General features: G+C 74.9%; 97 protein-coding genes and 5 pseudogenes (1 of these 102 cut by a window edge). 36 read left to right on the top strand and 66 right to left on the bottom strand.

Annotated features, from left to right (window positions below; genetic code table 11):
• The 7 genes and pseudogenes from lgt to hisI all read right to left on the bottom strand — a co-directional run.
• Positions 1-652: pseudogene (lgt, locus tag IEY94_RS03825) on the bottom strand (prolipoprotein diacylglyceryl transferase) (its annotated part extends 447 nt beyond the left edge of the window); the annotation flags it as partial.
• 100 nt (positions 653-752) lie between these two features.
• Complete coding sequence (trpA, locus tag IEY94_RS03820; RefSeq protein WP_189168575.1) at positions 753-1574, bottom strand: tryptophan synthase subunit alpha; 822 nt, start codon at positions 1572-1574, stop codon at positions 753-755.
• Positions 1571-2788 (bottom strand): tryptophan synthase subunit beta, encoded by a 1218-nt coding sequence (gene trpB, locus IEY94_RS03815; RefSeq protein ID WP_189168574.1) that lies wholly within the window; start codon positions 2786-2788, stop codon positions 1571-1573. Before trpB ends, trpA begins: the two co-directional genes overlap by 4 nt.
• Positions 2788-3588, bottom strand: a complete 801-nt coding sequence (gene trpC, locus IEY94_RS03810; protein ID WP_229783326.1) for an indole-3-glycerol phosphate synthase TrpC — start codon at positions 3586-3588, stop codon at positions 2788-2790. Before trpC ends, trpB begins: the two co-directional genes overlap by 1 nt.
• Positions 3589-3777: 189 nt before the next feature.
• Positions 3778-4395, bottom strand: coding sequence for a Trp biosynthesis-associated membrane protein (locus tag IEY94_RS03805; protein ID WP_189168572.1), 618 nt, complete (start codon positions 4393-4395; stop codon positions 3778-3780).
• Positions 4392-5930: an anthranilate synthase component I gene (locus IEY94_RS03800; RefSeq protein ID WP_189168571.1), complete on the bottom strand. Its 1539-nt coding sequence runs from the start codon at positions 5928-5930 to the stop codon at positions 4392-4394. Before IEY94_RS03800 ends, IEY94_RS03805 begins: the two co-directional genes overlap by 4 nt.
• Positions 5927-6340 carry a phosphoribosyl-AMP cyclohydrolase gene (gene hisI, locus IEY94_RS03795; RefSeq protein WP_189168570.1) on the bottom strand — a complete coding sequence of 138 codons (414 nt, stop codon included), beginning with the start codon at positions 6338-6340 and terminating at the stop codon, positions 5927-5929. The genes IEY94_RS03800 and hisI overlap by 4 nt, the downstream gene beginning before the upstream one ends.
• Positions 6341-6446: 106 nt before the next feature.
• Between hisI and IEY94_RS03790 the strand changes: the two genes are divergently transcribed.
• The 3 genes from IEY94_RS03790 (at position 6447) to IEY94_RS03780 (ending at position 8603) form a co-directional block, all read left to right on the top strand.
• Positions 6447-7169: an ABC transporter ATP-binding protein gene (locus IEY94_RS03790; protein WP_189168569.1), complete on the top strand. Its 723-nt coding sequence runs from the start codon at positions 6447-6449 to the stop codon at positions 7167-7169.
• Complete coding sequence (locus IEY94_RS03785; RefSeq protein ID WP_189168568.1) at positions 7169-7906, top strand: ABC transporter permease; 738 nt, start codon at positions 7169-7171, stop codon at positions 7904-7906. Before IEY94_RS03790 ends, IEY94_RS03785 begins: the two co-directional genes overlap by 1 nt.
• Positions 7907-7994: 88 nt before the next feature.
• A complete protein-coding gene (locus IEY94_RS03780; protein ID WP_189168567.1) occupies positions 7995-8603 on the top strand; it encodes a TetR/AcrR family transcriptional regulator in 609 nt (202 codons plus the stop codon).
• On the opposite strand, the gene IEY94_RS03775 is transcribed toward IEY94_RS03780, so the two are convergent.
• Positions 8564-9112, bottom strand: a complete 549-nt coding sequence (locus IEY94_RS03775) for a hypothetical protein (protein ID WP_189168566.1) — start codon at positions 9110-9112, stop codon at positions 8564-8566. The two genes, IEY94_RS03780 and IEY94_RS03775, sit on opposite strands and share 40 nt — an antisense overlap.
• A 519-nt stretch (positions 9113-9631) precedes the next feature.
• On the opposite strand from IEY94_RS03775, the gene rpsD reads away from it, so the two are divergent.
• Positions 9632-10240, top strand: coding sequence for a 30S ribosomal protein S4 (rpsD, locus tag IEY94_RS03770; RefSeq protein ID WP_189168565.1), 609 nt, complete (start codon positions 9632-9634; stop codon positions 10238-10240).
• Positions 10241-10336: 96 nt separating this feature from the next.
• On the opposite strand, the gene IEY94_RS03765 is transcribed toward rpsD, so the two are convergent.
• Positions 10337-12199 carry an ABC transporter ATP-binding protein gene (locus tag IEY94_RS03765; RefSeq protein ID WP_189168564.1) on the bottom strand — a complete coding sequence of 621 codons (1863 nt, stop codon included), beginning with the start codon at positions 12197-12199 and terminating at the stop codon, positions 10337-10339.
• Positions 12196-13986 (bottom strand): ABC transporter ATP-binding protein, encoded by a 1791-nt coding sequence (locus tag IEY94_RS03760; RefSeq protein WP_229783325.1) that lies wholly within the window; start codon positions 13984-13986, stop codon positions 12196-12198. Before IEY94_RS03760 ends, IEY94_RS03765 begins: the two co-directional genes overlap by 4 nt.
• Positions 13987-14273: 287 nt before the next feature.
• Here IEY94_RS03760 and IEY94_RS03755 point away from each other — a divergent pair, with 287 nt between their 5' ends.
• The 5 genes from IEY94_RS03755 (at position 14274) to IEY94_RS03735 (ending at position 18626) form a co-directional block, all read left to right on the top strand.
• Positions 14274-14903, top strand: a complete 630-nt coding sequence (locus IEY94_RS03755) for a TIGR03085 family metal-binding protein (protein WP_189168562.1) — start codon at positions 14274-14276, stop codon at positions 14901-14903.
• A 155-nt stretch (positions 14904-15058) separates the two neighbouring features.
• Positions 15059-16771: an AbeC-like domain-containing protein gene (locus IEY94_RS03750; protein ID WP_189168561.1), complete on the top strand. Its 1713-nt coding sequence runs from the start codon at positions 15059-15061 to the stop codon at positions 16769-16771.
• 27 nt (positions 16772-16798) lie between these two features.
• Positions 16799-17251 (top strand): hypothetical protein, encoded by a 453-nt coding sequence (locus IEY94_RS03745; protein WP_189168560.1) that lies wholly within the window; start codon positions 16799-16801, stop codon positions 17249-17251.
• A gap of 6 nt (positions 17252-17257) precedes the next feature.
• Complete coding sequence (locus IEY94_RS03740) at positions 17258-18004, top strand: hypothetical protein (RefSeq protein ID WP_189168559.1); 747 nt, start codon at positions 17258-17260, stop codon at positions 18002-18004.
• A 76-nt stretch (positions 18005-18080) separates the two neighbouring features.
• Positions 18081-18626 carry a dihydrofolate reductase family protein gene (locus IEY94_RS03735; RefSeq protein WP_189168558.1) on the top strand — a complete coding sequence of 182 codons (546 nt, stop codon included), beginning with the start codon at positions 18081-18083 and terminating at the stop codon, positions 18624-18626.
• A gap of 225 nt (positions 18627-18851) precedes the next feature.
• Here IEY94_RS03735 and IEY94_RS03730 read toward each other — a convergent pair whose 3' ends face one another.
• Both IEY94_RS03730 and yczR read right to left on the bottom strand, forming a co-directional pair.
• Positions 18852-19253 carry a hypothetical protein gene (locus IEY94_RS03730; protein WP_189168557.1) on the bottom strand — a complete coding sequence of 134 codons (402 nt, stop codon included), beginning with the start codon at positions 19251-19253 and terminating at the stop codon, positions 18852-18854.
• Between the two features lie 147 nt (positions 19254-19400).
• Entirely contained in the window at positions 19401-20852 is a 1452-nt protein-coding gene (gene yczR / locus IEY94_RS03725) for a MocR-like transcription factor YczR (protein WP_189168556.1), read from the bottom strand.
• A 59-nt stretch (positions 20853-20911) separates the two neighbouring features.
• Between yczR and yczE the strand changes: the two genes are divergently transcribed.
• The 3 genes from yczE to IEY94_RS03710 are packed head-to-tail and all read left to right on the top strand — an operon-like array spanning position 20912 to position 23710.
• Positions 20912-21610 (top strand): membrane protein YczE, encoded by a 699-nt coding sequence (gene yczE / locus IEY94_RS03720; RefSeq protein WP_229783279.1) that lies wholly within the window; start codon positions 20912-20914, stop codon positions 21608-21610.
• A gap of 51 nt (positions 21611-21661) precedes the next feature.
• Positions 21662-22459 (top strand): class I SAM-dependent methyltransferase, encoded by a 798-nt coding sequence (locus IEY94_RS03715; protein WP_229783278.1) that lies wholly within the window; start codon positions 21662-21664, stop codon positions 22457-22459.
• A 12-nt stretch (positions 22460-22471) separates the two neighbouring features.
• The gene (locus IEY94_RS03710; RefSeq protein WP_189168555.1) at positions 22472-23710 is read left to right on the top strand and encodes a hypothetical protein; all 1239 of its coding nucleotides are present in this window, start codon (positions 22472-22474) and stop codon (positions 23708-23710) included.
• Positions 23711-23740: 30 nt separating this feature from the next.
• Here the strand turns inward: IEY94_RS03710 and hisF are convergent, their stop codons facing one another.
• The 9 genes from hisF to IEY94_RS03665 form a co-directional block, all read right to left on the bottom strand.
• Positions 23741-24502 carry an imidazole glycerol phosphate synthase subunit HisF gene (gene hisF / locus IEY94_RS03705; RefSeq protein ID WP_189168554.1) on the bottom strand — a complete coding sequence of 254 codons (762 nt, stop codon included), beginning with the start codon at positions 24500-24502 and terminating at the stop codon, positions 23741-23743.
• A complete protein-coding gene (priA, locus tag IEY94_RS03700; protein WP_189168553.1) occupies positions 24499-25221 on the bottom strand; it encodes a bifunctional 1-(5-phosphoribosyl)-5-((5-phosphoribosylamino)methylideneamino)imidazole-4-carboxamide isomerase/phosphoribosylanthranilate isomerase PriA in 723 nt (240 codons plus the stop codon). Before priA ends, hisF begins: the two co-directional genes overlap by 4 nt.
• A gap of 61 nt (positions 25222-25282) precedes the next feature.
• Entirely contained in the window at positions 25283-25603 is a 321-nt protein-coding gene (locus tag IEY94_RS03695) for a hypothetical protein (RefSeq protein WP_189168552.1), read from the bottom strand.
• A gap of 3 nt (positions 25604-25606) precedes the next feature.
• A complete protein-coding gene (hisH, locus tag IEY94_RS03690) occupies positions 25607-26257 on the bottom strand; it encodes an imidazole glycerol phosphate synthase subunit HisH (protein ID WP_189168551.1) in 651 nt (216 codons plus the stop codon).
• A gap of 1 nt (position 26258) precedes the next feature.
• Positions 26259-26426, bottom strand: coding sequence for a CG2302 family histidine operon protein (locus IEY94_RS03685; RefSeq protein WP_189168550.1), 168 nt, complete (start codon positions 26424-26426; stop codon positions 26259-26261).
• The gene (gene hisB / locus IEY94_RS03680; protein ID WP_189168549.1) at positions 26423-27031 is read right to left on the bottom strand and encodes an imidazoleglycerol-phosphate dehydratase HisB; all 609 of its coding nucleotides are present in this window, start codon (positions 27029-27031) and stop codon (positions 26423-26425) included. The genes IEY94_RS03685 and hisB overlap by 4 nt, the downstream gene beginning before the upstream one ends.
• The gene (locus tag IEY94_RS03675; protein ID WP_189168548.1) at positions 27028-28101 is read right to left on the bottom strand and encodes a histidinol-phosphate transaminase; all 1074 of its coding nucleotides are present in this window, start codon (positions 28099-28101) and stop codon (positions 27028-27030) included. Before IEY94_RS03675 ends, hisB begins: the two co-directional genes overlap by 4 nt.
• Entirely contained in the window at positions 28098-29441 is a 1344-nt protein-coding gene (gene hisD, locus IEY94_RS03670; protein ID WP_229783324.1) for a histidinol dehydrogenase, read from the bottom strand. Before hisD ends, IEY94_RS03675 begins: the two co-directional genes overlap by 4 nt.
• A 22-nt stretch (positions 29442-29463) precedes the next feature.
• Positions 29464-30117 (bottom strand): EcsC family protein, encoded by a 654-nt coding sequence (locus IEY94_RS03665; protein ID WP_229783323.1) that lies wholly within the window; start codon positions 30115-30117, stop codon positions 29464-29466.
• A 685-nt stretch (positions 30118-30802) separates the two neighbouring features.
• Between IEY94_RS03665 and IEY94_RS03660 the strand changes: the two genes are divergently transcribed.
• Positions 30803-31333, top strand: a complete 531-nt coding sequence (locus tag IEY94_RS03660) for an RNA polymerase sigma factor (protein WP_189168547.1) — start codon at positions 30803-30805, stop codon at positions 31331-31333.
• A 134-nt stretch (positions 31334-31467) separates the two neighbouring features.
• On the top strand, positions 31468-32346 hold the full coding sequence (locus tag IEY94_RS03655; RefSeq protein WP_189168546.1) for a hypothetical protein: 879 nt from the start codon (positions 31468-31470) through the stop codon (positions 32344-32346).
• A 136-nt stretch (positions 32347-32482) separates the two neighbouring features.
• Here the strand turns inward: IEY94_RS03655 and IEY94_RS03650 are convergent, their stop codons facing one another.
• Positions 32483-32962 (bottom strand): peptidase inhibitor family I36 protein, encoded by a 480-nt coding sequence (locus IEY94_RS03650; RefSeq protein WP_189168545.1) that lies wholly within the window; start codon positions 32960-32962, stop codon positions 32483-32485.
• A 283-nt stretch (positions 32963-33245) separates the two neighbouring features.
• Between IEY94_RS03650 and hrpA the strand changes: the two genes are divergently transcribed.
• Entirely contained in the window at positions 33246-37163 is a 3918-nt protein-coding gene (gene hrpA, locus IEY94_RS03645) for an ATP-dependent RNA helicase HrpA (RefSeq protein ID WP_189168544.1), read from the top strand.
• Positions 37164-37210: 47 nt separating this feature from the next.
• Here the strand turns inward: hrpA and IEY94_RS03640 are convergent, their stop codons facing one another.
• A complete protein-coding gene (locus tag IEY94_RS03640) occupies positions 37211-37744 on the bottom strand; it encodes a hypothetical protein (RefSeq protein ID WP_189168543.1) in 534 nt (177 codons plus the stop codon).
• A 353-nt stretch (positions 37745-38097) separates the two neighbouring features.
• On the opposite strand from IEY94_RS03640, the gene IEY94_RS03635 reads away from it, so the two are divergent.
• Positions 38098-39087 carry a transporter substrate-binding domain-containing protein gene (locus IEY94_RS03635; protein WP_189168542.1) on the top strand — a complete coding sequence of 330 codons (990 nt, stop codon included), beginning with the start codon at positions 38098-38100 and terminating at the stop codon, positions 39085-39087.
• Entirely contained in the window at positions 39084-40139 is a 1056-nt protein-coding gene (locus IEY94_RS03630) for a hypothetical protein (RefSeq protein ID WP_189168541.1), read from the top strand. The genes IEY94_RS03635 and IEY94_RS03630 overlap by 4 nt, the downstream gene beginning before the upstream one ends.
• A gap of 340 nt (positions 40140-40479) precedes the next feature.
• On the opposite strand, the gene IEY94_RS03625 is transcribed toward IEY94_RS03630, so the two are convergent.
• Genes IEY94_RS03625 through IEY94_RS03610 form a run of 4 tightly spaced genes read right to left on the bottom strand, consistent with a single transcriptional unit; the run spans position 40480 to position 44634 of the window.
• Positions 40480-41358 carry a carbohydrate ABC transporter permease gene (locus IEY94_RS03625; protein ID WP_189168810.1) on the bottom strand — a complete coding sequence of 293 codons (879 nt, stop codon included), beginning with the start codon at positions 41356-41358 and terminating at the stop codon, positions 40480-40482.
• A gap of 23 nt (positions 41359-41381) precedes the next feature.
• The gene (locus tag IEY94_RS03620; protein WP_373291187.1) at positions 41382-42452 is read right to left on the bottom strand and encodes an ABC transporter ATP-binding protein; all 1071 of its coding nucleotides are present in this window, start codon (positions 42450-42452) and stop codon (positions 41382-41384) included.
• Complete coding sequence (locus tag IEY94_RS03615) at positions 42449-43765, bottom strand: ABC transporter substrate-binding protein (protein ID WP_189168540.1); 1317 nt, start codon at positions 43763-43765, stop codon at positions 42449-42451. The genes IEY94_RS03620 and IEY94_RS03615 overlap by 4 nt, the downstream gene beginning before the upstream one ends.
• Entirely contained in the window at positions 43762-44634 is an 873-nt protein-coding gene (locus tag IEY94_RS03610) for a carbohydrate ABC transporter permease (RefSeq protein ID WP_189168539.1), read from the bottom strand. Before IEY94_RS03610 ends, IEY94_RS03615 begins: the two co-directional genes overlap by 4 nt.
• 188 nt (positions 44635-44822) lie before the next feature.
• Between IEY94_RS03610 and IEY94_RS03605 the strand changes: the two genes are divergently transcribed.
• Positions 44823-47090 carry a WD40/YVTN/BNR-like repeat-containing protein gene (locus tag IEY94_RS03605; RefSeq protein ID WP_189168538.1) on the top strand — a complete coding sequence of 756 codons (2268 nt, stop codon included), beginning with the start codon at positions 44823-44825 and terminating at the stop codon, positions 47088-47090.
• Between the two features lie 33 nt (positions 47091-47123).
• Here the strand turns inward: IEY94_RS03605 and IEY94_RS03600 are convergent, their stop codons facing one another.
• Positions 47124-48767, bottom strand: coding sequence for a catalase (locus IEY94_RS03600; RefSeq protein WP_189168537.1), 1644 nt, complete (start codon positions 48765-48767; stop codon positions 47124-47126).
• A gap of 111 nt (positions 48768-48878) precedes the next feature.
• On the opposite strand from IEY94_RS03600, the gene IEY94_RS03595 reads away from it, so the two are divergent.
• Together IEY94_RS03595 and IEY94_RS03590 are read left to right on the top strand one after the other, a co-directional pair.
• Positions 48879-49178 carry a hypothetical protein gene (locus IEY94_RS03595; protein ID WP_189168536.1) on the top strand — a complete coding sequence of 100 codons (300 nt, stop codon included), beginning with the start codon at positions 48879-48881 and terminating at the stop codon, positions 49176-49178.
• 253 nt (positions 49179-49431) lie between these two features.
• Complete coding sequence (locus tag IEY94_RS03590; protein ID WP_189168535.1) at positions 49432-49926, top strand: hypothetical protein; 495 nt, start codon at positions 49432-49434, stop codon at positions 49924-49926.
• A gap of 59 nt (positions 49927-49985) precedes the next feature.
• Here IEY94_RS03590 and IEY94_RS03585 read toward each other — a convergent pair whose 3' ends face one another.
• From IEY94_RS03585 to IEY94_RS03535, 14 genes and pseudogenes are all read right to left on the bottom strand, one after another.
• The gene (locus tag IEY94_RS03585; RefSeq protein ID WP_189168534.1) at positions 49986-51929 is read right to left on the bottom strand and encodes a S8 family serine peptidase; all 1944 of its coding nucleotides are present in this window, start codon (positions 51927-51929) and stop codon (positions 49986-49988) included.
• Between the two features lie 132 nt (positions 51930-52061).
• Complete coding sequence (locus tag IEY94_RS03580; protein WP_189168533.1) at positions 52062-52577, bottom strand: GAF domain-containing protein; 516 nt, start codon at positions 52575-52577, stop codon at positions 52062-52064.
• 1 nt (position 52578) lies between these two features.
• A complete protein-coding gene (locus IEY94_RS03575) occupies positions 52579-52878 on the bottom strand; it encodes a hypothetical protein (RefSeq protein ID WP_189168532.1) in 300 nt (99 codons plus the stop codon).
• Positions 52879-52913: 35 nt separating this feature from the next.
• Positions 52914-54548: a methyl-accepting chemotaxis protein gene (locus tag IEY94_RS03570; protein WP_189168531.1), complete on the bottom strand. Its 1635-nt coding sequence runs from the start codon at positions 54546-54548 to the stop codon at positions 52914-52916.
• A 208-nt stretch (positions 54549-54756) separates the two neighbouring features.
• Positions 54757-59661, bottom strand: coding sequence for a protein kinase domain-containing protein (locus tag IEY94_RS23915; RefSeq protein ID WP_189168530.1), 4905 nt, complete (start codon positions 59659-59661; stop codon positions 54757-54759).
• Between the two features lie 129 nt (positions 59662-59790).
• The gene (locus tag IEY94_RS23285; RefSeq protein WP_229783277.1) at positions 59791-60309 is read right to left on the bottom strand and encodes a DUF6879 family protein; all 519 of its coding nucleotides are present in this window, start codon (positions 60307-60309) and stop codon (positions 59791-59793) included.
• Positions 60310-60409: 100 nt separating this feature from the next.
• Positions 60410-61009, bottom strand: a pseudogene (locus tag IEY94_RS24235) (Scr1 family TA system antitoxin-like transcriptional regulator); the annotation flags it as partial.
• Positions 60990-61130: a DUF6879 family protein gene (locus IEY94_RS24230; RefSeq protein WP_373291207.1), complete on the bottom strand. Its 141-nt coding sequence runs from the start codon at positions 61128-61130 to the stop codon at positions 60990-60992. The pseudogene IEY94_RS24235 and the gene IEY94_RS24230, both read right to left, overlap by 20 nt.
• Positions 61131-61156: 26 nt before the next feature.
• Positions 61157-61510, bottom strand: a pseudogene (locus IEY94_RS24225) (DUF6879 family protein); the annotation flags it as partial.
• On the bottom strand, positions 61510-61713 hold the full coding sequence (locus IEY94_RS03555) for a hypothetical protein (protein WP_189168528.1): 204 nt from the start codon (positions 61711-61713) through the stop codon (positions 61510-61512). The pseudogene IEY94_RS24225 and the gene IEY94_RS03555, both read right to left, overlap by 1 nt.
• A gap of 155 nt (positions 61714-61868) precedes the next feature.
• The gene (locus tag IEY94_RS03550) at positions 61869-62489 is read right to left on the bottom strand and encodes a TlpA family protein disulfide reductase (protein ID WP_189168527.1); all 621 of its coding nucleotides are present in this window, start codon (positions 62487-62489) and stop codon (positions 61869-61871) included.
• Positions 62486-62956: a hypothetical protein gene (locus IEY94_RS03545; protein ID WP_189168526.1), complete on the bottom strand. Its 471-nt coding sequence runs from the start codon at positions 62954-62956 to the stop codon at positions 62486-62488. The genes IEY94_RS03550 and IEY94_RS03545 overlap by 4 nt, the downstream gene beginning before the upstream one ends.
• Positions 62938-64914 carry a M6 family metalloprotease domain-containing protein gene (locus tag IEY94_RS23910; RefSeq protein WP_268244814.1) on the bottom strand — a complete coding sequence of 659 codons (1977 nt, stop codon included), beginning with the start codon at positions 64912-64914 and terminating at the stop codon, positions 62938-62940. Before IEY94_RS23910 ends, IEY94_RS03545 begins: the two co-directional genes overlap by 19 nt.
• A gap of 189 nt (positions 64915-65103) precedes the next feature.
• A complete protein-coding gene (locus tag IEY94_RS03535) occupies positions 65104-65814 on the bottom strand; it encodes a winged helix-turn-helix transcriptional regulator (protein ID WP_189168524.1) in 711 nt (236 codons plus the stop codon).
• Positions 65815-65956: 142 nt separating this feature from the next.
• Between IEY94_RS03535 and IEY94_RS03530 the strand changes: the two genes are divergently transcribed.
• Positions 65957-66793, top strand: coding sequence for a class I SAM-dependent methyltransferase (locus IEY94_RS03530; RefSeq protein WP_229783276.1), 837 nt, complete (start codon positions 65957-65959; stop codon positions 66791-66793).
• A gap of 64 nt (positions 66794-66857) precedes the next feature.
• On the opposite strand, the gene IEY94_RS03525 is transcribed toward IEY94_RS03530, so the two are convergent.
• The 3 genes from IEY94_RS03525 to IEY94_RS03515 form a co-directional block, all read right to left on the bottom strand.
• Positions 66858-68669: a DUF2334 domain-containing protein gene (locus IEY94_RS03525; protein ID WP_229783275.1), complete on the bottom strand. Its 1812-nt coding sequence runs from the start codon at positions 68667-68669 to the stop codon at positions 66858-66860.
• On the bottom strand, positions 68666-69847 hold the full coding sequence (gene wecB / locus IEY94_RS03520) for a non-hydrolyzing UDP-N-acetylglucosamine 2-epimerase (protein WP_189168522.1): 1182 nt from the start codon (positions 69845-69847) through the stop codon (positions 68666-68668). The genes IEY94_RS03525 and wecB overlap by 4 nt, the downstream gene beginning before the upstream one ends.
• 68 nt (positions 69848-69915) lie before the next feature.
• A complete protein-coding gene (locus IEY94_RS03515) occupies positions 69916-71271 on the bottom strand; it encodes a glycosyltransferase family 2 protein (RefSeq protein WP_189168521.1) in 1356 nt (451 codons plus the stop codon).
• 811 nt (positions 71272-72082) lie between these two features.
• Between IEY94_RS03515 and IEY94_RS03510 the strand changes: the two genes are divergently transcribed.
• A complete protein-coding gene (locus IEY94_RS03510; RefSeq protein ID WP_189168520.1) occupies positions 72083-73099 on the top strand; it encodes a helix-turn-helix domain-containing protein in 1017 nt (338 codons plus the stop codon).
• Here IEY94_RS03510 and IEY94_RS03505 read toward each other — a convergent pair.
• Genes IEY94_RS03505 through IEY94_RS03485 form a run of 5 tightly spaced genes read right to left on the bottom strand, consistent with a single transcriptional unit; the run spans position 73062 to position 77610 of the window.
• Positions 73062-74048 carry an ABC transporter substrate-binding protein gene (locus tag IEY94_RS03505; RefSeq protein ID WP_189168519.1) on the bottom strand — a complete coding sequence of 329 codons (987 nt, stop codon included), beginning with the start codon at positions 74046-74048 and terminating at the stop codon, positions 73062-73064. The two genes, IEY94_RS03510 and IEY94_RS03505, sit on opposite strands and share 38 nt — an antisense overlap.
• Positions 74049-74068: 20 nt before the next feature.
• Complete coding sequence (locus tag IEY94_RS03500; protein ID WP_189168518.1) at positions 74069-74428, bottom strand: 4Fe-4S dicluster domain-containing protein; 360 nt, start codon at positions 74426-74428, stop codon at positions 74069-74071.
• Positions 74425-76026 carry an FAD-dependent oxidoreductase gene (locus IEY94_RS03495; RefSeq protein ID WP_189168517.1) on the bottom strand — a complete coding sequence of 534 codons (1602 nt, stop codon included), beginning with the start codon at positions 76024-76026 and terminating at the stop codon, positions 74425-74427. The genes IEY94_RS03500 and IEY94_RS03495 overlap by 4 nt, the downstream gene beginning before the upstream one ends.
• The gene (locus IEY94_RS03490; RefSeq protein ID WP_189168516.1) at positions 76023-76757 is read right to left on the bottom strand and encodes an ABC transporter ATP-binding protein; all 735 of its coding nucleotides are present in this window, start codon (positions 76755-76757) and stop codon (positions 76023-76025) included. The genes IEY94_RS03495 and IEY94_RS03490 overlap by 4 nt, the downstream gene beginning before the upstream one ends.
• A 1-nt stretch (position 76758) precedes the next feature.
• The gene (locus tag IEY94_RS03485; protein WP_189168515.1) at positions 76759-77610 is read right to left on the bottom strand and encodes an ABC transporter permease; all 852 of its coding nucleotides are present in this window, start codon (positions 77608-77610) and stop codon (positions 76759-76761) included.
• Between the two features lie 316 nt (positions 77611-77926).
• On the opposite strand from IEY94_RS03485, the gene IEY94_RS03480 reads away from it, so the two are divergent.
• Positions 77927-79315 (top strand): M48 family metallopeptidase, encoded by a 1389-nt coding sequence (locus IEY94_RS03480; protein WP_189168514.1) that lies wholly within the window; start codon positions 77927-77929, stop codon positions 79313-79315.
• On the opposite strand, the gene IEY94_RS03475 is transcribed toward IEY94_RS03480, so the two are convergent.
• From IEY94_RS03475 to IEY94_RS03465, 3 genes are all read right to left on the bottom strand, one after another.
• Positions 79296-80540 carry a S8 family peptidase gene (locus IEY94_RS03475; protein WP_189168513.1) on the bottom strand — a complete coding sequence of 415 codons (1245 nt, stop codon included), beginning with the start codon at positions 80538-80540 and terminating at the stop codon, positions 79296-79298. The two genes, IEY94_RS03480 and IEY94_RS03475, sit on opposite strands and share 20 nt — an antisense overlap.
• Before the next feature lie 227 nt (positions 80541-80767).
• Positions 80768-81580: a DUF4097 family beta strand repeat-containing protein gene (locus tag IEY94_RS03470; RefSeq protein ID WP_189168512.1), complete on the bottom strand. Its 813-nt coding sequence runs from the start codon at positions 81578-81580 to the stop codon at positions 80768-80770.
• 238 nt (positions 81581-81818) lie between these two features.
• A complete protein-coding gene (locus IEY94_RS03465) occupies positions 81819-82871 on the bottom strand; it encodes a helix-turn-helix domain-containing protein (RefSeq protein WP_229783274.1) in 1053 nt (350 codons plus the stop codon).
• Between the two features lie 295 nt (positions 82872-83166).
• On the opposite strand from IEY94_RS03465, the gene IEY94_RS03460 reads away from it, so the two are divergent.
• The 3 genes and pseudogenes from IEY94_RS03460 (at position 83167) to IEY94_RS03450 (ending at position 85542) form a co-directional block, all read left to right on the top strand.
• Positions 83167-83616: an RICIN domain-containing protein gene (locus IEY94_RS03460; RefSeq protein ID WP_189168510.1), complete on the top strand. Its 450-nt coding sequence runs from the start codon at positions 83167-83169 to the stop codon at positions 83614-83616.
• 153 nt (positions 83617-83769) lie between these two features.
• A pseudogene (locus IEY94_RS03455) lies at positions 83770-85109 on the top strand (IS256 family transposase).
• Positions 85110-85236: 127 nt separating this feature from the next.
• Positions 85237-85542, top strand: coding sequence for a hypothetical protein (locus tag IEY94_RS03450; RefSeq protein ID WP_189168509.1), 306 nt, complete (start codon positions 85237-85239; stop codon positions 85540-85542).
• 2 nt (positions 85543-85544) lie between these two features.
• Here the strand turns inward: IEY94_RS03450 and IEY94_RS03445 are convergent, their stop codons facing one another.
• The 6 genes from IEY94_RS03445 to IEY94_RS03420 all read right to left on the bottom strand — a co-directional run bounded on the left by IEY94_RS03445 (position 85545) and on the right by IEY94_RS03420 (position 101409).
• Positions 85545-92423: a polymorphic toxin-type HINT domain-containing protein gene (locus IEY94_RS03445; protein WP_189168508.1), complete on the bottom strand. Its 6879-nt coding sequence runs from the start codon at positions 92421-92423 to the stop codon at positions 85545-85547.
• 49 nt (positions 92424-92472) lie between these two features.
• Complete coding sequence (locus IEY94_RS03440) at positions 92473-95823, bottom strand: LamG-like jellyroll fold domain-containing protein (RefSeq protein ID WP_189168507.1); 3351 nt, start codon at positions 95821-95823, stop codon at positions 92473-92475.
• Between the two features lie 398 nt (positions 95824-96221).
• Entirely contained in the window at positions 96222-98093 is a 1872-nt protein-coding gene (locus IEY94_RS03435) for an NB-ARC domain-containing protein (protein ID WP_189168506.1), read from the bottom strand.
• 73 nt (positions 98094-98166) lie between these two features.
• A complete protein-coding gene (locus IEY94_RS03430) occupies positions 98167-99090 on the bottom strand; it encodes a hypothetical protein (RefSeq protein ID WP_229783273.1) in 924 nt (307 codons plus the stop codon).
• A gap of 169 nt (positions 99091-99259) precedes the next feature.
• The gene (locus IEY94_RS03425; protein WP_189168505.1) at positions 99260-100468 is read right to left on the bottom strand and encodes an FAD-dependent monooxygenase; all 1209 of its coding nucleotides are present in this window, start codon (positions 100466-100468) and stop codon (positions 99260-99262) included.
• Positions 100469-100656: 188 nt separating this feature from the next.
• Complete coding sequence (locus IEY94_RS03420) at positions 100657-101409, bottom strand: alpha/beta fold hydrolase (RefSeq protein ID WP_189168504.1); 753 nt, start codon at positions 101407-101409, stop codon at positions 100657-100659.
• A gap of 288 nt (positions 101410-101697) precedes the next feature.
• Between IEY94_RS03420 and IEY94_RS03415 the strand changes: the two genes are divergently transcribed.
• On the top strand, positions 101698-102618 hold the full coding sequence (locus tag IEY94_RS03415) for a zinc metalloprotease (protein ID WP_229783272.1): 921 nt from the start codon (positions 101698-101700) through the stop codon (positions 102616-102618).
• Here IEY94_RS03415 and IEY94_RS03410 read toward each other — a convergent pair.
• The gene (locus tag IEY94_RS03410; protein ID WP_189168503.1) at positions 102608-102841 is read right to left on the bottom strand and encodes a hypothetical protein; all 234 of its coding nucleotides are present in this window, start codon (positions 102839-102841) and stop codon (positions 102608-102610) included. The two genes, IEY94_RS03415 and IEY94_RS03410, sit on opposite strands and share 11 nt — an antisense overlap.
• Between IEY94_RS03410 and IEY94_RS24220 the strand changes: the two genes are divergently transcribed.
• The 3 genes and pseudogenes from IEY94_RS24220 (at position 102746) to IEY94_RS03405 (ending at position 103725) form a co-directional block, all read left to right on the top strand.
• Positions 102746-102946, top strand: a complete 201-nt coding sequence (locus IEY94_RS24220; protein WP_373291206.1) for a DUF6879 family protein — start codon at positions 102746-102748, stop codon at positions 102944-102946. The genes IEY94_RS03410 and IEY94_RS24220 overlap by 96 nt on opposite strands.
• Positions 102915-103025 (top strand): annotated as a pseudogene (locus IEY94_RS23275) (hypothetical protein); the annotation flags it as partial. The gene IEY94_RS24220 and the pseudogene IEY94_RS23275, both read left to right, overlap by 32 nt.
• Positions 103026-103161: 136 nt before the next feature.
• On the top strand, positions 103162-103725 hold the full coding sequence (locus IEY94_RS03405) for a DUF5753 domain-containing protein (protein WP_229783335.1): 564 nt from the start codon (positions 103162-103164) through the stop codon (positions 103723-103725).
• On the opposite strand, the gene IEY94_RS03400 is transcribed toward IEY94_RS03405, so the two are convergent.
• Positions 103658-104014 (bottom strand): DUF6879 family protein, encoded by a 357-nt coding sequence (locus IEY94_RS03400; RefSeq protein ID WP_189168502.1) that lies wholly within the window; start codon positions 104012-104014, stop codon positions 103658-103660. The genes IEY94_RS03405 and IEY94_RS03400 overlap by 68 nt on opposite strands.
• Before the next feature lie 441 nt (positions 104015-104455).
• Here IEY94_RS03400 and IEY94_RS03395 point away from each other — a divergent pair, with 441 nt between their 5' ends.
• The 4 genes from IEY94_RS03395 to IEY94_RS03380 all read left to right on the top strand — a co-directional run bounded on the left by IEY94_RS03395 (position 104456) and on the right by IEY94_RS03380 (position 105758).
• On the top strand, positions 104456-104935 hold the full coding sequence (locus IEY94_RS03395; protein WP_189168501.1) for a DUF2975 domain-containing protein: 480 nt from the start codon (positions 104456-104458) through the stop codon (positions 104933-104935).
• Positions 104935-105141 (top strand): helix-turn-helix domain-containing protein, encoded by a 207-nt coding sequence (locus IEY94_RS03390; protein WP_189168500.1) that lies wholly within the window; start codon positions 104935-104937, stop codon positions 105139-105141. The genes IEY94_RS03395 and IEY94_RS03390 overlap by 1 nt, the downstream gene beginning before the upstream one ends.
• Positions 105134-105313 (top strand): hypothetical protein, encoded by a 180-nt coding sequence (locus IEY94_RS03385; protein ID WP_189168837.1) that lies wholly within the window; start codon positions 105134-105136, stop codon positions 105311-105313. The genes IEY94_RS03390 and IEY94_RS03385 overlap by 8 nt, the downstream gene beginning before the upstream one ends.
• A 115-nt stretch (positions 105314-105428) precedes the next feature.
• Positions 105429-105758, top strand: a complete 330-nt coding sequence (locus IEY94_RS03380; RefSeq protein WP_189168499.1) for a hypothetical protein — start codon at positions 105429-105431, stop codon at positions 105756-105758.
• 125 nt (positions 105759-105883) lie between these two features.
• Here the strand turns inward: IEY94_RS03380 and IEY94_RS03375 are convergent, their stop codons facing one another.
• The 4 genes from IEY94_RS03375 to IEY94_RS03360 form a co-directional block, all read right to left on the bottom strand.
• Positions 105884-108511 carry a helix-hairpin-helix domain-containing protein gene (locus tag IEY94_RS03375; protein WP_306341584.1) on the bottom strand — a complete coding sequence of 876 codons (2628 nt, stop codon included), beginning with the start codon at positions 108509-108511 and terminating at the stop codon, positions 105884-105886.
• 251 nt (positions 108512-108762) lie between these two features.
• Positions 108763-109764, bottom strand: coding sequence for a cytochrome c biogenesis protein CcdA (locus IEY94_RS03370; RefSeq protein WP_189168497.1), 1002 nt, complete (start codon positions 109762-109764; stop codon positions 108763-108765).
• Positions 109761-110333 carry a redoxin family protein gene (locus IEY94_RS03365; protein ID WP_189168496.1) on the bottom strand — a complete coding sequence of 191 codons (573 nt, stop codon included), beginning with the start codon at positions 110331-110333 and terminating at the stop codon, positions 109761-109763. The genes IEY94_RS03370 and IEY94_RS03365 overlap by 4 nt, the downstream gene beginning before the upstream one ends.
• A gap of 120 nt (positions 110334-110453) precedes the next feature.
• On the bottom strand, positions 110454-110864 hold the full coding sequence (locus IEY94_RS03360) for a type II toxin-antitoxin system PemK/MazF family toxin (protein ID WP_229783271.1): 411 nt from the start codon (positions 110862-110864) through the stop codon (positions 110454-110456).
• Positions 110865-111066: 202 nt separating this feature from the next.
• Between IEY94_RS03360 and IEY94_RS03355 the strand changes: the two genes are divergently transcribed.
• Positions 111067-111843: a GntR family transcriptional regulator gene (locus tag IEY94_RS03355; RefSeq protein ID WP_189168495.1), complete on the top strand. Its 777-nt coding sequence runs from the start codon at positions 111067-111069 to the stop codon at positions 111841-111843.
• Positions 111840-112601 (top strand): sulfite exporter TauE/SafE family protein, encoded by a 762-nt coding sequence (locus tag IEY94_RS03350; RefSeq protein WP_189168494.1) that lies wholly within the window; start codon positions 111840-111842, stop codon positions 112599-112601. Before IEY94_RS03355 ends, IEY94_RS03350 begins: the two co-directional genes overlap by 4 nt.
• A 71-nt stretch (positions 112602-112672) precedes the next feature.
• Here IEY94_RS03350 and IEY94_RS03345 read toward each other — a convergent pair whose 3' ends face one another.
• Positions 112673-114451 (bottom strand): S8 family peptidase, encoded by a 1779-nt coding sequence (locus tag IEY94_RS03345; RefSeq protein WP_189168493.1) that lies wholly within the window; start codon positions 114449-114451, stop codon positions 112673-112675.
• Between the last annotated feature and the right edge of the window lie 314 nt (positions 114452-114765).

The following is a 114765-nucleotide window of genomic DNA, read 5'->3' as shown; positions in this document are numbered from 1 at the left end:
GGCCCAGCCGGAACCGCCGCTCGGCGGCGATCACCAGCACGGCGACCCCGACGTTCCACAGCGCCTCGTACAGGAACGTCGGGTGGTACAGCCCCGGCAGGGTGAGCGCGCCGCCGTCCGGGCCGAGCAGCGCCCGGCCGGGGTTCACCCGGTCCATCACGTGCACTTCCAGGCCCCACGGCAGCGTGGTCGGCCCGCCGTGCAGCTCGTTGTTGAACCAGTTGCCGAACCGCCCGGCCGCCTGCGCCAGCGGCAGCCCCGGCGCCAGCGCGTCGGCGAACACCCGCAGCGGCAGCCCGATCTGCCGGCAGCCCAGCCACGCCCCGACGGCGCCGCCGGCCACCGCGCCCCAGATGCCCAGGCCGCCCTCCCAGATGTACAGGGCCTTGACCGGGTCGCCGTTGTAGCCGAAGTAGTCGGTCCAGGAGGTCAGCACGTGGTACACCCGGGCGCCGACGACGCCGAACGGCACCGCCCAGACGGCCACGTCCAGCACGGCCCAGGGGGCGACGCCGCGGCGGCGCAGCCGGGCCTCGGTGACGACGCAGGCGATGACGATCCCCGCGACGATGCACAGCGCGTACGCCCGGACCGGGAACGGCCCGAGGTGCCAGACAGCGGTGGTCGGGCTGGGGATGGCGGCGAGATTCACGGTCAGCACCCTATCGATGGGTGGTATCCCCGGGGAATACCCGGGTGGGACCGCGCCGCCGGCGGCCGGGCGGGTCGGGCCGCCCGGCCGGGGTGCCGGGTCAGCCGGCCGGGGCGGCGGGGCGCGCGGATCGGCGCACGCCGGCGGCCAGGTCGGCCGACAGCGCGCGGAGCGCGGCCAGCCCGGCGTCCCCGTCCGGCGCGTCCAGCAGGCAGCGGATCAGGGCACTGCCGACGATCACGCCGTCGGCGTAGCCGCCGACGGCGGCGGCCTGCGCGCCGTCGCGCACGCCCAGGCCCACGGCGACCGGAATGTCCGGATCCACCGCCCGGACCCGGGCGACCAGCCCCGGCGCGGCGTCCGAGGTCCGCTCGCGCGCGCCGGTCACGCCCATCACGCTGGTGGCGTACACGAAGCCGCGGCAGTGGCCGACGGTCATCGCCAGCCGCTCGTCGGTCGACGACGGGGCGACCAGGAAGACCCGGTCCAGCCCGTGCGCGTCGGCCGCGGCCAGCCACTCGCCGGCCTCGTCCGGGATCAGGTCGGGGGTGATCAGGCCGACCCCGCCGGCCGCGGCGAGGTCGCGGGCGAACCGGTCCGGGCCGTACCGCTCGACCGGCGCCCAGTACGTCATCATCGCCACCGGCGCCCCGGCCGCGGCGACCGCCTCGACGATCCGCAGCACGTCGGCCGTGCGCACCCCGCCGGCCAGCGCCAGGTCGCTGGCCCGCTGGATCACCGGGCCGTCCATCACCGGGTCGGAGTACGGCAGCTCCACCTCGATGACGTCCACCCCGGCCTCGACCATCGCGGTCATCGCCGCGATGCTGCCCTCGACGCTGGGGAAGCCGGCCGGCATGCAGCCGACGACCAGCGCGCGCCCCTCGGCGCGGGCCTTCGCGAACGCGGGCGCCAGGCTCATCGGCCGTCCTCCGGGTCGAGCAGGCCGAAGTACGCCCCGGCGGTGTGCATGTCCTTGTCGCCGCGCCCGGACAGGTTGACCACGATCGTCGGCTCCCGGCCGAGCGCCGCGGTCAGCTCCGGCACGAGGGTGATCGCGCCGGCCAGCGCGTGCGCGCTCTCGATCGCCGGGATGATCCCCTCGGTGCGGCAGAGCTGCTGGAACGCGGCCATCGCGGCGGCGTCGTCCACCGACCGGTAGTCGGCCCGGCCGGTGTCGTGCAGCCAGGCGTGCTCGGGGCCGACGCCGGGGTAGTCCAGGCCGGCGGAGATCGAGTGCGACTCGATGGTCTGGCCGTCGTCGTCCTGCAGGACGTACGAGCGGGTGCCGTGCAGCACGCCCACGCCGCCGCCGCTGATGCTGGCCGCGTGCCGGCCGGTGCCGACGCCGTCGCCGCCGGCCTCGAAGCCGTACAGCCGGACGTCGGCGTCGTCCAGGAAGCCGTGCATGATGCCGATCGCGTTCGACCCGCCGCCCACGCACGCGGCGACCGCGTCGGGCAGCGTGCCGAGCTGGGCCAGGCACTGCGCCCGGGCCTCGACGCCGATGCCGCGGACCAGGTCGCGGACCATGCTCGGGAACGGGTGCGGGCCGGCGGCCGTGCCGATCAGGTAGTGCGTGGTGTCGACCGTGCTGACCCAGTCGCGCAGGGCCTCGTTCATCGCGTCCTTGAGCGTCCGCGAGCCGGTGGTGACCGGGACGACCGTGGCGCCGAGCATCCGCATCCGGGCGACGTTGAGCGCCTGCCGGCGGGTGTCGACCTCGCCCTGGTACACGACGCACTCCAGGTCGAACAGCGCCGCCGCGGTGGCGCTGGCGACGCCGTGCTGGCCGGCGCCGGTCTCGGCGATGATCCGCCGCTTGCCCATCCGCTGGGTGAGCAGGGCCTGGCCGAGCACGTTGCGGACCTTGTGCGCGCCGGTGTGGTTCAGGTCCTCCCGCTTGAGCAGGATCCGCGCGCCGACCTCGGCGGAGAGCCGGGTCGCCGGGTACAGCAGCGACGGCGCGCCCGCGTACTCGCGCAGCAGCCGGTCGAACTCCGCCGTGAACGCCGGGTCGTCGCGCGCGTCCCGCCACGCCTTGTCGAGCTGGTCGAGGGCGGCGATCAGGGCCTCGGGGACGAACCGGCCGCCGAACCGGCCGAAGTGGCCGGTAGCGTCGGGTACGGCGGACATCAGTTCGGCCTCGGCGTCGCCGGGTGGCTGCCGGCGGTGACCAGCGCCGCGACGGCGTCGCGCGGGCTCTCGGTGGTGACCAGGCCCTCCCCGACCAGCACCGCGTCGGCGCCGGAGGACGCGTACCGGATCAGGTCGTGCGGCCCGCGCACCCCCGACTCGGCGATCTTCACGACGCTCGCCGGCAGGCCGGGGGCGATCCGCTCGAACACCGAGCGGTCGACCTCGAGCGTGCGCAGGTCGCGGGCGTTCACGCCGATGACCCTCGCGCCGGCGGCGAGCGCCCGGTCGGTCTCCTCGATGTCGTGCACCTCGACCAGCGCGGTCATGCCGAGCGACTCGATCCGCTCCAGCAGGCCGACGAGGACGTTCTGCTCCAGCGCGGCGACGATCAGCAGGACGAGGTCGGCGCCGTGCGCCCAGGCCTCGTGCACCTGGTAGCTGGAGACGACGAAGTCCTTGCGCAGCACCGGGATGGTCACGGCCGCCCGGACGGCCGCGAGGTCCTCCAGCGAGCCGCCGAACCAGCGACCCTCGGTGAGCACGCTGATCACCCGGGCGCCGCCGTCGGCGTACTGGGTGGCCAGGTCCGCCGGGTCGGGGATGTCGGCGAGCGCGCCCTTGGACGGCGACGCCCGCTTCACCTCCGCGATCACGCCGACGCCGGGGCGGCGCAGCGCCGCGTAGGCGTCGATCGGCGGCGCGGCGGCCGCGGCGCGCCGCTTCATCTCCTCCATGGGGATGGCGAGTTGGCGCGCGGCGACATCCTCGCGGACCCCGGCCAGGATCTCGTCGAGCACATTGCCGGAACCGCTGCCGCTCTGTCTCGTTGTCACCAACGGACTCCCCCCTCCGGGTGTCATGCGCCGATGCTATGTGCTCGCTGTTCCGGCCTCGGCGCGGGGGTATGGCGTAGCTCACGGTACGTAGTGCTGCATAATCCGCACTTCGCGCATTCCGGGGCGGATGCCAGGGTCAATTGACTACGGTCAGTGAATAGTGGGGTCCTCGCCGCGGTCCAGGGCCGCCCAACTCAGCCGATTGCGCTCGGCCGGCCGGTCCGCCGCGCCCGGCCGGGGTGCCGGGGTGCGCTCGTACCGCGCGCCGAGTGCCGGCCAGCGCCCCCCGCGCAGCAGCGCGGCGAGCCCGGCCAGCGCGGCCAGCGCGCCGCCCGCGGCCGCGGCGGCCGTGCGGCCCGGGCCGGCGGTGCCGGCGGCGACCGGGCCGGCCAGCAGGGCCAGCCCGGCGGCGGCGAGCAGCACGCCGACCGCGCGGCGGGCGGCGCCGCGGGTGGCGACGAGCGCGCCGGCGGCGGCGAGCGCCGCCCAGGCGACGGCCGGCAGCCAGCCGGGCAGGCCGGTGCCGGGCCCGGGCTCGACCGGGGCGGCGGCGGGCGCGGACCCGCCGCGCCCGGCCAGCAGCGCCGCGCCGGCGCCGGCGGCGGCGACCAGCACGGCCCCGACCAGCTCCCGCCCCCCGGACCGCGCCGCCGACCCGCCGGCCCCCGCGGCCGGGCCGGCGGACCCGGCGGCGACGGGCGGATCGGCCCCGGGCGGATCGGCCCCGGCGGGCGGATCGGCTCCGGCGGGTGCGGGCGGGTCGGTCACCGGGCGGCCCGGAGGGTCTCGGCGGCGGCGATCGCGGTGAGGACCGCGCGGGCCTTGGTCCGGCTCTCCTCCTCCTCGGCCGCCGGGTCCGAGTCGGCGACGATCCCGGCGCCCGCCTGGACGTACGCGCGGCCGTCGCGCAGCAGCGCCGTCCGGATCGCGATCGCCATGTCCAGGTCGCCGCTGAAGCCGAGGTACCCGACCGTCCCGCCGTACAGGCCGCGGCGGGCCGGCTCCAGCTCCTCGATGACCTCCATCGCCCGGACCTTCGGCGCGCCGGACAGCGTGCCGGCCGGGAAGGTCGCCGCCAGCGTGTCGAACGCCGTCCGGTCGTCGCGCAGCTCGCCGACCACGGTGGAGACGATGTGCAGGACGTGGCTGTACCGCTCGATCTCGGCGAACTGCGGCACCTCGACCGTCCCCGGCGCGCACACCCGGCCCAGGTCGTTGCGGCCGAGGTCGACGAGCATCACGTGCTCGGCCCGCTCCTTCGGGTCGGCCAGCAGCTCGGCGGCCAGCCGGGCGTCGGCGTCGGCGTCCGCCCCGCGCGGCCGGGTGCCGGCGATCGGGTGCAGCATGGCCCGCCGTACCCCGCCCTCGGCGGTGACCTTGACGTGCGCCTCCGGCGAGGAGCCGACGATGTCGAAGTCGTCGAACCGCAGCAGGTACATGTACGGGCTCGGGTTGGTCGTGCGCAGCACCCGGTACACGTCCAGCGGGTCGGCGTCGGTGGCCCGCTCGAACCGCTGGGACACGACGATCTGGAAGCACTCGCCGGCCCGGATCGCCTCCTTCGCCGCCTCGACCGCCTTCGGGAAGTCGCCGGCCGGGGTACGGCTGACCACGCCCGCCATCGGGTCCACCCCGGTGGCCACGGTGGAGATCAGCGGCGGGGTGGGCCGGGACATCGCCGTGGTCATCGCGTCCAGCCGGCCGACCGCGTGGTGGTACGCCGCCGCCACCGCCGCGTCGTCCCGGTCCGCCGGCAGCACCGCGTTGGCGATGAGGATCGCCGCGCCCGCGTAGTGGTCGAGCACGACCAGGTCGGTGGCGAGCATCAGGCCCAGCTCGGGGATGCCCAGCTCGTCGGCGGTCAGGTCGGGCAGCCGCTCGAACCGGCGGACCGCGTCGTAGGACAGGTAGCCGACCATGCCGCCGGTCAGCGGCGGCAGGCCCGGGTCGTCGGTGCCGGGCGGGTCGGCGAGCGCGGCGACGGTGAGCGCCAGCGCCGACAGCGGGTCGCCGTCGACCGGTACGGCGTCGGGCGGGGTGCCGAGCCAGTGCGCGGCGCCGTCGCGGGCGGTGAGGGTGGCGCTGCTGCGCACGCCGATGAACGAGTACCGGGACCAGGCCGACCCGGCCCCGTGCTCGGCGGACTCGAGCAGGAACGTGCCGGGCCCGCCGGCGAGCTTGCGGTACACGCCCACGGGGGTCTCGCCGTCGGCGAGCAGCCGGCGGACCACCGGGATGACCCGGCGGTGGGCGGCCGCGGCGGCGAAGCCGGCGGGGTCGGGGGTGACGGCTCCGGTGGTCACGCGGTGGCCTCCTGTTCGGTGCGGTGGCCGACGACGGCCGGCAGGTCGGTGGCGAAGCAGGTCCGGGTGCCGGTGTGGCAGGCGGGCCCGACCTGGTCGACGCTGACCAGCAGGGCGTCGCCGTCGCAGTCGAGCGCGACGGACTTGACGTACTGGTGGTGGCCGGAGGTCTCGCCCTTCACCCAGTACGAGCGCCGGCTGCGCGACCAGTAGGTCGCCCGGCCGGTGCTGCGGGTGCGGTCCAGCGCCGCGCGGTCCATCCAGGCCAGCATCAGCACCTCCCCGGTGTCGTACTGCCGTACGACGGCCGGTACGAGGCCGTCGCGGTCCCAGCGCACGCCGTCCAGCGGCTCCTGCTTCGCGTCCACCGCACCATCCTGCCCCGGGGCGGCCCGCCGGCCGTACCGCATATCCGCCCGCGCCGGGGTGGCCCGGCGCGGGCCCGGGGATTGCCCGCCGGACGGAATTCAGCTAGCGTTGAATTCACTACCTGATGAAATAACCCGGGAGGGCGCGATGACGGCGGCAGTGGACGTGGCGGACCTGGTGGTCGAGCGGGGCGGCCGGACCGTCCTGCACGGCATCAGCGCCCGCATCGAGGCCGGCAGCGTGACCGGCCTGCTCGGGCCCAGCGGCAGCGGCAAGACCACGCTGCTGCGGGCGATCGTCGGCGTACAGGTGGTCGAGTCCGGCGGGGTCACCGTCCTGGGCGCCCCGGCCGGCTCGGCGCCGCTGCGCCGCGCGGTCGGCTACGTCACCCAGGCCCCCAGCGTGTACGCCGACCTCAGCGTCCGGGACAACGCCCGGTACTTCGCCACCCTCGCCGGCGCCGACGCGGCGGCGGCCGACGCCGCCGTGGCCGACGTGGGCCTGGCCGGCGCCGCCCGGCAGCTCGTCGGCTCGCTGTCCGGCGGCCAGCGCAGCCGGGCGTCGCTGGCCTGCGCTCTGGTCGGGTCGCCGCGGCTGCTCGTGCTCGACGAGCCGACCGTCGGGCAGGACCCGGTGCTGCGCGAGGAGCTGTGGCAGCGGTTCCACGCGCTCGCCGCCGCCGGCACGACCGTGCTCGTGTCGAGCCACGTGATGGACGAGGCGGGCCGGTGCGCCCGGCTGCTGCTCATCCGCGCCGGCCGGCTGATCGCCGACGACACCCCCGCCGCCGTGCGCGCCAGCGCCGGCACCGACGACCTGGACGAGGCGTTCCTGCGGCTGATCCGCCGCGGCGCCGGCGAGGAGAACTGATGTCCGCCCGCATCCTGGCCGCCACGACCGGCCGCATCCTGCGCCAGCTCCGCAACGACAAGCGGACCGTCGGCCTGCTCGTCGCCGTCCCGACGCTGCTGCTGACCCTGATCCACTTCATGTACGACGGCGCGCCCGGCGTCTTCGACCGGGTGGCGCTGGTCCTGCTCGGGATCTTCCCGTTCATCGTCATGTTCCTGGTGACCAGCATCGCGATGCTGCGCGAGCGGACCACCGGCACGCTGGAGCGGCTGCTCACCACGCCGCTGGGCAAGCTGGACCTGCTGTTCGGGTACGGCATCGCCTTCGGCCTGGCCGCCGCGGTCCAGGCCGCGGTCGGCGCCGGGGTGGCCTACTGGCTGTTCGGCCTGGACACCGCCGGCCCGGCCTGGCTGGTGCTGCTCATCGCGGTGGTCAACGCCGTCCTCGGGGTCGGGCTGGGGCTGCTGTGCAGCGCGTTCGCCCGGACCGAGTTCCAGGCGGTGCAGTTCATGCCGGTGGTGGCGCTGCCGCAGATCCTGCTGTGCGGGCTGTTCGTGCCGCGCGACGCCATGGCCGGCTGGTTGCGGGCGGTCAGCGACGTGCTCCCGCTGTCCTACGCCGTCGAGGCCCTCGACCTCGTCGGCCGGCACGCCGAGCCGACCGGCACCGTCTGGCGCGACCTCGCGATCGTCGCCGGCGCCGTCCTGCTCACCCTGGTGCTGGCGGCCGCGACCCTGCGCCGGCGCACCGGCTGACCCGGTACTCCGCACCGCCGCCCGCCGCCCCCGCCGCGCGGCGGGCGGCGGGTTCGGGCAGGATCAACGGGGAGCGTGGGGAGGGCCGGTGGCACGGCGGAGCGGACGGCGGGCGGGCAGCCCGGACACCCGGGGGGCGATCCTCGCCGCGGCGCGGGCGGCGTTCGGCGAGCGCGGGTTCGACCGCGCGTCGATCCGCGGCATCGCGGCCGACGCGGGCGTGGACCCGGCGCTGGTGCACCACTACTTCGGCAGCAAGGAGCAGCTCTTCCGGGCCACGCTGGAGATGCCGATCGACCCGGGCGAGGTACTGACGGCGGTGCTCGACGGCGACCGGGACGGCATCGGCGAGCGGCTGGTCGCGGCGGCGCTGTCGGTGTGGGACTCCCCCGCCGGCACGGCCGCCGCGGCGCTGCTGCGCTCGGCGATGAGCAGCGAGTGGTCCGCCCGGCTGCTGCGCGACTTCCTGCTCACCCAGGTGATGCGCCGGGTCGGCCGGGCGCTCGGGCTGACCGGCCCCGAGGCCGACCTGCGGCTCGGCCTGGTCGCCGCGCAGATGGGCGGGGTGATCGTGATGCGGTACCTGCTGAAGCTGGAGCCGATCGCGTCCCTGCCGCGGGACCGGGTCGTCGCCGCCGTCGGCCCGGTCGTCCAGCACTACCTCACCGGCGAGCCGGGCGGGCGCCCCGCGCCCTGAGCGCGCTGGCCGATCGCCTCGCGCAGCCGCAGCAACTGCTCCGGCCCGGCCGCCGCGGCGGCGGCGAAGTCCGCCGGCTCCACGTCGATCGTCACGCCGGCCCGTTCCAGCCGGACGCCGTCCAGCTCCACGTGGTGCAGCACCGCGCCGCGGCCGACGTCGAGCAGCACGCCGGTCGGGTGCACGGCGGCGAACTCCAGCGCCGCCGCCCGGGCCGCCTCGCCGTCCAGCGGTCGGGCCCAGCCGCTCAGCCACACCCGGCCCAGCGACGCCGCGCCCGGGCACGGGCGGTCGGCCACCTCCAGCACCGTCGCGGGCGGCCGGTCGCCGGGGCGCGGCCGCAGCGAGCGGCCGACCGGGGTGCCGGTCCGGGTCAGCAGGAGCAGCCGGCCGGACGGGTCACAGGCGTAGCAGACCGGCTGCGGGCTGGGCCGGCAGGCGACGTACAGGTTGCCGGGTAACCGTCCGGCGGCCAGCGCGCGGGCCACCGCGGCGGGGCTGGGCCACATACCGTCCTCCATGGGTGCTGGTCGGGGCGTCCACCGGCCGCGCCGCGGCCAGTAAGGTTAGGGAACCCTAACTGGTTCATGGGGCGGAGTCGACCCGACTTGCGGTATCACTCCCCGGTCCGGGGCGCCGGGAGTGCCGCCGGGCGGTCCGGGTAGGCTGTACGGGATCACCCGTGGCGGCGTGCCGCCGGGGTGGCCGGGCGGTCCGCCGCCCGGCGCGCGCGGCGACGGTGTGCCGTGCGCCGAGTGCACCGGTCCGCCGGCGCGCTCCGCGCATCGCACAGCGTGCCGGACGCGCACGGCCCCGCGCCGGCCACCGGTTCCGCACCGGCAGCCGCACCGCGGGTCCACCGGGCCGGCACCGCCGCGCCCGGAGTGCTCGGGCGACGCGACCGCGCCGGCCCGACCACCGCGCCGGTCCCGTTTCGGGCTCCGGCGCTACGGCCATGTGCGGCGCCCGCGGGCGCCGACCGACCGGCGTTGCAGGCCAACGCCGCGACCACGCTTGGAGACCACGGTTTGAACACCCCGCGGCCCAAGGCCCGGCTCTCCCGGGCCCTCGGCATCCCGCTGACCCGCAAGTGCGTCAAGTACTTCGAGCGGCGCCCCTACCCGCCGGGCGTCCACGGACGCGGCCGGCGCAAGCCGTCCGACTACCAGGTCCGGCTGCTGGAGAAGCAGCGGCTGCGGCACCAGTACAACGTCAGCGAGAGCCAGCTCCGCAAGGCGTTCGCCGAGGCCGTCCGCTCGGCCGGCAAGACCGGTGAGGTGCTGGTCAGCCTGCTGGAGCGGCGCCTCGACGCCGTCGTGCTGCGCTCCGGCCTCGCCCGGACCATCTACCAGGCCCGGCAGCTCGTCGTGCACGGCCACATCCAGGTCGACGGCGCCAAGGTGGACCGCCCGTCGTACCGGCTCAAGTCCGGCCAGGTCATCACGGTCAAGGAGCGCAGCCGCGCGACGACGCCGTTCCAGGTCGCCGCGGCCGGCGCGCACGCCGACGGCCCCACCGCGCCGTACCTGTCGGTGGCGCTGTCCGAGCTGACCGTGACGGTGCTGCGGGCGCCGGAGCGCTCCGAGGTGCCGGTGCACTGCGACGAGCAGCTCGTCGTCGAGTTCTACTCCCGCTGACCCGGGGTTGTGCGGAGGGGCCGCGGACTGTCGTCCGCGGCCCCTCCGGCCGTCTGCGACACGTTCTGCGAGCACGTGGCGGCGGGCGGGCGGGCGCTAGCGGGTCTGCTCCAGCCAGGAGGCGTACAGCCGGCCATACGTCGACTCCGGGTCCGCGACCAGCGCGTCGTGCGGCCCCCGCTGCACCACCCGGCCCGCGTCGAAGACCAGCACCTCGTCGGCCGCCCGCGCCGTCGACAGCCGGTGCGCGATCAGCACCGTCGTCCGGCCGCGGGTCACCGCGTCCAGCGCGCGCTGGAGCCGCACCTCCGTAGCCGGGTCCACCGCGCTCGTCGCCTCGTCCAGCACCAGCAGGTCCGGGTCCGCGACGTACGCCCGGACCAGCGCCACCAACTGCCGCTCCCCCACGCTCAGCGCCTCGCCCCGCTCGCCCACCGGGGTCTGCGCGCCGGCCGGCAGCCCGTCCAGCCAGTCGGCCAGGCCCAGCTCGGCGAAGACCGCGACCAGCGCGGCGTCGGACAGCGCCGGCGCCGCGAACCGGATGTTGCCGGCGACGGTCGTGTCGAACAGGAACCCGTCCTGCGGCACCATCACCACCCGGGCGCGCAGCGAGTCGAACCGCACCCGCGGCAACGGCACCCCGGCCAGCCGCACCTCGCCGCCGCTCGGGTCCATCAGCCGGGTGAGCAGCTTGGCGAACGTGGTCTTGCCGCTGCCGGTCTCGCCGACGACGGCCACCCGCGACTTCGCGCCGATCTCCAGGTCGATGTCGTCGAGCACCAGCGGCCCGTCCGCCCGGTACCGGAACCGCACGTCGGCGAACCGGATGTCGATCGGCCCGGCCGGCAGCCGCACCCCGTCGGCGCCGGGGTCGGCGACGTCGGGGTCGGTGTCCAGCACGTCGATCACCCGGCGCCAGCCGGCGATCGCGTTCTGCGCCTCGTTCAGCACCTCGGTGGCGATCTGCACCGGCTGCACGAACAGCGTCACCAGGAACAGGAACGCGGTGATCGTGCCGACGCTGAGTGACCCGGCCGCGCCCATCGCCGTCCCGCCGACGACCACCGCGGCGAGGCCGACGCCGGCGGCGAACTCGCCGATCGCGGTGCCGTTGGCCGAGGTGCGCAGGGCCCGGTACTGGGCGCGGCGGTGCGCGTCGATCGCCGTGTCCAGCCGGCCGGCGGTGCGCCCGGCCACGCCGTACGCGCGGATCACCGCCGCCCCGACCACGCTCTCGGACACCGCGGCGAGCATCGCGCCGACCCGCCGGCGCACCTCGGCGTACGCGCCGCCCAGCTTGGCCTGCTGCCGCCGGATCACCAGCAGCGCCGGCACGAACACCAGGTACAGCAGCAGCGTGAGCTGCCACGAGTAGGCCAGCATCACCACGGTGGTGACCACCACCTGCCCGGCGCTGACCAGCAGGATCACCCCGCCCCACTGGAGGAACTGGGTGATCTGGTCCACGTCGGTGGTGACCCGGGCGACCAGCGTGCCGCGGCGCTCCCCCTGCTGGTGCAGCATCGACAGGTCGTGCACGTGCCGGAACGCCCGCGCCCGCAGGTTGGCCAGCGCGGTCTCGCTGACGGTGAACAGCCGCCGCACCATCAGGTAGCTGGCCAGCCCGGTGACCGCCAGGACGGCGGCGGTGGCGGCGACGATGCCGGCGACCACGGCGACGTCCGGCCCGCCGGGCGCGCTGATCCCGTCGTCGATCGCCCGCTGGACGGCCACCGGCGCGGCGGCCCGCCCGGCCAGGGCGACGAGGGCGAGCGCCAGCGTGCCGGCCAGGCCGGTGCGCAGCTCCGGCGAGAGGGCGAGCCCGCGCCGCAGCGTCGCCCACGTACCCGGCTCGCCGGAACCCGCCGCGGGGTCCGCCGGGGCGGGCGGGCGGGCCGCGGGGGCCGGGTCGGCGTCGGGACCGGTCGGGGCGGCCGCGGGGGTGGTCGGGTCGGTCATGCGGCGGACTCCCCGTCGTCGTACGCGTGCGCCTGCTCCCGGGCGGCGTCGGCCTGCTCGTACGCGGTCACCAGGTCGGCGTAGCCGGGCACCGTGCGCAGCAGCTCGGCGTGCGTGCCGCGGCCCGCGACCCGCCCCTGCTCCACGTACACCACCTCGTCGGCCAGCGCGATCGTCGCCCGCCGGTACGCGACCAGCAGGATCGTCGCCGCCGGCGCCCGCCCGCGCAGCCCGGCCAGGATCGCCGCCTCCACCCGCGGGTCGACGGCGCTGGTGGCGTCGTCCAGGACCAGCAGCCGCGGGTCGCCGGCCAGCGCCCGGGCGAGGGTGAGCCGCTGCCGCTGCCCGCCGGACAGGGTGGTGCCGCGCTCGCCCAGCTCGGTCCGGTCGCCGTCGGGCAGCCGGTCGACGAACCCGTCCGCCCGGGCCAGCCCGAGCGCCCGGGCGACCGCGGCGGCGTCGGCCCGCGGCCGGTCCAGGGCCACGTTGGCGGCGACGGTGTCGTCGAAGACGAACGGGGTCTGCGGCACCAGCGCGGTCGCGGCGGCCAGCGCGTCGGCCCGGTACCCGCGCAGGTCCACGCCGTCCAGCCGGACCACGCCCGCGGTCGGGTCGACGAGCCGGGCGGCGAGCGCGGCGAGGGTGGACTTGCCCGCGCCGGTCGGGCCGACCAGCGCGACGGTCCGGCCGGCGGGGACGGTGAAGGTCACGTCCCGGAGCACGGGCCGGCCGGGCGCGTACGCGAAGGTGACGTGCTCGAACCGCAGCTCGGCCGCCCCGCCGGCCGGCCCGGCCGCGTCGCCGTACGGCATCTCGCCGGCGGCCCGCAGCACGCCCTGCACCCGGTCCCAGCCGGCGACGCTGCGCGGCAGCTCGCCCAGCACCCAGCCGATCGCCCGGACCGGGAACGCCAGCACCGTGAACAGCAGCGTGACGCTGACCAGGTCGGCCACGTCGATCACGCCCTGGCGCAGCCGCAGCGCGGCCACCAGCAGGGCGGTGAGCGTGCCGAGCGTCGGCAGCACCTCGACCAGCGGGTCGAACGCCCCGCGCAGCCGGCCCACCGCGATGAGCGCGTCGCGCAGCTCGTTGGTCCGGGCGGTGAACCGGGCGGTCTCGGCCGCCTCCCGGCCCATCGTCTTGACCACCAGCGCGCCGTCGAAGCTCTCGTGCGCGATCTCGCTGACCTCGGCCCGGAGCTGCTGGGCGCGGGCCTGGCGGGGGGCCATCCGGCGGGAGTACACGACGTTGATGCCGAACAGCACCGGGAACACCGCGCAGCCGACCACCGCGAGCGCCCAGTCGGTGTAGAACAGCGAGCCGAGGGCCGCGACGAGCATCACCACGGTGCCGACGGCGAACGGCAGCGGCGCGATCGGGAACCAGGCGGCCTCGACGTCGGAGTTGGCGTTGGACAGCAGCGCCCCGGTGGGGTGCCGGTGGTGCCAGGACAGCGGCAGCGACAGGTACCGCCGGGTGACCCGGCGCCGGTCGGCGGCCTGCATCCGGAACTGCATGTACCCCGCGCCCAGCCGGCGACCGAAGATCCCGACGATCCGCAGCAGCGTGACGGCGACGAACGCCGCCCCCGCCAGCGCGAGCACGCCGACGGCCATGTCGCCGGACCGGACCGCGGGGACGACCACGTGCCCGATCACCCAGCCGGACAGGTACGCCCCGGCGATCACCAGCAGGCTGTACAGGATGCTGCCGGACACGCCGATGGCGAACAGCCGCGGCTGCTCGGCGATCGCGTGCCCGAGCACCCGCAGGCCGCGCCACACGATCCGTCTGTCGGCCGTCACACGCCCGTCCCCCGTTCGCGCCTGCGGCGCATGGTGTCCCTCCCCGTTCGCGCCCGCGGCGCGCGCGCCCTCCCGTCGGCGCCCGCGGCGCATTGTGCCCACACCGCGGCGCGCGGCGCGCCCGGATTTCCGGCGCCCCCACGGTGGTGGCCCGCGCCGGACCGCCGGAGCGCCCGCCCCGTTGATCGCCGTGGATCCCCATCCTGTCCCGGGCGTACGACATCCGCACCACCGGGCGGCGACGGGGTCGGTCATTTACGATTTTCGCCATGAAGCGGTACGCGGACGTCGAACGCCGCAGCCTCGCCGACGCCCTGGAGGCGGCCGGCCCCGACGCCCCGACGCTGTGCGCCGGCTGGACCACCCGGGACCTGGCCGCCCACGTCGTCGTGCGGGAGCGCCGCCCGGACGCCGCCCTCGGCCTGGTCCTGCCGTGGCTGCGCGGGCGCGGCGAGCGGGTCCGCGCCGGCCGCGCGGCGCAGCCCTACCCGGCCCTGGTCGACGAGATCCGGCAGCCGCCGTGGTGGTCGCCGGTGAGCAACCCGCTGCTGGACGGCGTGCTCAACGCCACCGAGCTGTTCATCCACCACGAGGACGTCCGCCGGGGCGCACCGGGCTGGGCGCCGCGGGACCTGCCGGCGGCGTACGAGGCGGCGCTGTGGGGGCGGGTGCGGACCCTGTCCCGCTGGCACCTGCGCCGCTGGCGCGCGTCGGTGCTGCTGGACGCGCCCGGCTACGGCCAGTGCCGGGCCGGGACGGGCGGCGACCGGATCCGGGTGGTCGGGGCGCCGGCGGAGCTGCTGCTGTTCCTGTCGGGGCGGCAGCGGGCGACCCGGACGACGGTCAGCGGCCCGCCGGAGCTGGCCCGCCGCCTCCGCGACGCCCGCCTCGGCGTCTGACCGGCCGGCCGTACCGGCGGCCGTGAAAAAGTCCGACCAATCGGCGGGGCATCCCGGGCGAGCGAACGACTGTCGCCCGGACGAGGGACGCCGCGGCCCGGCAACCTTCCTACGGTGAGCCGGGAAGGCAACCTGTCGTCCCCGATGGGAGCAAGGTGTCCGGTACCCCGACCGACCGCGCCCCGTTCGTGCACCGGCCCCCGCTGCCGGCGGCACTCCCCACGCAGATGTCCGCCGTCACCCGCTACATGTGCGCCGCCGCGTACCTCCTGCCGGCGTTCGCCCGGACCGTCGTCACCGAGCTGGTCGACCGGCCGCACCGGGCGGTCGCGCCGTCCATCGGCTTCGACCTCGGCCCGGTCCTGGCCCACTGCCTGAACGCCCGCCGCCTGGAGCTGCTGCGCGACGGCCTGCTGGCGGCCGTGCTGCTGGTCGGCCTGTTCGTCCTGCCGCACTACGAGCTGTGGCTGCTGGCCGCCCTCGTCGTCGGCGTCTACCGGCTGGGCCGGCGTCGCTTCCGGCGCCGCACGGCCCTCGTCCTCGCCCTGGTGGTGCTGGTGCCGGTCGCGATGACGGTCGGCGCCACCCTGCTCACCGCCCTGACCGCCGGGCTGGCGGCGCCCACGGGGTCGGGGTTCCCGGCGTCCCCGGACGCGGGGGCGACCGGCGGGAGCGCCGAGGGAACCGACCTGCTCGTCCGGCTGGCGCTGCTGGCCGTGCTGGCCATGGCCATCCAGTACGGCTGGCAGGTCGTCGTCCGCCGGCTGCTGATCCAGGACCTCGGGCCCACCCGGCGGCCGCGGCCCGTCCCGCTGCCGGACAACCGCACCGGACGGCGCGTCGCCGACGTCGCGGCGGCGCAGTTCGGCAACCTGGCCCTGCAGGCGCACAGCCGCCCGTTCCTGGGCGCCGGCCCGCAGGTCAACGCCTGGTCGATGTCGTTGGAGCTGCGCGGGCGGTCCGGTCATCCGGTCACGGTCGACCCGGTCGCCCTGCACGACCGGGTGCGGGAGCGGCTGGCGGAGACCCACGCGGCGAAGCTGCCGCCGCGGGAACGGATATCGGGGCTGGCGCTGCACGACATGATCATCGGTGTCGGCGAGCGGCCGTGGTCCGACCCGCTGATCGACGAGCGCACCTGCGTGCCGTACAGCGAGGTGACCAGGGCAGCCATCCCGCACGTGATCCGGCACCCGCAGGGCAGCCTGCGCTACTACCGCCGGATCTCCGCCCACGTGCGGGGGACGGAGATCATGACCGACGGCGGCCCGATCATCGGCGCCGAGGACCGGGAGGTGGTCGTCTCGGCCTTCCTGTACGCGGCGGTCGAGGGCGGGCTCCTGCACCTCGAACTCATGACCCACGTGCTCCCGCCGCTGGTCCGGCACCTGCACGCGGTGGACCACCTGTCGACCGACAACGTCTGGCTCCGCAGCCTCGGCGGGTCGCTGCTCGCGGCCCCGCTGGCGATGCTCGCCGCGCCGGTCGGGCTGCTCGGCAACGCGTACACCGCGTACCGGCGAGACGCGCAGATCCGCCGGACGGCGGACGCCTGCCGGGAGCAGCCGATCAACGACCACGGCGCCGGGGTCAGCGTCCGCGAGCTGGCGGCGGCGGACGGCTTCGGCGACTCGATCCAGGGGCTCGACGCCCGCAAGTACTCGAAGATCATCGAACGGACGGTCACCGCCGCCGTCCTGACCTTCCTCACCGAGCAGGGCGTGGACACCGCCGAGTACCGCGACCGCGCCGCCGTGATCCTCAACGCGGGGGTCACGATCAACGGCGGCACGTTCCACGGCCCCGTCGCCGCCGGCGCCAACCCGACGGCCACCCAGCACCGCGCCACGCCCCCGAACGCCGCCTGACGTGCGCCGAGTGACCCGGAGGAGCCCATGCCGCCCGAACCGACCGCGGACGACACCACGCCGACACCGCCCACCGAGCCGACACCGCCCGCCGAGCCGCCGTCCACCGAGCCGTCGGGGCGCATCGAGCCGCCGCCCATCGCGCCGTCGGGGCGCATCGACAGCAGCGTGACCATCAGCGGCGGTACCTTCAGCGGTCCGGTCGCGGGAGGCTACCGCGCGCACGCCGTGCAGTACGCCGCCGACGACGAGGTGGCGCACGGCGTCGAGCGGCTCCGCGCGCTGCTCGAGGCGCACCGCGGCGGCATCGACGCGGCCGCGCACGCCGCCGCCACCCGGAGCCTCGACACCGTCGCCGACGTCCACCGGCCCGTCCCGGCGCGGCGGGTCGCGGCCGCCCGGTTCGTCGGCGCCGTGGCCGCCGTGCCGGCGCTGGTGCAGGCGGGTACGGCGCTGCTCGGTCTGCTCGCCGGAAGCTAGCCGCGGATGCGCGGGACCCCCGCCGAGTGCCCGCGGTGCGCGGCGCTGGTGGACCCGGCGGCCGGGCGCTGCGTGCAGTGCGGATCGGCGCTGGCGCCAGAGCCGGAGCCGGCGGCCGCGCCGCCGGCGAGCGCACCGGCGCCGGCCGCCGCCCGCGGCGAGTACCGGTGGCTGGTCGGCGCGCTGCTCGCGACGGTGGTGCTGATCGTCCTGGTGGTCCGGCTCACCGGCGGCGCGGCGGACGCCGAGTTCCAGCCGGCCCCCGTTCCGACGTCGGATGCCGCCGCCCCCGTCACCCCGAGCCCGCCCGCCGGCGCGGCCGAGCAGGCCGCCGCGGTCGACGCGCTGCTCGACAGCAGTACCGCCAGCCGCACCCGGCTCGCGACCGCCCTCGCCGACGTCGGGGCCTGCCGGCGGCTGCCCGCCGCCGCTGCCGCGCTGCGCGACGTCACCGCCCAGCGCGACCGGCAGGTGCGGGAGCTGGCCGGTACGGCGACCGACCGGCTGCCCGACGGCACCGCGGTCCGCACCACCCTGGCGGCGGCGCTGCGGGAGTCCGCCGCCGCCGACCGCGCCTTCACCCGCTGGGCGGAGCGGGCGGCGGCCGGGCGGTGCGCCGACGGGGACGCGGACCGCCGGGACGGCATGGCCGCGTCCGCGCGCGCCCGCAGCGCCAAGCTCGCGTTCTGTGCGGTCTGGAACCGGGTGGCGGCCGAGCACGGCCTGGCCGAGCGGGACCCCGACCGCGTCTGACCGGCGGCGCCCGGCCGGCGCGGCGGCCCGTCCGCGGGCGGGCCCGGCGGGGGTGCCCCGGCGATAGTCTGGCGGCATGCGACCGCTTCGGTACTCCATCAACGTCACGCTGGACGGGTGCTGCGACCACCGGGCGATGCCCGCGGACGAGGAGCTGCACCGGCACGCGGTCGAGAACCTCGGCCGGGCCGACGCCCTCCTCTTCGGCCGGGTCACGTACGAGATGATGGAGGAGGCGTTCCGGCCGCCGGCCGGCACGCGGCCCGACTGGACGGAGCCCTTCGCCCGGACGATCAGCGCGGCCCGCAAGTACGTCGTGTCGACCACCCTCGACCGGGTCGACTGGAACGCGGAGCTGCTCCGCGGCGACCTCGGCGAGGCCGTCCGGCGGCTCAAGCGGGAGCCGGGCAACGGCCTGTTCGTCGGCGGCGTGCGGCTGCCGATGGCGCTGGCCGAGCTGGGGCTGATCGACGAGTACGAGTTCGTGGTGCACCCCCGGATCGCCGGCCACGGGCCGGCCCTGTTCGCCGGGCTGTCGGCGCACGTCGACCTGCGGCCGGTGGGCCGGCGCGAGTTCGCCTCCGGGGCGGTGGCGCTGCGGTACGCGCCGCGGGGCGGCTAGGCCGGGTTTCGTCATGCTCGGGGCCATTGGCTGATGGCGGCGATGGTGAGGGTGGCCCGGTAGCGGACGGCGAGTTTGCCGTAGCTCACCACCAGCCGGGCCGTCGGCGCGGACCGACCGGATTCGGGTCTGTCCGCCCGCCGAGGTTCCACGTCCGGGAGAGTGGCCGGTCACGCCGCACGTGACCGGCCGATACCGCGGAGTTTCAGTGCGGGTCGCCTGCGCTCAGCGCCGGTGGACCTTGAACGTGAACGGCTCGCTGCGAGGACTCCGCGCGCTGCCGTGCACAGTCCACGCCACCATCGTGTTTTTGCCGGCCTTGGTGAGTGTGATCGTGAATTCGACCCTTGGCGTCAGACCCCCGGGGTGCGGTTCGGTGTGCTCAGGTCCACCGTTGAGCGACCAGATGTAGGCGTCAGGCCGTCCCCTCCCACCCCTGGTGATGGTGAATTCCGCCTCGTCGCCGACCTTCTTGGGCTTCGCCCCGGGCCCGAATGACCCGGAGGTGATCGTCGGCGGACTCACCGTCGGCGGCGCCGCTGCAACGGCCGACGGCGCCGCCAACGGCGCAGCGACGACCAGCGACAGGCAGGCGGCCAGCACAGTACGGCGTCGGGATCGGTTCACATGAACTCCTCGTGGGACGCGTGGCAGACGTACAGGTGATGCACTGGCCACATCGTACTGACGCCACCGCGCCGCGTAACTGTCCTGTACGTGCCATGACCGGCGGACACCCGCCAACCACCAACCACCGGCGTGACGAAACACGGCCTAGGCGAAGACCCGGGTCGCGGTCCAGGCGTCGGTCGGGGCGTACTCCAGGTCGTACCGGGCCGCCGCGATCCGCCCCACCGCGTCCACCAGGTCGTCGGCCGGCAGCGTGTACGGCAGCCGGACGAACCGCTCCAGCGTCCCGTCCAGCCCGAACCGCGGCCCCGGCGCCAGCCGCACCCCGAGCCGCTCGGCGGCCCGGGCGAGCGCGCTGGAGATCGGCCCGTCCAGTTCCAGCCACAGTGTGACCCCGCCGGCCGGTACCGTGCAGTGCCACTCCGGCAGCCGGTCGCGGACCGCGGCGAGCAGCGCGTCGCGCTGCTCGCGCAGCTCCCGGCGGCGGCGGGCGACGATGCCGGCGGACCGGTCGAGCAGCTCGACGGCGACGAGCTGGTCCAGGACGGGGCTGGCCATGTCCACGCCCACCCGGGCGGCGGCGAGCCGCTGCACCAGCGGCGCCGACGCGCGGACCCAGCCGATCCGCAGGCCGCCCCAGTACGGCTTGCTCACCCCGCCGATCGACACCACCCGGGACCGCCGGTCGTACGCGGCCACCGGCGGCGGGGGCTCGACGCCGTCCAGCGGCAGGTCGACGAACGACTCGTCGACCACCAGGTCGGTGCCGGCGTCGCGGGCGGCGTGCACGACCCGCTCGCGCAGGTCGGCGGACATGAGGTGGCCGGTGGGGTTCTGGAACTCCGGGATCAGGTACGCCAGCGCCGGCCGGGACTGCCGGATCGTGCCGACGAGCAGCTCGGCGTCCCAGCCGGCGGCGCCGAGGCCGTGGGTGGCGATCCGGGCGCGCCGGGCGGCGAGCGCGGCGAGCGCGTTGGGGTACGTCGGGGACTCCACCAGCACCCCCGCGCCGGCCGGCACGAGCAGCCGCAGGACCAGGTCCAGGGCGTGCTGCGTACCGTTGGTGATCATGATCTGCTCGGCGGTGGTGGGCAGGCCGCGGGCGGCGTACCCGGCGGCGACGGCGTCGCGCAGCTCGGCCAGGCCGACGGGGTGGTAGCCGGCGTCGCCGAGGTACCGGGGCAGCCGCTCGACGGCCGTCCGGGCCGCGTCGGCCAGCTCGGCCGGGGCGGGCAGCGCGGCGCAGCCGAGGTCGAGCAGGTCCAGGTCGTCGACCGGGGTCCACAGGCCGGAGCTGGCCACCCGGTGCCCCTCGGGCAGCGTGGTCCAGCTCCCGGCGCCGCGCCGGCTGGTCAGGTGGCCGGTGTCGCGGAGCTGCCCGTACGCGGCGGACACGGTGGTCCGGCTGACCCGCAGCGACTCGGCCAGCTCCCGCTCGGCCGGCAGCCGGACGCCCAGCGGGAGCCGCCCGTCGGCGAGCAGGCCGCGGACCGCGCCGGCCAGGGCGGCGTAATCGGGGCTGCGCCGGCGACCGGGCAGGGCGTGCCAATGACCGAGCAATCGGGCCAATTGGCCCCCCCGGAGCGCACTGGTCATGGCCACCTCCGCGAAATTGGCACTTGGCTGCCACTGGATTGGCCTTCAGAGTGGCATGCATGAACGCGCGGAGCAAGCTGCTGGCGGACCGGTTCGGCCGGCGATTCGCCCAACTCCAGGTGGGGTTGGTGGCGTACGGGGTCAGCATGGCCCTGATGATCGAATCGCGGCTCGGCCTCGACCCCTGGGACGTGTTCCACCAGGGCGTCGCCGAGGTCACCGGCCTGCGCTTCGGCGTCGTGGTGATCCTCACCGGGGTGGCGGTCCTGCTGGCCTGGATCCCGCTGCGCCAGCGGCCCGGCCTCGGCACGGTCAGCAACGTCGTCGTGATCGGGCTCGCGGTCGACGCCGCCGTGGCGCTGCTGCCCACGCCGGACCACCTCGCCGTGCGCGCGGCGTTCCTGGTCGGCGGCGTGCTGCTCAACGGGTTGGCCACCGGCATGTACATCGGCGCCCGGCTCGGCCCCGGCCCGCGCGACGGCCTGATGACCGGGTACGTCGCGCTGCACCCCGGCCGGTCGATCCGGCTGGTCCGGACCGCCATCGAGGTCTCCGTGCTGGCGGTCGGCTGGCTGCTCGGCGGCACGGTCGGCGTCGGTACCGTCGTCTACGCCCTGGCCATCGGCCCGCTGGCGCACCGGTTGATCCCGCTGTTCACCATCCCGCCGCGCGTGCCGGCGGACGCGGCGCGTCCGGTCGAGCCCGCGCTCGCCCGGACGTCCACAGCCGAGCCCCGCCCCGGCGCCGCGTCGGCCTAGCCCGGCGCCCGCACCGTCGTAGAGTGGTGGCTCACCGGCGAAGGGCTGCGGATGCGGATGACCAGTGGGTACCGGTACCCCGACGGCGGTGACCTGCTGACCCTGCGGTTCATCGCGGCGCACGAGCCGTACCCCGGCTACTGGGCGGCGAGCGAGGCCCTGGCCCTGGACGGCGTGGCGGCGCGGCTGCGCGAGCGGCTCCCCGACCGGCGCGCGGTGCGCGCGCTCGACGCCGGCTGCGGCGCCGGCCGGCTGCTGCCGTGGCTGAGCGACCTCGCCGCCACCCTCACCGGCGCCGACCCCGACCCGGACCGGCTCGACGAGGCCCGCCGGCAGCCGCTCGCCCCCGGCACCGCCGCGGCGTTCGCCGCCCGGGACGCCGCCGAGCCGGGCGGCGGGCCGTACGACCTGGTCGTGTGCAGCCACGTCCTGCAGCACGTGCCCACCGCGCGGGCCGCGGCGATCCTCGCCGGCCTGCGCCGGGCCGCCCGGCCGGGGGCCGCGCTGGTCCTCGCCGTCAGCCGGGCGCCGGTGGGCGGCGAGCACCACGAGCTGTCGACCACGCGCGGCGACGACGTCGTCAGCACCGCCGTGGACCGGGCCGGCTTCGACGCCGCGGCGGCCGCCGCCGAGCCCGGCACGCTGCCGATCCGCTTCCTCGACCCGGCCGGCCTGCGCGCCGACGCCGCCGCGGCCGGCTGGCGGACCGAGTGGGAGTGGACGTACCACGTCCTGGACGGCCCGGCCGGGCTGCCGGCCACCCTCGACCGGGACCGCGTGGTCAACGGGTCGGCGGAGCTGCGCGCCCGGTACGGCCGGGACCTGATGCTGCTCCTGCGGGCCGCCTGAGCGGTGGCCGGGATGAGCACCGACACCGACCGCCCGCGGGTCCTGCTGACCTTCCTCTGGGCGATCGCCGCGCCGCCGGACGAGCTGGCCGCGCTCGTCGCCGACGGCGTCGCGGCCGGGGCGCTGGACCCGCTCGGCGCGGCGGCCGACTCGGACTGGGCGGTCGTCGACGGCTTCCTGCGCTTCGTCGCCGAGCCGCCGCAGCGGTACCGGCTGCGCGACACCCTGACCATCGCCGTCGGCGGCCGGCGGCACGAGTGCGCGTTCCTGCTCACCTCGTTCGCGGCGCACGGGGTGATCACGCTGCTCGCGTCCGTCCCCGACGTCGGCGACCCCGACCGGGCGTGGCCCGACCTGGTCGACCCGGCCATCGCCGTCCTGCAGAGCTTCCAGGGCCGCGCGGCCCGGGCCGGCGGCGGGGCGGTGACCGCCCGGTACCGCGGCGCCGAGCACGCCTGCGTCCACCTCGCCGTGACCCGGCTCGTCGCCGACCTGGCCGGCGACCGGTTCCCCGACGGGCTGCCGCTGAACCGGCGGGCGTGGTGCGCGGAGCTGCGCGACCACCGCGGCCGGCGCGCCGTCGGGGTCGCCGCGCAGGACCCGCGCCCGCTGTACGGGCTGGGCTACGCGGACGAGGGCTGGCGGTTCGTCGCCCCGGACGCGGCCCGGCAGGCGCTGGACAGCGGCTGGGGCAGCCGCGACTTCTTCCACATCTACGCGCTGCCCAGCAGCATCGTCTGCCTGAACGGCAAGCACCCCGACTACGCCGCCGGGCAGGACCGCTTCACCACCCGCTACTTCGGCGCGGTCGAGCCGTACTTCAGCCTGGACACCCCGGTCGCCGGGCTGGACCACGGCGGGCTGCTGGCGCTGGAGCGGGTGATGGTCCGGGTGGCGCTGACCTACCAGTGGCTCGAACGGGCGCAGGCGGCGATCGGCCGCGGCCGGTCCCGGCGGCGCGACCTGCGGGACCGGCGGCTGCTGCGCAGCTCGCTGGACGAGGCGTTGCAACTGATCAGCACCGCGCTCATGCCGGAGATCGACAACCTCGAACGGCTGCTGGCCCACCGGTCCGGCGCCGACCGGCTGGTGGCCCGGCTGGACCGGCTCGCCGAGGCGATGGACCAGGAGACCCAGTACCTGTACTCCAAGGACATGAGCGGGTACGTCACCCGGCTGACCTGGCTGACCATCGCCCTGACCGTCGCCACGGTGATCCTCGGCGTGGTGCAGGTACTGGTGACCGTGTAGCGGCGCGGGCCCGGCGGGCCCGCGCCGCGGTCAGCGGGTCGGGTGGCCGGCGGCGGCCAGGGCCGCCTTCACCTCGCCGATCGCCACCTCGCCGAAGTGGAAGATGCTGGCCGCCAGCACCGCGTCCGCGCCGGCCGCCACCGCCGGCGGGAAGTCCGCCGCCCGGCCGGCGCCGCCGCTGGCGATCACCGGGATGTCCACCACCGCGCGGACGGCCCGGATCAGCGCCAGGTCGAAGCCGCGCTTGGTGCCGTCGGCGTCCATCGAGTTGAGCAGGATCTCCCCCGCCCCCCGGTCGGCCGCCTCGCGGGCCCAGGCCACCGCGTCCAGCCCGGCGCCGCGCCGGCCGCCGTGCGTGGTCACCTCGAAGCCGCTCGGCATCCCCTCGGCCCGGCGCACGTCCAGCGACAGCACCAGCACCTGCCGGCCGTACCGCTGGGCGATCTCGCCGATCAGCTCCGGCCGGGCGATCGCGGCGGTGTTCACCCCGACCTTGTCCGCGCCGGCCCGCAGCAGGGTGTCCACGTTCGCCGCCGACCGGACGCCGCCGCCGACGGTCAGCGGGATGAACACCGACTCGGCCGTCCGCCGGACCACGTCCAGCATCGTGCCCCGGTCGTCCGAGGACGCGGTCACGTCCAGGAAGGTCAGCTCGTCGGCGCCGGCCGCGTCGTACGCCGCGGCCAGCTCCACCGGGTCGCCCGCGTCCCGCAGGTCGACGAAGTTCACGCCCTTGACCACCCGCCCGGCGTCGACGTCCAGGCAGGGGATCACCCGTACCGCGAGGCTCACGCCGCCAGCACCGCCAGCGCCTCGGCGACGGTGAACGCCCCCGCGTACAGCGCCTTGCCGGCGATCACGCCCTCGACGCCCACCGGCTCCAGCGCGGCCAGCGCGCGCAGGTCGTCCAGCGTGGCCACGCCGCCGCTGGCCACCACCGGCCGGTCCGTCCGGGCGCACACCTCGCGCAGCAGCTCCAGGTTCGGGCCGGTGAGCGTGCCGTCGCGGCGCACGTCGGTCACCACATACCGGGCGCAGCCGGCCTTGTCCAGCCGGGCCAGCACGTCGAACAGCTCGCCGCCGTCCTCGGTCCAGCCGCGGGCGGCGAGGGTGTGCCCGCGCACGTCCAGGCCGACGGCCACCCGGTCGCCGTACTCGGCGACGACCCGGTCGCACCACTGCGGGTCCTCCAGCGCGGCGGTGCCGATGTTGACCCGGGTGGCGCCGGTGGCCAGCGCGGCGGTCAGCGACGCGTCGTCGCGGATGCCGCCGGACAGCTCCACCCTGACGTCCAGCTCGCCGATCACGTCGGCCAGCAGGGCGGCGTTGCTGCCCCGCCCGAACGCGGCGTCCAGGTCGACCAGGTGGATCCACTCGGCCCCGCCGGCCTGCCAGGCCAGCGCGGCGTCCCGCGGGTGCCCGTACGCCGTCTCGGTCCCGGCGGCGCCCTGCACCAGCCGGACGGCCCGCCCGTCCGCCACGTCCACGGCCGGCAGCAGCTCCAGCGTCATCCGTGCCCCTCCTCCCGGCGCCGCGGCGCCGCTCCCCCGGCGCGCCCCGCGCCGGGTCCGATCAGCCGCGGCGCCCGCGCGCCGCGACGGCCACCGGCGCGCCGAGCGCCACCAGCACGGTCAGCGCCAGCCGCAGCGCGAGGTCCGCGACCAGCAGCCAGATCACCGCGAGGACGGCCAGCGCCACCAGCACGAACACCGCCCGCTGCGCCCGCGACCAGCGGCGCAGCCGGCCCACCCGGCGCCGGCGCGGGGTGGGCACCAGCCGGCGCAGCAGCGCCCGCCGGCGCTCCCGCCGGGCCACCCGGCGCGCCCTCTGCGCCCGGGCGACGCCGGCGGCCGCCTCCCGCGCGGCCCGCCGCCGCGCCCGCTCCTTGCTCACCGTTCACCCCGCGCGCCGCGCGCCGGCGACCGCGGTCAGGCCGGCCGTCCAGGAGCGCAGCAGGGTCGCGCCGGTCGCCGCCGACTTCTCCGGGTGGAACTGGGTGACGGTCAGCGCGCCCAGCTCCGCCGCCGCGACGAATCGCCCGCCGTGCGCGCTGGTGGTCACCGCCGCGCCCGCCGCCAGCAGCGAGGCGACGTCGCGGGCGGCGTACGAGTGGACGAAGTAGACCCGGTCGCCGTCGGCCAGCCCGAGCCGGCTGCCGGCCGGGACGCGCAGCGTGTTCCAGCCCATGTGCGGCACCCGCTCGGCGGCCAGCCGGGTGACCGTACCGGGCAGCAGGCCCAGCCCGCGGGTGTGCACGCCGTGCTCGGCGCCGCCGGCGAACATCACCTGGGCGCCGACGCAGATGCCGAGCACCGGCCGCCCCGCGGCGACCCGCTCGGCGATCACCGGCCCGGCGCCGAGCGCGTCCAGCCCGGCCATGCAGGCCGCGAACGCGCCGACCCCCGGTACGACGAGCCCGTCCGCCGCCGCCGCGACCGCGAGGTCGGCGGTGACGGCGACCGCCGCGCCGGCCGCGCTCAGCGCGCGCTCGGCCGAGCGCAGGTTGCCGGAGCCGTAGTCGAGGACGGCGACCGTGGGTGCGCTCACCTCACGCCTCCGGGATCAGCCACAGAACGCCGCCGGCCAGCGCGGCCAGGGCGAGCACGCCGCACAGGGCGACGCTGAGGCCGGGCGCGCCCTGCCGGCGCAGCGACCACGCCCCGCCCACCAGCACCCCGGCCAGCGCCATCAGCGCCACGGGCAGCGCCGAGCTCACAGGGCGCCCTTGGTGGACGGCACGCCGGGGCTGCGCGGGTCCGGCTCGACCGCCGCGCGCAGGGCCCGGGCCAGCGCCTTGAACTGCGCCTCGACCACGTGGTGCGGCTCCGGCTGCACGCCCGGCCGCCCGGCCCGCAGGACGGACAGGTGCAGGGTGATCCGGGCGGCGTGGCCGAACGACTCGACGATGTGCCGGGTCATCGACGTCGGGTACGCGGCGCCGATGTACGGGGCCAGCACCGGCTCCTCGTGCACCACGTACGGGCGGCCGGACAGGTCGACCGCGCACTGCACCAGGACCTCGTCCATCGGCAGCAGCACGTGCCCGTACCGGCGGATGCCCGCCTTGTCCCCCAGCGCCGCGGCGAACGCCTCGCCCAGCGCGAGCGCCGTGTCCTCCATCGTGTGGTGGGCGTCGATCTCCAGGTCGCCGACGGTGCGCACGGTCAGGTCGATCAGCCCGTGCCGGGCGAGCTGGTGCAGCATGTGGTCGTAGAAGCCGACGCCGGTGCCGATGTCGGCCCGGCCGGTGCCGTCGAGGTCCAGCTCGACCAGCACCTTCGTCTCGTTGGTGACCCGCTCCACGCGGCCGGTACGGCTCATCCGATCTCCTCCATCGCCCCGAGGAAGGCGTCCGTCTCGGCCGGCGTGCCCGCGGTCACCCGCAGCCAGCCGGCGAGGCCGACGTCCCGGACCAGGACCCCGCGGTCGACCAGCGCCCGCCACACCGCCGCCTGGTCGCCGGGGACGCCGAACAGGACGAAGTTCGCGTCGCTGTCGGCGACCCGGTGGCCGCGGCGGCGCAGCGTGTCGACGATCCGGTCCCGCTGCTCCTTGATCGCCTCGACCGTACCCAGCAGGGCCCCGCGGTGCGCCAGCGCGGCCCGCGCGGCGGCCTGGGTGAGCGCGGACAGGTGGTACGGCAGCCGGACCAACTGGACGGCGTCCACGACCGCCGGGTCGGCGGCCAGGTAGCCCAGCCGGCCGCCGGCGAAGCCGAACGCCTTGCTCATCGTCCGGGTCACCACCAGCCGCGGGTTCCCGGGCAGCAGCTCCAGCGCGCTGCGGTAGCCGGGGCGGGCGAACTCGGCGTACGCCTCGTCCACCACCACCATCCCCGGCGCGACCTCGAGGATCGCGCCGAGCGTGGCCGGCGGCAGCGCGGTGCCGGTCGGGTTGTTCGGCGCGCAGACGAACACCAGGTCGGGCCGGTGCCGGCGGACCAGGTCGGCGGCGTACCCGGCGGGCAGCTCGAAGTCCGCGCCGCGGTCCGCGCCGACCCAGCCGGTGCCGGTGCCGAGCGCGAGCAGCGGGTGCATCGAGTACGCCGGCCCGAAGCCCAGCACCGTCCGCCCCGGCCCGCCGAACGCCTGGAGGAGCTGCTGCTGTACCTCGTTGGAGCCGTTCGCCGCCCACACGCCGGCGGCGGTCAGGCCGTGGCCGAGGTACCCGGCCAGGTCGGCGCGCAGCGCCGCCGCGTCCCGGTCGGGGTACCGGTTCAGGCCGCTCAGCTCGGCCCGCAGCGCCGCCGCGATGGCCTCGACCACCGGCGCCGGGACGGGGTACGAGTTCTCGTTGGTGTTCAGCCGCACCGCGGTGTCGAGCTGCGGCGCCCCGTACGGGCTGCGGCCGCGCAGGTCCTCGCGCAGCGGCAGGCCGGCCAGCGCGCTCATGCGCCGAACCGGGCCCGGACGGCCTGCCCGTGCGCCGGCAGGTCCTCGGCCTCGGCGAGCGCGACCACGTGGTCGGCGACGTCGGCCAGCGCGGCCTCGTCGTACTCGATCACGTGCACGCCGCGCAGGAACGACTGCACCGACAGCCCGGACGAGTGCCGGGCGCAGCCGCCGGTGGGCAGCACGTGGTTGCTGCCGGCGCAGTAGTCGCCCAGCGACACCGGCGCGTACGGCCCCACGAAGATCGCCCCGGCGCTGCGCACCCGCAGGGCGACCGCGCGCGCGTCGGCGGTCTGGATCTCCAGGTGCTCGGCGGCGTACGCGTCCACCACCGCCAGCCCGGCGTCCAGGTCGTCGACCAGTACCGTGCCGGACTGCGGACCGGACAGCGCCGTCGTCACCCGCTCGACGTGCTTGGTCGCCGCCACCCGCCGGGTCAGCGCGTCGTCCACGGCGTCGGCCAGCGCGGCGGACGCGGTGACCAGCACGCTCGCGGCCAGCGGGTCGTGCTCGGCCTGGCTGATCAGGTCCGCCGCGACGTGCTCGGGGTCGGCGGTGTCGTCGGCGAGGACCGCGATCTCCGTCGGCCCGGCCTCGGCGTCGATGCCGACGACGCCGCGCAGCAGCCGCTTCGCGGCGGTCACCCAGATGTTGCCCGGCCCGGTGATCACGTCCACCGGTTCGCACCGGTCGGCCGGGTCCGGGGTGCCGTCGGCGGCCGGGGCGCCGTCGCTGCCGTGGCCGAGCATGGCGACGGCCTGGGCGCCGCCGACCGCGTACACCTCGTCGACGCCGAGCAGCGCGCACGCGGCGAGCACCCGGGCGTCCGGCAGGCCGCCGTTCTCCGCCTGCGGCGGGCTCGCCACGACCAGCGACCGGACGCCGGCCTCCTGGGCGGGTACGACGTTCATGACCACGGTGGACGGGTAGACCGCGAGCCCGCCCGGCACGTACAGGCCGACCCGGTCCACCGGCAACCAGCGCTCGGTGACCGTGCCGCCCGGCACGACCCGGGTGGTGTGGTCGGTGCGGCGCTGCGCGCGGTGCACGGTACGGGTGCGCTTGATCGACTCGTCCAGCGCCGCCCGGACGGCCGGGTCCAGCGCCGCGGCCGCGGCGGCGAGCGCGTCGGCGGGCACCCGCAGCCGGCGCAGGGTCACCCCGTCGAACCGCTGGGTGGCCTCGCGGATCGCGGTGAAACCATGCTGCCGTACCCCGTCGACCAGGGGCCGGATCCGCTCGACGGCCTCGGAGACGTCGAGCCGGGCGCGCGGGAGCACCGCGCGCGGGTCGGTGGCACTGCCGCGCAGGTCGATCCGGCGCAGCTCGATGCGGTTCAGCACACCGTGGAGTCTAAGCCCGTCAGCCGGCCCCGCCCGGGCCGGGCAGGGCGGCCGGGCCGGGGCGCCGGAAGTGCAGCGTGGCCCGCCGGGCCAGATCGGTCGTCGCCGCCGAATTCGCCCAGGTACCGAGGATCACGCCCGCGAACGGGACCACCTTGGCGAACATCCGCTTCGCCGCGCGCAGCCCGGCCATCCTCGCCAGCGCCACGCCGACCCGCACCGCGGCGCCGGCCGCCGACCCGCCGCCGGCCCGGGCGAGCGCCGCGCCGGCCCGCTCCCGCCCGGCGGCCACGGCGAGCGCGGACCGGGCGTGCTGGGCGATCGCGTGCACCTTCTGCAGGACGAGCAGGTCGGTGGCCCGGTCCGGGTGGGTCGGGTCGTGGCCGTGCGCGGCGGCCAGGTGCAGGACCAGCCGGGCCTGCGTCCAGGCCAGCACGCCGACGTCGAGGACCGCGCCGGGCAGCCCGGTCGCGCCGGAGACGGCGCCGGAGAGCCGGGCGTGGTTGGTGAACCGCTGGATCGCCCACTGCGCCAGGGCGTCCGGGGTCGCGGCGGGGTACTGCCGGCGGGACTCGGCGGCCCAGCGGGCGGCCTGCGGGCCGAGGCGGCGGACGGCGGCGAGGGCGAGGTGCTCGGGCGCGTACTGCGGGTCGTCCCGCATCTGCTGCCACAGCCCGGCCGGCGGCCCGTCCCCGGCGTCCCCCTCGGGCGCGGCGGGCGCCCCCGCGGGCGAGGGTGGAGCGGCGGGTGCTCCGGCGGACGGCGGCGGGGCGGCCGCGGCGGGAGGGGGCGGGGCGGCCGCGGCCGGGGGCGGCGGCGTGGCCCACTGCGGGTCCGGCGCGGGGGGCGGCGGGTGCTGTCCCGGCGCGGTCCGCTGCCGCGCGGAGTGCTGGGGCGTGGGGGCCGGGGCGGGCGGCAGCACCTCGGTGGGGGCCGGGGTGGGCGGCGGCTGCGCCCCGGCTGCCCCCGGCGTCCGGGGCAGGGCCTCGGTGGCGGCCGGGGTCGGTGCCGGCGGCAGGACCTCGGTGGCCGGTTCGCGGGTGTGCGGGATCGGCCGGGTCGGGGCCTCCGCGGTCGGGTACGCCCGGGTCGCCTCCGCGTACGGGTCCGTGGGCTCGTCCACCGGCGTCTCCTCTCGGTCACCGTCGCCCGGCCGACCGGCGCCGCCTCCCGGCCGCCCGGCCACGCTACGGGTCGTCACCGGCAAAGCCTGCCATACCAACGCCACCTCCGACGTTCCGCCGCCGGTCGACTACGATGAGTATCAATTCCTGGCATGGGTTTCGGCTCCCCGAACTTTTTCATCCGTACGTGTGACACATCCGCGGGGTGCCGGACACCTATTACGTGGAGGGCAAATGGAGCAGCGGTTCACGTCGATGTACCGAGAGTGCTACGCCGACGTAAGCCGCTTTGTCCGCCGACGGGCGACTGATGTCGATGTCGCCGAGGTGGTGTCGCAGGTGTTCCTCACCGCGTGGCGCCGCTTCGACGACGTCCCGGAGGAGGCACCACTGCCCTGGCTGTACGCGGTCGCAAGCCGCGTTCTGGCCAACGAGCTGCGCGGCCGGCAGCGGGCACGGAGATTGACCCAGCGGGTCGTCGCCGTCGCGCCGCCGGACCAGCAACCCGACCATTCCGGTCAGGTCGTCAACGAGGTGGCGTTGCGGGCCGCCTTCGACGAGCTGTCGGAGCGGGATCAGGAGATCCTTCGCCTGATCGCGTGGGAGGGGCTCACCGCGGCGGAAGCCGCGGTGGTCCTGGGTTGCGGCCGCACTGCAGTGGCGATGCGGGTACGACGACTGCGCCGCCGGTTCCACCACTTGCGTGTGTCGAGCGGCGTCCCCTCCGCTGACACACCGACTGAGTACGCCGGGAGGAAACCGTGAGCCGAATCATCCGTGAGCTACGCGAGATGTGGCGGCCGTTGGACCCGGCGCTCGACTGCAGTCTGCCCGACCCCGGGGTGCGGGAGGCGGAGTTGCGCCGGATTCTCGGCGCGCCACTGGACGGTGCGCTTCCAGTGGATCCGCCGCCCCGGGTCGGGCGGCTGCGGCGGACGGTCTTCGCCGCCGCGGGAGCGGTGGCGGCCGGCGGCGTCCTCGTCGTCGCCAACCCGGCGCAGGGCCCGGCGTTCGCCGCGACGCCCGCGCCGCTGACCGGCCTGCAGAACTCCTCGACCCCGGCCGCGGCGGAGCTGCGGGCGATCCTCGCCCGGACCACCGCGATGGCGCCGGAGCGCCGCCGGGACATCGACTGGATGCGGCTGCAGAGCTGGTCCCTCAACTCCGAGATCAGCAAGAGCGTCACCTCGGCCGTGGTGCCGGAGGAGACGGAGATCGAGCGCCGCGGCGACGGCTCCGCCACGATCACCATCCGGCTCGGCGAGCCGGTGGCCGAGCGGGGCGGCATCCGCGACCGGGTGGAGACCTGGTGGAAGCTGCGCGACGAGCAGCCGCGGACCGAGTCGTTCGGCGCCGGCGGCTACCCGAGCGCCTGGCCGGTCAACGAGCGCCCGCCGACGAACCCGGCCACGCTGCGCAACTGGCTGCTGTACGGCAGCAAGCCCGCCGACGAGGCCGAGGTGCTGCGCGCGGTCAACGACCTCTCGCACGAGCGGACGCTGCGCCGCGACGAGCGGGCCGCGCTGCTGACCGTGCTGACCGACCTGAAGAACCTCCGCTACGCCGGCCGGGTCACCGACCGCGCGGAGCGGGCGGGCGAGGCGTTCACCCTGGACTCGGCGGCGTTCGGCCTGCCGATCCGGTACACGCTGGTGCTGGACAGCGCCACCGGCGCCGTGCTCAGCATGGAGGAGCTGCTGACCGGCGACGCCCCCGGCCTGAACGTGAAGGCGCCCGCGGTCATCAAGTACACGACGTTCACTCCCGTCGCGCCGTAGCGCGGCGACCGAAGCTGGCGGTCCCACCCCCCAGCTCGCGTACAGAGACCGCCGGTCGGTAGCGGGTCCCCAAACGCCCCGACCGGCGGTCTCTGTCGTGCATCCCGACGTTCGTCCACCCCCGTCGTGGGGTCGGTCAGCCGAAGACCTTCTCGGCCTTGTTGCCGACCTGGCGGCCGTTGGCCACCTTGTCGTTCGGGTTGATGTCGTGGATGGCGTTGCCGGTCAGGATCAGTCCGCCCGGGTCGCGCTGCCGGTTCGCCCACGAGCCGACGTTGTTGCGCAGGCCCAGGCTGTCCAGCTCGACCGGGGTGTCGTCCTGGACCTTGGCCATCCGGCCGTTGAAGTTCGGCGTGTCCCAGATGCACAGCCAGTCCTTCGGGCAGTCCTCGAAGGCGGTGGGCTCGGCCCGGCCGGTCGCGACGAACCCGGTGGTGCCGCGGCCGTCGGCGGCCTCGCCCGGCGTCCGGTAGCAGCGGATGTCCCGCGGCGAGTGGACGTCGCACACGCGGGCCTCTCCCCAGCCCTGGCTGAGGTCGATACGCTTGCCCTCGAAGGTCGCCAGGACCTTCTCTGCTGCCGGGACCCCGGCCGGGCGGGTTTGCGGCTCGTCCATGGGTGCCGCGGATGCCGTGTTCGCAGCGCACAGTGACGCCAGAAGACCCACCGTAGCTCCGATGACCACTCGGCGACCGCTCATGTCATTGCCTCCCCATTGCTGTCGAGCGCGCACGCGTTCAGGCTAGGGGGGTCACTCAGTGAAGCGACATCGGTCAATAAGACGAGATCACGTCGGGCTAATGCCCATATCGGGGATAGATCAGCTTTGCTGGTCGGCCGACCGGATGGTGCCCGGCGCCGGAAAATCCGCTTCCGGTCCTCGCTAGGCTAATCCCGCCATGCCGATCACCTCTGCCACGCTCGCCGCCCGGCTCGACGAGCTGAGCCTGCGCGAAGCGCACCGCCTCCGCGACAAGCTGCGCCGGGCCGACCGCGAGCGCGACCCGCAGCGCCGGGCCGCCGCGCTCGCCGATCTCGCCGCCCGGATCGACGCCGACGCCGCCCGGGTCGCCGCGCGGCGCGCCGCCGTACCCCCGATCACGTTGCCCGAGGCGCTGCCGGTCAGTCAACGGGCGGACGAGATAGGCAAGGCCATCGCCGCGCACCGGGTGGTGGTCGTGGCCGGCGAGACCGGCTCGGGCAAGACCACCCAGTTGCCGAAGATCTGCCTGGGGCTGGGCCGCGGGGTGCGCGGACTGATCGGGCACACCCAGCCGCGCCGGATCGCCGCCCGCAGCGTCGCCGACCGGATCGCCGAGGAGTTGGGCACGCGGCTCGGCGGGATCGTCGGCTACCAGGTGCGGTTCAGCGAGACCGTCGGCGGCGACACGATGGTCAAGCTGATGACCGACGGCATCCTGCTGGCCGAGATCCAGCGGGACCGGTCGCTGCGCCGGTACGACACGCTGATCATCGACGAGGCGCACGAGCGCAGCCTGAACATCGACTTCCTGCTGGGGTACCTGACCCGGCTGCTCCCCCGCCGCCCCGACCTCAAGCTCGTGATCACCTCGGCGACGATCGACCCGCAGCGGTTCGCCGACCACTTCGCGGCGGCGATCGGCGAGCCGGTCCCGGTGATCGAGGTGTCCGGGCGGACGTACCCGGTGGAGGTGCGGTACCGGCCCCTGGTCGACGACACCCCCGACGGCGACGCCGAGCCGCGCGACCAGGTCACCGGCATCCGGGACGCGGTGACCGAGCTGTGGACCGAGGGCTCCGGCGACATCCTGGTCTTCTGCTCGGGCGAGCGGGAGATCCGGGACGCCGCCGACGCGCTGCACCGGATGAACCTGCCGGCCACCGAGGTGCTGCCGCTGTTCGCCCGGCTGTCGATCGCCGAGCAGCACCGGGTGTTCGCCCCGCACGGCGGCCGGCGGATCGTGCTGGCCACCAACGTCGCCGAGACGTCGCTGACCGTGCCGGGCATCCGGTACGTGGTCGACCCCGGCACGGCCCGGATCTCCCGGTACAGCCACCGGCTCAAGGTGCAGCGGCTGCCCATCGAGCCGGTCTCCCGGGCCTCGGCCGACCAGCGCAAGGGCCGCTGCGGCCGGGTCGCGGCCGGGGTGGCGATCCGGCTGTACGCGGAGGAGGACTTCGCCGCCCGCCCGGCCTTCACCGACCCGGAGATCCTGCGCACCAACCTGGCCTCGGTCATCCTGCGGATGGCCGCGCTGGGACTGGGCGAGGTGGCCGACTTCCCGTTCGTGGAGCCGCCGGACCGGCGGCAGATCACCGACGGCGTCCGGCTGCTGGAGGAGCTGGGCGCGCTGGACCCGGCGGCGGCCGACCCGGCCACGCGGCTCACCCCGCTGGGCCGCAAGCTGGCCGCGCTGCCGGTGGACCCGCGGCTGGGCCGGATGGTGCTGGAGGCCGAGCGGCTCGGCTGCGTCGACGAGGTCATGGTGATCACCGCGGCGCTGTCCATCCAGGACCCGCGCGAGCGCCCCACCGACCACCAGCAGGCGGCCGACACGAAGCACGCCCGGTTCCGGGACAAGGAGTCGGACTTCGCCGGCCTGCTCAACCTCTGGCGGTACGTGCAGGAGCAGCAGCGGGAGCTGTCGTCCAGCGCGTTCCGCCGGATGTGCCGCACCGACTTCCTCAACTACCTGCGCGTGCGCGAGTGGCAGGACCTGTACCAGCAGCTCCGCCAGGTCGGCCGGGAGATCGGCGTGCACCGCAACACGACGCCGGCCGACGAGCGGGCGGTGCACACCGCGCTGCTGGCCGGGCTGCTGTCCCACCTGGGCCTGTACGACCAGGAGAAGCGGGAGTACGTGGGCGCGCGCGGGGCGCGGTTCGCGCTGTTCCCCGGCTCGGCGCTGTTCAAGAAGAACCCGCGCTGGGTGATGGCCGCCGAGCTGGTCGAGACGTCCCGGCTGTGGGGGCGGATGGCCGCCCGGATCGAGCCGGAGTGGGTCGAGCCGCTGGCCGGGCACCTGGTGAAGCGGCAGTACAGCGAGCCGCACTGGTCCAGCACGCAGGCCGCGGCGCTGGCGTACGAGAAGGTCACGCTGTACGGGCTGCCGATCGTGGCCAAGCGCCGGGTGCAGCTCTCCCGGATCGACGCGCCGCTGGCTCGGGAACTGTTCCTGCGGCACGCGTTGGTCGAGGGCGACTGGCCGTCCCGGCACGCGTTCGTGGCGCACAACGCCGCCCTGCGCGCCGAGGTGGAGGAGCTGGAGCACCGGGCCCGGCGGCGGGACATCGTCGTGGACGACGACGCGCTGTACGCCTTCTACGACGCCCGGGTGCCGGCCGATGTGACGTCCGGCCGGCACTTCGACGCCTGGTGGAAGAAGGAGCGGCACGACCGCCCCGAGCTGCTGAACCTGACCCGGGAGATCCTCACCAACCCGGACCGCGGCGGGGTGAGCGAGCGGGACTACCCGCCGACCTGGGCGTACGGCGAGCACGCGCTGCCGCTGGCGTACCAGTTCGAGCCCGGCGCCGCCGCCGACGGCGTGACGGTGGCGGTGCCGCTGGCGCTGCTGCCGGAGCTGGACCCGAAGCCGTTCACCTGGCAGGTGCCGGGGCTGCGCCGGGACCTGATCGCCGCGCTGCTGCGCTCGCTGCCCAAGCCGACCCGCCGGCACTTCGTCCCGGTGCCGGACTACGCCGCGGCCCTGGCCGCCGAGCTGGCGCCCGGCGCGGACGCGCTGCTGCCGGCGCTGGAGCGGGCCCTGCGCGGGTACACCGGCGTGGTCGTGGCCCGGCACGAGTGGGACCCGGCGAAGGTGCCGGAGCACCTGCGGATGACGTTCCGGGTGGTCGACGGCGACGGGGCGGCGCTGGCCGAGGGCAAGGACCTGCCGGCGCTGGTGGAGAAGCTGCGGCCGACCGTGCGGGAGACGCTGGCCGCCACCGACGAGCTGACCCGCACCGGCGCGACCGCGTGGGACTTCGGCGAGCTGCCGCGGACCGTGCCGCGCCGGGCCGGCGGGATCAGCCTGACCGGGTACCCGACGCTGGTCGACGAGGGCACCTCGGTCGGGGTGACCGTGGTGGAGAGCCCGGCGGCGCAGCAGCAGCGGATGTGGGCCGGCACCCGCCGGCTGCTCCTGCTCACCGCGCCGCCCCCCTACAGGTCGGTGCAGGGGCGGCTGAGCAACGCCGAGAAGCTGGGCCTGTCCCGCAACCCGCACGGCGGGGTGCCGGCGCTGCTCGACGACTGCGCCCGGGCGGCCGTGGACGGCCTGCTCGCCGCGCACGGCGGCCCGGCCTGGGACGCGGCCGGGTTCGCCGCGCTGCGCGAGCGGGTGCGGGCCGAGCTGCCCGACCGGCTGTACGACGTGGTCCGGGCGGTCGGCGGGATTCTCGGCCGGGCGTACGGCATCGAGAAGCGGCTGGCCGGTACCGCCAACCCGCTGCTGATCCCGGCGTTCACCGACATCCGGGCGCAGGTGCACGGGCTGGTGTACCGCGGGTTCGTGGTGATCACCGGTGCCGCCCGGCTCGGCGACCTGGACCGGTACCTGCACGCCATCGAGCTGCGGCTCGACCGGGTGCCGGCGAACCCGCACCGGGACCGGGAGCTGATGGCGCAGGTGCACGAGGCGCAGCGCGAGTACAAGCAGCTCTACGACGACCTGCGCGGCGGCGGGGCCCGGGCGGGCGCGCTGGCCGGCATCCGGTGGATGCTGGAGGAGCTGCGGGTGAGCCTGTTCACGCCCGCGCTGGGCACCGCGTATCCGATCTCGCTGGTCCGGATTCAGCGGGCCATCGACGACCTCGCCGACGCCGGCCGGTAGCGCGCGGCGCGCGGGCCGGCGGCCGGCCCGCGCGCCGCGCGCGGGAATCAGCAGGTGAGCGTGCGCATCATCGTGTTGATGTTCTGCCACGAATTGCAGCCCTGGCCGGTGTGGCCATGCCAGTTGTGGCCGAACTCGTGCGCGGCGAGCAGCGCGAGATCACGCACCCGGGTGGAGATCGAGATGCGCTGGCCCGCGCCCCAGTTGCAGCCGACGACACGGTCACCGCCGCAGCCCTGGATGTATCCACCGACGCACGTCACCGGTGTCCCGCGCCCCTCGCTGGCGCTGCCCCACCAGTTGGCGCCGCGGCGAATCGCGTCGGCGAAGTTGTTGCAGGAGGGGGTGAGGTAGTACGACCACGGGGGCGGGGCCACGGCCGTCGTGCCCGGTGCCGGCTTCTCGACCTCGCCGAGCGGATCGCCGTTGACGCCGGTCAGTGCCCCGTCCGGCGTCCCGACGGCGACGATGGCGGCGGTCGGGCGGGCGTCGTCGGCCTCCGCGGCGCCGGCCGGTGCGGCGGACAGGAGCAGGGTGAGCCCGGTGAGCGCACCGATGAGGGTGCGCGTGAGTGTGGACATGCAGGATCTCCTCGCGGGGTGGGCGGCATCCGCCCGCGCCGGACGGACGCCGTGGGGGTGGGGTGGGCTGCGCGTCCGTGGGTGCCCCCTGCGTACAGGGGCGGCCGGCACCGCGTTCGGGTCCGGCCCGGAGGGGCGGGGTGCGATACATCCGCGGACCCGAACGCTGTCCTGCAGCCTGCCCGAAGCCCCGGCCCGGCGACCACCGCCGGATGTAGGAAGCCGCGCGGCCCTCGCGCGTCAAACGTCGGACGACACGCCACCGTGCCGCCGCGATCCGGCGGCGGGTCGGGTCCGCCGGATCGGCGCGCGCATGGCACAGTCGGGGACGACGTACGGGGTGGAGGTGGACGATGCTGCGCGAGTGGACGGGGCGGCTCGGGGCGCTCGGCCGGCGGCAGCTCATGGCGGTCGGCGCGGCGTTCGCGTCGCTGCTGCTGATCGCCGGCGTGGGCGGCTTCGCGCTGGTCCGGGAGGCGGCCGACGACACCGTGGACGCGTACCTGGCCAAGGCCGGGCTGACCGGCAAGCGGGAGCTGCGGATCGGTGTGTTCACCGACGAGCCGCTGATGGCGCTGCGCGACCCGGCGAAGCCGAGCAGCTCGCTGATCAGCGACTACACCGGCTTCGACATCGAGCTGGCCCGGCAGCTCGGCCGGTACCTGGGCTTCGACGAGGCCAACCTGATCATGGTGCCGACCGAGGTGCAGAACCGGGCCCAGGACCTCAGCGAGGGCCGGGTCGACGTGATCATCGCCAGCTACTCGATGACCAAGGAGCGGGAGAGCGAGGTCGACTTCGCCGGCCCGTACCTGATGACCAAGCCCGAGGTGCTCATGCGCGCCGACCGGGCGCCCGCCCGGCTCACCCTGCGCGAGCTGGGCGCGATGAGCGCCAAGGTGTGCACCACCGGCAGCTCCACGTCGGAGAACGCGCTGCGGGCCAACGGCATCGCCGGCTTCGACGGGGTGGCCCGGGCCACCGACTGCGTCAACGGGCTGCGCAGCGGCCGGTACGACGCGTTCATGCTGGACAAGACCGTGCTGTACGGCTTCCAGCAGAAGTACCCCGAGCTGCGGATCGTGGACCTGGTGTTCGGCCAGTCCGAGTCGTACGCCATCGCGGTCGCCGACGGCAACGAGCCGCTGCGGGTACTGGTCGGCAACTTCCTGTACGACAGCTACCAGCGCGGCGAGCAGGGCGCGTGGGCGCAGGCGTGGCGGGCCAGCTTCGCCGCCGTGGTCAAGGAGCGGGCCCGCCAGCCCCGCCCGCGGGACGTGGCCGTCCAGCTCAGCGACTACAACGACCGGTACGAGGACGAGCGGTCGGCCGGCGGCCGGTGACCACCGAGCGCGACCTCGCCGCCGCGGCGGCCGCCCGCGCGCGCGTCGACCAGCAGGCACTCTGGAGCGTCGCGGTCGGCTTCCCGGCGCTGGTGTCGGTGCTGCGGCTGTGGGTGGAGGCCGGCGGCGACCTGCAGACGACGCTGCTGCTGGTCGCCAACGTCGGCTCGATCAACCTGGTCGCCGCGCTGGTGGTCACCGCCGCGTGGCTGGCCGCCGCCGTCCTGATCGCGATGTTCGCCGTCGGCCAGCTCACCCTGCCCGGCCTGGACGACGGGCCGCGCCGCCCGTGGCGGATGCGGTTCGCCCGGGTCGCCGCGGGCACGCCCACGCCGCTGAAGGTCGTGGTGTTCGCGTTCGCCGCGCTGACCTGGCAGTTGCTGTACCTGCCGGTGCTGCTGTTCGCGGCCGCGGTGGTGTTCGGGCCGGCGCACTGGCGGTGGCGGCAGTGGGCGGCCCTCGGCGTCGGCTACGCCCTCGTCGCCGCGGTGCCGCTGGTCGACGCGGTCGCCGCGGGCGAGCCGCTGCCGGCGCTGCTGCTGGTGGCGCCGGCGGTGCTGATCGCCGCCGGTGCGGCCCGGCCGGTGCCGGCCCCGCTCGCCCCGCTGTTCTCCCGGCTCGCCCAGGCCGCGACCGCGGTGCTGGTGGGGCTGGCGGCCGTACCGGTGATCACCGCCGGCTCGGTGCTGCCGCTGTCGGTGCTGGCCGTGGACCCCGCCCCCGGCACGACCCCGCCGCCGGGCGGGCCGGCGGTGGTGCCGCGGATCGTCCGCGGGCACGTGGTCGAGGTCAACGACGCGACGACGGCGCTGCTGCACGAGCACGGCGGGGTCGAGTTCATCCCGAACGGCGCGATCCTGCGCCGGGTGCTCTGCCCGGACGCGAGCCAGACGCCGCGGTACCGGCTGTGGGCGTACGGCATCCACCTGGAGGACTCCGTGCTCCAGGGCCTCGGCCGCGCCCGCCGGCCGAGCCGCGAGGTCGACCCGGCCTGCCGCGCCGGCCAGGCCGCGCCCGGTGACGCCGGCGGCACACCGGAGAATCGCTCCTGATCCCGGAAAGAACCGCGCGTGATCCCGGAAAAAATCGTGCGTGATTCCCCGGAATCGGGGGAACCGGTCGCGGTTCGGGCCCGTCGGAGTGGGCAGAGCGGGCGCGCGGCGTAGCGAGGTACCGGACGCGCCCGCCGGGCGGCGGTGGCTGACCGGTCGGGAGGGTGGCCCGACGGTCAGTACAGCCCCGGCGCCTCCGCGAGTCCGGGGTGGGCGAGGTGGTTCGGGTCGCCTCGCCCGCCCCGGGTCCGTCCCGGCGGCAACCGGTGACGGCGCGGGTCGTGTACGGCCCCGGGTCGATCGGCCGGTCCCGTCGACGGCCCGGGGGCGGCGACCCCGCTCAGCGGCCGCCGTGGGTCGGCCCGGCCAGCGCGCCGCGCAGGATCCGCCACTGGACCGCGACGGCGACGGCGGTGAGGCCGAACACGACGAGGGTGGCCGCGGCGGCCACGCCGTGCTGGAGGTACTCGAAGCCGGTCCGGTAGACGAACAGCGACAGGTACGTCGTCGCGTACTGCGGCGGCCCGCCGTCGGTGACCACCAGCGCCGGGACGAACGACAGGTGGAAGCTCGCCACCGTGTCCCGCAGCGCGAGCAGCGCCAGCACCGGCGCGATCAGCGGCAGCGTCACCCGGCGGAACACCTGCCACGCCCCGGCGCCCTCGGCGGCCGCCAGGTCGTACAGCTCGGCCGGCAGCACCCGCCGGGCCGCGATCAGCAGGACCAGCAGCTCGCCGATCGTGAACACGCTCATGATGACGATCGCCGCCCGGGCCGGGGTGGGCATCGTCAGCCAGCGCGGCGGCAGGTCGCCCCACGCGGTGAGCCCGCCGGTGCCGCCGACGGTGAGCAGCGCGTTGATCGGCCCCGCCAGCGGGTTGAACAGCCACAGCCAGAGCAGCCCGTACGCGACCTCGGGGATCGCCGTGGGCAGCAGTGCCACCGTCCGCGCGGCACCGACCCGGCGGCCCGGCCGGTGCAGGAGCATGGCCAGGCCGAGGGCGAGCGCCAGCCGTGCCGGCACGGCGATCGCGGCGAACACGGCCGAGTTGGTCAGCGCCATCCGGAACGCCCGGTCGCCGGCCAGGAGGCGCAGGTTGGCGGCGCCGACCCACCGGGGCGGCGTGATCGCGTCCCACGAGGTGAACGCGAGCGCCAGGGTCACCCCGGCGGGCAGCAGGACGAGCAGGGCGAGGCCGGCGGCGTACGGGGTGAGCAGGGCGGCGACCTGCCGCCGCTCGCTCACCCGGCCCCGCCGGCCGGGACGCGGTCGCCCGCGGCGTCGAAGAAGTGCAGGTCCGCGCGGGCGGCGGTGACCCGGACCGCGGTGCCGGCCGCCGGCCGGTCGCGGGCCGGCAGCCGGACGACCAGCCGCCGCTGCCCCGCCGCGACGTGCGCGTACGCGTCGGCGCCGGCCGGCTCGACCCGCCCGACGCTGCCGGCCAGGTCCAGCCCGGCTCCCGCGTCGCCGCCGGTGCGGTCGGCCGGCGCCAGGCGCAGGTCCTCCGGGCGGACGGCCAGGTCGACGGCGCCGGGGGGCGGGTCCGGCGCGAGCCCGGCCGGCAGGAAGGTGATCCACGGCGAGCCGACGAACCGGGCCACGAACCGCGTCGCGGGCGCCCGCCACAGCTCCTCCGGCGTCGCGACCTGCTCGATCCGCCCCTCCCGCAGCACCGCGATCCGGTCGCCGATGGCCATCGCCTCCGCCTGGTCGTGGGTGACGTGCAGGGTGGTCGCGCCGATCCGGTCGTGCAGCGCGCGCAGCTCGGCCCTGGTGCCGGCGCGCAGCTCGGCGTCCAGTTGGGACAGCGGCTCGTCCAGCAGCAGCACCGCCGGCTCGCGGACCAGCGCCCGGGCCAGCGCCACCCGCTGCCGCTCGCCGCCGGATAGGTGGCCGGGCCGCCGGTCGAGCAGGTGCGCGCAGCCCGCGGTGGCCGCCGCCGTGGCGGCGCGGGCCCGGGCGGCCCGCCGGTCGACGCCGCGGACGGCGAGGCCGAAGGCGATGTTGCGGGCGACGTCCAGGTGCGGGAACAGGGCGTAGGACTGGAACACCATCGCCACGTCCCGGCGGTGCGGGGGGACCGCGGCGAGGTCGCGGCCGGCGTGGGTGAGCGTGCCGGCGGCGAGCCGGTCCAGGCCGGCGACGGCGCGCAGCAGGGTCGACTTGCCGGCCGCGGACGGGCCGAGCACGACCAGCAGCTCGCCGCGGCGCACAGACAGGTCGACGCCGCGCAGCGCCTCGATCGGGCCGTGGCGCACCCGCACCCCGGCCAACCGCAGCCCGGCGCCGGGCGGGTGGCCGGGCGCGGTCACGGTCGGACCGCGCGGGCGAACAGCGGCCGGGTCTGCTTGTCCAGGTCGGCGAGGACCCGGTCCAGCGGGTCGCCGCGGTACACGGCGTTCTCCAGCAGGTCGCCGCCGATGTCCTCGATCTGCGGCCAGGTGGAGATCGTCGGGGTCCGCCGCAGGTGCGCGATGGCCTCGAGGAACACCCGGGCGCTCGCCGGCGGGCGGGCCGGGTCGAGGAAGGCGGGCGAGTCGGCCACGGCCATGTTCGACGGCACGGTCCGGCCGGTGCGGGCCATGATCTCGGCGCCGGTCCGGCCGAGGGCGAACTCCAGGAACCGCCAGGCGTCGTCGGGGTTGCGGCCGCCGCGGGTCAGGCAGTACGCGTCCGAGTGCAGGATGTTGACCGGGGTGGTCTGCCGGGGCAGGGCGGCGACGTCCCAGTCCAGCCCGCCGGCGGCGCGCAGGGTGGTGGTGGAGCGGCGCGAGGAGAGCAGCATGGCCAGCTTGCCGTTGACGAAGCGGGACTCGTCGTCCATGCTCTCGACCTCCTCCTCGGTCGGGAGCACGCCGAACCGCTGGCGCAGGTTCACCAGGTCCTGGAGGGCGGCCCGGGCCGCGGGGGTGCCGAGGGTGAACCGGGTCGGGGCGGCGTCGTCGTCGGTGAGCGTGCCGCCGCGGGACCAGACCAGCGGCGCCAGCCGGATCAGGCTGGCCTCGGTCCCGAGCCCGTACGTGCCGATCGGGGCGGGCGCGCGGTCGGCCTCGACGGCGTTGGCGACGTTGCCGTGGATGTCGCGGGTGAGGGCGATGGCGGCGGCGACGAGGTCGTTCCAGTGCCAGCCGGGCTTCGGCGGGGCCACGCCGTACTTCGCGAACAGCGCCTTGTTGTAGTAGACGACCAGGCTGGACACGTTCTGCGGCAGGCAGAGCTGCCGGCCGCGCCAGCGGAACGCCTCCAGCGCCTGCGGGTACAGGTCGGCGGCCGACAGGGCGGTGGAGCGGGCGAGCCGCTCGTCCACCGGGGCCAGCGCGTCGCGGGCGGCGAACTGGCCGTAGTACCGGTAGTTCATCAGGAACAGCTCCGGGGGCGCGCCCCCGGCGATGGCGGTGGACAGCCGGGCGATCAGGTCCTTGCGGTCGGCCGCCTCGACGAGCTGCACGGGGCGGTCGGGGGCGGCGGTGCGGTACGCGTCGATCAGCGTGCGGTACGCCTGCAACTCCTCGGGCGTGCCGAAGACCATCAGCCGGACCGGCTCGCGGTCGGCGGCGGGCCCGCCGGCACAGCCGGCGAGCGCGCCGGCCAGCAGCACGGCGGCGGCGAGGGCGCGGAGTCTCATCGCGGGGTCCTCTCGGGGGAGCCGTACCGGGTGCGCATGAGCCACTGGGCCAGGGCGAACGCGGCGACGGCCGGGGCGGTGGCCAGCACGGCGCCGGCCAGGAACACGGGGTGGTCGGTGGGGTCGAGGGTGGCGAGCGAGCGCAGCGCCAGCGGCAGGGTGGCCCGGTCGCGGTCGTACACGTACAGCAGCGGGTCCAGCACGTTGGACCAGGTGAGCACGAACGTGAAGGTCGCCAGCGCGATCGTCACCGGGCGGACGGCGGGCAGCGCGACCGACCACCAGGTGCGCACCGGCCCGAGGCCGGCGAGCCGGGCGGCGTCGTACAGGTCGGCGGGCACGCCGCGCAGCGCGACCCAGTAGACGAGCGGGTACAGCGGCGAGGTGGCGATCAGCGCCGGCAGCATCAGCGGGACGAGGGTGTCGGTGAGGTGCAGCGCCCGGTACAGGGCGAACCGGGGCACCAGCAGCGCGGTGCCGGGCACCATCAGGGCGACCAGCGAGAGCAGGACCAGCAGCCGGGCGCCGCGGCGCGGCAGCCGGGTCATGGCGAAGCCGGCGGCCGCGGCGACGAGCACGCTGACCGGTACGGCGACGGCGCAGACGAGCAGCGAGTTCAGCGCCGCCCGGCCGAGGCCGCCCAGCTCGACGGCGCGCCGGTACGACTCGGCCGAGAGGTGCTCGGGCCACAGCCCGCCGGCGGCCGGCGGCGGCAGGCCGGGCGGGCGCAGCGAGGCGGACAGCAGGAGCAGCAGCGGGGGCGCGAACGCCAGCAGGACGAGGGTGATCGCGTGCCGGCGGACGTCCGGGGCGGGCCGCCGGCGGGCGGCGCGGGCCGGGCGGCCGGGTGCGCGGGCGGAGCGGCCCATGACCCCCCTTCGGCGGCGTGCGTGGCCAGAGCGTGCCACACCGGCCCGACGGTGACCATCATCTATGCCAATTCGTCATCCGCACGCCGGCGACCCGCGCCGGCCCTTCCGCGAACACCCGCCGAACGGGCAGAATATCGACGTCGATCGCTCGATCCGCGGCGCCCGGCGCACCGGAGAGGACCACCGTGGAGCTGACCCTGCGAACGGCCGGAGCGGCCGTCGTCGCCACTGCCCTGCTCGCCCTGGCCGGCGGCGCCGCCGCCCGCCCCGCCGACCGGGTGGTCGGCTCGCCCGTGGTCGAGCCGGCCCACGAGCAGGGCCCCGTGGGCGGCGCCGACTGGAACGAGCGGCAGCGCCAGTACCCCCACGCGCACCTCGACCTGGACGCCCTCGGCCGGCGCGCCCACGACCGGGCCCGCGCCCTCGCCGCGCGCGCCGGCGCGGCCGCCTGGCAGAACCTCGGGCCGGACAAGCTCGGCGGCCGGGTCACCGACCTGGTGGTCGACCCGAGCCGCCCGGACACCGTGTACGCGGGCGCCGCCTCGGGCGGGGTGTGGCGCAGCACCGACGCCGGCCGGACCTTCGCGTACGCGTGGGACCGCACGATCACCCAGGCCGTCGGCGCGATGGCGGTCACCGCGGACGGCACGCTGTACGTCGGCACGGGCGAGGCCAACCCCGGCGGCGGCAGCACGACCGTGACCGGCAGCGGGGTGTACCGGTCGGCGGACGGCGGCGCCACCTGGACCTCGCTCGGCCTGGCCGGCAGCGCCCGGATCGGCGCCCTGGTCGTCGACCCGCGGGACAGCAGGCGGATCGTCGTGGCGGCCACCGGGGGCCTGTTCAGCCGCGGCGGCGAACGGGGCGTGTACGGCACCACCGACGGCGGCGCCACCTGGAAGCAGCTCCTGGCCGGGGCCACCCCCACCACCGGCGCGGTCGAGCTGGACATGAGCCCGACCGACCCGAACACCCTGTACGCGGCGATGTGGGACCACTACCGGACGCCCGAGAAGCGGGTGTACGGCGGCCCCGGCTCGGGCCTCTACCGGTCCACCGACGGCGGCGCGACCTGGGCCCGGCTCGGCGGCGGGCTGCCCGCGGCCAGCGAGAATCCCGGCCGGATGGGCGTGGTCGTGGCGCGCAGCGACGCCGACCGGCTGTACGCCATCGCGATGAACACCGAGGGCAGCCTGCTCGGGCTCTGGACCAGCACCGACAAGGGCAGCACCTGGCAGAAGCTGACCAACACGTCGGCGGTCGGCGGGGCCCAGTCGAACTACGGCTGGTGGTTCGGCAAGCTCTACGTCGACCCGGCCGACCCCCGGCACGTCTTCGTCACCGGGATCTCGATGGTCGAGTCGGTCGACGCCGGCGCGAGCTGGCGCAGCAACGGCTCGTCGTTCCACGCCGACCAGCACGTCGTGGCGTTCGACCCGCGGGTGGCGCGGCGGGTGTTCATCGGCAACGACGGTGGCGTGTACGCGTCCACCGAGAACGGCTCCATGCAGGGCCGCTGGACCAAGACCACCAGCCTGGCCAACATGCAGTTCTACTCGATCGCCGTGTCCCAGCAGGACCCGTCCCGGATCAGCGGCGGGCTGCAGGACAACGGGTCGGTCCGGTCCTGGGCCGGCTGGGCGCAGCACCTGGGCGGGGACGGCCTGAAGAACCTCATCGACCCGACCAACCACCAGAAGGTCTACGCCTGCTCGCAGGACGGCAGTTGCAGCCGGTCCACCGACGGCGGCAACACGATGCAGGCGCTCGGCTCGACCAGCTCGGCCCGGCGGGCCTGGCTGACCCCGATGGAGCTGGACCCGACGAACCCCGCGATCGTCTACTACGGCGGCAACGTGCTGAACCGGTCGACCAACTCGGGCGCCTCGTTCACCGCGATCAGCAAGGACCTGAGCAAGGGCGGCCAGGGCGGCGACAGCCGGTGGGGCACGATCTCGGCGATCGCGCCGGCCCGCAGCGACGGCCGGGTGATCTACGTCGGCACCAACGACGGCAACCTCTGGGTCACCCGGGACACCGGCGCCACCTGGACGGCCGTCAACGCCGGCCTGCCGAACCGGTGGATCACCGCCGTGGCCGTCGACCCGGCCAGCGCCGACACCGCGTACGTCACGGTCTCCGGGTACCGCAGCGGCGAGGCCGGCGCGCACGTCTTCCGGACCACCGACGGCGGCCGGACCTGGGCGAACATCTCCGGCAACCTGCCGGACACCCCCGTCAACGACGTCGTCCTCGACCCGGTGACCAAGGGCCTGCACATCGCCACCGACGTCGGCGTGTACTCCGCGGGCGCCGCGGGCGGGACCTGGGCGGAGTCCGGCAGCAGCCTGCCCCGGGTGCCCGTGGCGGACCTGGTGACCAACGTGGTCGGCGGGCGGACCGTGCTGACCGCCGGCACGTTCGGGCTGGGCGTCTGGCGCCTCACGCCCTGACGCCGGCACCGGCCGGGCCCGTCGGCGCGGCGGTCAGCGGGCGGTCTCGCGGCGCTCGTTCGGCACGCAGTGCGTCATGATCAGCCCGGTGGTGTCCCGCGGCGGGTTCTTGCCCAGGTTGGCCAGCCGGTCCCGGTCCTCCGGCGTCAACTCCTGCCCCGCGAGCGGCCGGAGCGCCGACACGTCGTACGCGCTGACCCCCAGGCCGTCCCCGACCCTGGTGCCGAGGTCGTTCTCGACCAGCAGGAAGTGCCAGACCATCCGCTCCCGGATCGGCCGGTCGCACTGCCCGAGCAGGTCCACCAGGTTGCGGACCAGGTCGTCGCGCTCCCACGGCTGCATCAGCAGGTACCGCTGGCCGGCCTGCTGGTAGTCGTTGGTGCGCGGGAGGCGCTCGCGGACCAGCCGCCCGGCGACCTCCGGGCCGCCGTGCGCGTACCCGTCCCGGTCGGCCTCGGCCAGCCCGCCGGTGATCGACGGCTCGTAGTTCACGTGCGGGTTCTCGCCGGTGCCGTCCACGTGGTACGTCATCTGCCCGTCGCGCTGGTTGGTCCGCACGGCGGCGTGTTTGCCCTGGTTGACCGGTAGTTGCAGGTAGTTGGGGCCGACCCGGTGGCGCTGGGTGTCCGAGTAGGAGAACGTCCGGCCGACCAGCATCTTGTCGTCGGAGAAGTCCAGCCCGTCGACCAGCACGCCGGTACCGAAGGCGATCTGCTCGCTCTCGGCGAAGAAGTTGTCCGGCATCCGGTTCAGCACCAGCCGGCCCACCGTCCGCGGCGGGAACTCCTGCTCCGGCCACGTCTTCGTGTCGTCCAGCGGGTCGAAGTCCAGCTCCGGGTGCGCGTCGTCGGTCATCACCTGCACCCGCAACTCCCACTCGGGGAAGTCGCCGCGCCCGATCGCGTCGTACAGGTCCCGGGTCGCGTGGCCGACGTCGCCGGCCTGCACGTTCGCCGCGTCCGCCCCGGTCATGCTCGCCACCCCGCGCTTCGGCAGCCAGTGGTACTTGACCAGCACCGTCGCGCCGTCGGCGTTCACCCACTTGTACGTGTTCACGCCGAAGCCCTGCATGTGCCGGTAGTCGGCCGGGATGCCGCGCGGGCCGAACAGGTTGACCAGCATATGCATCGACTCCGGCGTCTGCGACATGAAGTCGAAGATCCGGTTCGGCTCCTGCCGGAAGGTGACCGGGTCGGGCTTGAGCGCGTGGATCACGTCCGGGAACTTGATCGCGTCCCGGATGAAGAAGACGCCCAGGTTGTTGCCGACCAGGTCCCAGTTGCCGTCCTCGGTGTAGAACTTGACGGCGAAGCCGCGGGGGTCGCGGGCGGCCTCGGAGGAGTCCCGGCCGCCGATGACGGTGGAGAACCGGACGGCCACGTCGGTGCGCTGGCCGGCGCGGGCGAACAGCTTCGCCCGGGTGTACCGCTCGATCGGCTCCTCGCCCCACTTGCCGTACGCCTCGAAGAAGCCGTACGCGGTCACGCCGCGGGCGTGCACGACGCGCTCGGGGATGCGCTCGCGGTCGAAGTGGCTGATCTTCTCCAGGAACTGGTAGTTCTCCAGGGTCGCCGGGCCGCGGGCGCCGACGGTGCGGGAATTCTGGTTGTCGTGGATCGGATGGCCCTGGCGATTGGTGAGCGTGGCCCGCGGCTCGGCCCCCGTACTGCTGGACATGGTCTCCCCCTCGACGCACTCCTGCCCGATATCGGCCGCCTACCCGCGCGCCACTCGACCAAACGCGCCTAGCCGGCCCTGTGGCTCGCGCCGCCCGCGCCCGACGCGGTTGTGCGACAGGGCAGCGAGACAGCCGCATACTGGCTGCCCGACCACCCCGACCACCCCGACCCGCCGGGTGAACGCAGCCTGCGGCTGACGGTGGTCGACGTGCCGATAGACGGTCCGCCACCGCTGCCCATCGGGCCGGTCCACCGGCCCTCGTGCGCGTACCCGGCGCTGGCCAGCGCCGCCCATCCGGATCCGCTGCGGGCGCTGGTCGACACGTTCGGCCACGCGTGCGCGACGTTCCATGAGCGTCGCAGGGAGCTGATCGGCGAGGTACGGAAGCGGTACGCCCCGCCGGTGTGAGGTCGATGGCACGGCAACCCGCGCGGGACGGAACGACCAGGAATGCCCGATTCACCCCCGGCGTCCGGTGGGCATGTCGGCCGCCCGGTCCGGATGGGCGGTCCGGCCCGCGCCCGGACGGCGCCCCCGCGTGGGAGCACCGGAAACGGCCCGGGCGGTTAACGTGGCTGCACACCGCGCCCGCCCGTCCCCGGCGGGTCGCGGCGCCGCGGCCCCTCCCCCACCGGCCCGGCGCTCGGAGGAGGCAGCCGCCATGAGCAACGTCGTCGGGCACCACGCGACCCGCGTCCTCGCCGCGCTGATCGCGGCCCTGCCGGTGTGGGCGCTGCTGCCCGTCGAACCGCGCCCGACCGCCGCGCCGGCGCTCGCCGTCCTGCTGCCGGTCGCCGCCGGACTGGGCTGGGCGATCCTGCGGCACCAGCGGCGGCTGTGCGAGCGGTGCGTGCGGGCCATGCCGCTGGACGCGTCGGCCGTCGCCGCGCGGTACGGGCGGCGGTTCCGGGTGGCGCACCTGTTCGAGCGGCGGCTGGTCGCGGTCGGGTACCTCGCGGCGGTGCTGGTGTGCTCGCTGCTGTACGCGTCGCCGGTCGGGCGGGTCGCCTGGGCGGTGGCGGTGCTGTCGCTGGTGTACCTGCTGTTCGTCCAGCTCACCCACCAGCGGTTGCAGCCGTGGTGCCCGCACTGCCGGCACGGCGGCGTGGCCGAGGTGACTCCGACGGCGCCGACCCCGATCCTCACCAACGCCTGACCCGCGACCGCGCCGCCGCGGCAGCGCCGCCGGACCGGTACGTGACTGCGCGGGCCGGGTCAGCGGCGACGCCAGCGCCATTCGCTGCTGTGCCGGACATTGCCGGCCCGGTCCGTCGCGCGCACCCGGGCGCGCATCGTGCGGGGCTGGCGGGCGGCGTCGACCGCGAACCGGTACGGCGCGCGGGTGTCCGTGGCGACGACCCGGCCGTTGACGACCAGGTCGACCCGGCGGATGCCGCCGGCGTCCCGCGCGGTCGCGGTCACCGCCACCGTGCCCCGGACCAGGGCGTTCGCCCTCGGCGACGCCGCAACGCTCACGGTGGGGGCGGTGTTGTCGACCTCGATCAACGCGCTGTCGTGCTCGCCGCGCTGGCCGGTGGCGACGTCCGTGCCGGCCGACCTCAGCAACACGCGGCCGTTCGGGAGCGCGGTCGTGTCCAGCACGGCGGACGCCATCGTCTCCCCGTACACCGAGCGACTCGGTCCGACCGGCACCTCGAAGCGGAGATCCCACCCGCCGCCGGTCGCGGGGGTGTACACCGCGAGGGCCATGTCCCGCACATGCTCGGCGATCAGGTCGACGGTCATGGCGCCGCGGGCATGGGTGGGCAGGGTGTTTCCCAGCAGCAGCGCGGCCGCGCGCTCCACCCGGGCCGACGACACGGCGACCGCGACCCCACCGCCGGCGAGCCGGACCACCACGGTGAGCGGCATCGTGCCGGGCATCGTGGCGAAGTACCGGTAGCTGAAGTGTCGACCGGAGCCGGCGGCCGTCGCGAGCACGTCGCCGCCGGACAGGACGGTGAGCGACTCCGCGGACGCCGGTCCCTCCACCTCGACATACCCCGTGATCCAGCCGCGGCCCGACGGGGTGCCGGCGTGCAGCACGGTCTCCCGCTGCGGCAGCACCGACATGACGGCGCGGTCGGGCTCCAGCATCGCGGCGGCGCACCGCCACCACTTGCCGCCCACGATGCCCCGGGTCTCCCGCGTGCTTGCCGCCAGGGCGCGGCCGACCGCCGCCGGCGAGACGGTCGGTGCGGCGGCCCGTACCAGTGCGGCCGTGCCCGCGGCCGCCGCCGCGCTGACGTCGGCACCGCGCCACTCGCCGCCGGCGCCCGTCGGATCGACCACGTAGCCGCTGTCCAGCGCGACGATATCCACCCACGCGTCGCTGCCCGCCGAGCACTCGGCGCGGCCGTTGCTGTACTCGCCCACGCGGATCAGCCGGCCGACGCCGATCGCGCCGGGGCTCGCCGCCGGGTAGCTGGCGCCGTCGGCGGCGGCGTACCGGTATCCCGCCCCGGCGATCACCGGCACGCCGGCCGCGACCGCCGCGGCGACGGCGGCGTCCAGCGCGGCGCTGGGTTGCCGCCCGCCGAGCGGGATGCTGATGACGTCGGCGCCGTGCGCCACCGCCCACTCGATCCCCTCGATCACGTCGGCGTACCGGCCGCCGGTGACGGTGCGATCCAGCACGCGGACAGGCATGATCGTGCACTGCCAGCAGTAGCCGGCCGCGCCGCCGCCGTACCCGCCGACCACGCCGTCATTGCCGGCGGCGGCGATGATCCCGGCCATCGCGGTGCCGTGGCCGTCGGCGTCGGCCGGGTCGTTGTCGTCGTCGACCACGTCCCGCCCGGCGACCAGGCGCTCGGCGGGGAGGTCGGGCGTCGCGGACACGCCGGTGTCGAGAACAGCGACCGTCACGCTCGGGTCCCCGGTCGTCAACTGCCAGGCCCGGTCGACGCCGGTTCGCTCGTACCAGGCGTCCGGCCAGAAGGCGTCGTTGGCCGTGACCACCCCGGCGTCCTGCGCGGGTCGGGCCAGTGCGGCCGACCGGTTGGATCGCGGTCCGTACAGGTCCTCGGCGCCGGGCGACCGGGCCGGGAGGCTGAAGTCGGCCCCCGCCGGATCGGCCGCGGCGGGCGGGGCCGCGACCGCGGCGGCCGCCAGCGCGGTGAATGCGATCGTGACTACGGCGCGTGCGCGACGGGCCATGCTCCCGGACCTCCCCCGACGTCGGTGCCGGGTGCACATCGGCCGACGCCCGGGCAGGCCGAGCCTTTCCCGGCGCCGCCGGGGAGTTCGGCCGGTTGGCCGACAGGCCGCGCCCGATCGACCCGGGGCGCCTCAGGAGGCGGTGGCGCGCTGGTACCGGGTGATCCGCTCGACGATCTCGTCCGCCGCCTCCACCATGATCGCCAGGTCGTCGGCGGTGAAGCCGCGCGGCTGCCGGCTCAGCACGCAGTGGGTGCCGAGGACGTGGCCGTTCGGCAGCGTCACCGGTACCCCGGCGTACGCCCGGACCAGGCCCATCCGCACCGCCGGGTTGGCGGCGTGGTCGGCGTGGGCGGCGAGGTCCGCGACCACGTACGGGGCGTGCGCGGCGACCACCCGCGGGCACAGGGCCAGCTCGTTCGGGACGCCGCCGATGGCCGCCGGGAACTCGGTGTGGCCGCCGTTGGTCGCCAGCACGGCGGTCGCCGTGTCCAGCACCGCGTGGGCGGCGGCCAGCGGCACGTCGAGCCGCTCGCCGGTCCGCCGGCAGATCTCGCCGAGGGCGGCGGTCAGCTCCGGGTGGAACAGGTCGTACGCGGACATCGCCCGGATCCGGGCCGGGTCGGTGATCGGGGACGGGGCGGTCACGTCACGCCGCCGCGCGCAGGATGCCGCTGGCGGCCGCGAGGTGCGCGTACGTCGCCGCGCGGATCGCCAGCGCGCGGCCGCACAGGCCGGTGACCGGGTCGGCGGCCAGCATCGTCGCGACCAGGCGGTCGAACGACGCCGGGTCGGTCTCGTGGCCGGTCAGGCCCGCGTCGCGCAGCAGGTCGGCCCACAGTCCGGCGGCCGCCCCGCCGTACAGGCGGGTCAGGGCGGCGTGGGCCTCGGCCAGGTCGGGCCGGGGGAAGCCGTACGGGTCGGCCGCGTCGAAGGCGTGCTCGGTCATCGTTCTCCTCGGGGGCTGGGCGGGGTACCGCGGGGTCAGTAGTTGAACCGGTCGACCGTCGTGTTGAGGGTGGTCGCCAGCGTGGACAGGTCGTCGGCGGCCGCGCGGCTCGCCCGGGCGGCGTCCGAGGTGGCCGTCGTCACCTCGGCCACGGCCGCGAAGTTGGCGAGCACGTCCGAGCTGCCGCGGGCGGCCTCGCCGACCGACCGGGTCATCTCGTTCGTGGTCACGGACTGCTCGTCGACCGCCGAGGCGATCGTGGTGCTGAACTCGGTGATCTGCTGGATCACCTCGCCGATCCGGTGCACGGCCTCGCCGGCGCCGCGGCTGCTGTGCTGGATCGCCTCGATCCGGCGGGTGATGTCGCCGGTGGCCCGCGCGGTCTCCTGGGCCAGCTCCTTGACCTCGCCGGCGACGACCGCGAAGCCCTTGCCGGCGTCGCCGGCGCGGGCGGCCTCGATCGTGGCGTTGAGCGCGAGCAGGTTGGTCTGCTCGGCGATCGAGGTGATCAGCCGGACCACGTCGCCGACCTCGGTGCTGGCCTGGCTGAGGTCGTCGAGCTGGGTGTTGGTCGTCCGGGCCACGTCGAGCGAGTCGTGGGCGACCTTGGCGGCGCGGCTGGACGTACCGGCGATCTCGCGGATCGACGAGGTCATCTGCTCCGCGCCGGACGCCACCGACTGCACGCTGCTGTTGATCTGCTCGGCGGAGCTGGACGCGAGCGACGCCTTCTCGGACGCCTCGGTGGCGCCGCTGTTGAGGTCGCCGCTGACCCGGGACAGCTCGGCGGCCGCCGAGGACAGGGCCGTCGCCGTACCGGCGAGGTCGGTGACCGTGGTGCGGACGGCGGCGATCGCCACGTCCAGGTCGCGGCCCATCGCCCCGAACTCGTCCCGGGAGGCCAGGTCGACCGACCGGGTCAGGTCGCACCGGGCCAGGCCGGCGATGGCGTGCGAGACCCGGCGCAGCCCGGCCAGGATCGCCCGGGCCACGAACACGGCGAATGCCAGGGCCACGGCGATGCCGCCGACGAGCATGGCGAGGATCGCGGTCCGGGCCGACCGGTACGCCTCGGCGGCCGCCGCCTCGCTGGCCTTCGCGTGCGCGGTCTCCAGCTCGGTCAGCTCGCGGGCGACGTCGTTGGCCCGGTTGGCGGGCGGCAGCAGCGCGGTGTCCCGGATCCGCTCGACGGCGGCCAGGTCCTTGTTCCGGCTCGCCGGCAGGAACTGGGCGTCGCGCGCCCGCTGGTACTCGCCCCAGGCGGCGACCAGCGACTCGATCCGCTGCGGGTCGGCGGCGCCGGCGGCGTACGCCTTGACGTCCTCGACGAACGCGGCGTCGTCGTCGGCGACGGCCTGCTCATATTTGGCCATCGACTGCGCCGACTGGGACACGGCGTGGTTGAGGATGCTGCGCCGGGCCTCGTCCATGTCGAGCTTGATCCGGTCGATCTGCTGGACCGGGACCACGCCCTTGGTGTACAACTCGTCGGCCTTCTCGCTCAGCTCGCTCATCCGGGCGATCGCCAGCGCGCCGACCGCGACCGCCACGGCGGCCATCAGCAGGACCGCGGCGGTGATCTTGGTGACGATCCCCCGGTCATCGACGAACCGGCGCAGCCAGCCGCGGCCGCGCTCGGGGCCGGCCGGGGCCGGATCGATGCTGGTCATGCTGTACCTCCACGGCCGGGGCGCCCGCGTTCGACATCAGTCGTACCCGCGATATCGGCGCCGACCCCTGAATTGTGCGGATTTGCCGAGGGAGTGATCACGGAATGCGGATGGTGGGGACGCTGGTCCGCGAATCGGGGGCCGGATGGGTCATCGGCGGGTGGAATTCGGGTGCCGGCCGCGGCACCCGAACGAAAGGTCTGATGTCCTACCGGCTCTCGGGGCCGGTGCCGCGCACGGTGCGCCAGAGGTCGGCGAGGCGCGCGCGCATCCGCTGCTCCAACGGGAGGTGGACCCAGCCGTCCGGGTCGGGGCGGTGGGCGAACTCCGGCAGGTGGACCGCGAGGAAGACCGTGAAGTCGGCGGTACCGAGCCAGTCGGGGGCCAGGCCGGGGACGGCGTCGCGGACGAGCCGGGCGGCCGCGGCCAGGGGCAGGGCGTGCGGGCTGCGGGCCGCCAGGGCGGCGCGGAGGACGGCGCGGGCGCGCTCGACCAGGGCGGCGCGGCGGTCAGCCGGGAGGCCGTGCAGGCCGGTGCGGCGGTGCGGGGCGGGCTGATGCGGTACGGGGTTCGTGGCGGGCGCGTTCGGCACGGGGTGCGTGGCAGATGCGGCCGGGCGGGTGGGCTCGGCGACGGACGGCGGCGGGGCCTTCGCGGCCGCCGGCCGCGCGGGCGTGGACCCGGGCTGCTTGCCGCCCTGCTTCGGCGGCGTGGCGGGTGTTGCTGCCGGCGGGGACGCCTTCGCGGACTTCGTGCTCGGCTTCTTCGCGGCGGCGGCCGGGCCGGCGGGCTCGGGGGCGGTGGGGCCGGGCTCGGGGGCGGTGGGGCCGGGGCTGGCGGGCTTCGCCGCGGGAGTGCCGGCGGCGGCCGGCTTGCCCGGCGCCGGCTTCGCCGACGGCTGCTTCGCCGGCGGCTGCCCGGGAGCCGGCTGCTTCGCTGCTGACTGCTTCGCCGCTGGTTGCTTCGCCGCTGGTTGCTTCGCCGCTGACTGCTTCGGCGACGGCTGCTTCGGCTGCTGCTGCTTCGGCGGTGCGGGATTCCCGGCCGGCCGCGTCGGCGGTGCGGCGGGTGCGGGCGGCTGCTTGCCGGCCGGTTGCTTGGCGGCCGACTGCTCGTCGGTCGGGTTCTTCGCGGTCGACTGCTTCGTGGCCGGGTTCTTGGTGGCCGGGTTCTTGGTGGCCGGGCTGTGCGTGGCCGCATCCTGGGTGATCGAATCCCTTGTGGTCGGCCGGGTCGTGGTGTTCGGTGTGGCGGTGTTCGGTGTGGCGGTGCCCGGCGCGGCGTCGGGGCGGGCGCCCGCGGGGACCGGGGTGCCGGGCAGGGCCAGGAGCGGGCCGGACAGGGTATCGATGCGGGTGAACTCCGGCAGGTGGTCCGCCAGGAAGGTCGTCAGCTTGATCCGGCCGGCCCACTTCGACGCGTACAGCGTCGGCGTCTCGCGGACCAGCACGTCCCCGATCATGCTCACCGACAGCGGGCCGTGCGCCAGCAGCGCCGCCCGGATGGACCGCCGGGCCCGGGTCAACTCGACCGCCGACGGCTCGACCGACTCACCCGATCCGCCCGGTGAGGGGCCGCCCGACGGCCGACTCCCGGCCGGCGCAGCGGGAATCGGCCGAGCCGACGGGGGTGGAACCGCCGCAGCGGGAGTCGGCCGAGCCGGCGCAGGCGAAGTCGGCGTGGGGGACGTTCCCGCGGGCCGAACCGGTGCAGGTGAAGCAGGCGGGGCCGATGTTCCCGCGGGCCGAACCGGCGCGGGGCGAGGCGGTGCGGGTCGGGTCGGCACCGCCGGAGCTGACGGCGGGGTTCCCGCTGGTCGAGCCGCCGCGGGGCGAGGCGGCCCCGGTCGAGGCGGTGCGGGCCGGGCCGGCACCGCCGGTGCCGCCGCCGGCGGAGTCGCCGGCGGCTCCGGGGGGTCCGCCCGCAGCGACGCACCCGCAGCGGACCCTCCCGCCACGGGCCCGCCGCCCACGAATCCACCAACCGCGGGCTCACCGGCCGCGTGGCCCCCGCCCACCGGGCCGCTGCCCGTCGAGCCCCCGCGCGGCGGGCCGCCACCCGTCGGGGCGCCGGGCGCCGGGCCGCCCGGCGCGGAGCCCGCTGTCGTCGAGCCGGCGGCCACCCCGCGCGGGTTCGTCACCGATGACGCCGCATCGGGTGCCGCCGGGCCGCGGGGCGGCGGGTGCAGGGCGCCGTCGCCACCGTTGCCCGGTACGTGCCGGTACTCGGGCAGGTGGGCCCGCACGAAGGCCAGCAGGCGCCCGTACCCCGCCCACCTCGTCGCGTGCACCGCCGGCGCCGCGTCCATGATCAGGGTGCCCACCCGGGACATCGGCAGCGGCCCGCCCCGCCGGGCCAGCGCCGTGGCCACCGCGCGCCGCGCGCGGTCGAGGTCGGCGGCGGTCACCGGCTCGGGCAGCGCGACGCCCCCCGCGGTGCCGGCCGGATCGGCCGAGCGCACCGCGCTGCCCGCCGCGCGGGACGGACCCGGGGCGGCCGCCGGCACGCCGCCCGGCGGCAGCGCGGAGCCGCCACCCGGCGCCGGGACGGCGGCGTCGGCGACCGCCGGCCGAGCCGGATCGGACCCACCCGCCGCGCCGCCGACGGAGCCGTATGCCGCGGCGAGCACGACGGGCGCAGCGTGTACGACGGACGCGGAGAACCCGGCGGACGGGGAGAGAGCGGCGGCTACGGCGGGTGCAGAGGCCGCGGAGTCGCCCGGTGGGACGACCGGTGGTGCGGGTTCGGGAGCGGGCGCGGTCGGGCCGGCGGCGCGGAAGACGTCGGCCCAGGCCAGGCGCATGTCGCGCAGCGACGCGAACCGCTGCGCCGCGTCCCGGTGCAGCGCCCGTCCGAAGAACGCCACCAGCCCCGCCCGCAGCCCGGCCGGGAACGCCGCCGCCGCGAGCACCGGCGGGCCGGTGGTGAACCGGGGCTCGGTCCGCCCGTCGCCCCACGTCGGCAGGGTCGCCGAGGCCAGCTCGTGCAGGGTGACGGCGAGGGCGTACCGCTCGGCCGCGTCGTCGTACGACGTCCGGTCGGCGGTGCCGAGGAAGGGGTCGAGGTACCGGGGCGTGCCCGCGCCCGCGTCGGCGGCGGGCAGGTCGGCCAGCGAGAAGTCGAACAGCACCGGCGCCGCCGGGCCCTTGGCCCGGGTGCGGATGACGATGTTGTCCGGCTTGAGGTCCCGGTGGTGCAGGTTCTCGCCCTCCAGGAACGCCACCGCGCCGATCAGCTCGTCGCCGTACGACTCCAGCTCCGCCGGCGGCAGCGGCCCGGCCGTGCGCAGCCGGCGGGCCAGCGTCTCGCGGCTGACGTACTCGAACAGCAGCGCCGCCCGGCCCGCGATCGTCAGCACGTCGGGGTGCTGGAGCCGGATCGTCCGGCTGTCGTCGCGCAGCCGGCGCAGCACCGCGGCCTCGTGCACCAGCCGCGGCGTCTTGGCCGGGGACAGCGCGACCTTCAGCACGTGCCGCTCCCCCGCGGCGTCCCGGACGACGAACGCCCGCGACGTCGAGCCGGTGCCCAGCGCGTGGTCGACCACCCAGTCGCCGATCCGGTCGCCGGGCTCGGCCTCCAGCGGGTCCACCGCGGGGTCGGCGGCGCGGCGCGGGGCGGTGAGGTCGCGTTCGAGGTCGTCGAGGCGTTCCAGCAGCTCGTCCATCGTGGCCGTCCGCCGGGCGGGCACGGGCGCGGTGGCCGGCTGGACCAGGTCGTCGGCGCTGGGCGGCAGGTGCGGGGCGGCGGCGGACGGCAGCAGCCCGTTGTCGACGGCCAGCCGGTGCAGCAGCTCGCCGTACCCGGGGGCGGGCGGCGCGCCGGTGAGCAGGGCGTACGCGACCGCGCCGACGCCGAACACGTCCAGCGCGATCGGGTCCGCGTCGCCCTGCCGCCACTCCGGCGCCAGGTAGGCATCGCCGGCGTCGGCCAGGTGCATGCTGGCGTGGACGGTCCCGGAGACCGCCGGGTCGTCGTCGGCCGCCCGGGCGCGGCTGGCCACGTTCCAGTCGATGATCTCCAGCCGGGGCCGCTCCCACGCCTGCTCGTCGCCGGCGCCGGGCCCCGGCACGACGAGCACGCTGCGGGCGGAGAGGGCGCGGTGGTACAGGCGGTGCCGGTGCGCGTACGCGACGGCCTCGGCGAGCTGCCGGACCAGCGCCAGCCGGGTGCCCGCGGCGAGCCGGTCGCCGCGCTCGGCCAGGAACCGGTCGAGCCGGACGCTGCGCGGGTCGTACCGGTACACCAGCGCCGGCCCGGCCTCGTGCCCCTCCAGCGCGTCCACCCGGACGATGTGCGGGTGGTCGATGCCGTGCAGCGCGGCGATCTCCCGCCGGGCGGCCCGCTCGACGCTCTCCCGCTGCGCGGCCAGCGCCCGCCGCTCCACCAGGTACAGCCGCACCCGCCGCCGCTCGGCCGGTAGCTCGGCGTGCGTGGCCAGGTGGTCCTGCCAGGTCGGGCCCTCCTCGAACGGCTGCCGGTCCAGCGACCAGGCGCCGACCCGGTAGTACCGGCGGCTCTCGTTGACCCCGATCCGGCCCAGCAGCGCCGTCAGCTTGCGGGCCGCGCCGGCGGTGACCGCGGCCCGCCGGTCCCGCGGCGGGGCGGTGAGCAGGGCGCCGATGTCGGGCAGCCCGGGCGGCCGGCCGTACAGGCCGTGCCGCTGGTGCGCCGGCAGGTCGACGGTGAGCTGGGCCTTGCTGAAGTACACCGCCGCGCTGACGAACGGCACCCGCACCCCGGCGTCGCCCGGCTCGGCGCGCAGCAGCCCGCCCAGCTTCTTGGCCTTGGCGTCGGCGAGGTGGAACGGGTTGTCGAAGTCCTTCTGCCGCCCGCGCGCGGTCTTGACCCAGCGCCCGTCGTGCATGGCCAGGTCGCCGACCCAGCTCTTGACCTCGATCAGCAGGAAGCCGGCGGGCCCGAGGACGAGCACGTCCACTTCGTACGGCCGCCCGGTGTCGGAGGTGAAGGTGAAGTTGGACCAGGCGCGGTACGGCTCGGCGTCGGGCAGCGCGGCGCGGAGCTGGTCGAACGCCTCCCGCTCGTGCGGGTACTCCGTGGACGTGACCGAGGTCCACCGCTCCGCGAGCATCTCACCTCCGGGTCCGGCGTTCACCTCCCGGCATGGTACGGAGGGCGCCGCCCGGCCGACCGGACCACGCGGACTCCACCGACAACCGCCGATCCGACCCGTTGGTGCCGTAACCCGACGCGGTGTCGGTGATGAGGGTCCCGGCGCGCCGCCTCATGACCCGGGCCGGTACTCGCCGTGCGGGGTGGCCACGTCCCACGCGGCGTCGAACGCCGACGCGCACCTGCGCACCACGGTCGGATCCTCGCTCAGCCCGTACTCGTGGCCGCCGCCGGAGCCCGAGTGGAACGTGAACATGACGGCGTTGTCGTCGAGCACCCAGAAGTCCGTCGGCGGCATCATGACGGTCGCGGCCTCCCGGCGGTTGACCCATCGGATGTCCTCGCCCGCTCCGGGGATGACGTGGCTGGCGTCGCGGATGAACCGCTGGTAGTCGCTGAGCGGTTCGTAGACGATCTTGATGCGGCGCATCCGGACCCCGCGGCTCGCCATCCCCCGGACGACGTCGCACCAGCCGTCGAGCCGGTGGGCGTCGGGGTCGCCGGCCTTCCAGCGCTGGAACGGCTCGTCCTCGGCTTCGATGCCGTAGGAGTCGCGCAACTCGATGTGGACGAACCGGCGCCGGACGCTCCGGTACCGACTGCGGAAGTCGTCGAGGCCGATCAGGTGCATCACAGCTCCTTGAGGGACGGAAGCACCATTCGCCGGCGGACGGCGCCGGACCGGTCAGAGCTCGTTCAGGATCCCCGCGATGATCCGCCGGGCGGCCCATGAAGGAGATCAGGTGGACCAACTGGGCCTCGTGGTGCTCGTCGCTCGTGTACCGGAAGCGCAGCGCCGCCTCCCCGAGAACGGCGACGATGCCGGACGGTGGGCGCAGGGCGACCTCGGCGCGCTTGAGCCGGTACGCGACGGCTTCATCGACCTCCCGGACCGCGTCGTGGACGTCGCGCCGGTATCGGACGACGCTGCGCACATACGGCTCGATCTGGAACATGCCGGGGATGATGGTCGGCTCGAAGATCCGGAACAGCAGAGTGTTCGCGTACGTGGTGAGCGGCCGGTAGACACTGCGCATGCCCAGCGCGCGATACCGCGTCCGCAGGTCGACGTACGCCTCCTCGACCGTCCGCAGCGTGGCGATGATGTCGGGCAACTGGCCGTCCGCATCACACGCCCGGCACCACGCACGGGCGTTGGACTCACTCGGCGAACAGTGGCCGTTCTCGATTTTCGAGATGGGGGTGAAGTGCAGGCCGGAGCGGGCGGCGAGCTCGCGCGCGCTGATTGCCGCGTCCTGCCGGATCCGTTTGAGGCGAATCCCCAGAGCCCGGCGGCCCGCGGTCGCGGCATCAATCGAGTCGGTACTCATCGTGATCTGTGGACAGGCCCCAGAACTCCTCGAAGACACGCGCGCACTCCGCCACCTCGGCCGGCGACTCGACCAGGGAACGCCGCACCACCCGACCCGTACCGTCGAAGAACAGGTAGATGACGCTGCTGTCACATCGAGCACGTAGAAGTCGGTGGCCGGGATCAGCCGACCCAGCAGCCGCCGCCGGGGCAGCCAGCGGGTCGCTTCGCCGGCCTCGACGATGGGGCCGACCATCGCCCGGGCCCAGCGGTGGTACTCGTTCAGCGGCTCGCAGACGACCTTGACCCGCCTGAGTTTCCGACCGCGGTCGGCCAGCGCGCGGAACATCGGACAGAAGCCGGCGTAGTAGGCCGGATCAGTGGGCTGCCCCCGCCGCCATCGCTCGACCTGTTCCAGGTCGGCCGGTACGCCGTATGAATCGCGGAGTTCGGCGTGCGCCCAGGACGACTCGATCGATTCGAGGCGGCCGAGGAATTCCCGGCGGCCCAACTCCACCATCAAGGCTGCACCCGGAACAGCGGCATCATTCGCGCCGGGATTTCCACGACCGTCTCCCCGTCCGCGATGTCCATCGCGGAGAGCGCTTCGGGATCACTGACCACCCAGCCCTGCACGACGTACGAATCGCGGTCCGTCCGATACAGCGACGGGCATTCGGTTCCGCCGCTACCGGGGTCCTCGCCGAGGAATTCGACCTTCATGGAGCTCCTCCGTCCGGCGACCCAACGAGCATTTCCGCCCGCAATGATGCCGCCGCCTCCAAAAAGGATTCAAGTCAACTCCGGTCAACTCCCGCCACCGGGCGAGGATCGGCGCCGCGGAACGGCCGCACGCACGAGGCGGTGAGAGGGCGGGATCAGTCGGCGAGGACGAGTTCGTGGAGGCGGGCGTCCAGCGTCGCGGCGTCCAACCCACCCGGCCAGCCGCGCAGCAGCCCTCCCCCCGCCGCGACGACCGCCACCGCCGGCGGCTCGCGGACCGCGTACGACCGCCAGATCGTCTCGTCCGCGTCGACCACCACCGGGTACGCCACCCGGTGCGCCCGCAGGTACGCCGCCAGGTCCGCCGGCTCGTCCCGGGCGGCGACGGCGACGAACACGACCCGGTCCCGGTACCGCTCGGCCAGCGCCGACAGCGCGTCCGCGCGCTCCGCGCACGGCGTGCACCACGAGCTGACGAACAGCAGCACCACCGGCCGCCGCGCCCACAGGTCGGCGCCCCGGACGGCGGTGCCGTCGACCAGGGTGCCGGCGAAGTCGGGGGCGCCGGGGGCGCCGGTCGGGGTCGGGCGCAGGCGCGGGTCGGCGGGGGCCGGGCCGGGCAGGTGCGCGGCGCCGCCGGGCGGCGGGCCGGCGGGGGCGTCGGGGCCGCCGCAGCGGGCGCCGGCCAGCGCGAGCACCGCCAGCACCAGGCCGGCGGCGGCGAGCGCACGGAGCGGGCGGGGGCGGTGCGGGCGGCGGGCGCCCCGGACCCTCACGACGGCACCACCGCGACCAGCGCCGCACCGGCGGTGCTGGTCAGCGGGATCGGCGGGCCGCCGGGGACGACGAGCCGGTACACCTCCCGGCGCGGGACCCGGACGGGTGCGGAGAACTCGCAGTACGTGGGCTCGCGCGGGATGTCGAGCGCCTCGTCGAACGGCACCGCGACGCCGGCCGGGAGTTCGCCGGTGGCCAGCGTCGCGCCGGTGCCGTCGGTGACCCGGAAGTCGGCGCGCCGGTGCAGGTGGGCGTAGCCGCCGGTGCCGGCGCACTCACTGCCGACGGGGCGGATGTTGATGTCGCGGACGAGCAGCCGCAGCCGCGCGTCCGTGTCGTCGGCGCCGCAGCCGGCGAGGCCGGCGAGCAGGAGCAGCGCGGCGCCGGCCCGGCACCACCCCGCGGCGGGGGTGGTGCCGGGCCGGCGCGCGCGGGCCGGTGCGCGGGTCAGCGCGGGACCCGGCATTCGGCGGTCGCCGTCTTGCTGGCGTCGCTGACCGAGGTCGCGGTCAGCGTGACGACGCCGGTCTCGTCGGCCTGCGCGGTCGCGCCGACGGCGACGCGGACCGGCGCGGTGGCGCCGAACTTCGCCTGCGCGAGCGCGTTGGGCAGTTCGGCCCGCCAGCCGGCGCCGGCCACCTTGGCCGACAGCTTGTACACGTCGGACTGGAGGTAGGCGCTGGCGTCCTCCGGGTGGCCGGGGTTGCCGGCGGTGTAGCTGCCGGTGTTGGCCAGGTCGAAGGTGCAGGCCACGCCGGGGCCGGTGGCCGGTCCGCCGTCGGGCTTGCCGGCGCCGAGGGTCACGCCGCGCTTGCTCTGGCCGGCGCCGTCCAGCGAGCGGACCGCTACCGTGTACCGGAGCGTGCCGTTGGCCTCGCGGCGCAGGTCGAGCACGTAGAAGTGCATCCGGTTGGCCTCGTCGACGTACTCGTACTCGCTGCCCGAGCGGGTGCCGGCGTGCAGCAGCGCGTCGGAGAGCTGGCGGTAGTCGCCGATCGTGATCTTCTGCGGCGCGCCGTCCGGCCGGTAGAAGTCGATCATGTTGATGTCTTCCGGGTGCGAGTCGATGACCCACTGGAACGGCATGGTGTCGGCGTTCTTGGTCTTGCTCAGCATGACGCCGTTGTCCGGGGTGAACGAGTCCGGGCCGAGCCGGCCGACCACCTCGACGGTGTAGTTGTTGTACCCGCCGCCGTCGCACAGCGGGTCGGTGTTGACGTTGCAGGCCGGGGCCTTGTCCTTGTCCATCGCGATGTTGATGCCGGTGAGCCCGGACGCCCCGGCCGGGACCGCGCGGGCGGTGACCTCGGCGACGACCGGGCCGGACTTGGCCAGCGCCTCGCGGGAGAGCCGCAGCACGTTCTGCTCGTCCACGAGCTTGATCTTCATCTTGTCCCGCAGCGTGTGCAGCGAGCCCATGGACGCGCCCGCGACCGGCGGGATCTGCCAGCGGGTGTGCGGGCCGCCCGGCCCGTTGAACGCGCCGCGCGACATCATGCTCCAGATGCCGGTGTACGCGCGCCGGGGCGGGTTGCCGTACGGGTTGTTGTAGTTGTCGCCGATGTTGAGCAGGTGCGTCAGCTCGTGGGCGAACGTCGCCATGCCGGAGCTCTCCGCCTGGGTGGAGGAGTTGCCGCTGGCGTTCGGCCAGATGGCCGAGGCCGCCTTCCAGGACGTCCAGTCGACGTACCGGGTCTTGGCCCAGTTCTGGCCCTTCCCGCCGGGCGGGCCCCAGGCGGCCGGGACGTCCTCCTTGCTCTTGAACATCATCTGGCCGAACTCCTGCCAGACCGAGGACTCGTCCTGGCCGGCGGAGAGGATGAAGATCAGCTCGTACTTCTTCGCCTCGGCCTCGCCGACCGCCTTCTTCCAGGCGCCCAGGCCGTCGGTGCGCAGGTCCTTGCCGCAGGTCGCGCCGGACGGGCAGGCGCCGGGGTTCATCCCGCTCTCGATGCCGTACTCGAACGCCTTGCCGGGCATCTTGTACGGGCCGAAGCCGGTGAGGTCGACGCCGTACCGGCCCTCGGAGTCCTGCATCCAGTACTCGTGCAGGGTGTGCCCGCGGTTCAGCTCGTTGGGCTTGTTGAGGAAGTCGCGGTAGAAGCCGGCGACCTGGTCGCGCGGGATGTTCGAGGCGGCGGCGCCCGGGTTGCCGAACACGTCCGACTTCGGCTTCTGGGTGGCGGCGAACGCCTGGTCCGGGTAGTCCAGCGCCACCATGGCGATCTTGAAGTTGCGGATCGAGCCGCTGCGGCCGGGGTCGGCCCAGTTGGCGTTCGGGACGGGCTTGTAGTCGTCCCAGGTCATCTTGTCCGGGTTCTGCCAGTTCTGCGGGTCGAGCACCGCGAACGGGTCGGTGCTCGGCGCGGCCGCGGCGGCGGGGGTGGCCGGCACGAGCAGGCTGAGCGCAGCGAGTGCGGACAACAGGCGGCGGCCGCGCCGGGGCGGTGAGGGGTGCATCGGATCGCCCTTCGGTCGAGGGTCGAGGGGTCCCGAACCGGGTGGGGTGGCGGGGACGTGGGGCTGTGAAAGCGAACCTAGCAGTTCACATCGGCGCTGGTCACTATGCCGCGATCACCGAAACGCCGTACCCATACGCCCCGCAGCGGCCGGTCACGCCGGCGTCGGGGCACCCGCCCGGCGCTGCTCGGCCCGGCGCAGCGCCGCGGCGAAGAACTCGGTGGAGAACCAGGTGGGGAACGCCCGGACCAGGTGCCCCGGGCCCAGCAGGTGGGTGTGCCCGGCGGTGGTCAGCCGGCCGAACGGGACCAGCCCGATCAGCCACCGCTGGAGCTGCGCGGTGTCCGACCGAATAGTCAAGTCGATGCCGAGGCCGGGGTCGTACGAGCACACGCTCACCCCGCCGCGCTCGATGTCCAGCCACCCCTCGGCCGCGCCGGCCCCGGTGAGCACGAGGTGCACGACCGTGCGCCGGTCCGGCAGATTGGCCGGGATCGCGTGCTGGTGCATCCGCCAGAGCAGGGACAGCCCGTCGCACTCCTCCTCGGCCGGGTCGCCGAACCGCCACTCCGCCGCCCAGTGGCCGATCGCCCAGACGATCGGGGTCAGCGCCTCGCCGGCCTCGGTCAGCGCGTACCGGACCGGGCGGCCCGGCCCGGCGGGGGTGCGCTCGACCAGGCCGCGGCGCTCCAACTGGCGCAGCCGCTGGGTGAGCAGGGTCCGGCTCATCCGGGGCAGCCCCCGGTGGATCTCGTTGAAGCCGGTGGACCCCACCATCAGCTCCCGGATGACCAGCGGCGTCCACCGGTCGCCGAGCACGTCGACGCCGACCGAGATCGGGCAGTAGTCCGCATGCTTCGCCACGCCCCCCATCCTGGCCCCCGCGCACGCCCGGGGGTAGTACGGATTCCGTACCGGTCCGGTACAGCGATTGCACTGGTTCGGCCCGCGGCGCGGGCGGATGCTCGGCTCGTCAAGAACGAACGCCGCACCGAAAGGTCCGATGATGACCACCACGACCGCGGCCGGCCCGTCCGCGCTGGCCCTCACCCCGCTCAAGACCACCCAGCAGGCGACCTGGGCCAGCGGCGACTTCCGCCGCATCGCGGCCCGGATCGTCCTGGTCAGCGAGTTGCTGGCCGATGCCGCCGACCTGCGCGCCGGCTCGCGCGTCCTGGACGTCGCCTGCGGCAACGGCAACGCCACCCTCGCCGCCGCCCGCTCCGACGCCGCCGTCCTCGGCGTCGACTACGTCGAGGAGCTGCTGGCCGACGGCCGGCGCCGGGCCGAGGCCGAGGGGCTGGCCGTCGAGTTCCGGCTCGGCGACGCCGAGGCGCTGCCGGTGGCCGACGACTCCTTCGACGCCGCGCTCAGCGTGTTCGGCGTCATGTTCGCCCCCGACCACGGGCGGGCCGCCGCCGAGCTGGTCCGGGCTGTCCGGCCGGGCGGCACGATCGGCCTGGCCTCCTGGTGCCCGGACGGGTTCATCGGCGCGATGTTCCGGACCGTCGCCGGGCACGTGCCGCCGCCGCCCGGCGTGGCGTCGCCGCTGCTCTGGGGTACCGCGGACCACGTGGCCGAGCTGCTCGGCGACGCGGCGGCCGACATCCGGTCCGAGACCCGGACCTGCACGCTGCGCTTCCCGACGGCCGCGGCGTTCGTGGACGAGTTCCGCCGCTGGTACGGGCCGACCGTGCGGGCCTTCGGCGCGCTCGACGAGGCCGGCGCGGCGGCGCTGCACCGGGAGCTGACCGCGCTGGCCCGGCAGTGGGACCGGCACGGCGGCGAGGGGGCGGTGGCGCTGCCGTCGACGTACCTGGAGTCGATCGTCACCCTGCGCTGAACGCACACGGCGGCGGCGGGGCGCTGTGCGCGCCCCGCCGCCGCTTCCGTGCTCCCCTGCTTCGTCAGCCGTTGAGCATCGTCTGCGCGGTGACGAACGAGTACCCCTTGCCCTGCACCCCGGCCACGACCTCGTCGAGGTACTTGGTGCCCAGGTACGGGTGGTAGAAGAAGCTCGCCACGCCGTCGCGGATCACCAGGTTGCGGTCGGCCGACGCGATGAGGTCGGACGGCAGCCGCGCCGCGTGGTTGTTGAACGCCTCGGGCTCCACGTTGCCGATGTTCTCCGGGACGATCACGGTGCCGTACACGTCCCGCACGGTGTACGGGAAGTACTGACCGGTGGCCCGCGAGTGGTCCACGGTGCCGCCGCTGAGCAGGCCGGGGAAGTACAGCGTGCGGTCGTACCGCTTGCCGAACAGGCTGTGGATCGTCTGGTAGTCCACGGCGCTGCCGGCGTAGTGCGGGAACTCGAAGATCGTGGCCGGCTTCAGCCCGGAGAGCGCGAACTGGAGCTGTGCCGACACGACCCGACCGGTGACCATGGCCGCCGAGTCGCCGGGGACCGGACCGTCGTAGATGACGGAGTCGTTGGCGTCGACGTGCGCCCGGTAGAACTCGAAGTCGTTGCCGCTGGTGCCGTCGTAGGGGTTGATCAGGCTGCCGTTCTGGTGCGTGTAGCCGTGCATGATCATCGTGCCGCCGCGGGCCTCCATGTACTTCAGCGCCTTGATCACCTCGGGCCGCTGGAGCAGCGAGTAGTCCTGCGCCTTGCCGTTGTTCTGCTTGCCCAGCGGGTCCCGGTACCGGGTGTACAGGGCGACGCTGAACGGGATCTTCTTGGCGTACAGGGTGTCGGCGATCGCCCGCAGCTCGGCCGGGTCGGAGTCCGGGCCGGCGTCCTCGATCCGGACCAGGGCCCGCTTGCGCTCCGCGGCGCTCGGCGCGCCGAGCGTGTCGAACAGCAGGTCGGCGTAGGCCAGGTAGCGGTCGTCGTGGGTGACGTACGAGAACGGGATCTCACCCAGGTAGGTCAGGTTGCCGGAGCGGACCGCCCACGGGAACCGGCTGCCGTCCTCGCGGACGGCCTCCGCGAGCACCTTGGTCTTGGCGGCGTCGCTGATGTTGACGTCCATGATGCCGGCCGCGTTGCGCGCGTCGCGGGTCAGCTCCTTGCCCTTGTAGTCCACCCGGGCGACCTTGGCCAGGTCGAACTGGCTGTAGGTGAAGCCGCGCTTGGCCGCGAACTGCGGGTCGCGGGCGGCGAGCTGCCAGATGTTGTCGTACATCCAGGTGACCGACTTGCTGGTCGCGTTCACGTCGTCCAGGAACGCCACCGGCAGCGGCTCGTCGTAGGTCGAGCCGACGTAGACGACAGCGGAGTACGCGTTGATGTCGCCGGCCTTGTACCCGGTCACCGGGGCCGCGGTCCAGGCGCCGAAGTGCGAGGCCAGATTGGCGGCCTGGATCGCGTAGACCTCGCCCAGCCAGGCGAACGGGCCGGTGCTGTCGTACAGCACCAGGGTCTTGGCCGTGCCGCCGCCGGGGGCGGCCGCGCCGGAGCGGGGCTTCGCGGTCGGGGTCGCCGCCGCGGCGGCCGCCGCGGTGACGCCCTTGGCCGTGCCGGCGGCCGTGGTCTTGGCGGCCGCGGCCGGGACGGCCGGGGTGTCGGTCGAGCCGAGGATCTGCTGCACGGGGCGCAGCTTCAGCGGCGTCGGCGGGGCGGGCAGCTTGCCGCCGCCCTGCGCCGTCGTGGTCGTCGGCTCCAGCATGCCGGTGCCGGTCGTGACGATCGCCAGGCCGGCGGCGATCGTGAGGGCGAAGCTGAGCGCGGTGGCGACGACGACTGCGCCGCGGGTGAGCTTGGTGCGGTTCATCGGGCATCGTCTCCGGTGTTGTGGGCGGGGGTGGGCAGGGCGGCCGGGCGGGTGGCCAGGCCGAGCAGGGCCGCGGTGGCCCTGGCGGTGCGGGCGGCGGCGTGGCCGTCGCCGTACGGGTTGCCGTTGGCGGTCATTGCGTCCCGGCGGACGGGGTCGTCGAGCAGGGCCGCGGCCTCCTTGACGATGAGGTCCTCGTCGGCGCCGACCAGCCGGGCGCAGCCGGCGTGCAGCGACTCGACCCGCTCGGTGACGTCGCGCAGCACCAGCGCGGGGACGCCGAACGAGGGCGCCTCCTCCTGGATGCCGCCGGAGTCGGTGAGCACCAGGTACGCCTCGGAGAGCAGCCGGGACAGGTCCGGGTAGGCGACCGGGTCGGTGATCGTGACCCGGTCGACGTCGCCGAGCGCCGCATCCACCTGGGCCCGGACGGCCGGGTTGGGGTGGCTGGGCAGCACGACGTCGATGTCGGGGTACCGGCGGACCAGCGTCCGGACGGCCGACAGGATGCGGTCCAGCGGCGCGCCCCACGACTCGCGCCGGTGCGCGGTGACCAGGACCAGCCGGCGGCCGGGCGCGGTCGCCCGGGCGGCGAGCGCCGGGTCGGCGAACGGCAGCCGGCGCCCGGCCACGGTCAGCGTGGCGTCGACGACGGTGTTGCCGGTGACCAGTACGTCGTCGGCCGGGACGCCCTCGGCGAACAGGTTGTCGGCGGCCAGCGGCGTCGGGGCCAGGTGCAGGGCCGCGACCTGCGCGACGAGCCGGCGGTTGGCCTCCTCCGGGAACGGCGAGTCCAGGTCGCCGGAGCGCAGCCCGGCCTCCAGGTGCACGACCGGGATGCGCCGCCAGAACGCGGCGAGCGCGCCGGCGAGGCTGGTCGTGGTGTCGCCCTGGACGATCACCGCGGCCGGGGCGCGCTCGGCGAACAGCGCGTCCAGCTCGGCGACCATCGCGGTCAGCAGCTCGGCCTGGCTGCCGGTGGTCCGGCTGACGGCGAGCGTGACGTCGGGGGCGAGGTCGAAGGCGGCGAGCGCCTGGGTGACCATCGTCGGGTGCTGGCCGCTGGCGACCAGGACCGGGGCCAGCAGCCCGTCGGCGGCCATCGCCGTGGCGACCGGGGCTAGCTTGACGGCCTCGGGCCGGGTGCCGGCGATGAGGTGGATCTCGGGGAGCGACATCGGTTTCTGCTTCTCTCTCTCCGTCGGCCGTGCCGGGACACGGTTGGCGGTTCGGGGATGGGTGCGGGTCAGGCGGCGACGGCCAGTGGGCCGGCCGTGCCGATGACCTGCGGTGTCAGCTCCTCCGTGAGCCGTTCGGTCTTCGCCCAGGTCTGCCGCCCCGCGAGGTGCCGGAACACCGCGCGGTAGGTGGCGACGAGGCCCAGGATCAGGAATGCGGGGTACGCGAGCGCGGCGGTGAACAGCCGGCCGATCGACTCGTCGCCGAGCCGGCGGCGGTGGACGATCGTCCACACGAAGCCGGGGAACAGCGTGGCGGCCAGCCACACGCCGGACATCTCGCCGAGGTCCCACCAGGTCGGCAGGTACGGGATCGGGTGGCCCGCGGCGAGCGCCGCCACCCCGGCGACGGTCATGCCGGCGAGGATCGCGGTGAGGATCGCGTTGGCCCAGGGCGAGAGCAGGTAGTGCAGCATCTCGGCCAGCGAGCGCGGGCGGATCGTCGTCGAGGTGACCAGCTTGAGCAGGTACCGGGCGCACTGGATGTTGCCCTGCGCCCAGCGGGTCCGCTGCCGGGTGAGCCGGCGGACGTCCACGACCGCCTGCTGGGTGACCGAGGCGCGCGGGGTGTACCGGATGCTCAGGCCGGACAGGTGCATCCGCAGGCCCAGTTCCAGGTCCTCGACCAGGCAGGCCGACCAGGGCGCGTCGCCGAGGGCGAGCAGGGCGCCGAGCCGGGTGAACTGGCCGTTGCCGCCGAGGCCGACGGTGTCCAGGCTGTCCCGGACCCGCTGGAAGGCGTTGACGACCGCGCCGAACTCGAGGTCCTGCACCGCGCCGAGCAGCTTGCCGCGGTTGCGGATGCGCACCTGGCACTGGACGGCGCCGACCTTCGGGTCGCGCATCCGGCGGCTGACCTCGATGAGCAGGTTGGGGCTGCCCTGGCCGTCGCCGTCGATGATGCCGAGGACGACCTTCTGCGGGTCCACGCCCTCCTCGATGGCCTTGGCGGCGATGAGCCGGTACGCGGCGTTGAGCGCCTCGCCCTTGCCCTGCCGGGCCTCCGGCAGGTCGCGGCGCAGGACGGTGAGCCGCGGGTGGTCGATGGCGCCGAGGATCTCCGGGGTGCGGTCGTCGGAGCCGTCGTCGATGACGAGGACCCGGACCAGCGTGTCCACCGGGCCGCGGAGGCGGAGGGCGGCGTTGACGGTGTTGGCGACGACGACCTCCTCGTTCAGCGCGGGGACGACGATCCAGAACTGGCGCGGGGAGGCGCCGCCGTCGGGCAGCTCGGCGATGGCGTCGCGGGTACGCACGGCCGAGTACCGGCCGGCGGCACCGGCGAGCACCACGGTCAGGGCGGGCCAGGCGAGCAGGATGGCGTGGCTCACGACGACGAGGAGCCAGCCGTGGGTCGCGGTCATCGTGTCCTCCCCTGCTCTGTGACTGTTCGTGATGCGGGGCGCCGGAATTGCCCTGTGCGAGTGGCGCAAATCCGACGATAAAGAGTCACCGAGCGTCACACAATGTCTGCCGATGGCCGCTACCCGACCGCCGTCGCGGACGGTCCCCGTGGGCTACGCGGAACCGGACACCGGGCACAGCCCGCCGCGGGCTCCGGGCCCCGCCGACGCGACGCTGCGTAGGTATCACTGCGATAAGTCCGGATAAATACGCCGAAACAGGGCGCGCTTTTCACGGATTGTCATCCCGGCGGGGGCGGCGTTGGCCCGCCGGCCGATTCAGCCGCCGGCGGGCGGCCCGGCGGTGGCGGGAACCGGGCGGCGCCGGGTCGAAAAGGTGGGCGTTAACCCAGCGTGAAGTAACCCGGACGCCGGGCCATGACCACGTAGGGTCACGACCCGGCGTCCGTCGGCGGCCCGGTGTCCTGATCCGGGCCGCCCGGCCCCGGCGGGGCGGGCGCCCCTCGGCCCTCGGCCGGGGCGAGCGAACTGGCGGCGGGGTCCCGATCCCGCCGCCGGGCCGCCCCGGCACGCGGTCGGGGCGGGCGCTCGCTCGGGCAGTATGCGAACGCCCGGTGGCCGGGACAAGACATCACGGTGCGATTGGCACCTCCCGGTTTTCACAGATGCCCGGCACCGCCGGCGGTCCGGGCCGAAGCCGCAGGCGCCCGGTTACTCGCCATGTGAATATTGGTGAACGTTCACATGGCCGGGGCCGTGGAGCGGGCTAGCCTCGCGGCGTACAGACCGTTGTCCCGGCGGGAAGAGCACCATGCAACAGCACCTCAGGTCCACCCTGCGCCAGGGTCCGTTCCACACGGCCCTGCGCGCCGCCATCAAGGCCCGCGGCCTGTCCCTGGACCGGCTGCGGCAGCGCCTGCTCGCCGCCGGTACCCCGGTCGGCCTGGCCACGCTCAGCGCCTGGCAGTCCGGCCGCCGCCGCCCCGAGCGCCCCGAGTCGATGAGCGCGGTGACCGTCCTGGAGCGGGTGCTGGAACTGCCGCCGCGGTCGCTGTTCCGGCTGCTCGGCGCGCCGCGCCCGCGCGGCCCCGGCCCGCGCCGGCGCACCCCGCCGCGCCGGTTCGCGGAGATCATCCAGCTCGGCGAGCCGGTCACCGCGCTGACCGAGGAGCTGGGCTGGCGGGACGACCGGCTGCGGGTGATCAGCGCCTGGGACCAGGTCCGGGTCTCCGCCGGGAGCTGCCTGACCTCGATGGAGTCGCTGGTCACGCTGGAGGCGGCGGCGGACGTCGACCGGTACGTGACCGTGCACCACGGTGCCCCCGGCATCGACCTCGGCCGGACCGTCCGGTTCGAGGCGCTGGCCCACTGCCGGCTCGGCCGGGTCCGGCAGCACCCCCAGCACCCGCTGATCGTGGCCGAGCTGCTGCTGGACCGACGGCTGCGGGCCGGCGACACCGCGCTCGTCCGGTTCCGGGTGACCGACACCAGCGGCAGCCCGGACACCGAGTTCGGCCGGTTCTTCCGCGCCCCCGCCCAGCACACCGCGCTCGCGCTGACCTTCGCCCCGGACGCCCGCCCGGCCCGCTGCTGGCGGTTCACCCGGGAGCGGCAGGGCTGGCCCGACCGGACCCGGACCGAGGTGCCGGTGGGCCCGTACGGCGACGTGCACGTCGTGCGCGCGCCGGTCCCGCCGGGCTTCGTGGGCATCGGCTGGGAGCCGGCCGCGGTCCCGGACGGGGACGCGAACGGGGCGGCCGGCGAACCGCCGACCGCCCCGGTTGACCGGGTCAGCGCGCCCCCGGCGCCAGCCACGCGTCGATGGTGAAGTCCTTCTTCAGGAACTTCTGCCCCGCCAGGAACTCCTTCGTCCCGCCCAGCAGCGCCAGCCCCGCCGGGGTGAACGGCTCCGCCGCCCACTGCTCCGGCCTCGTGCTCGCCGCGACGACCGCCGGCGGGAAGCCGTTGATCGACGTGGTGTACGCGAGGAAGCCGGGCCAGTCGCCGCGGGCCCGCTCGTGCGCGGCCCGGTGCACGGCCTGCCAGGCGGCCACGACCGCGGGGCGGGCGGCCAGGTACTTCTCGGTGACGACGGTCGCGCTCGTGCCGCGGTACCGCGGGTGGTCCCGGGCGGCGGTGTCCAGCAGCGGGTAGCCCCCGGCGCGCAGCAGCTCGACGTTCGCCGCCGGTACGGCCGCGGCGTCCACGTCCCCGCGCTCCAGCGCCGCCTCGACGTCGGTGGAGTAGACGTGCACGATCCGGGCGGGGGTGACCCGCGCGTCGGCGAGGGCGCCGAGCAGGTACCGGTGGATGTACGAGCCGGTCTGCACCGCCACCTTCTTCCCGACCAGGCCGGCGAGCGAGGTCGGGCCGCCGCCCTTGCGGGCGAGGATGCCGGCGTCCAGGTTGACCTGCGACTGGGCGACCAGCCGGGTCGGCTGGCCGGCGCCGCGGGCGACCAGCGCCGGGGTGTCGCCGTACGTGGCGAGGTCCAGCTCGCCGGCCGCGAGCGCCTGGTTGAGGTCCGGCCCGTTCGGGAACGTCACCACCTGCACCGCGGTCACCCCCAGCCCGCCCAGCAGCGGGACCAGCCCGCCCCCGGCCAGCAGGTAGCCGACCGGGCCCGTGAGCTTGTTGCCGGTGCCGATCGCGCCGATCCGCAGGGTGCCGCCGCGCGGGCCGTCGCCCTCGGCGTCCGCCGGCCCGCCGCAGCCGGCCGCCGCGAGCAGCGCGGCGGCGGCCAGCGCCAGCACGGCGGTGCGTCGGGGAGGTCGCATGGTCGTTCCCTTCGGGGTGGTCATCGGGCGCCGGCCGGGGTGATCCGGCCGGGCGGCAGGGCCGGGCCGACGGCGAGCCGGGCGCCCGGCCGGCGGCCGCGGCCCCAGCCGATCTCCCGGCGGTAGCTGCCGAGCAGACCGGTCGCGGCCAGGTGGGCCTCGTCGCGCAGCGGCGAGTCGGCCGGTACGGGCGCGGTCTGCGGGGCGACGAACAGGGCGTCGGCCGGGCAGTGCGCCTCGCACATGAAGCAGGTCTGGCAGTCGCCCTGCCGGGCGATCACCGGGAGCCCGGCGGGGCCGCTGTCGAAGACGTTCGTCGGGCAGACCGCCACGCACACGTCGCAGGTGACGCAGCGGTCGGCCGAGACCAGCTCGATCACGACGCCACCGCCGCGAGGGCGCGGCCGGCGACCGGCTCGGGGGCGGTCCACAGCTCGTCCAGGCCGCCGACGGTGAGCCGGTGCCGCTGGCCGGGGTCGAGCTGCGGGTACTCCTGCCGCCGGGCCATCCCCCGGCTCTCGGTGCGGGCGAGCGCGCCGGTGTACATCCAGCGGGCGTGCGCGACCATCGCCGCCGCCTGCCGGGTGCGCACCGCGTCGGCGCCGGCGGCCCGGGCGCCGCCGCGCAGGGCGCGCCAGGTGCCGTCGAGCGCGGCCAGGGCGGGGCGCAGCCGGTCGCCGTGCCGCAGGTAGTTGCGGTCGTACGGGTGCACCTGCTCCCGGACCACCGCCACGGCGGCCCGCCAGTCCGGGGCGGGCGCGCCGCCGGTCGGGCGCAGGCCGGCGCCACCGGCCGGGGTGAGCCGCCGCCGGGCGGCGGCCGGGCCGAGCGCCGCGGCGAACCGGGCGGCGCCGCGCCCGGCCCAGGTGCCCGAGGACATCGCCCACGCCGAGTTGTGGCTGCCGCCGCCGGTGAAGCCGCCGCAGATCAGCTCCCGGGTGGCCGCGTCGCCCGCGGCGTACAGGCCGGGGACGGCGGTGGCGCAGTCGTCGTCGTGGATCCGGATCCCGCCGGTGCCGCGGACCGTGCCCTCCAGCAGCAGCGTGACCGGGAACCGGTCGGTGAACGGGTCGATGCCCAGCCGGTCGAACGGCAGGAAGAAGTTCGGCTGCCCCAGCCGCATCTGCTCCTGCTGCGCCGGCGTGGCCCGGTCGATCGTGCACAGCACCGGCCCGGTGAGCAGCTCGCGGGCGATGACCGAGCGGCCGCCCTGGCTGCCGGCGCCGACCAGCGGGGAGCCGTCGGCGCGGAAGAAGGTGGCGAAGTTGTAGTACGCCGTCTTGGTCACCGAGGTGAACGCGGGCGCGATGGCGTACGCGGTGGAGAACTCCATCCCGGACAGGTCCGCGCCGACCTCCGCGGCGTACAGCGCGCCGTCGCCGGTGTTGACGTTGCAGCCCAGCGCCCCGGACAGGAACGCGCAGCCGCCGGTGGCCAGCACCACCGCGCCGGCCCGGACCCGGTACCCGTGGTCGTGCTGGCGCCGGTACCCGCGCACCCCGGCGACCGACCCGGCCGGGTCGGTGAGCAGCTCCAGGACCGGGCTGTGGTCGAGGATCCGGACGCCGGCGCGCTTGATCCGGGCGCGCATCCGGCGCATGTACTCCGGCCCCTGCACCCCCCGCTTGTACGGCTTGCCGTCGACCACCGGGAACGGGTACCGCATGTCCTCGGCGAGCCGGTTCATGTTCGCGTACGTCCGGTCCAGCACCCGGTCCATCCAGCGCCGGTCGGCCAGGTGCCCGCCGAGCGCCTCCCGGCTGGCCCGGGCCCGCTCCCGGTCGGCCTGGTTCGGCGCGACGTACCAGACGCCGGTGCCGCCGGACGCGGTCGGCCCGGACGTGCCGCAGTAGCCCTTGTCCAGCAGCAGCACGTCGGCGCCGGCCTCGGCGGCGGTCAGCGCCGCCCAGGCGCCGGCCGGGCCGCCGCCGACGACCACGACGTCCGCGGCCAGGTCGAGAACCTCCACTGTGCTCATCGGTCATCTCCTCGGGGTTCGGCGGCGGGCACGCCCAGGCCGGCGAGCAGCTCCCGGCGCAGGGCGAGCAGCCGCGGGTGGTCGAGGGCGCGCGGCCGGGGTACGTCGACGGGGAACTCCGCGGCGATCACCCCGCCGCGCATGATCAGGGCGCGGTCGGCGAGCTGGAGCGCCTCGTCGACGTCGTGGGTGACGAGCAGGACGGCCGGCCGGTGCTCGGCCCACAGCTCGCCGACGAGCGCCCGGGCGCGCAGCCGGGTCAGCGCGTCCAGCGCGCCGAACGGCTCGTCCAGCAGCAGCAGCTCCGGCGTCCGGACCAGCGCCCGGGCCAGCGCCACCCGCTGCGACTCGCCGCCGGACAGCGTCCGCGGCCACGCGTCGGCGTGCCCGGCCAGGCCGACCTCGGCGAGCGCGGCGAGGGCCCGCCCGCGCAGGTCCCGGCCGGTCAGGCCGAGGACGACGTTGCGCCACACCCGCGTCCACGGCAGCAGCCGGTGCTCCTGGAACACGATCGCCCGGCGGGCCGGGATGTCCATCGCGCCGGTCGCCTCCCGGTCCAGCCCGCCGAGCGCGCGCAGGAAGGTGCTCTTGCCGCAGCCGCTGGCCCCGAGCAGGGCCACGAACTCGCCGGGGCCGATGTCCAGGTCCACGCCGCGCAGCACCGGGCGCCCGTCGTACGCGCGCCGGGCGTCCCGCACCCACACCGCCGCGGCGGTGGTCGTCGCCGTCATCTCACTCCCCTGCGAACCCGCGGCGCCACGCCAGCGCGCGCCGCTCCACGAATCGGACGAGCTGGTCGGTGGCCACCCCGAACAGCGCGTACAGCACCAGCACCACGAAGATCTTGTCCGTACGCAGGAACTCCTTGGCGTCGTTGAGCAGGAACCCGATCCCCGCCTCCGCGTTGACCAGCTCGGCGACGACCAGGCCCAGCCAGCCGACGCCGAGGGCCTGGCGGAGTCCGATCAGGATCTGCGGCAGCGCGCCGGGCAGGATCACCCGGCGGACCAGCGCGGGCCCGCGCACGCCGCAGGACCGGGCGGACTCGACCAGCCGCTCGTCCACCCCGCGGATGCCGTGCAGCACGTTCAGGTACAGCGGGAACACCGCCCCGACGGCGATCAGCGTCACCTTCGACTGCTCGCCGATGCCGAACCAGATGATGAACAGCGGCAGCAGCGCCAGGTGCGGCAGCATCCGCAGGGCCTGCAGCGGCGCGTCCACGACGTCCTCGACCAGCCGCAGCAGCCCGGCGCCCAGGCCGAGGAGCAGGCCGGCGCCCAGCCCGATGGCCAGGCCGGCGCCGACCCGGCCGAGCGAGACGGCCAGGTGGTCGGCCAGCTCGCCGGAGCGCAGCAGCTCGGCGGCGGCCGCGCCGACCTCGGCCGGGGACGGGGTCATCGCGCCCCACGCGTCGCCGTGCGCGGTCCCCCACTGCCAGGCGAGCAGGACCGCGACCAGCCCGGTCAGCTTGCGCAGCCCGATCAGCCGCCGGCCGAGCCGGCGGGCCGCGCCCGGCGGGCGGGCGGCGGCCGGCGGGGCCGCGGCCGGCACCAGGGGTGGATCGAGCACCGTGGACGACATCGGGCGACTCCCTTCACCGGTGACCCCGGCCCGGGGCGGCTCTGTGGTGGCGGTAGCGGGGCAGCGGCCGTGGGCCGGCGGGGTGGCCGGGCGGTGGGCGGCCGGGTCGGGCGCGGTGCGGTCAGCGACAGCAGCGGGCGGACGCCCGGGGCCGGGCGCGGCCGCGGGGGGCCGCGACGACCGGTGCGTCGCGGTGCGGTCCGTGGCTCGTCATGCGAAGAGCATGCAACCCAGTATTCCTATCTGTCAAGTAGGGTTAATCAAGACGGTCGGATTGCCGACAGACGCCCGGTTCGTACCGGGGATCGGTGCCACGATGTCCGGCATCATGACGATCCACGCCCGCGGGGTGCGCCCCGCTCCGCCCGTCCGACCCGTGACGCCCGCTCGGCCCACGCCGCCCGCGGTGGCCACGCCGCCGGTGCGGCCCGGGCCGGTCGACGCACCGGCCGGCTGCCCGCGCTGCGCCCACCGGCTGCACCGCCCGGCCGGGCGGCCGCCGTGGTGCCCGGCGTGCGAGTGGAACCTCGACGCGTACGACCCGGACCGGCCCGACCGCGACTTCACCGCCCGCTGGCCGGACCGGCTGGCGTTCCGGTTCGCGTACCGGTCCGGGAACCGCCTGTTCGCCGCGCTGGCCGCCGCCCCGCTCGGCCGGCGCACCCCCGGCCCGGCCCGGGTGGCCGCGCTGGCCGCGGCCCTCGCCCTGCACGCCGGCGTGGCGGCGCTCGCCGTGGTCGGCGCGCTGCTGGTCGCCCGCGACTTCCCGACCCCGCTGCTCGTGCCCGGCCTGCTGGCCCTTGCCGCCGCGTGGACGCTGCGCCCCCGGCTCGGCCGGCTGGACCCGCTGGCGACGCCGCTGGACCGGGCGGCCGCCCCGCGGCTGCACGCCCTGGTGGACCGCGTCGCCGCCGCGGTCGGCGCCCCGCGCCCGGACGTGATCATTCTCGACGACGCGCTCAACGCGTCCGCCGGCACCGTCGGGCTGCGGGGGCGCCGCGTCCTCACCCTGGGCCTGCCCTTGTGGAGCGCCCTGGACCCGCAGGAGCGGGTGGCCCTGCTGGGCCACGAACTCGCCCACTTCGTCAACGGCGACGTCCGCCGCACCCGGCTGACCGGGTCCGCCTGCGCGACGCTGGCGGAGGTGGCCGACCTGCTCGCGCCCGCCCCGCACGTCGGCGGCGACGGCACCACCGTGGGCCTGCTCGTCCTGGTCGCCGACCGGGTCAGCCGGCTGCTCCTGCGGCTCGCCGGCCGGCTGGTCGGGCTGGCGCACGCCGTCCTGTGCTGGCTGACGCTGCGCGACTCGCAGCGCGCCGAGTACCGGGCCGACGAGCTGGCCGCGGCCGCCGCCGGCACCGCCGCCACCCGCCGCCTGCTGGACAAGCTGATCGCGGCCGAGTCGCTGGAGACCGTCCTGTGCCGCAGCGCCCGCGCCGGCGGCGGCCCGGCGCAATGGCGGGCCGAGGCCGACGCCGTGCTCGCCGGCCGCCGCGGCCGGCTCGCCGCGCTGCGCCGCGAGTCGGTCCGCACCGACGCCCGGCTGTTCGCCAGCCACCCGCAGCCGGGCCTGCGGGCGGCGATGCTCGACGCCCGCCCGCCGCAGCCGCTGTCGGTACGGCTGAGCCCGGCCGAGGACGCCCGGATCGACGCCGAGCTGTCCCCGGCCGCGGAGCCGGTCCGGCTCAGCCTCGCCCACTCCTGACCGCGCCGAACTGGACGTTCAGCAACTTGTTCGGCGAGCCGGCGCCGGGGTTCTTGACCTCGCCCGTGGTCGCCGCCGCCACGATGCCGTCGTGCGCGGCGGCCGGGGTGGCATCCGGGTTCGCGTGCAGCCAGAGCGCCAGCGCGCCGGCGGCGTGCGGGCTGGCCATCGACGTACCGGTCTTCTGGGTGCTGCCGGTGTCGCTGCTGTGCGACGCCGATTCGATGTTCGTACCGGGGGCGAAGAGGTCGACGCAGGTGCCGTAGTTGGAGCTGGAGTTGCGGCGGTCGTCGCGCTGGGTGTTGCCGACGGTCACCACCTCGGGGATGCGCGCGGGCCCGGTGCGACATGCGTCGGCGCCGTCGTTGCCGGCCGCCACCGCGAACACGAAGCCCTGCCGGGACAGGTCGCGGATCATCTCCGCGGCGAAGTCGGCGGTGTCGAACGACAGGCTCATGTTCACCACGGCCGGCTTGACACCGTTCTTGCCCAGCCACTCCAGCGCGTTCAGGGCCCACGAGTCGGGCGCGGACGAACCGCAGCCGAACGTGCGCAACGCGACCAGCTTCACCTCCCGGGCCACGCCGTACGTCCGGCCGCCGATCGTCCCGGCGACGTGCGTACCGTGGCCGTTGCAGTCACTGCCGTCGGCCGGCTTGCTGTCGCTGAAGTCGCCGCCCACGCTGGCCCGCCCGCCGAACTCGGCGTGCGTGCGCCGGATACCGCTGTCGATCACGTACGCGGTGACGGCGGACCCGGTGTTCGGCGGGTTGTACTTCCTGTCCAGCGGCAGCTTCCGCTGGTCCAGCCGGTCCAGGCCCCAGGCGGGGTCGGCCGGCGCCGGCCCGGCCGCGGCGTCGGCGAGGTGGGCGGTCCCCTCCTCGTACACGGCGCGGACGGCGCCGTCGCCGGCCAGCGCGCGGGCGGCGGCGGGGCTCAGGCCGGCGGCGAGGAAGCCGCGGCCGGCGCCGTAGGTGGCGGCGACCCGGCCGCCGTGCGCCCGGACGAGGCCGGCGGCGGTGGCCGCGGCGGACCGGGTGTCGCGCAGGGCCACGAGGTAGCGGCCGGGGATGGGCTCGCGGGCGGCGACGACCGTACCGGCGGGTGCGGCCGGGGCGGCGTGGGCCGCGGCGGGGACGAGGGCGACGGGGGTGAGCGCGGCGGCCAGGGCGGCCGCCAGGGACAGGGCGCGCGGGTGGGCGCGGCGCCGCGGTGCGCTGTTCATGGGTGCTCCAGGGATCGGGAGGGTGCGCGGGATTCCGGCCGTCGGCCGGGGTGGACCGATGCTAGGAAAGCGCGCGCCGCCCGGAAACCGGGAAACCCCTCGACCTCGACAACCATCGATGAATTGGCACATCGGACGGCCAATTCGTGCCAACCCGCGCCCGGAGCGGCTGCGCCGCGCTGGCGGGCCGATCGCGCGCCGGCCCGCGCCCGCGGCCGGGGTCGGCGTCAGGCGGTGGCGTGCAGGCCGATGTCGCCGCTGTCGGTGCGCACCGCGATCGTCCGCCCGCTCGCCGGGCTGTTCTCCACCGCGATCGACCGGTCCCCCGCGTCCGTCGCGGCGTCCACCCGGTACCCGCCCGGCACCGGCGGTACGCCGACGTCGATGTCGCCGCTGTCCGTCCGGCCGGACACCGCCCGCGGCGCCGCGGCGAACAGCAGCCGGATGTCGCCGGCGTCGGTGGCCGCGTCGACCGTCGGCGCGGTCAGCGCGTCGGCCACGATCGAGCCGCTGTCCACCCGGACGGCGACCGGCCCGGCCGCGCCGCCGATCCGGACGTCGCCGCTGTCCGTGGTGATCCACTGCTCGCCGGTCAGCCCGGTGGTGCGCACGTCCCCGGCGTCGGTACCGGCGTGGACGGCTATCCCCGCGGGCACCTCGACGACGTGGTCGACCGAGCACGACCGGCGGGACGCGCACCGGGCCCGGATCTCCAGCGCCCCGTCGGCCTGCCGCTCGGTCAGCACCGGCCGGCGGCCGGACCAGGTGAGCCGGCGGCGGACGGTCACGTGCGGGCCGGTACCGGCCCGCACGGCGAGGTCGCCGCCGTCGGTGTCGATCAGGAGCCGGGTGATAGGGCCGGCGTACGTCTGCTCGCGGGTCTCGTGCCGGTCGAACAGCGGGACCAGGCCGCACCCGCCGAGCGCCGCCAGCGCCAGCACCCCGGCGACCGCGCCGACGATCCGCCGGCGGAGCCCGGACGGCCGGCGCCGCTCCCCGGCGGGGCGCGCGCGGCGGTCGGCCCGTGCCTTGCCCGTCATCGGACCTCCCCGCGGTCGGCGCAGTGCCCACACCGTAGCCCGCCCGCGCACGTCGCGCCGGAGCGGCGCGTCCCGCCGCCGCGGATCACCCGCGCGGCCGGCGCGCCGGCCACCCGACACGCACGGCGCGGCCGCCCGGCGCCGGTCGGGGCGGCGGGGTGGAGCGGTCGGGCCACGGTATTTCGAAGCCGGTACCTGTCTCTCGTCCGCCCCCGGCGGCGGACCCGGCCGGCGGATCTCAGCGCGGCGGGGCGCGCCGGCCGGAGGCCACCTCGGCCGACGCCGGGCCGGGTGGGTGATTCGCCCGGTAGCAGGCCCGGTCGCCGAAGTCGCCGCTGGCGAGGTAGCGGCGGTGGGTCGCGCGGATGTTCCACTCCGGGTCCAGTGCCAGCAGCGGCGTTCCGCCGAGTTCGCTCACCAGCGCGTCGGAGAGCTGGAAGACGCCCCAGTTGCGACTGCGGTCGGGGTTGGGCGTCGCGTACAGCGGGTCCAGCCGGGACCGGCAGTGGGCAACCCGGACGGCCAGGTCCGGCGCCTCGCGGAAGACCTCCCGGATGCGGGCCTCGACCCGCTCCGCCGGCCAGGACTGCAGCGTGACCGCGTGCGAGTAGAGGGCCCGCTTGGTGGCGAGATCCGCCACGCCCGTCACCGGCAGCTTCGCCAGCATCTGGTACGCCGTGACCTTGCCGAGCGTCACCGGGCCGAAGGTGCCGTCGACCTCGATGTCGGCCCCGGCGTTGGCGAGCAGCCGTTGCAGCTCCTGGACGCAGCCGTCGCTCCGGCCCAGCCCCACCGGCGCGGCGCACGGGCCGTCCAGCAGCCAGTGGCTGGGGTCGGCATCCGAGTCGGTGCGGGGCCACCACAGGCTGACCCCGCTCAGCGCCAGTACCGTCGCGAGGCCGACGGCAACCGCCCGGCCGAGGCGCCACCCCGGCCCGCGCCCGCGCCGCCGTGCCGGCGACCTCGCGGCCCCGGTCGGGCCCGCTGCGCCGTCGGCGGGGCCCGACGGCACGGGATCGGGCTGCGTGGGATCCGGCGCGGCGTCCGCCATCGCCGCCGCCGCGGCGTTCCAACTCAGGTGAAGCTGACCCTGTTCCGCGGCGGTCGCGCCGCAGAGCGCGGCGATCCGTTCGACGGTCGCGAAGTCGGGTGGTACCGACTCGCCGCGGCAGTAGCGGTGAATCGTCGACTTGCTGATGTGGGTACGCCGGCCGATCACGTCGTAGCTCAGACCGCTGCGCCGCTTCAGGTCGGTCAGCAGGGAAGCAAGATCCGCAGGCAACGCCGTCACCCCCGTGGGACGCGTAGTGGTACCGACATTCGACCCCACCCGGCGCGCGCTTGTCCATAGTGGGCCGGCACGCCCCGGGACGCGTCCCGCCTCGGACCGGCCGGGCCGGGTCACCGCGGCGGCGGCGTCCCGGGCGTCCCGCGGCGTCCCGGCCGCTTGTTCCGTACCGAGCGGCTGCCGGAGCGTTGGTGCGGCAGGCGGCCGAGCCACAGGAACCGCACCCCGGCAGCCAACGCCGCCCGCACGGCCCATCACCGGAGCCGGCAACGGCCGGACCGACCACACGGAGGAACCCATGAAGCTCATCACTCTGCTCGCCACCGCGGCCACGGCGACCGCGCTGGTGTCCGGTCCACTGACCGCCGCGCCGGCCGGCGCGGCGGTCGACGGCGGCACCGTCAAGAACGTCGCCGCGCTGCTCTGCCTGGACAGCAACGGCGCCGGCGACGCCTACACGCTCGCCTGCAACGGCGGCAACTACCAGAACTGGCGGCGGGAGAACGGGCGGTACGGCGTCAAGTTCGTCAACGTCCAGACCTGGCGCTGCCTGGACAGCAACGGCAAGGGCGAGGCCTACACGCTGCCCTGCAACGACGGCTCCTACCAGGAGTGGCAGCTCACCTCGACCCGGTACGGCTGGGAGGCGAAGAACGTCGCCACCGGCCGCTGCCTCGACAGCAACGGCAAGGGCGAGGCCTACACGCTCGGCTGCAACGGCGGCAACTACCAGCGCTGGGCCTGGTGAGCAGGGGCCGAGCGGACCGGGTCCCGCACGGCGCGCGGTGACCTGACGAGCCGCGCCGACCCGCGGTGAGCCGGCGGTCCCCCGCGGGCTGTCGGCTCACCGCGGGGACTGTAAGACGAACGGTGTAACTCCTGATCAAGGGAGCAGCACCTGATGAGCGAAGCAGCAACGGCCGGCGTGGATACTGCCGCGGTGGCGAAGAAGATCGATGCGGCGCAGCCGCCGGTGGACGGGGTTGACGGCGAGCTGGTCGGCCGGCTGGTGGAGCAGGCCCGGACCGCGGGGGTGCAGCTGACCGGGGAGGGCGGGCTGCTGCAGCAGCTGACCAAGCGGGTCTTGGAGTCCGGGCTGGAAGGCGAGCTGAGCGACCGCCTCGGTTATGACAAGGGCGATCCGGTGGGCAATAACGGCGGCAACAGCCGCAACGGCGCCCGGGCCAAGACCGTCTTGACCGAGATCGGTCCGGTCGAGGTCACCGTCCCGCGTGACCGCAACGGCTCGTTCGAGCCGACCATCGTCAAGAAGCGCCAGCGGCGGCTGTCCGGGGGTCGAGGACATGGTGATCTCGCTGTCGGCCAAGGGCTTGACGACCGGGGAGATCGCGGCGCACCTGGCCGAGGTGTATGGCGCGCAGGTATCCCGGCAGACGATCTCGGCGATCACCGACAAGGTCGTCGAGGGCATGGCCGAGTGGCAGAACCGGCCTCTGGACGCCGTGTATCCGGTCATCTTCCTGGACGCCGTGTATGTGAAGATCCGCGAGGGGAAGGTCGCCAACCGGCCGATCTACGTGGCCTTGGCGGTGACCGTCGAGGGCACCCGCGACATCCTCGGGTTGTGGGCCGGCGACGGGGGTGAAGGCGCCAAGTTCTGGCTGCAGGTCCTGACGGAGCTGAAGAATCGGGGCGTCGCGGATGCGTGCATGGTCGTCTGTGACGGCCTCAAGGGCCTACCCGACGCGATCGCCGAGGTCTGGCCGGCGCGGTGGTGCAGACCTGCGTGATCCATCTGCTACGGGCCTCATTCCGCTACGCGGGTCGTCAGCACTGGGACGCCATCGCCAAGGCGCTTCGTCCGGTCTACACCGCACCCACCGAGGCCGCCACGAAGACCCGCTTCGCCGAGTTCACCGACGCCTGGGGCAGCAAATACCCGGCCATCGTCCGGCTCTGGACCAACGCGTGGGCGGAGTTCACGCCTTTCCCGGCCTTCGACACCGAGATCCGCACCGTGGTCTGCTCCACCAACGCGATCGAGTCCGTCAACGCCCGAATCCGCCGCGCCGTCCGCGCCCGCGGCACTTCCCCAACGAGGCCGCCGCACTCAAATGCGTCTACCTCGCCGTGATGAGTCTCGACCCCACCGGCCAAGGCCGCCGCCGCTAGACCATGCGCTGGAAACCCGCCCTCAACGCCTTCGACATCGCCTTCGAAGGACGCCGGTCCCCAGGCCGCAAGTCGTCCTCAACAACCGGCGTTACACCGTTCGTTTGACAGACCCCGTACGCGCCGGGACGATTGATTACGCAGCGAGATGGCCCGGCTGCGTGTGGCAACCGGGCCATCTCGTATTCCGTGGCCCGAATAGGTTCGGGTCTCACATTCAAGATGCCGATCTTTTGTGCATCAACCGGCATTCATTACCCGCGCGAGCGAGGCTGAGGACTTAACTGACTGGATATTTATCCAACCAAGTCCAATCGCCTTGAAGGCCCCTCAAATTGTCTATGGTGAAATCCAGAGCCTCTCGGAAAGTCCTGAAATCGGCATGGAAGGAGTTCCCTTCACCGAGGCCGGCACCGGACACCACAACCGTCCAAGGACGCTGGCCGAATCCAGAACGTTCTCCATCAACCTTCAGGACCATCGTGACGCCACGCTGGCCGAGCTCCTGCATGAGTTCCGGCAGGCCCAAGCCCGTATCTAGCACTAGTACCCCCTCAACATGCGGGCGATTTGGCCGATATCGTTCGTATGGCCCTTGGCGTTTGCGTTGGCCACCTTACCAATTACCGACCAGAGCTCATTTGAGTTCGGCCCGCTGATGACGTTATTTCTCTTCATTAGTTCGGACACAACTGTATGTGCCGTTCGCTTATTTCCGTCGTTGTACATGTGCGAGCCAGCGATGTCCCGGATCATCACCGCCGACTTCTCCCAGAAGCTGTTGTATCGGGCGGCGTTAGCCAGCGCGTTAGAAGCCGACCCATTTAGCTCGGTTACGCCGCCGACACTGCGGTTAATGTCATCGATCTCATCAGCAGAAACTTCCTTCTTGAAGCCTCCGCCGCAGTTGTGGACCAGGACTGGGGTGTTGCCGGCTAGTACATGGTAAGTGTGAATGTCGGCTACCGTGAGGTTATGTACCGTCGCAGCCACCGTCGCGACACGAGCAGCCAGGATGCGTACGTCTCCGCCCCGGAGCGACTGCAGTGTCATGTCGGCCTTCAGTTCAGAGGCAGCCATCCACTGCTGGCGGCTGGCCACCCAGAACGGATGACCCGCCGTGGCGACGATCTTCTCCGTCCGATCACCGCGCGACCCATCGACGTCGATAGTGAGCGTCACCAACCGCTTCGCCCCGTGACCCACGATTGTCGCGACCACCTCGCGGGACCCGGCTCTCCCCCGCTCCGGATCACTCGCTCGAACCCGATCACCGGTCTTGACCTTCTCGATGGGCTTCTTGCTGCCGTCCGCCATCAGCACCAATGTTCCGGGCACGAAGCTGTTGCTGACGCATGAGCCGCCGTCGGTCAGCTTGGTATACCGCTCGAAACTCGCCTCGGCCGCGCGTAGTGCCTTGCGCGTCTGGAAGAACTCGCCCACCAAGTCGATCAGCTGGGCACCGAGGTTCTTCACGGTCTTGACGACCTGCGCCAACGCCTTCCACCGCAGCCCGTACTTGACCACGAGCTTCCCGATGGCTCCGCCGATCGCGGAAGTGATGATGTTGATACCGGTCGCCACGCAGGCGCCGATATCACCCTTGGTGACGCAGTCGAGCGCGTCGGTGATGCCCAGCTCTTTGGCGAGAATCTTGCCGAGGTGCTTGCCGACAGCGATAAGTTGCCGCTTGTTCTCGGCCGCTCGCTGGCGTGCTCGGAGAACATCAGCCGATACCGGCGGCACGTAGTGCACGTTGCTCCCACTGCCCGACCAGTTGCTCGTCGGATCCTTGGCGTTGGAGCAGCCGCCACAGCCATCGTTGTGCCCGGCGACGTGGTGGTACTTGCCGTCCTTGTCGACATAGTCCGCACCCGGCCCGCACCGGTCGTCCGAGCATGCCTTCAGGCCATCCGGGTCCGAGAAGCTCGCCGGGCTGTTGTTGGCATAGGCGTATCCGTTCATCTGCTGCGGGTCGAACACGTCGATGATCGGGTCCACCGACATGAAGCGGCCGGTGGTCGGCTCGTACTGGCGGGCACCGAGCTCGGTGAGACCGGTCGACGGATCCTTGGTGCCGCCGACGAAGCCCTTGTCCCCGAACCAACCCATGGCGTCCGGCTGGCTTCCCCGCGGTGTGCCGAACGGGGTCGAGCGCCGGATGGCGATGTCATTGCGGGTGGTCGAGATTGCCGCCTGGCCCGTGCCGTGGTGGTCGGAGACCTGTATCTGCTTGCCAGCGACTGTCTCAACAAGCGTCGCACCACCGGCGAGCGGGGTGTAGCGGGTGCCCGCCACGGCGCCGGTCTTGCGGTTGAGCTGCAGCTCCATCGGACCGACGTACAGCGTTGTGCTGTCCGCCTCCCGCCGCAGGATGCGAGCGCCGTCGGCGTCGTAGAGGAACTCGGTGGTCTTTCCCTTCTCCGTCACGGCCGCCACGCGGCCCTCCACGTCCCAGTCGATCTTCTGTTCCTCGCCGACCCTGACGCGCTTGGTCACGGCGCCGGCGTCGTTGTACTCGTAGGAGTAGCGCCGGTCGCCGCGCTCGCCGCTCTCCGTCACCCAGGTGAGCGCATGGGGGCGGGGCTTGCCCGGATCCGGGTACGCGTACGTACGCTCGACGGTCTTCTCACCGCCGACCCCGTGAATCACCTCTCGAGTGCGGTTGCCGGTTTCGTCATAGGCATAGGAGTGGTGGTACGGAGCCGGGCCGGCGACGCCGGTCCGCTCGGGACCTCCCGCACACGGGTCGTCGGCGGGCTTGTCCGTGGTCCACGTGTCGGTCATCCGGCGCAGGTGGTCGTACCGGAAGCATTGAATATCGTTGACCTTGGTGCCCGGAGTGTCGGCGATCGACAGGACGTTGCCCATGTCGTCGTAGCCGAACTTCTGCAGGATGTCGCTGGTCGGGCGGTCCGGTGTCGGGTTGTCGCCGGTGGTGTACGCCTCCCGGGTCAGGCGGAAGGTGTCGACCCGCTTGGTGTCGTCGTAGGTGTACGTCGTCCAGATCCGACGGCTGCCGGACTTGACCTGCGCTTGGAGCAGCTCGCCGGTGGACAGGTAGGTGGCATCGGTCAGCAGCGCCGCGCGCTTGCCCTGGATCTTCTTGAGACGGCGCAAGTCGTCGTACTCGAACGACAGCACCTCGGCGGGCAGGCCGCCGGCCGCCGGCAGGTTGCTGGTGCGAACGGCGCCGTCCGCGTCGTACTGGGTGATGAAGTCGTACTGTCCGGCCAGTTCCTTGCCGGCATGCTCGGGCACGACCTGGCGGGTCTTCGTCGGCCGGTAGTGCGCGTCGCGGCTGAGGGTGGTCGTACGGTACTCCTGCCCATCGACATAGCGGATCGCGGAATCCAGTTGCCCGCGGTCGGCGACGTCGTAGGTCCAGGCGGCGAGCTTGGTCTCCTTGTCGCCATTCTTGCGGTAGGAGGCCACCTTTCGGCCGAGCGCGTCGTACTCCGACCGGAGCGTGACCCCGCGGGCGTCGGTCGCGGTCAGCAGCCGGTCGGCGGCGTCATAGGTGAATGTCGACTCGCCGGCGTCCGGATCGACGGCGCCGATGCGGCGGCCCTGGCGATCGTAGCGGTTGCGCCATGTGTTGCCGGCCGAGTCCTTGATCGTCGTCAACCGTCCCGCGTTGTCGTACCCGTAGGTCGTGGCGTCGAACACGCCCTCGGGACGACCACCCCGGTACTGCCTCAGCTCGACCACGCGCCCCGCGGCGTCGGTGATGCTGGTGGCCGCGGTCCCGCCGGTCGGCGGGGTGACGTGTGTGCGGTCCCCCTCATAGGAGGTCGTCGTGCGCCACTTGGCCACGTTGCCGACGAGCTGGATCGTCGCCGTGACACGGTCTTGCTCGTCGTACTCGTACGCGGTTCGCTTGCCGAGCTGCTCGCCGGGTGTCGCGATCATCTCGTCCGCCGCCGCTCCCTTGGCAAGGAACGGATCGTGCTGCGTCGCCGGCTTGCCGGTGGCGGTATACCAGATTTCGGAGACCAGACGGTTGCCGTCCGGGCCGGGCGCCTGGAGCTGCCGGGGGCGCATGAAGCCGTCGTAGAACTGGAACTCGGACTGCCAGCGCCGGTCGACCCACTTGTCGGCACGGACGACGACCGGCGCGTTGTCGCGGACGAGGTAGCTGTACTTCACGTCGGGGTCGGTGATCGGGCGGCCCTGCAGCGCCACGGCGGTCAGTCGCCCGAGCGCGTCGTAGGTCATGCGCGATGGCCGACCGTTCCAGTCGGTCTCGACGGTGGGCGTGCCCCACGCAATCGAGTACTCGGTGACGTTGCGGAACTCCGTCGGCTTGCCGGCGACATCCACCTTGGGCGAAATCTCGACCTTGCCGGTCGTCAGGCCCTCGGTCTCCGTGTACTCCAGCCGCGTTGTCGATCCCCCGGCGTCGGTGACCGTCAACGGACGGCCGTAGGGGTCGAACGTGCCGGTGGCGGTGTCGGTGTACTGCGGCGCGGCGTTGACGTAGTCGCGGAGCTGCTGGGTGCGCGTCTCCAGACCACGGGTGGGTGCCGGAGCGTCGACCCGACGCGAGGCGCCGTCGTAGAACACGACCTTGTCCGTCAGGACATCGTCCGGTCGACGCGGCTCGGTCGCGCACGGAACGCTGACGGTCTCGACGCGGCGGACGAGGTCCAGCAGGTGCAGCGCGCCGTTGTCCGCGTACTCGGTACGGATGCAGACTTCGTCGCCCTTGACAGCCTTGTCACCGGCGTTGTCGACGCGCAGCGTTCGACCGGTCGGCCACGCGCCGCCGGTGTCGTACGTCGTGGTGGACGCCGTCTCGCGCACCTTCCCGCCGGTGAGCGGGGTCAGTGACCGGACGGACTGCGGCTTGACGAAGTGGGAGCCGCTTTCCTTCCAGTTCTTGTCGACCGCCGTGCGATACCGGAACGGGATGGCGAGCGTCTTGCTGACCATACGGTCGCCGGCGAATACTCGGGTCTCGAACTCGAACCCGGCCAACTCGTCGTGGTCGACCTGCTTACCGCCCTCGGAGTTCTCGACCTCGGCCGGGCGGGTGCCGCCGCCCGGCTTCATATCGTCGTGCATGCCGCGCAGGAAGGTGTACCGGGTGTGGGTCCGCAGGTCGTTCACTCCGCCCGTGCGAACGCTGACCTCCTCGTAGCCCCGCCACTCGCTCCACGTCTGGAACTTGGGCTCGGTGATGCCGTCCTTGTGACTATGCCGCCACGCGGCGGCGCCGTGGTACTCGTACCGCGTGACCATCGGCGGTGAGAGCTTGACGTCCGGCGCCACGCGGGTGCGATCGCGCTCGACGACCTCCTCGACGACGTACTTATGGAACCAGTCGGGCGACTCGGTGCCGGTGCCCTTCGGGTCCCAGATCACCGGGAAGCAACGCTTGGTGCTCGTGCCCGGGGTGGGCAGGTTGCCGGGGGCACAGTCGGGCTTGGCGTAGTTGACATCGATCTGGGCGCCTGTATCGGTCAATACCGTTGCCAGGCGTGCCCTGGCCATCCCCGCAACGCCGTCATCGGGTAGGTCGATGCGGTTGTCGAGCAGCGACGGCACCAGCGTCACCGGCGGCATGGCCAGCGGCTTGTCGGCGCCGAACTGGCCGACATGCTGAATCTTGTACGGCCAGAGGCTCAGGCTGCCGTCGGCATTGTCCAGGAAACCCTGCTCCAGACGCCAGGACTCCACGGGCTTCCAAGCGTTGCCGGTGCGTACCTCGGTGGTCACTGCCGTCAATCGCTTGCGGGAGAAGAACGTGGGACTGGTCTGGCCGACCGTGCACTTCTTCCCCGTGGGGCAGATCAGGTCGAACGGAACATCCGGCCAGCGTGCCTGGTTGGCCTTCGTGAGGTCCTCTTCCTTGCACGCGAACTTCGCGTCGGGAACACACCGCTCGGCGACCTCGAACTGCACTCGCGCCGGCGCGTTCGCCGTGAAGATCTTGCCGTCTCGCTGACCGTAGTCGATGCGCTTCAGGTGACCGCCCCGGTCGTACCGGACGCCTTCCTTGTCGTACTTGGCATTCAACGCGTACGTGTTCGACTCGCGGCCGTAGTAGAGGGTCATGACGTTGCCGTGGCGGTCCTTGACCATGTCCAGGTTCCATCGCCAGCCCTGCTGGCAGTGCGCCTTGGCATAGTCGGCGTCGTGGCACGGCTCGCCGGCATCGTCGCCGAAGACGGGAACGGTCCAGGTCGAGTCGGTCGTCTCCTTACCCTTGCTCCAGCCGGGGAGCTGGCCGATGCCGTAGAAGTACTGCCGGCCGTCGGTGGTCGTGACCTTCCAACCCTCGCCGTTGTCGTCGCCGTTGGTCAGGCTCACCAACCGCTCGATCCGGGACCCGTCGTCGTTGCCGTACCGCCAGGTCGAGTCGACCGTGAAGCCGCTCGGGTCCTTGCGGTCGGTGTCATCCACCTTGATGATTTCGCTGGACCGACCATTGAGGCTGACCACGGCGTTGTCCCGCGCCCAGCACATGTCGCCCTTCTCTTTGTGGCCGTCGTCGGCGCAGGCCCGATAACGGCGCTCGACGTAGCCGGGCTCATAGGTGAAACCCTCGCCCACCCAGGAGCCCTGGTTGTTGGTCATCGCCGTGCGCCCGTCGGTGACCTGCGAGCTGTACGAGAAGGACAGGTCCGGGCCGAGACCGCCCGGCGTGGCCGGCGCGCGCATCGGGTAGCTCCAAGTGAATCCCCCCGTGCCCGGCGAGACGTTCCACTGGGAGGAGGGGGACAACGCCGTGGCACCATACGCGCCCTGACCGGACGCACCCGCCGCCGCCAGAACCAGCAGCACGGGGGCCGCACCGAACTGCACCTCGGCGGTCACCGACCGCGCCTCGGTGTCATTGCGGGTCGGCAGCGGCGCGACGGCGCACCCGGCCGCCGGGCCGCGCAGGCCGCACTCCGGCATGCGGTACAACCGCAGCCGGCCGCCGAAGTCGCCGCCGGCCGCGTACCGGAACGCCTCGTAGCCGAATGTCAGGTGTGCCGTGCGATCGGCCGGCCCCGTCGCGCGAACCACGACGCCGTGCACGTTCGCCTGCGCGGCGACCTCCTGCCCGAGCGTCTCCACCCGGATCGTGCCGGCGGCGGCGCTGCGCCCCGCGGACGTCAGCGTGACGGGGAGTCCACCCACCCGAACCTCGGCGCGGGCTCCGCCCTGCGAGCCGACCGGGATGTCAGCGGCCGCGGGTGCGGGCCACGCCACCGGACGCAGGCTCGATGAACGGCGCTGCTGGAAGGTGTCCCGGCCGAGCGGCGCGGCGGGCGGGGCCAGCCGGACCGGACGCGGCTTCTCGGCTGCCACGCCCGGGTGGTTGAGCCCTGTCCGCGGGCCGGCGTTGGCAGGTGCGTGCGCAGTGCCGAGTACGACGGCCAGGGTCGTCACGCCGGCCGCGATCCGACGCAGCCGGATGCGGTTCTTCATCATGTCTCCGTCCGAGGCGATCGGTTCGTGGGGCGATTCAGCAGCTGTTTCACAGGTCCGGGTCTTCCACCGGGGAAGCCATCGCCTGGATCGCGTACGCATCGGCGACGCCGTCGTACACGCGTAGTTCGTCCAGCACGCCGGCGAATGGGTCGCGCTGGGTACCGCCCGCGAGCATGCGGCCGAGTTGGAGGGCGCCGCCGGGCTTCCACGGCCGCGCATCGGCGACGTTCGCTGACGCGGCCCGGCGGCCGTCCACCCAAAGGACCAGCTCGTCGGTCACGGCGTCGTACGTGGCCGCCAAGTGCTGCCCCAGCTCCTCCCCTGCGGCCACGGGATCGGGATCGGTGAGCGTGGTGTACGTCGGCTTGTCGGCGTCCGTACCCGACAGCACCAGCTCCCAGTGGCCCGCGGCGGAGCAGCGGAGCGCCAGTAGGCTCGCCCGCGCGCCGACCTGAGCTACCGCGGCCATGTCCTTGCCACAGGTCATCCCCGGCAGGCGCGTGCGCACACCGAGGGTGAAGCTGCCGTTGAGTCCCAGCATCGGCTTGCTCGACCCGGCGTGGGCGTTCCGGCCGTCCAGGACCAGGTGTCCGCTGCCGACCAGCGGCTCGGGGGCGTCCGGCTGGCCGGCCGGCTGCTGGTACACGACCGCACCCCCGCCGACCGTCAACCCGGTTCCGGCCACCCCGCCCAACTCGGGGCTGACCCCGCCGGGCGCGGCGTTCAGCTGCCAGTAGCCGACCCGGCCCGGGGGACGCCGGGACAGCTCGGTGATCTCGGCCGGCACCACCACCCGGTCGTACACCGCCGTCGCCGCGATCTCCCCGATCCACCGGTCCCCGTGAGTACCCGCACCGACGAGTTGGCGGCCCACCTGCAGCGGCCCCGACCCGGCCCATCCGGCCCGCCGGTCGACCGCCGACCGTTGCTGCTGCGCGCCCACCACCAGGTACGCACGACCGGCATCCTTGTCCCAGGCGCCGAGCAGGTGCGTCCATACGCCGGTCCGGGCCGGAGCGTCGCTGCCGGCCACCGCGGCGGCGGTGCCGTCCGCGTGGGGCAGGCGGAATACCCACCGCTTGGTGCCGGCGTCGAAGCCCGGGCCGAACGCCGGCCCCGCCGTGCCGTCCTGGCTGACGGCAGCTCGCGACGCGGTCTCGTCCGCGAGGCGCACCCACGTGGAGACCGCGAACGAACCGGTGGTGTCGACCACTCCCGCACGCGTGGCGAGGTGACTGGCCGGGGTGCCAGCGAAGCCCACCGCGCCGTCGGTAACGCAATCCGGACGGCCCGCGCAGCCGGGCCCGCTGCGTCGCAGCTGCACCTCCGCACCGGGGACCAGCGGGTGCTGGTCCTGCTCGTCGGCCAGCTCGGCAGCGCCCGGCTCCTCACCGAACCGCCACTCGCCGAGCGCCGGCCGGTGCGGCACCGCGAACTGGCATACCGCAGCGGCGCTCGCGTTGCCGGCGGCGTCGACCGACTTCACGAACACGGTGTGGGTGCCGCTGCGATTCGCCATCCACCGCTCGCTGACCTCGCCGCCGGGCTGCGACGGCACCCGCCTGTCGTCGGGGGTCGGTTCGCGGTCGACCGCGAACAGGTAGTGCTTGAGGTCGGCGGACGTCGACCGGGCACGGAAGGTGCCGTAGCGCCCCGGGTAGCCGCGCCACTCGGTGTCGGGTACGCACTTCTCCCGGCCGCTCGGCGCTGTGTCGTCCGCGTGGTCGAGCGGCAGGAACTCCTCCGAATCGATGTCCGGGGCGGCCGGTGCCCGGGAGTCGACGACGAACTCGCATGGCGTGGCGTTGTACGGACTGTAGACGTTTGCCTCGTCCTTGGCCCGGGCGCTCCACTGCACCGTCGTGTTCTCCGGGACCGCCTCCTTGGCCAGATCGACGGTGAACCGACTCCCGGCGGCTGCCTTCCCCGCCGGGACGGTCTTCTCGGTGGTTTTCCCGTCGACCGTCCACTTCAGCCGAACCTCGGCCGAGAGCTTCTCCGCATTGTTCTTGCTACGGTCCGGATCGCGCATCATGAGGTACAGGTCGGGCTTCTCCCGGACGGTCGGGCGAGCGCTCCCCCAGGTACACAGGCCGCCCGGCGAAGCGGTGAGGTCGGCGGCCGCCGGTTGGCTCGGCGGCGTGTTGTACCGCACGGTCAGCATCGCGTTGTCACAGAAGCGACGCCAGGAGCGGACATCCGACTCGCTCTTGGCGCGCAGTCCGAATGTGGTGACGAGCGGCCCGTTGGAGGCGGCGGCGAGCCGAACCGCGCTGATCGCGTTGAATCGCGCGTTGCGGTTCGCGGTCGCCGCGCAGCTGAGCCGTCCCACCGGGGAGGCGCTGTTGATCGGCCGTTTGTCGAGCTTCGGTGCGTTGTTCCAGTTGGTGTTCTTGCTGATGCCGCTCAGTGCTCGATAGAGCTGGATCGGCCGTTTGCGGGGCTTGGCCTCCCAACTGTGCTTCTGCGTCACGGCGAACTCGGCCGAGAGAATCGTCTTGTTCCGGAAACTGGTGGGGAGGGTGTAGTACAGCCGCTTGGTCGTGACGCCGTTGCAGGTCCCGTCCGGGCAGCGGCCGACGCCCTCGTCCTTCGCCCCGTCGAACCGCCAGTACTCCTCGTTCGCGTACTCGCCGCCCGCGACCATCGCCCAGGCCGAACGCCTCGGTCCGGTCAGCACCGGATCCACGTAGAGCGGCCACTCGATCGCCGGTTCGGCGAGAAAGGCGATCGGGGGCTTCAGGCGCAGCCGCCCGTCGTCGATGGCGGCGTCCAGGACGGCGACCCGGGCACCGGCAGGCGGATCGGTCATCGGGTCGGCCGCCGGGTCCGCGGCCCGGGTGGCAGCCAGCCCGCGCGAATCCCACATGCGCGGCCGAGCGCTCCCGAACACCTCGACGCCGCTACCGAGGTCGGTGGCCGACAGCCGGCCGGACGCGTCGTGCTGGACCGACAACCCGCTGGTGTCCAGCGCGTACTCCACGCCGCCGGCGAGAGCGCGCGCCGCGCGGGCGTCCTTGACGACGAGTACGTGCGACACCGCGCTCCCGCTGACGGTGACCACCAGGTCGACGCCCGGGCGCACCTCGGCGTACGTGGCCCGCGCCCCGGTCACCGCGGGCTCCGGCAGGCGTTCGGGCCAGGACAGCCGCAACTCCCGGCCGACCCGGCGCAGGGTGAGCAGGGGGTCAGCGCCGCCGCCGGAGACGCGGACATCCAACGCGGCCGCTACCGGCCGCCAGGATCGGTCCGATGCCCGACGCAGCGTCGGGTCCAGGTCGTGCCACCGCCCGGCGCGGTACGTGCGCACCGGCTCCGTGTGGACGGTCTCGGTGATCGAGCCGTCGGGGTTGGCCACCGCTGCTCGAGTCTCGCTCCTGCCGGCCGTGATCTCCACAGGGCGACCGGAGGCGGCGGCGTCAGCGCGGGCCTGCAGTTCGGTGACGACAGGGTCGGGCGGCGACGCGACGGCGGATGCGGCGACGGGCGCGGTGGACGTTGCCACGGCCAACGCAGTCGATCCAAGCAGAGGGTACCGATCAGCGCGGCAGCACGTCGCCATCGAATCCCGATTATCGTTGCCATGCCCATCCCCCGCGTCGGATCCGTGTCGCATTGATCGGTGTCACGCGAGACCCTAGGGGGAATGACCAGGTGCGCTCAAGGCGGTCTATTTATTGCCTATCGGACCGAACACGGCTGTTTCGGACAGATGGCCACTGTCGGACTCCCGACAGTCGAACATGTCCTCGCTGTCGGGCTGGTTCGGCACGGCGTCCGTGCGGTCGTGGATGCTTACGCCAGGGCTGCTGGGGTCGCGCTTCGGGGGCCGGCCCGCCGGAGCTCGCTGAGCTGGCTGTGCGCCGCGGCCGCACCCGAGGCGTCGCCGAGGGCGGTGTATCCGGCCAGCGCAGCGGCCAGGTGTTCACGCGCGGCCGAGACGTCCGGCGGCTCGGCCCGGCTGCGGACGGCGCCGAGGCCCGCGTGCGCGTGGGCGGTACCGGGGCCGTCGCCGACCGCCAGGTACCGCCGCAGCGCCCGCCCGAGCGCCGCCGCGGCCCGGGCGTGGTCGCCCGCGTCCAGGTACGCCAGGCCGCGCTCGTACAGCACATTGGCCAGGCCGCGGGTGCGGACCGGGCCGCGCGGCATCGACCGGAACGCCCGCTCGGCCGCGGTCAGCGCGATGAACGCGGCCGGGAGCTGGCCCTGGAGGCGCAGGACGGTGCCGCGGTGGTGCAGCGCGGTACCGCGGGCCAGCGGGTCGGCCGCGGCGTCGGCCGCCCGCCGGTACAGCTCCACCGCCGTCGCCCACGGCCCGTCGTGCCGCAGGAACCCGGCCAGCGACTCGATGAGGTCCACCAGGACGGCCGCGCTGGCCGGCGGCCACTCGACCGGGTCGGGGGCGGCCGGGCCGGCGGGCAGCCGGCGGGCGCAGCCGAGCAGCGCGGTGCGGGCGCGGCGGAACCAGCGCAGCGCCGCCGCGTGCCCGGCCGGCGTCGCGGCCTCGGCCCAGCCGGGCGGGCGGGTGTGCCGCAGCAGGAGGTGGCCGGCGCGCGCGGCCTCGGCGCGGGCCCGGTCGGCGTACCGGGTGTGCAGCCGGTCCCGGGCCGCCCGCCGGACGGCGGGGTCGACGCCGTCGAGCAGTTCGCGGGCGTACCGGGCGACCGGGTCGAGCAGGTGCCAGCGCACGCCGTCCGGCTCGATCAGGCCGGCCCGGCACAGCTCCGCGGCGAGGTCGGCGGGGGCGGTCGGGCCGAGCAGGTCGGCGGTCGCGGCCGCGCCGAAGGTGCGGCCGGGGTGCAGCGCGAGCAGCGGGAACAGGCCGGCGTACCCCGGCCGGCGCTCGTCCAGGCAGGCCAGCGCCAGCCGCACGGCGGCGGCGACCGGGTCGGCGGCGACGGGGTCGGCGGCGGGCCGGGGCAGGTCGGCGATCCGCGGTTCGGGGTGCTGCCGCAGCGTCCGGGCGACCAGCGCGATCGCCAGCGGCAGGCCGGCGCAGCGCGCGGCGAGCGCCCGCAGCGCGGCGGGCTCGGCGGCCGGGCGGGGGTCGCCGGCGGCGAGCAGGCCGCGCAGCAGGTCCGCGGCGGCGGCCGGCGGCAGCGGGCCGAGCCGGCGGGTGGCGAAGCCGGGCGGGGTCAGCTTGTCCCGCGCGGTCACCAGGACGCGGTGCGGCGTGTCCGGCCCGGGCGCCAGCGCGCTGATCTGCGTCCAGTCCAGCGCGTTGTCGAACAGCAGCAGCGTCGCCGGCCGGTCGGCGAGCAGCCGGTGCAGCCGGTCGTACTCCCCGGCGGGGTGGCCGGGGATCGGCCGGTCCGGCGCGCCGGCGGCCGCCAGCAGGCCGCGCAGCAGCGCGGCCGGGGTGACCGGGTCGGTGGGGCTGTCCCCGCGCAGGTCCGCCATGATCGCGCCGCCGGGGAAGTGGCCGGCGCGGACGGCCCGGTCGGCGGCGGCCCGGGCGAGGACGGTCTTGCCGACGCCGCCCGGCCCGCACAGCGCCACGTGCCGGTCCGGGCCGGGGCCGGTGAGCGCGGCGACGATCGGGGCGACGTCGGTGGCGCGGGCGAGCGGTTCGCCGCCGCGCGGCGGCCGGACCGGGTACCACGGCCCGCCGACGTCCGTGGTCGGACTGTCCGATCCGGCCGGTCCGCCGGTGCGCCGCTCCGCCATGCCGCTCCCCCTCCGCCGGTTCGCCGCTCCACTGGGGATAACGCGGCGGCCGGGCGGATGGCGTCGGCGCGGATCAGATCCCGTTGATGGCCTCGGCGTAGGCGGCCGGCGAGCCCTCCCGGGCGCACGCCTTCATGTCGTCGTACAGCCACATGAACCCGCCGACGATGCCGGCCGACTGCTGCCAGGACTTCATCCTGCTGCGCACGCGGTCCGGGCTGTCGCCCTCGCGGCACCCGCTGCCGTGCCGACTCCACAGGCCCGGGTCGACGGGCAGGCCCAGGTCGCGGCCCCACGCGGCGGGGTCGTTGCCCTGCCCGCCGGCGTAGTTCTGCAGGTACACCCGGTCGACCAGGCCGCCCAGGTTCGACTTGAGGCTGCGCCAGAAGCCCCGGTTCGTGTACGGCACGAAGGTGAACCGGTACCCCAGCTTCTCGCCCATCCGGGCGAACGCGACGGTCGAGTCGAGGTGGTACTCGGCCTCGTCGTCGTTGTTGAGCGCGTCCGCGCCGGTGGCCGACTTCAGCGCGGCGAAGTTGCGGTACAGGATGCTCTTCTCGCCCGTGCCCCCGGCGGCGATGAGCTTGCGGATCACCGCCCAGTCGTTCGGGCCGGCGGAGCCGACCGACACCTCGATCCGGTCGACCGAGGTCGGGGCCTGCTTGAGCGTCCGGAGCCGGTTCGGCCAGCCGGCGTCGCCGATGTACCTGCCGTCGGCGACGATGCGGTGGTCGTTGTAGTAGAGGTCGCCGTTGTCGTGGACGTGGATCGCCCACAGGATCACCGTGGTGAAGCCGGAGGACCGCAGCGTGTCCATCACGGCCTGGCCGTCGCTGTAGAACGGCCCGCCGCCGTAGATCGCCGACCGGCCGCGCTCGGCGGGTTGCGGCGAGACGGGTTGCGGGGCGGCGGCGGCCGGGGTGGGCGCGGCGAGCGCCACGACGACGGCGGCGCAGGCTGCGGCGAGGCGGCGCAGCCGGTTCCCGGGGTTCGCCATGCGGTACTCCGAATCGGTCGGGACCGGCGGGGGTGGGTGCGCCCGGCGGCGCCCGGCGCCCCGCGGGCGGCCCGGTCCCGCCCGGCGGCCGGTCAGGCGATGATAAGGAACCGGCGCCGCCCGCGGGGCCCGGCGACATCGAGAACTTTCCACGTTTGACGCCCCGGATTCACGCCGGCGGAGCGGGCGCGAACGGGTAGTCCGGCAGCGCGATCGCGTCGCTGCGGGACAGGAACCGCTCCATCAGCAGCCGCAGCGGCCAGTGCAGCATGAGCCGCATGGACGTGTCCCGCGCCGCCAGCGCCAGCCTCGTCGCCGGCAGGAAGGTGCGCAGCGCGCCGGGTGGCAGCTCCTGGCACTGCGCCACGTACGGGCGCAGCCGCCGCTCGTACGCCGCCACCGCCGCCGCGTGGTCCCCGCGGGCGAGCAGCAGCTCGCCGGCCAGCACGTACGCGCCGACGAGGGCCAGCGCGGTCCCCAGGCCGGTGATCGGCGACGGGCAGTACCCGGCGTCGCCCAGCAGCACCGCCCGCCCGCTGCTCCACCGCGGCAGCCGCACCTGTCCGACCGGCGCGACCACCAGGTCGTCGGCGGACCCCGCGGCCGCCAGCAGCCGGGGCGCCAGCCAGCCGACCCCGGCGAACCGCTCCGCCAGCTCCCGCCGCTGCGCCGCCGGGTCGGCCGGGGCGCGGTGGCCGTCCGGCGTCCGGTACGCGAACATCGCGTTGGTCGTCCCCGGCCGCCCCGCGCGGATGCCGACGCCGCGGCCGTCGCCGGTGGAGTACTGGAGCATCCAGCCGGCCGCCTCGACCGGGAAGGGCGCGGTGAAGTACGCCAGGTGCGCGCCGAGCGGCCGCAGATGCCCACCGCCGGCGCCGAACGCCAGCTCGCGCAGCGGCGAGCCGACGCCGTCGGCGCCGACCACGAGGTCCGCCCGCAGCTCGTCGCCGCCGGCCAGCGTCGCCCGCACCCCGTCGCCGTCGTCGCGCAGCGCGGCGATGGTGTCGCCGAACCGGTACGCCACCCGGTCGCGGGTGTCGGCGTACAGCAGGTCGGCGAGGTCCCCGCGCAGGATCTCGATGTCCGACACGATGCCCTTGCCGCCGAAGTCGTCCACGGTCATCTCGACCAGGTGCCGGCCGCCGGCGTCGACGAAGGCGAACCCGCGCTCGGGCGCGCGGGCGGCCAGGACGGCGTCCAGCAGGCCCATCCGCCGGACCACCTCGCGGCACACGCCGCGCAGGTCGACGGCGTGGCCGCCGCGGCGCGGGGCCGGGGCGACCTCGACGACGGTGGCGGTGAAGCCGGCGCGGACCAGCCAGTGCGCCAGCGCCGGCCCCGCGATCCCGCCACCCTGGATGAGCACGTGCCCCGTCATGTGTCCCCCGTTCCGCGCCACCGACCATAGTGGTGCCGGGCGACATGCTGCACTCGCCGGCGGTAGCGAATGAGGCGGGACGGCGGCTCCCGGACCGCTGCCGGGGGTCGCCGGCTTGCTGGCCGACATGCGGCGCCCGTGCCACGACCTCCTCGCACCGCCGGCCGGCGCACGCGCCGGGGCCGCCGTCAGTCGAGGAAGCGCTCGAGCAGCGTGGCCAGCCGTACGGGCGCCTCGAACATGCCGTAGTGGCCGGCGTCGGTGAGCACGGCGGACTCGGCGTTCGGGTAGTCCGCGCACCAGGTCGACGCCACCCACGCCGGGCCCAGCGCCGGGTCGTGCTCGCCGGCGATCGCCAGCGCCGGTACGGCGGCCCCGCGGACCTCCGCGGCGAAGTCGGCGTGCGCCCAGGCGGCCAGGTACGCGCCGAACGCCTTCGGGTCGCTGGTCGAGGTCGAGAACGCCGCCATCGCGTCCAGCCACCGGCCGGTCAGCCGGCTGCCGGTGGTGAAGTCGATGATCTGCCGGCGCTTGGCCGGGTCCGCGGCGGCGCCGTCGAACAGTGCCCACCCGTCGGCGTCGAACGGGAACCCGGCCGCCGACACCGGGCTGATGCCGGCGAGGCGCTCGACCCGGTCCGGGGCGTCGGCGTACACCCGCTGGATCGCCGCGCCGCCCATCGAGTGCCCGACCAGCGCGAACCGTTCCCAGCCCAGCTCGTCGGCGAGCGCGAGAGTGTCGCCGGCGATCTCGGCGAGGGTGTACTCGCCGGTCTCGGCGCGCCGGCTGCCGTACCCGCGGTAGTCGAGGAAGGCGTAGCTGAACCGGTCGGGGTCGATGAGGTCGGTCAGCCCGCCCCAGTTGTGCGCGGCGCCGAACCAGCCGTTGAGGGCGATGACGCGGCGCGGACCGGTACCGACGCGGACGTGACCGATGGCCATGCGGCTCTCCTTGATCGCGGATGAGTAGACCGGCAAATCTTCGCATCATTCCAGTCACGGTACGAAAAGGGAACCGATCCGTCGGGCACCCGACACTGCCCGTGACTCAACGGGGCCGTTCCCTCACTATGGGCGTCAACGGTGGGGCTCGCCCTGCCGGCGGGGAGACGGGTGCTGGGTGGGAGTTTCGCGAATCCTCGCGACCGGTGGTCCGTGGGCCGACCCCCTCGGTCGGCCCACACCACTCCCCCGGCGGCCGACCGCGCGCGGAACGCCGAAGGGAGACCCATGACCCCCACCGACGAGGAGCCCCCACCGGGTGGCTGGTGCGCGACGATGGCCGTCCACCGGCGGCTGCTCGACGCGGACCCGGTGTACGCGCAGACCCGCGCGGACATCGAGAGCTTCACCTTCAGCCGCAAGGGCTGGGCCCGCGGCCGCCCGCGCGAGGTCGTGACGATCCCGGTGGTCGTCCACGTGGTCTGGAACGCCGAGGCGCAGAACATCGACGACGCCCAGGTACACCGGCAGCTCGACGTCCTCAACGCCGACTTCCGCTCCCGCAACGCCGACCTCGGCGGCGTCCCCGACGTGTGGCGGGACCGGGTCGGCGACGGCCGGATCGAGTTCGCGCTCGCCACCGCCGACCCCAGCGGGTCGCCGACCAGCGGCATCACCCGCACCCGGACCAGCGTCCGCGCGTTCGGCGCCAACGACACCGTGAAGTCCACCCGGACGGGCGGCGCGCCCGGCTGGCCGGCGGACCGGTACCTCAACGTGTGGGTCTGCCAGCTCGGCGGCGGACTGCTCGGCTACGCGCAGTTCCCCGGCGGGCCGCCGGAGACCGACGGCGTGGTCCTCCTGCACTCGGCCACCGGAACCGGCGGAACGGCCCGGGCGCCGTTCGACCTGGGGCGGACGGCGACGCACGAGGTCGGGCACTGGCTGAACCTGCGGCACATCTGGGGCGACGACGGCGAGGGTTGCAGCGGCAGCGACTTCGTGGCGGACACGCCGAACCAGGGCGGGCCGAACACCGGGCGGCCGGCGTGGCCGCAGCTCTCCTGCAACAACGCGCCGGAGGGGGACATGTTCATGAACTACATGGACTACACCGACGACGCCGGCATGTTCATGTTCACCAAGGGGCAGGTGGAGCGAATGGACGCGTGCCTCGCCGGGCCGCGCTCGTCTTTCGTCACGACGTAGCGCAGCAGGGAAGGCGGTAGCCGTTGCGCACGATCAGCCACGACGATTTCATGCGCCTCCCGCACGAGAACCGATCATCGTCGCTGGCGAGGATCACCGGTGGGCGGAGCGATCGGCGCTGGTGGCGGTGCCGGTCCCGATCACCGACTTCTACGTCCTGGACGGCCGAGCGGTCATCCTCCTGTTCTTCGACCCGCGCGGCGCGGTGGAACGCTACGTCCACAGCGACGAGTCCTCCCTGGTGGAAATGTGCCGCGGATCGTTCGGGGCCGCGTGGCCACTGAGCACCCCCCACAATGAGTACCGAACCGCTATCGTTCCTCGATGACCAACGCAAGCAGTTGGGCGCCCGACTCCGCCGTCTACGCAAGTCGGCGGGGCTGACGGGCCGGGCGCTCTCGGCTGCGACGGGCATCCACTTCACCTCGATCAGCCGGATCGAGAACGGCAGGGGTCGCACCCTCGGAGCGCCAGCTTCGAGGGTGGTGTGCCGCCTGCGGAGCGGCAGCGCACCCGGACGACCTGGTGGCCACTCTGCACGCAGTGGACAAGATGTACCGGGAGTACAAGGGCTTGGTACGGCGCGGTATGAAGGGCGTCTACCACGCCGGTACCGCCGCCCGGTACGAGCGGACCAGTGTCTTCCGCGTTCACGAGATCAACGTCATTCCGGGCATGTTCCAGGTCGAGGGGTACATGCGCGCCGTGCTGAAATGGTGGCGCACCTTCCATCAGGCGCCGAACGACGACGACGCCACCGTGGCCATGCGGCTGCCGCACATCAGCGTCGGCGTGATCCCGCTGCGAGGCGAGACGTCGCGCTATTCCAATGTGGGCTTCTGGATCCGGGACGACGCCATGGTCACGCTCGAAACCCCGACCGCCGGCCTCCGACTGACCCGCCCGAGTGAGATCCCGCTCTACGCCGGCATCTTCGCTGCCCTCCAGAACCGGTCCGTCTACGGCACCGAAGCTCGCCACCTGATCGCCACCGCCCTCGCAGACCTCCAGCTCGGAGGGCCGGTGTCGTACGGCCACCTCAGGATGCAGGCCGATAGACATCGTGCGGCACAGCAACGTCCCGGGCTCGACGAAAGGCTTTCGTGACGGCCTCGACCACTCGAGGTTCCGAGACCAAGGAGTATCCGGCCGGGTTCAGCGCACCGTCGAAGTGCAGGAGCATCAGCTCGGCTTCATCGAGGATGTTGAAGTCCGTCGGCGGCAGCAGGCAATCGGCCAGGTTTCTGCGGTTGGTCCATCGAGTGGTGTCCCCCGCCTCGTTCGACCTCCCCGTCTGCTCGTGGGTGAAGCGCCAGTAGTCATTGAGCGGTTCATCCACCACCTTGATGCGCTTCACGTCCTTGCCGGCGGCACGCAGGCTGGACATGTACTCCATCCAATCACGGTGATACTCCCAGTCCATTTACGCCGGCATCGAGCCACTTCCTGCACTCGGCATCGTCGTGTCGCTGACGTACTCGCGCTGAAACTCCATACGCCACCGCGACCGGTTGATACTCCGCAACCTCGCCGCGAAATCCGCGCCGGATAGCTCCTTCTTGTCCAACACCCCTCCAGTCCCCGGATGCGGCGCTCGCGCCGCTGGCCGTGGCCCGAGTGTCCGGCTCCCATCATGGGTCACGAAGCAATAACTTCCATAGTGGATCGCTCGCCGCTCCGTCCCGGCGAACATGGGTGAGGTACCGGATCAGGGCTGGATTGCGTCGCCCAGCCCACGATCACGAGCTGGGCGGCCCCGCGGCCCTCCCGCGAGACCGACAGAATGATGATCTCGTGAGCTATTGACTTTCGATAGGTTCGTGCTGATACTCGATGTATGGTTACCGAGAATCGAGCGGTTGCGCTGCTCCGTGTCTTCCTTGTCGTCCTGTTCGGGATCCTGCTGGTCTTCCAGACCCTGTCCATGCCGGGGCAGTTCGCGCACATGGCACGCGAATCACCACAGGACGCCCACCTGCGCTGGCCCCTGACCGCCATCGCCGTCGTCCTCATCCTCTGCGTGCAGGTGGTGCTCGTCGCCACCTGGAAACTGCTGACCCTCGTCAAGCGGGACCGCATCTTCAGCCAGGCCGCGATGATCTGGGTCGATGCGATCGTCTGGTCGATCGGCACGGCGTGGCTCGTCCTGGTCGGCGTTTTCACGTGGGTCGTCCTGCACGCCGACGACCCCGGCATGCCGATGCTGCTGCTCCTGCTGCTCACCGGGGTCACCGTGGTGGGGCTGCTGATGGTCGTCATGCGCGCGCTGCTGCAGAAGGCGACCGCGCTGCGCACCGACCTGGAAGCGGTCATCTGATGGCCATCGTCGTCCGCATCGATGTCCAGTTGGCCAAGCGCAAGATGAGCGTCGGCGAGTTCGCCGAACGGGTCGGGCTCACGCCCGCGAACGTGGCGGTGCTGAAGAACGGCCGGGCCAAGGCCGTGCGGTTCAGCACGCTGGAGGCCATGTGCCGGGTGCTCGACTGCCAGCCCGGCGACCTGCTGGAGTGGGTCGATGAATGAGAAGGGGAAGGCCATGGTGTACGTCCCGGCGGCCGCGCTGGTCGTCGCGCTCGGCGCCGCCGCGGTCTGGTACGGCGGGAAGGACGACTCGCCCGGACTCCAGCTCATCGGCGTCGTGCTCGTCGTGGGCGCGGTGGTGTGGTGCGTGCGGGCCGTGCGGCGGAGCCGGTGACCGTACCGGTCGCCCGCCGGCGGGCCGGGGCCGGCGCTACGCCGATTCGCACATATTGATTGTGTTTGACAGCGTGTTACCGTGTCGACACACTGTCCGGACACGGAGGTGAGTCGTGAGCCCGAGCCCGCCGCCCGCGCTGTTCCGCCGCTGGGTACACGTGCACGAGGAGGACGAGGCCGGCGTCCGGGTGTACCGGCCGGCGGACGCGCCGCTGCCGCCGGCCCGCGGGCGGGACGGCATCGAGTTCCACCCGGACGGCAGCCTCTGCCAGTACTCTCCCGGCCCGGCCGACGCGCCGGTCGGGCGGGACGGGGCGTGGCGGGTGGCCACCCCGGACACGCTGGAGATCACCTCGGCGCGCGGGGCCGGCCGGTTCGAGATCGTCAGCGTCGACGACGACGAACTGCGCCTCCGCCCGGCGACCGCCGGCTGCCCGGGCTGACCCACCCGGACCACCTCCCACCAGACCATTCGCGTGGCCCGGCCGGATGGCGTTGGCCGACCGGCCGGGCGGCGAGGTCAGGCCACGCCGGCGCGGAGAGGTCAGGTCAGCCGGCGCGGAGAAGGTCAGGCCAGGCCGGCGCGGCGCAGGGCGTCGGCCATCGCGCTGTCCGGCGCCGGGCGCCCGCCCTGCCCGCCCGACCCGCGGCCCCGGTCCGCGCCCTTGCGCTCGCGGTCGCTCCGCTGCCCGGTACGGCCACCCGCGTCCCGCTGCCCGGACCGCTCGCCGCGCCCGTCGCCGCCCCGCTGCCCGGACCGCTCGGCGGCCGGCTGCCCCGCGCGACCCTCGCCCCGCTGCCCGGATCGATCACCGCGCGCCGCCCCGCCGCGCTGCCCCGCCCGGTCACCGCGCGCGTCGCCGGCCCGCTGCCCGGCCCGGTCCGACCGGCCACTGCCGTCCCGGCCGGCACCGCCGCCGTCCCGACCAGCGCCGCCGTCCCGACCAGCACCGCCCTCCCGACCAGCGCCGCTGTCCCGGCCGGCGCCGCCGCGCGCGCCCTCGCCCCGCGGGCGCGGCGGGCGGGCGTCGTCGGCCGTGCGCATCGTCAGGGAGATGCGCTTGCGGACCGCGTCCACCTCCAGCACCCGGACCTTGACGATGTCGCCCGACTTGACCACATCCCGCGGGTCCTCGACGTACCGGTCGGCCAGCGCCGAGATGTGCACCAGCCCGTCCTGGTGGACGCCGACGTCCACGAAGGCGCCGAAGGCCGCGACGTTCGTCACCACGCCCTCCAGCAACTGGCCGGGGCGCAGGTCGGCGAGCGTCTCCACGCCCTCGGCGAACGCGGCGGTCCGGAAGCCGGGGCGCGGGTCGCGGCCGGGCTTCTCCAGCTCGGCGAGGATGTCGGTGACGGTCGGCAGGCCGAAGTTGTCGTCGGCGAACTCCGCCGGGCGCAGCGGGCGCAGGGCCGCGGCGTTGCCGGCCAGGGCGGCGACGTCCGTACCGGCGGCGGTCGCGATGCGGCGGGCCAGCGGGTACGCCTCGGGGTGCACGCCGGAGGCGTCCAGCGGGTCGGCGCCGCCGGTGATCCGCAGGAAGCCCGCGCACTGCTCGAACGCCTTGGGGCCGAGCCGCGGTACGCCGTGCAGGTCCGCCCGGGAGCCGAACCGGCCGCGCGCCTCGCGGTGCCGGACGATGTTCTCCGCCAGCGTCGGGCTGATCCCGGAGACCCGGGCGAGCAGCGGCACCGACGCGGTGTTGAGGTCGACGCCGACGCCGTTGACGCAGTCCTCGACGACCGCGTCCAGCGAGCGGGCCAGGCGGGACTCGGCGACGTCGTGCTGGTACTGGCCGACGCCGATCGAGCGCGGTTCGATCTTGACCAGCTCGGCCAGCGGGTCCTGCAGGCGGCGGGCGATGGAGACGGCGCCGCGCAGCGAGACGTCCAGCTCGGGCAGCTCCTCGGACGCGTACGCCGACGCCGAGTAGACCGACGCGCCGGCCTCCGAGACGACCACCTTGATCAACCCGGGCCGCAGCTTGACCAGGTCGGCGGCGAGCCGGTCGGTCTCCCGGGACGCCGTGCCGTTGCCGATGGCCACCAGTTCGATGGCGTGCTGTTCGCAGAGTTTCGCGAGCGTGGCCAGGGACGCGTCCCACTGGCGGCGCGGCTCGTGCGGGAAGATCGTGGCCGTCTCGGCGACCCGGCCGGTGGCGTCGACGACGGCGACCTTCACGCCGGTGCGCAGGCCGGGGTCCAGGCCGAGGGTGGACCGCGGGCCGGCGGGCGCGGCCAGCAGCAGGTCGCGCAGGTTGCCGGCGAACACCCGGACGGCCTCGTCCTCGGCCGCCTGCCAGAGCCGGGCGCGCAGGTCGATGCCGAGGTGCACGAGGATGCGGGTGCGCCAGGACCAGCGAACGGTGTCCAGCAGCCACTTGTCCCCGGTCCGGCCGCGGTCCTCGACGCCGACGTGCGCGGCGATCCGGGCCTCGTACGTGGTGCGCACGCCCGGCGCGGGCGGCTCGGCGTCCGGCTCCAGGGCGACGTCGAGGACGCCCTCCTTCTCGCCCCGGAACAGCGCCAGCACCCGGTGCGCGGGCAGGCTGGTGAACGCCTCGGCGAAGTCGAAGTAGTCGGCGAACTTCGCGCCCTCGGTCTCCTTGCCGGCGCGGACCCGGGCGGCGACCCGGCCGCGCTGCCACATCTGCTCGCGCAGCTCGCCGATGAGGTCGGCGTCCTCGGCGCAGCGCTCGACCAGGATCGCCCGCGCGCCCTCCAGCGCGGCGGCGGCGTCGGCGACCGCGACCTCCGGGTTGACGTACGCACCGGCGACGGTCAGCGGGTCGCCGGTCGGGTCGGTGAGCAGCAGCTCGGCGAGCGGGCCGAGGCCGGCCTCGCGGGCGATCTGGGCCTTGGTCCGGCGGCGCGGCTTGTACGGCAGGTAGATGTCCTCCAGCCGCGCCTTGGAGTCGGCGGCGGCGATCCGCTCGGCCAGCTCGTCGGTGAGCTGGCCGCGGGAGCGGATCGATTCGAGGACGGTGGCCCGCCGGTCCTCCAGTTCGCGCAGGTACCGCAGCCGCTCCTCCAGCGTGCGGAGCTGGGCGTCGTCGAGGGAGTCGGTGGCTTCCTTGCGGTACCGGGCGATGAACGGCACGGTGGCGCCGCCGTCGAGCAGGCCCACCGCGGCGGTCACCCGGCCGGTCTCGACGCCGAGTTCCGCGGCCAGGCGCTGATCGATCATGGAGGTCACGTGCGCCATTCTGCCGCTCCCGCCGCCGGCTGTCGCGGGGGCGCCCCGGCGGCGGGCCCGGCGTCACCCTCCGCGCGCGCGGCGACACCCCCCGCCGACCATCCACAAAGATCAACATGCCCCGGACGCAACGCCCGGCGACGCCGCGGCGTCCGGGCCCGGCGCGGGATGCGCGGCGCGGGGGGGCGCTCGGAGGGCAGAGGCTCGGCAACGGCTCGATGAGCGCGGCGCCCGAGGGTGCGCCCGGCCGGTCAGCGCGGCGGGGCGGCGACCCGCGGGCGGGGGCGGCGGGAGGCTGGCGCCGGCGCCGTGAAGCGCGGCCACCGGCCCGCCGCGAGCCGGCGCCCGGCCAGCCGGCGGGAGACGACCCGGCGGGCGGCGCGCAGCGGGCGGCCGCGCCGGCCCGGACCCGCGGCCGCGCGGCGGGCGCGCAGCCGCGGGCCGACCGCGAGCGCGAGCACCAGCACGGCCAGGGCGGCGAGCGCGGCGGCCAGCACCCGCGGGTCCAGCGCGGCCAGCGTGCCGGCCGCGGCGCGCTGGGCGGCCGCGCCCGCCGCGACGACCGGGTCGCCCGCGGCCGCCGCCGGGTCGCGCAGCACCCGCAGCTCGTACCAGCCGTAGTACGCCAGGTACGCGCCGGCGACCGCGAGCAGCCCGCCGGCGAGCCGGGGCAGCCACGCCGACAGCCGGCGCAGCCGGCCGAGCAGCCAGCTCCGGGCGAGGACGACGGCCAGGCCAGTGACCGCGACGACGGCGCCCATGCCGGCGGCGTACCCGAGGAAGGGCAGCACCCCGCCGCCGCGGGCGCCGGCCAGCACGACGGCGAGGAACGGCCCGATCGCGCAGCTCAGCGACGCCGCCGCGTACGCCGCGCCGAACGCCACCAGCGACCACGCCGAGCCGGTCAGCCGCGGCGCGCGGGTGATGCCGCGGGGCAGCGGCAGCGCCCGGCCGGCGGCGACCAGCGCGCCGGTGCCGACCAGGACCGCGCCGAGCACGATCGTCACCCACGGCAGCCGCGGTTGCAGCACCGGGCCGAGGGCGTCCAGCAGGGCGCCGGCGGCGGCGAACACCGCGGCGAAGCCGGCGGTCATCGCGGCGGCGCCGCGCAGCGCCCGGCGGGCGGCCCGGGCCGGCGGGTCGCCCGGCGCGGCGAGCAGGGACAGGTACGCCGGGAGGACGGCGAAGCCGCACGGGTTCACGGCGGCGACGGCGCCGGCGGTGACGGCCAGCGCCCAGTCGGCGCCGGTCACGCGGCCAGCTTCTCGACCCGGCGGGTCAGGTCCAGCGAGTCCAGCCAGCCCTTGTGCAGCACGTTGCCGTCGGCGTCGAGGATGACGAACACGCTCTGCTCGACGATCCCGAACCGCCGCCACACCGCGCCGGCGCCGTCGTCGAGGTGCCGGACGCCCTCGACCTTGGTGTCGGTGATGAACTCGCGCATGGCCGGGCGGCTGCCCAGGCCGGCGACGCCGACGATGCCGACGCGGTCGCCGTACTGCTTCGTCAGGTCGGTCATGGTCGGGGCCTGGCCGGCGCAGGTGGCGCAGAACGGCGCCCAGAACCAGAGCACCGCGGGCTTGCCGGCGAGGCCGCCGCCGTCGAACGCCGCGCCGTCGATGGTCTTCCCGGTGAACCGCAGCGCCGCCGGTACGACGGCGGGCGGGGCGGGGTCCGCGGCGGCGGGGCTCGCGGCAGCCCCGGCCGTGGCCGCCGCGCGGGCGGCGGGCGGGGGCGGCTCGTCGGCCGGGGCGACCGGCGCGCAGCCGGCGGCGCCGACCAGGAACAGGCCGGCGAGGGCGATACGGACTCGACGGGGCACAGCCACCTCCGGACACACGGAGTACGAGGTCACGCAGGGGTACGGGCGGCGCGGCCGGAGAGTTCAGCCGCCGCCGGATGACCGGGCCGCGGGCCCGGGGCCGGTGGGACCGGCGGGGCGTCAGAGTTCGAAGAGGAAGCGCAGCGCGTCGTGCAGCCGGGCCATGCTCGACCCGGTGATCATGCCGATCCGCTCGGCCCCGGCGTAGGCGGGCAGCCGGCGGAGCCGGTTCAGCACGACGACGCCGGTGATCGGGTCCTGCTCGGCCAGCGGGACCGCGTACGGGGGCAGGTCGGCCATGCCGCGCAGCCGGACGATCGGCGCGCACAGCGGGGCGGCGTTCTCCCGGTCGTTGTACGCGTCGCCGGTGAGCACCAGCACCCGGTACCGCAGGTCGCTGCGGTTGCCCACCGTCCAGACCTCGCCCTGCCGCATCCGGGCCGGCGGGGGCAGCGCGGCGCCGGGGTCGGACTCGGTCAGCCCACCGGCGGCGCCGTCGGCACCGAAATCTGGCGGGGGCGTGGCGCGCATTGGGCGAGCCTACCTGCCGATCAGGGGTTTGCGGCACGCGCCGCGCACCCCGATCCGGGCCGGTCCACTCAGGATTCGCCGCCCGTTCGGGGCCCCGCTGCGCCGTTCGTGGCCGGGTGCGCGGTCCGGGGGGTACCGGTCGGCCCGCCCGTTCCGGCCGACCGGACTTGGCAGGGTGTGCGGATGTCCGTACATTTGAGGGGTGACCAGCCCCCCGCCGGGCGCGCGCCCGGTCGACCGCGACAGCGCACTCCCCCTCTGGGCCCAGGTTCACGACGACCTGGCCCGCCGGCTCACCGCCGGCGAGTTCGACGGCGCCTTCCCGGGCGAGTTCGCCCTGGTCCAGCAGTACGGCGTCAGCCGGCACACCATCCGCGAGGCGCTGCGCCGGCTGCGCAGCGACGGCCGCGTCGTCGCCGGCCGGGGCCGCCCGTCCCGCCCGGCGCCGCGGGAGATCGACCAGCCGCTGGACCGGCTGTACAGCCTGTTCGCCGCCGTCGAGGCGGTCGGGCAGCGGCAGCACAGCATCGTCCGGGCGCTGGACCTGCGCACCGACGAGATCGCCGCCGCCCACCTCGGGCTGGCGCCCCGGGCGGCCCTGGTCTACCTCGAACGGGTCCGGCTCGCCGACGGCGAGCCGCTGGCCTTCGACCGGGCGTGGCTGCCGGCGACCATCGCCGTCGGGCTGCTGGACGCCGACTTCACCCACACCGCCCTGTACGACGAGCTGGCCGGCACCTGCGGCCACGAGATCACCGGCGGCCGGGAGCAGTACCGGGCCGCCGTGCCCACCGCCGCCGAGCGATGTCTGCTCGGGCTGGACGAGACGGTCGCCGTCTTCACGATCGACCGGCTCGCCCGCAGCGGGGAGCAGGCGGTCGAGTGGCGGCACACCGTCGTCCGGGGCGACCGGTTCACGGTCAGCGCCGAGTTCACCGCCCGGGCCGGGTACCGCTTCCCGGCGGCGGTGCCGGCGTGAGCGCCGTCCTGGTCCTCGCCGTCGGCGCGCTGATCGGCGCGGTACTCGGCGGCCTCGGCGGCGGCGGGGCCGTGCTGACCGTGCCGGCGCTGCTGTACCTGGTCGGCCAGAACGCCCGCGAGGCGGTCACCGGCAGCCTCATCGTGGTCGGCCTGACCGCGACGATCGTGCTGCTGCCGCAGGCCCGGTCCCGGCAGGTGTGCTGGCGCTCGGGCGGGGTGCTGGCCGCGTCCGGCGCCGGGACCGCCGCCCTCGGCTCGCTGGTCAGCCCGCTGATCCCGCCGCGGGTCGAGCTGCTCGCGCTGGCCGTCGTCATGATCGCCTGCGGGGTCGGGCTGCTGACCCGCCGGCGCGTCCCGGCCGAGCCCGCCGGCGCGCTGCCCACCGGCGGCTGGCCGCTGGCCCGCACGATCGCCGTCGGCGCGGGCGTCGGCTTCCTCACCGGGCTGCTGGGCGTCGGCGGGGGCTTCCTGATCGTCCCGGCGCTGGTCCTGGTCCTGCGGATGCCGATCCGCCGGGCCACCGGCACGTCGCTGCTGGTCACGGCCGTGAACTGCATCGCCGCGCTGATCCCCCGGCTGACCGACGCGCAGCCGGACTGGCCGGTGCTGCTGCCGTTCACGATCGCGGCGATCGCCGGGTCGCTGGTCGGGGTGAAGCTGGCCCGCCGGGCCTCGGGGCCGATGCTGTCGCGTGCGTTCGCCGCGCTGGTCCTGGCCGTCGCCGGCTTCACCGCCGTGCACACCCTCGCCACCTGACCCCGGCGGCGCCGGGGCGACGGCGGTGGGGCGGCGCCGCCCTGCGCGGCACCGCCCCGGGGAAGGGTGGGTCAGTGGACGATCCGGAGGTGGTCGACGCCCGCCTCGACGACGTTGTCCGCGCCGCCGTCCGCGGCCTCGACCAGCAGCCGGATCCGCTGCCCGCCGTACGGATGCAGGCTCAGCGTGCTGTCGGTCCAGGCCGCCTCGATCTGCCGGGTGGTGCCGGCGCGCTCGAGCAGCGGGGTGACGACGCCGGTGGCGGAGACCACGCTCACCCGCAGCCGGTCGCCCGCGTCGGCCGCCCCGGCGTGGGCGAGGTACCAGGACAGCGACAGCGCCGGCCGCCCGCCGCCGGGCACGGCGATCAGCGGGGACAGCGCGCTGGTGCCGCCGCCGTCCACGTCGGAGTCCTCGGCCCGGCCGCCGCGCGGGTCGGTGACCAGGGCCCGGCTGCCGTTGGCGGCGATGCCGGGCTGCATGACGGCGCCGTTGACGGTGGTCTGCGCCGCGGTGCCGCGCAGCCACTGGCCGCCGGTGGCCGTGTCGGTGCCGTACGGGTCGCGCTGCCAGCCCGACTCGATCTCGAAGTCCTCGGTCCAGACGGGGTTGACGCCGGTGACGGGCTCGGCGTAGACGAGGCGGTTGGGGGTGCCGAGGGCACCGTGGATGGCGTCCCGGGTGGCGCTGTTCAGCAGCTCGCTCTTGAGGCTCGGCGGGCTGAGCGTGGCGCTGCTCAGCTCGCGGGCCACCCAGCCGGTCACGTGCGCCGCGGCCAGCGAGGTGCCGGACCAGCCCAGCGCGATCGCCGTCGGGCTGGCGTGGCTGGCGGTGTTGATGTCGGCGCCGGGGGCGAACAGGTCGACGCAGCGGCCGTACCCGGAGAAGGCGGCCCGGGTGTCGGTCCGGTCGCTGGCGCCGACGACGATGCCGGTCGCCGAGCCCGGCGAGTCGTTGCAGGCGTCCTGCGCGACCGCGTTGGCGCTGAATACGATCGGCAGGCCGTCGGCGATCAGCCGAGCGGCGGCCGCCCGGGCGGTGTACCCGTAGCCCTGCAGGCCGATGCTCACCACGGCCCGCTCGCGCGGCACGCCGGCGAGCCAGTCCAGCGCCTCCAGGAGCTGCGCGTCGGTGCCGGTGCCCGCGCAGCCGAGGACCCGGACGGAGTGCAGGCGCGCCTTCTTCGCCACGCCGAACCGCTGGCCGCCGATCACGCTGGCCACCGCGGTGCCGTGCCCGTGGCAGTCGTTGACCCCGCGGCCGTCGCGGGTGGCGTCGTACCGGCCGTCGACCCGGCCCTCGAAGTCCGCGTGGTCGGCGCGGATACCGGAGTCGACGACGTAGACGTCCGTGTTCTCGCCGGCCGCGCCGTACCGGTACCGGCGGTCCAGCGGCAGCCGCCGCTGGTCGAGCCGGTCCAGCCCCCACGACGGCGGGTCGCTCTGGGTGCCGCGCCCGGTGCGGGGCGCGGCGGTCCCGCCGGTCGCGGGGCCGGGTCGGGCCGCCGCGGCCGTCGCGGCGACGGGCTCGACCCACGCCACCGCGGCGTCGTGGCGGACCGCGGCCAGCGCCGCCGGCGCCAGCGTCGCGGTGAAGCCGTGGAGCAGCCGCTCGTAGCGCTGGTGCACGTCGCCGCCGGCTCGCTCGGCCGCGCGGGCGACCCGCGCGGTGGCGCCGGCGGCGCGGGTGTCGTCCTTGAGGACGACGTGGTACCGGTCCGCGACGATCCGCCCGGCTGGCCCGCGCAACGGTGCCGGATCGGCGGCGGCGCTCGCGGGCGCGGGCGTCAACGCCCCCGCACCGATGATCGCGACCACGGCGGCCACCCCGATCCCTGCTGTCCTACGCACGTCGGATTCCTTTCGTGACGATCGATCAGCGCTTGATCGATCACAGTGGATATCGACACATGCAAATGACTCTACGCAATCACTCGATTGCGGTCCGTCATCATGAGGGACCTTCGCACACGTCCGCCCGATTGCTTGATGGGCCTAAAAGACAGCCGGGGGTGGCTGATCGGCTTTTCGCCATCCGCTGTTCGGCGGAGTGTGTGCACGCCAACGGGTGAATGGGCGGGCCGGCCTGTGAGCCTTCACACCCGGGGTGGGAAACCGGTCGGCCGCGTACCGGTCGCCGGATCGCCACCGGCCCGACGCCGCCG

Source organism: Pilimelia anulata, from assembly GCF_014647895.1.
GTDB lineage: Bacteria > Actinomycetota > Actinomycetes > Mycobacteriales > Micromonosporaceae > Pilimelia > Pilimelia anulata.
The sequence above is the reverse complement of the archived record's forward strand: the minus strand, read 5'-3'. Positions and strand labels throughout refer to the sequence as shown.

Bases quoted from the DNA above. Each gene is read 5' to 3' on its own strand.
- hisB (WP_189168549.1), bottom strand. From the start codon at position 27,031: ATGAGCCGTACCGGCCGCGTGGAGCGGGTCACCAACGAGACGAAGGTG.
- IEY94_RS03740 (WP_189168559.1), top strand. From the start codon at position 17,258: ATGCGCGGGACCCCCGCCGAGTGCCCGCGGTGCGCGGCGCTGGTGGAC.
- IEY94_RS03640 (WP_189168543.1), bottom strand. From the start codon at position 37,744: ATGTCCACACTCACGCGCACCCTCATCGGTGCGCTCACCGGGCTCACC.
- IEY94_RS03425 (WP_189168505.1), bottom strand. From the start codon at position 100,468: ATGACGGGGCACGTGCTCATCCAGGGTGGCGGGATCGCGGGGCCGGCG.
- IEY94_RS03430 (WP_229783273.1), bottom strand. From the start codon at position 99,090: ATGGCGAACCCCGGGAACCGGCTGCGCCGCCTCGCCGCAGCCTGCGCC.
- IEY94_RS23285 (WP_229783277.1), bottom strand. From the start codon at position 60,309: ATGCACCTGATCGGCCTCGACGACTTCCGCAGTCGGTACCGGAGCGTC.
- IEY94_RS03510 (WP_189168520.1), top strand. From the start codon at position 72,083: ATGCAACAGCACCTCAGGTCCACCCTGCGCCAGGGTCCGTTCCACACG.
- IEY94_RS03395 (WP_189168501.1), top strand. From the start codon at position 104,456: ATGGTTACCGAGAATCGAGCGGTTGCGCTGCTCCGTGTCTTCCTTGTC.
- priA (WP_189168553.1), bottom strand. From the start codon at position 25,221: ATGACGCTGGAGCTGCTGCCGGCCGTGGACGTGGCGGACGGGCGGGCC.
- IEY94_RS03470 (WP_189168512.1), bottom strand. From the start codon at position 81,580: ATGACGGGCAAGGCACGGGCCGACCGCCGCGCGCGCCCCGCCGGGGAG.
- IEY94_RS03495 (WP_189168517.1), bottom strand. From the start codon at position 76,026: ATGAGCACAGTGGAGGTTCTCGACCTGGCCGCGGACGTCGTGGTCGTC.
- IEY94_RS03490 (WP_189168516.1), bottom strand. From the start codon at position 76,757: ATGACGGCGACGACCACCGCCGCGGCGGTGTGGGTGCGGGACGCCCGG.
- hisI (WP_189168570.1), bottom strand. From the start codon at position 6,340: ATGCGGTACGGCCGGCGGGCCGCCCCGGGGCAGGATGGTGCGGTGGAC.
- IEY94_RS03675 (WP_189168548.1), bottom strand. From the start codon at position 28,101: ATGAGCGCGCTGGCCGGCCTGCCGCTGCGCGAGGACCTGCGCGGCCGC.
- IEY94_RS03745 (WP_189168560.1), top strand. From the start codon at position 16,799: ATGCCGCCCGAACCGACCGCGGACGACACCACGCCGACACCGCCCACC.
- IEY94_RS03420 (WP_189168504.1), bottom strand. From the start codon at position 101,409: ATGGCCATCGGTCACGTCCGCGTCGGTACCGGTCCGCGCCGCGTCATC.
- IEY94_RS03790 (WP_189168569.1), top strand. From the start codon at position 6,447: ATGACGGCGGCAGTGGACGTGGCGGACCTGGTGGTCGAGCGGGGCGGC.
- trpA (WP_189168575.1), bottom strand. From the start codon at position 1,574: ATGAGCCTGGCGCCCGCGTTCGCGAAGGCCCGCGCCGAGGGGCGCGCG.
- IEY94_RS03615 (WP_189168540.1), bottom strand. From the start codon at position 43,765: ATGAGACTCCGCGCCCTCGCCGCCGCCGTGCTGCTGGCCGGCGCGCTC.
- IEY94_RS03735 (WP_189168558.1), top strand. From the start codon at position 18,081: ATGCGACCGCTTCGGTACTCCATCAACGTCACGCTGGACGGGTGCTGC.
- IEY94_RS03485 (WP_189168515.1), bottom strand. From the start codon at position 77,610: ATGTCGTCCACGGTGCTCGATCCACCCCTGGTGCCGGCCGCGGCCCCG.
- IEY94_RS03755 (WP_189168562.1), top strand. From the start codon at position 14,274: ATGAAGCGGTACGCGGACGTCGAACGCCGCAGCCTCGCCGACGCCCTG.
- yczR (WP_189168556.1), bottom strand. From the start codon at position 20,852: ATGACCAGTGCGCTCCGGGGGGGCCAATTGGCCCGATTGCTCGGTCAT.
- IEY94_RS03765 (WP_189168564.1), bottom strand. From the start codon at position 12,199: ATGACCGACCCGACCACCCCCGCGGCCGCCCCGACCGGTCCCGACGCC.
- IEY94_RS03505 (WP_189168519.1), bottom strand. From the start codon at position 74,048: ATGCGACCTCCCCGACGCACCGCCGTGCTGGCGCTGGCCGCCGCCGCG.
- trpB (WP_189168574.1), bottom strand. From the start codon at position 2,788: ATGTCCGCCGTACCCGACGCTACCGGCCACTTCGGCCGGTTCGGCGGC.
- IEY94_RS03570 (WP_189168531.1), bottom strand. From the start codon at position 54,548: ATGACCAGCATCGATCCGGCCCCGGCCGGCCCCGAGCGCGGCCGCGGC.
- wecB (WP_189168522.1), bottom strand. From the start codon at position 69,847: ATGTCGCTCCCCGAGATCCACCTCATCGCCGGCACCCGGCCCGAGGCC.
- IEY94_RS03400 (WP_189168502.1), bottom strand. From the start codon at position 104,014: ATGGAGTACATGTCCAGCCTGCGTGCCGCCGGCAAGGACGTGAAGCGC.
- IEY94_RS03435 (WP_189168506.1), bottom strand. From the start codon at position 98,093: ATGGCGGAGCGGCGCACCGGCGGACCGGCCGGATCGGACAGTCCGACC.
- IEY94_RS03385 (WP_189168837.1), top strand. From the start codon at position 105,134: ATGAATGAGAAGGGGAAGGCCATGGTGTACGTCCCGGCGGCCGCGCTG.
- IEY94_RS03360 (WP_229783271.1), bottom strand. From the start codon at position 110,864: ATGCGCGCCACGCCCCCGCCAGATTTCGGTGCCGACGGCGCCGCCGGT.
- IEY94_RS03610 (WP_189168539.1), bottom strand. From the start codon at position 44,634: ATGGGCCGCTCCGCCCGCGCACCCGGCCGCCCGGCCCGCGCCGCCCGC.
- IEY94_RS03555 (WP_189168528.1), bottom strand. From the start codon at position 61,713: ATGAAGGTCGAATTCCTCGGCGAGGACCCCGGTAGCGGCGGAACCGAA.
- IEY94_RS03480 (WP_189168514.1), top strand. From the start codon at position 77,927: ATGTCCGGCATCATGACGATCCACGCCCGCGGGGTGCGCCCCGCTCCG.
- IEY94_RS03545 (WP_189168526.1), bottom strand. From the start codon at position 62,956: ATGCCGGGTCCCGCGCTGACCCGCGCACCGGCCCGCGCGCGCCGGCCC.
- IEY94_RS03775 (WP_189168566.1), bottom strand. From the start codon at position 9,112: ATGTGGCCCAGCCCCGCCGCGGTGGCCCGCGCGCTGGCCGCCGGACGG.
- IEY94_RS03715 (WP_229783278.1), top strand. From the start codon at position 21,662: ATGCGGATGACCAGTGGGTACCGGTACCCCGACGGCGGTGACCTGCTG.
- yczE (WP_229783279.1), top strand. From the start codon at position 20,912: ATGAACGCGCGGAGCAAGCTGCTGGCGGACCGGTTCGGCCGGCGATTC.
- IEY94_RS03575 (WP_189168532.1), bottom strand. From the start codon at position 52,878: ATGACCGAGCACGCCTTCGACGCGGCCGACCCGTACGGCTTCCCCCGG.
- IEY94_RS03525 (WP_229783275.1), bottom strand. From the start codon at position 68,669: ATGAACCGCACCAAGCTCACCCGCGGCGCAGTCGTCGTCGCCACCGCG.
- IEY94_RS03785 (WP_189168568.1), top strand. From the start codon at position 7,169: ATGTCCGCCCGCATCCTGGCCGCCACGACCGGCCGCATCCTGCGCCAG.
- IEY94_RS03515 (WP_189168521.1), bottom strand. From the start codon at position 71,271: ATGACCGCGACCCACGGCTGGCTCCTCGTCGTCGTGAGCCACGCCATC.
- IEY94_RS03530 (WP_229783276.1), top strand. From the start codon at position 65,957: ATGACCACCACGACCGCGGCCGGCCCGTCCGCGCTGGCCCTCACCCCG.
- IEY94_RS03650 (WP_189168545.1), bottom strand. From the start codon at position 32,962: ATGGACGAGCCGCAAACCCGCCCGGCCGGGGTCCCGGCAGCAGAGAAG.
- IEY94_RS03600 (WP_189168537.1), bottom strand. From the start codon at position 48,767: ATGTCCAGCAGTACGGGGGCCGAGCCGCGGGCCACGCTCACCAATCGC.
- IEY94_RS03710 (WP_189168555.1), top strand. From the start codon at position 22,472: ATGAGCACCGACACCGACCGCCCGCGGGTCCTGCTGACCTTCCTCTGG.
- hrpA (WP_189168544.1), top strand. From the start codon at position 33,246: ATGCCGATCACCTCTGCCACGCTCGCCGCCCGGCTCGACGAGCTGAGC.
- IEY94_RS03635 (WP_189168542.1), top strand. From the start codon at position 38,098: ATGCTGCGCGAGTGGACGGGGCGGCTCGGGGCGCTCGGCCGGCGGCAG.
- IEY94_RS03390 (WP_189168500.1), top strand. From the start codon at position 104,935: ATGGCCATCGTCGTCCGCATCGATGTCCAGTTGGCCAAGCGCAAGATG.
- IEY94_RS03590 (WP_189168535.1), top strand. From the start codon at position 49,432: ATGAGCAACGTCGTCGGGCACCACGCGACCCGCGTCCTCGCCGCGCTG.
- IEY94_RS03585 (WP_189168534.1), bottom strand. From the start codon at position 51,929: ATGGCCCGTCGCGCACGCGCCGTAGTCACGATCGCATTCACCGCGCTG.
- IEY94_RS03445 (WP_189168508.1), bottom strand. From the start codon at position 92,423: ATGAAGAACCGCATCCGGCTGCGTCGGATCGCGGCCGGCGTGACGACC.
- IEY94_RS03415 (WP_229783272.1), top strand. From the start codon at position 101,698: ATGACCCCCACCGACGAGGAGCCCCCACCGGGTGGCTGGTGCGCGACG.
- IEY94_RS03460 (WP_189168510.1), top strand. From the start codon at position 83,167: ATGAAGCTCATCACTCTGCTCGCCACCGCGGCCACGGCGACCGCGCTG.
- IEY94_RS03475 (WP_189168513.1), bottom strand. From the start codon at position 80,540: ATGAACAGCGCACCGCGGCGCCGCGCCCACCCGCGCGCCCTGTCCCTG.
- IEY94_RS03660 (WP_189168547.1), top strand. From the start codon at position 30,803: ATGGAGCAGCGGTTCACGTCGATGTACCGAGAGTGCTACGCCGACGTA.